The organism is Paracoccus aestuarii (genome assembly GCF_028553885.1).
GTDB classification, from domain to species: domain Bacteria; phylum Pseudomonadota; class Alphaproteobacteria; order Rhodobacterales; family Rhodobacteraceae; genus Paracoccus; species Paracoccus aestuarii.
The window spans coordinates 1,110,621-1,222,851 of sequence record NZ_CP067169.1 but is presented as its reverse complement, the minus strand read 5'-3'; the positions used below and the strand labels follow the sequence as shown (position 1 = coordinate 1,222,851).

Sequence of the window (112,231 nt, the reverse complement as noted above, 5' to 3'; positions counted from 1 at the left end):
GTTCAGCATCGGGCCCAGATAGCGCCCGGTATGGCTGGCCTCGACCCCGGCCACCTGTTCGGGCGTGCCCTCGGCCACGATCATGCCGCCGCCGTCGCCGCCTTCGGGGCCGATGTCGATAATCCAGTCGGCGGTCTTGATGACATCCAGGTTGTGTTCGATCACCACGACCGAATTGCCCTGATCGACCAGCTCGTGCAGCACCTCCAAGAGCTTGCGCACATCCTCGAAATGCAGGCCGGTGGTGGGTTCGTCCAGGATATAGAGCGTGCGGCCGGTGGAGCGGCGCGACAGCTCCTTGGACAGCTTGACGCGCTGCGCCTCGCCGCCCGACAGGGTCGTGGCCTGCTGGCCGACCTTGATATAGCCCAGCCCCACCCGCATAAGCGCGTCCATCTTCTCGCGGATGGACGGGACGGCGGTGAAGAATTCCTGCGCATCCTCGACGGTCATGTCCAGCACGTCGGCGATGGACTTGCCCTTGAACTGCACCTCCAGCGTCTCGCGGTTGTAGCGCTTGCCCTTGCAGGTCTCGCATTCGACATAGACGTCGGGCAGGAAGTGCATCTCGATCTTGATGACGCCGTCGCCCTGACAGGCCTCGCAGCGGCCGCCTTTTACGTTGAAGCTGAAGCGGCCGGGCTTGTAGCCCCGCGCCTTGGATTCGGGCAGGCCCGCGAACCAATCGCGGATGGGGGTGAAGGCGCCGGTATAGGTCGCGGGATTCGACCGGGGCGTGCGGCCGATGGGGCGCTGGTCGATGTCGATGACCTTGTCCAGATGCTCGAGCCCCTTGATCGTCTCGCAGGGCGCGGGCGTCTGGCGCGCGCCGTTCAGGCGCAGGGATGCGGTCTTGAACAGCGTCTCGATGGTCAGGGTCGACTTGCCGCCACCCGACACGCCCGAAACGCAGACGAAGCGGCCCAGGGGAAAGTCGGCGGTGACGGTCTTGAGGTTGTTGCCGGTGGCCTTGACCACGGTGATCTTCTTGCCGTTGCCCTTGCGGCGCTTGGCGGGCACCTCGATCGCGCGCTTGCCGGACAGATACTGGCCCGTCAGGCTGTCGGGATCGGCGGCGATTTCCGCCGGCGTCCCCTTGCTGACCACGGTGCCGCCATGCACCCCCGCCCCCGGCCCCATGTCGAAGACGTAATCGGCATGGCGGATCGCATCCTCGTCATGTTCGACCACCAGCACCGAATTGCCCTGATCGCGCAGGTTCATCAGCGTGGTCAGCAGGCGGTCATTGTCACGCTGGTGCAAGCCGATGGAGGGCTCGTCCAGCACATAAAGGACTCCCGTCAGGCCGCTGCCGATCTGGGACGCCAAGCGGATGCGCTGGCTTTCCCCGCCAGACAGCGTCCCCGCCGCCCGCGACAGGGTCAGATAGTTCAGGCCGACATTGACCAGGAAGCCCAAACGTTCACGAATTTCCTTGAGGATCGCTGCGGCAATCTCGCCCTTCTGCTTCGACAGGTGGTTCGGGGCGTCGGTGATCCAGGCCAGGGCCTCCTCGATCGACAACTCGACCACCTGGCCGATATGGTGGCCGGCGATCTTGACGGCCAAGGCCTCGGGCTTCAGGCGATAGCCCGCGCAGGCGCCGCAGGGGCGGTTGTTCTGGTAGCGCTCGAATTCCTCGCGGACCCAGTTCGAATCCGTCTCGCGCAGGCGACGCTCCATATTGGGGATCACGCCTTCGAAGACGCGGGCGATCTCGTAGACGCGGCCGGCATCGTCGAAGCGGAACTTGATCTCATCCTTGCCCGAGCCGCGCAGGAACATCTGCCGGACGGCATCGGGCAGGTCCTTCCAAGCGGTCTTCTTGTCGAACCCGTAATGCTTGGCCAGAGCGTTCACGGTCTGGGTCAGATAGGCGGATTTCGACTTCGCCCAAGGCGCGATGGCGCCCTTGTCGACCGACAGGGCCGCATCCGGCACGATCAGCCGTTCGTCGAAGAACAGCTCGACCCCCAGACCGTCGCAGACCGGGCAGGCGCCGAAGGGGGCGTTGAACGAGAACAGCCGCGGCTCGATCTCGGGGATGGTGAAGCCGCTGACGGGACAGGCGAATTTCTCGGAAAAGGTCAGACGCTGCGGCTCCTCGCCCTCGGGCGCGGCGGTCTCAAGGATCGCGATGCCGTCGGCCAGGTCCAGCGCGGTGCGCAGGCTGTCGGCCAGCCGCGTCTCCAACCCCTCGCGGACGACGATACGGTCCACGACCACGTCGATATTGTGGCGGAACTTCTTGTCCAGGGTGGGCGGCTCGTCCAGCTCATGGAATTCGCCATTGACCTTGACGCGCTGGAAGCCGGCCTTGCGCAGCTCCAGGAATTCCTTGCGGTATTCGCCCTTGCGGTCGCGCACGATGGGGGCCAGCAGATAGGCGCGCGTGCCTTCGGGCAGGGTCATGGTGCGGTCGACCATGTCCTGGACCTGCTGGGCCTCGATCGGCTGGCCGGTGGCGGGGGAATAGGGCGTGCCCGCCCGCGCAAACAGCAGCCGCAGGTAATCATAGATCTCGGTCACGGTGCCCACGGTGGAACGCGGGTTCTTCGAGGTCGTCTTCTGTTCGATGCTGATGGCGGGCGACAGGCCGCTGATGTGATCCACATCCGGCTTGCCCATCATGTCCAGGAATTGGCGCGCATAGGCCGACAGGCTCTCGACATAGCGGCGCTGCCCCTCGGCATAGACCGTGTCGAAGGCCAAGGACGACTTGCCCGACCCCGACAGGCCGGTGATCACCACCAGCTGGTCGCGCGGAATGTCCATGTCGACGTTTTTCAGATTGTGTTCGCGCGCCCCGCGAATCTCGATGAACTTCTGTTCCATGCCTATCCCCCGCGTGACCAAGCGCATCAGATAGGGACGCATGGGCGAAAAGCAAGTTCCATATGCGAACCAAAGCGGAACATGGCCGGTACTGCCGTTAACGCCACCACTTGCGCTGCAATGCGGCATCGCTAAGCTGTCGGGGTCGCAAGCAGGGGGATGGGCATGTTCAACAAGATTCTGGTCGCCAACCGGGGCGAAATCGCCATCCGCGTGATGCGCGCGGCCAATGAACTGGGCAAGAAGACGGTCGCCGTCTATGCCGAGGAGGACAAGCTGGGCCTGCACCGCTTCAAGGCGGACGAGGCCTATCGCATCGGCGCGGGGCTGGGTCCGGTCGCGGCCTATCTGTCCATCCCCGAGATCATCCGCGTGGCCAAGCTGTCGGGCGCCGACGCGATCCATCCGGGATACGGCCTGCTGTCCGAGAACCCCGAATTCGTCGATGCCTGCGCGCAGGCCGGGATCACCTTCATCGGCCCGCGCGCCGACACGATGCGCGCGCTTGGCGACAAAGCCAGCGCCCGGCGCGTGGCGATCGAGGCGGGCGTCCCCGTCATCCCCGCGACCGGGGTTCTGGGCGAGGATTTCGACGCCATCAAGGCTGAGGCCGCCCAGGTCGGCTATCCCCTGATGCTCAAGGCCAGCTGGGGCGGCGGCGGGCGCGGCATGCGGCCCATCAACTCCGAGGCCGAGCTGGTCGAGAAGGTCCGCGAGGGCCGCCGCGAGGCCGAGGCCGCCTTCGGCAATGGCGAGGGCTATCTGGAAAAGATGATCCTGCGCGCCCGCCATGTCGAGGTGCAGCTGTTGGGCGACACGCATGGCGGCCTCTATCACCTCTATGAACGCGACTGCACCGTGCAGCGCCGCAACCAGAAGGTCGTCGAACGCGCCCCCGCCCCCTATCTGACCGATGCGCAGCGCGAGGAGGTCTGCGGCCTGGCGTTGAAGATCGGGCAGGCGGTCGGCTATCAGAACGCCGGCACGGTCGAATTCCTGATGGATATGGACAGCCAGCAGTTCTACTTCATCGAGGTGAACCCCCGCGTCCAGGTCGAACATACCGTGACCGAGGAGGTCACCGGCATCGACATCGTGCAATCCCAGATCAAGATCGCCGAGGGCGCCACCCTGGCCGAGGCGACCGGCCACGGACAGCAGAAGGACATCACCCTGTCGGGCCACGCCCTGCAATGCCGGGTGACGACCGAGGATCCGCAGAACAACTTCATCCCCGATTACGGCCGTATCACGGCCTACCGCTCGGCCACCGGCATGGGCATCCGCCTGGACGGAGGCACGGCCTATGCGGGGGGCGTCATCACGCGATACTACGATTCGCTGCTGGTCAAGGTGACGGCCTGGGCGCAGACGCCCGATCAGGCGATCAAGCGCATGGACCGCGCGCTGCGCGAATTCCGGGTGCGGGGGGTCAGCACGAATATCGACTTCGTCATCAACCTGCTGAAGCACCCGACCTTCCTGGACGATACCTACACCACCAAGTTCATCGATACGACCGACGACCTTTTCGATTTTAAGAAGCGTCAGGACCGGGCCACCAAGATCCTGACCTATCTGGGCGATATCAGCGTGAACGGCCACCCCGAGACGGCGGGCCGCGCCCTGCCGCCCGCACAGGCCCGCGCCCCCAGCCCCCGGAGGCCCAGGCCGCCCCCCCCCCGGCACCCGCCAGATGCTGGAGGAACAGGGCGCCCAGGCCGTCGCCGACTGGATGCTGGATCAGCGCAAGCTGCTGATCACCGATACGACCATGCGCGACGGGCACCAGTCGCTGCTGGCGACCCGGATGCGGTCGATCGACATGATCCGCGTGGCGCCCAGCTATGCCGCCAACCTGCCGCAGCTGTTTTCGGTGGAATGCTGGGGCGGCGCGACCTTCGACGTGGCCTACCGCTTCCTGCAGGAATGCCCGTGGCAGCGACTGCGCGACATCCGCGCCCGGATGCCCAACCTGATGACGCAGATGCTGCTGCGCGCCTCGAACGGGGTGGGCTATACGAACTATCCCGACAATGTGGTGCAGTTCTTCGTGCGTCAGGCGGCCGAGACGGGCGTGGACGTGTTCCGCGTCTTCGACAGCCTGAACTGGGTCGAGAACATGCGCGTCGCCATGGATGCGGTCATCGACAGCGGCAAGATCTGCGAAGGCACGGTCTGCTACACCGGCAACATGCTGGACCCGGACCGGTCCAAATACGACCTGAAATATTATATCCGCACCGCGCAGGACCTCAAGGCCGCGGGCGCGCATGTGCTGGGGCTGAAGGACATGGCGGGCCTCTTGAAACCCGCCGCCGCCCGCATCCTGATCAAGACCCTGAAGGACGAGGTCGGCCTGCCCATCCATTTCCACACCCATGACACCAGCGGCATGGGCGGCGCGACGATCCTGGCCGCAGCCGATGCGGGCGTGGATGCCGTCGATTGCGCGATGGACGCGCTGTCCGGCAATACCAGCCAGCCGACGCTCGGCTCCGTGGTCGAGGCGCTGGCCCAGACCGACCGCGACACCGGCCTCGACATCGGGGCAATCCGGGCGATCAGCAATTACTGGGAACGGGTGCGGGAAAACTACGCCGCCTTCGAATCCGGCCTGCAATCCCCCGCCTCCGAGGTCTATCTGCACGAGATGCCGGGCGGCCAGTTCACCAACCTCAAGGCGCAGGCGCGCAGCATGGGGCTCGAGGATCGCTGGCACGAGGTCGCCCAGGCCTATGCCGACGTGAACCGCATGTTCGGCGATATCGTCAAGGTCACGCCGTCCTCCAAGGTGGTGGGCGACATGGCGCTGATGATGGTGGCCCAGAACCTGACGCCCGATGACGTGCTGGACCCCGCCAAGGATGTCAGCTTCCCCGATTCGGTCGTGGACATGATGCGCGGCAATCTGGGCCAGCCCCCCGGCGGCTGGCCGCAGGCGATCCAGACCAAGGTCCTGAAGGGCGAGGCGCCGATCACCGACCGCCCCGGCGCCCATCTGGACCCGGTGGACCTGGAGGCCGAGCGCGCCAAACTGTCCGAGATCCTCGACGGGCGCCAGATCGACGACGAGGATCTGGCCGGCTATCTGATGTATCCCAAGGTCTTCACAGATTACATGCAGCGCCACGAAATTTATGGCCCGGTCCGCACCCTGCCCACCGACAGCTTCTTCTACGGGATGGAGCCCGGGGATGAGATCAGCGTCGAGATCGACCCCGGCAAGACGCTGGAGGTGCGCCTGCTGACCCTGGGCGAGACGGATGAGAAGGGCGAGATCAAGGTCTTCTTCGAACTGAACGGCCAGCCGCGCCAGGTCCGTGTCCCGAACCGCAAGGCCACCGGATCGGCCGCGGCGCGTCCCAAGGCGGATGCCGCCAATCCCGGCCATATCGGCGCGCCGATGCCGGGCGTGGTGGCCTCGGTCGCCGTTGCGGCGGGGCAAAAGGTGGCGCAGGGCGACCTGATCCTGACCATCGAGGCGATGAAGATGGAGACCGGCATCCATGCCGATCGCGACGGGACTGTCAGCGCCGTCCATGTCACCCCCGGAACCCAGATCGACGCCAAGGATCTGCTGGCCGAGATCGAGTGACACCCGCACGGCGCCGCGTCAGCGGCGCCGCCCCCCGCCGGGCGGCAGCGCGCCGACCGCAGGTCGGCTCCCCTGCTCAGGCCTCGCGCGGATAAAGAAAGGCCGTCTCGCAGGCGGGCATCCCGATCCGGCGATAGAAGCTCTCCGCACCCGGCGCGGCCAGCAGCAGGCACATGCAGTCAGGCCCCGCCAGGCGGCGCGTCTCGGCGATCAGCGCCTGCCCGATCCCCCGCCCCTGCCAATCCCGGTCCACCGCCAGATCCGACAGATAACAGGCCCAGGCCCCGTCCGTGATCGCCCGCGACACGCCGACCAGCGCATCGCCCGCCCGCGCCGTCACGACGATCCCCGCCCCCTCCAGCATCCGCCGCAGCCGGTCCGCATCCGCCACCGGCCGCCGCGCCGCCAGCCCGGAGGCCTGCAGCACCGCCGCGAATTCCTCCACGCCGATACGCTCGGCCGCGATGCGGATGCCCTCGGGCGGCGCGGTCATGCCAAGCCCCGCCCCTCCAGCAGCGGCTCGATCCCCGGCATGCGGCCGCGGAACGCCATCCACAGATCCTCGGCCGGGGCCGATCCGCCGCGCGACAGGATCGTCCGTTCCAACCGTCGCGCCGTCTCCGGGTCGAACACGTCCCCCGTCTCGGTGAAGGCCGCGAAGGCGTCGGCATCCATCACCTCGGACCACATGTAGCTGTAATAGCCCGCCGCATAGCTGTCGCCGGAAAACACATGCGCGAAATGCGGCGTCGCGTGGCGCATGGGGATGGCGCGGGGCGCGTCCAGCGCCTCCAGCACTTCGGACTGGCGGGCCATCGGATCGGCGGGCGGCTGGCCGCGATGGAAGGCCAGATCGACCAGCGCGCTTTCCAGATACTCCACCGTCGAGAATCCCGCATCCGCCTTGCCCGCCGCCAGCAGCCGGTCGCGCAGATCGGCGGGCAGGGCCTTGCCCGTCTGATGGTGGCGCGCATGGGCGTCCAGCACCTCGGGCTGTTCCAGCCAATGCTCCAGCAGCTGGCTGGGCAGCTCCACGAAATCCTGCGCCACCGCCGTCCCCGAGATCGAGGGCCAGTCCACATCCGACAGGATGTGATGCAGCGCATGGCCGAATTCATGAAACAGAGTGCGCGCATCGTCCCAAGACAGGAAGGCGGGCGCGCCCTCCTCGTCCGGCGGGGTGAAGTTGCACACGTTCACCACGATCGGCCGCTGCCCCGCGCCGATCTTGTGCTGGACCTGCAAAGATGAACACCACGCCCCCGACCGCTTGGCCGGCCGCGCGAAGAAATCCGCAACGAAGATCGCCATCAGCCGACCCTCGCGCGTGATGCGGAAGGCCCGCGCCCGCGGCGTCCAGAGCGGCGCCTCGATGGGCTCGGCCCGCAAAGCGAACAGGCGATGGGCCACGTCGAAGACCGCCCCCAGCATCGCGTCCAGCGTCAGATAGGGCGCCGCCGCATCCGCGTCGAAATCCAGATCCTGCCGCCGCAGCCGTTGCGCATAGAGCCGCCAATCCCACGCCTCCAGCGGGCCGTTCACGCCGTCTGCGCGGGCCAGAGCGGTCATCCGCTCCTCGTCGCGGGCGGCGCGGGCGCGGGCGGGCGCCCAGACCCGGGTCAGCAGATCCTCGACCCGCTCGGCATTGCCCGCCATCTGGGTCTCCAGCTTGTAGGCGGCGAAATCGTCATAGCCCAGCAGCTGCGCGCGTTCGTGGCGCAGCTCCAGAATCTCGCGGATCAGGGGCAGGTTGTCGGTCGCCTCGCCCCCCGCGCCCTTGCCCGATCCGCGCCGGGTCCAGGCGGTGAAGGCCGTCTCGCGCAGGGCCCGGTCGCCCGCATGTTCCAGAAACGGCACGATCAGCGACCGGTTCAGCGTCACCACCTGACCGGGCAGGTCGCGTTCGCGCGCCGCCGCCCGCATCGCGCGCAACAGCCAGTCGGGCAGCCCCTCCAGCCGGTCATCGGCCACGGGCAGGACATAGTCGCGTTCATCCTCCAGCACGTTCTGGGCGAATTGCGTCGTCAGCACCGCCATGCGTTCGCGGATCGCGGCCATGCGGGCGCGCCCTTCGGCGTCCAGCCCCGCCCCCGACCGCGTCAGGTCGCGCAGCGCCAGCCGGGTGATGCGGGCATCCTGTTCGGGCAGCGCATCCGCCCCCTCGGCCACCGCCCGCACCCGGGCATAGAGCCGCGGATCCGTGCCGATCCGGCTGCCGTAATCGGCCAGGCGCGGGGCGAAGTCGCGCTGCAGCGCTTGGCGCGCCGGGTTCGAATCGACCGCCGCCAGCGTGTAGAAGATCGACAGGACGCGGTTCAGCCCCTCCTCGGCGGTCTCCTGTGCGGCGATGGTATTGGCGAAATCGGGCGCGTCGGGATTGGCGGCGATCGCCTCATGCGCGGCCAGGGCCGCAGCCAGTTCGCGGTCGAAGGCCGGGGCGAAATCCGTGTCGCGGATCAGATCGAAGCGCGGCAGCCCCTCGGGGCCGGTCCAATGGGTCAGGTGATCGGTCATGTCTGCCTCCGGTTGTCGGGTGCAGGTTAGGGAAGCGGCGCCCCCGGTGCCAGCGCCGATTGCCCGCCGCAGACGGGACAGGCGGGATCGGCGGCGCAGGCGATCATCCGCGATTCACCGTAGAGCCCGTCGAACAGCATCATCCGCCCGCGCAGGCTCTGGCCCGCGCCGGTCAGGTGCTTGATCGCCTCCAGCGCCATGACGCTGCCGATGATGCCGGGCAGCGCGCCGACGACGCCTGCCTCGGCGCAGGGGGCGTCATGGACGGGGGCGGCGGGGAACAGACAGGCCAGGCACGGCCCGCCGCGGGCCGGGTCGAACAGGGTGACCTGCCCGTCCCATTGCCCGATCGCGCCCCAGATCAGCGGGACCCCCGCCGAAGCGCAGGCGCGATTGATCGCATCCCGCGCGGCAAAGCTGTCGGTGCCGTCGATGACCAGGTCGTGATCGGCGATCAGCGCCGTGTCGGCCTCGGTGATGCGGCGGATCAGGGGGGTCACGTCCAGATGCGGGTTCAGGCGCAGCATCGCCTCGGCCGCGGCATAGGCCTTGGGCTCGCCCCGCAGATCGTCGCGAAAGATCACCTGGCGCTGCAGGTTCGACAGGCTGACCGTGTCGTCATCGGCCAAGGTGATCCGCCCCACCCCCGCCGCCGCCAGATAGAGACAGACGGGCGCCCCCAGCCCCCGGCCCCCACGACCAGCACCCGGGCCTGTTTCAGGCGCATCTGCCCCGGCCCGCGATCTGCTTGAGGACCAAGTGACGGGCATAGCGGTCCAGTTCCGCCTCGGACAGGCGGTCCCGGGCGGGGGCGGTGGGCGCGGGCGGGGCGGCCACCGCGCGCAAGCGGCGCAGCAGGCGGCGATATCCGATGACCAGCGCCACCACTGCGCCCAGCACCAGCCAGCCCGCCGCGCTGCCGCCGGTGGCCTGGGCCGCGGCCGATCCGGGGGCTGCCAGCGACAGCGACAGCAGACCCAGCCACAGCACGGCAACCATGGTCAGCGTCACCCGGCGCGGAAAGCCCATGACCCGGCCCAGGATCAGCAGCATCCCGATCAGGAATATCCCCAACATCAGCCGCGCCCCGTCGAGCCGAAGCCGCCCTGCCCGCGCGCGGTGCCCTCCAGGCTGTCCACCTGGTCGAACCGGGCCTGCGGGGCGGGGGCCAGGACCATCTGGGCGATCCGGTCGCCATGGCCCACGGTGAAGGGCGCATCGCCCAGGTTCAGCAGGATCACCCCCAAGGGCCCGCGGTAATCGGCGTCGATCGTGCCGGGCGCGTTGGCCAAGGTCACGCCATGCTTCAGCGCCAGGCCGGATCGGGGGCGGATCTGCGCCTCCCACCCTTCGGGGATGGCCAAGGCCAGCCCGGTGGGGATCAGCGCGCGCCCCAAGGGGGGCAGCGTCAGGCCGGCCGCCCGGTCGTCGGGGGCCAAGTTCGCGCAGAGATCCGCCCCCGCCGCCCCTGCGGTGACATAGCGCGGCAGCGGAATGGCGGGATCGGCATCGGGCAGGCGCATCACGCGCAGGACGGGGCTTTGGGTCATGGCGCATCCTTGCAATGCAAAAGGCCGCGCGGCAATGCCCGCGCGGCCCTGATCGATGTCGCGGATGTCGCGCCCTCAGCGGGGCGAGATCATCATGACCATCTGGCGGCCTTCCAGCTTGGGCATGGATTCGACCTTGCCCATCTCGCCCACGTCGTCGCGCACGCGGTTCAGCAGTTCCAGGCCCAGATCCTGGTGGGCCATCTCGCGGCCGCGGAAGCGCAGGGTCACCTTGACCTTGTCGCCGCCTTCCAGGAACTTCATCACGCTGCGCATCTTGACGTCGTAATCATGGGTATCGGTCCCGGGACGGAACTTGATCTCCTTGATCTCGATGACCTTCTGCTTCTTGCGGGCCTCGGCCTCGCGCTTCTGCATCTCGTATTTGTACTTGCCGAGATCCATCACCTTGCAGACCGGCGGCGCCGCGTTGGGCGAAATCTCGACCAGGTCCAGACCGGCATCCTGGGCCATCTGCAGGCCGACCGAGGGCGGCACGACGCCTACATTTTCCCCGTCGGGACCGATCAGGCGGATTTCGGAGACCCGGATGCGTTCGTTGGTCCGGGGACCGGTATCGCGGGTGGGCGGTGCGTTATGCGGGCGGCGGGCTATGGCGTTGCTCCTTGAATAGCCATTCGAAGTGGCAGGAAAATAAGGTCTGCCGCCGCGGTTTTCAACCGGAATTGATGGGTTTGGGACGCAAAAGGCGCAGCCTTGCGGGGCTGGCGGTGCTTTCCTGCCGGGGGGGCCTGTGTCATAGATGGCCGTGACGCCAAACCGGGTAAGGAAGCCGAATGACCAAGCTGTTGCCGATCGTCGTGATTCTGCTGCTGGCCGCGGGCGGGGGATGGCTGCTGATGCAGGATCGCGGGACCGACACCGCCGCGCCGCAGGTGACCGCCCAGACCTCTCAGGCGCCCGCCACCCCCGACACCGATGCGGGCGAGGCCGCGCGCCTGGCCGAGGACGCCGCCCGCGCCGCCGAGGAGGCCGCCCGGACCGCCGCCGAGGCCCCCCAGGACCCCGCCACCGATGCCGAGGACGCCGCCAACGCCGCGGCCGATGCCGCAGCCGATGCCGCGGCCCTGGCCGCCGATGCTGCGGCCGAGGCGTCGCGCGCCTCGGGCGACCTGCCCACCGCCGGTGACGCGGCCGATGCCGCCGAAGCCGCAGCCGAGGCCGCCCTGGCCGCGGCCGACCGCGCCGCACAGGCCGCGGCGGGCGCCACGGCGGGCGTGACTGGCCTGGCCGCCGGCGCTGCCGAGGATGCCGCCCGCGCCGCGGCCGACGCCACCCGCGACGCCGCCGACGCCGCCCAGGACAGCGCCGGTGCCGCAGGCGTCGCCGCCCGGATCGAGGCACTGCTGACCCCCGAGGGCTTCGACCGCGCCGAGGTCGACCGCCTGATCGACGAATCCGCCCTGCCCGACGCGCAGAAACAGACCCTGCGCGCCCTGGTCGCCTCGGCCGCCGACAACCCCTCGCTGCTGGCTGCCGCGCTGGAGCAGGTCCGGGCGGTCATGCGCTGATGCCGGTCCTACCCGTCCGCCCCATGGCCGCGGTGCTGGCCGACAAGCCCAAGGCCTTGGCCAAGGGCCCCTTGGCCATCATCCTAGTCGAGGATGACGTGGCCGTCGAACGCACCGTCCGCCATCACCTGGACCGCGGCTTCAGGCACATCCTGCTGGCATCCGACCAGCCGCAGGACCTGCCCGAGGCCTTGGCCGCCCGCGTCACCCAGCTGGGCCATGACACGCGCCGCCCCGACGCGCATGTGGACGTGGTCAACGCCGTGATCGCGGCGGTGCCCGCGGGGACCTGGCTCTATTACGGGTTCAATGCGGAATTCCTGTTCCACCCCTTCTGCGAGACGCGCAGCGTGGGCGAGATGCTGGCCTTCCATGTCGAGGAACGGCGCGACGCGATGCTGACCTATGTGGTCGATCTCTATGCCTCGGACATCGCGCGCTGTCCCGATGCGGTGGACCTGGAGAACGCGATGTTCGACCGGACCGGCTATTACGCCCTGGGCCGGGTCGGGCCGGACGGGCATCACCGCGAAAGACAGCTGGATTTCCACGGCGGCCTGCGCTGGCGCTATGAGGAGCTGCTGCCCCCCGACCGCCGCCGCATCGACCGGATCGCGCTGTTCCGCGCCGCCCCGGGCCTGGCCGTCACCGCCGATCACCGATTTACCGTCGAGGAATACAACACCTATTCCTGCCCGTGGCACCACAACCTGACCGCCGCCATCGCCTCGTTCCGGGTGGCCAAGGCGCTGGTCAGCAATCCCGGCTCGCGTGATCAGGTCGGCACGATGACCTGGCGCAACTCGCACCGCTTCGATTGGTCGTCGCAGCAGCTGATGGATCTGGGGCTGATGGAGCCCGGCCAGTGGTTCTGAACCTGTCGTTCTGAGCGGGCCTTTCGGCTGGCCCTTGCGCCGATCTTGCGCCGGATGATAGACCCTGCGGCAACATTCGACCCCTGATGGCCCCCGGCGGGCCGCAACCGGAAAGGCCCGACCCGCATGGCGATGACCCAGACCAGCTTCGACCGCGACGACCTGCTTGCCTGCGCGCGCGGAGAGCTGTTCGGCCCCGGCAACGCCCAGCTGCCCGAGCCGCCGATGCTGATGATGGACCGCATCACCGAGGTCTCCGAGGACGGGGGCGAACATGGCAAGGGCCATATCGTCGCCGAATTCGACATCAAACCCGACCTGTGGTTCTTTGACTGCCATTTCCCCGGCAACCCGATCATGCCGGGATGCCTGGGCCTTGACGGGCTGTGGCAGCTGACCGGCTTCAACCTGGGCTGGCGCGGCTGGCAGGGGCGCGGCTATGCCTTGGGCGTGGGCGAGGTCAAGCTGACCGGCATGGTCCGGCCCGACCGCAAGATGCTGCGCTACACCGTCGATTTCACCAAGGCCATCCAGACCCGCCGCCTGACCATGGGCGTGGCCGACGGCCGCGTCGAGGCCGACGGAGAGCTGATCTATCAGGTCCGTGACATGAAAGTGGCCCTCTCGGCCAGCTGACCCCATCCAGAAGGAGGCCCCCATGCGCCGCGTCGTCATCACCGGGCTTGGTATCGTATCCCCCATCGGCAACACCGCCGACGAAGTCGCCGACAGCCTGCGCACGGGCCGTTCGGGCATCGTCGCAGCCCCCGAATATGCGGAACACGGGTTCCGCAGCCAAGTCCATGGCATGCCCCAGATCGTGCTGGAGGATCATATCGACAAGCGCGACCTGCGCTTCATGGGTCCGGGCGCGGCCTATAACTTCATCGCCATGGAACAGGCGATCAAGGATAGCGGCCTGGACGAGGCCGACGTGTCGAACCCGCGCACCGGCCTGATCATGGGATCGGGCGGGCCGTCCACGTCGAACTTCTTCCAGGCGCATCAGACGGTGATCGAGAAGGGCGCGCCCAAGCGCATGGGCCCCTTCATGGTGACGCGCTGCATGTCGTCGACGAACTCGGCCTGTCTGGCCACGCCCTTCAAGATCAAGGGCGTGAACTATTCCATCACTTCGGCCTGCGCGACCTCGGCGCATTGCATCGGCAACGGCGTCGAGCAGATCCAGATGGGCAAGCAGGACATCGTCTTCGCCGGCGGCGGCGAGGAGCTGGACTGGACGCTGTCCTGCCTGTTCGACGCGATGGGCGCGATGTCGTCGAAATACAACGACAGGCCCGAGACCGCGTCCCGCCCCTATGACGCGACCCGCGACGGCTTTGTCATCGCGGGCGGCGGCGGCGTCGTCGTGCTGGAAGAGCTGTCCCACGCCCTGGCGCGCGGCGCCAAGATCTATGCCGAGGTCACCGGCTACGGCGCGACCAGCGACGGCTATGACATGGTCGCCCCCTCGGGCGAGGGCGGCGAGCGCGCGATGCGCGTGGCCCTGTCCACCCTGCCCGAGGATCGCAAGATCAGCTATATCAACGCGCATGGCACCTCGACCCCGGTGGGCGATCTGGGCGAGATCAAGGCGATCCGCCGCATCTGGGGCGAGGGTTCGACCCCGCCGGTCAGCTCGACCAAGTCGCTGACGGGTCATTCTTTGGGCGCGACGGGCGTGCATGAGGCGATCTACAGCCTGCTGATGTTGCAAAATGACTTCATCGCGGCATCGGCGAACGTGACGACTCTGGACCCCGAGATTCAACCGGGCGAAATTGCCACCAGCCGCGTTGACAACGCCGGGTTGGATTCGGTCCTGTCGAACAGCTTCGGCTTTGGCGGCACCAATGCGACGCTGGTGATGTCGCGCTATCACGGATAAGGGCCGGAAACACATGGGCGATCTTCTGAAGGGCAAGCGTGGGCTTGTGATGGGGGTCGCCAATGAGCGGTCCATCGCGTGGGGCATCGCGAGAGCCTTGGCCGATCAGGGGGCCGAGCTGGCCTTTTCCTATCAGGGCGAGGCCTTCGGCAAGCGGGTCGAGCCGCTGGCCGCCTCGGTCGGGTCGGATTTCCTGGTCGATGTGGACGTGACCGATGACGCGTCGCTGGACGCGGCCTTCGCGGCCCTGTCCGAGCGGTGGGGCCGGCTGGATTTTCTGGTCCATGCGGTGGCGTTTTCCAACAAGGACGAGCTGACCGGCCGGTTCATGAATACCAGCCGCGCCAATTTCAAACGCAGTCTGGAGATCAGCTGCTATTCGCTGATCGAGGTGGCGCGGCGGGCGCATCCCCTCATGGCGGAGGGCGGGTCGATCATCACCCTGACCTATGGCGGGTCGAACCGGGTGACGCCCTTCTACAACGTCATGGGCGTGGCCAAGGCCGCGCTGGAGAGCAGCGTGCGCTATCTGGCCAATGATCTGGGCCCGGACGGCATCCGCGTGAACGCGATCAGCCCCGGCCCGATGAAGACCCTGGCCGGTGCGGCCATTGGGGGCGCGCGCAAGACCTTCCGCCATACCGAGGCGAACGCGCCCCTGCGCGCCAATGCCACGCTGGAGGCGATCGGCGGCACCGCGGTCTGGCTGATGTCGGATTGGGGCGCATGCACCACCGGCGAGGTCGTGACCGTGGATGGCGGCTATCATGTGCTGGGCATGCCGCAGAGCGAGAACCTCTGACGGCGGAGCCGGGGGCTTCGCGCCCCCGGACCCCCGCGGGGTATTTGGACAACGAAGAAGGGCGCGGTCATGGCGGATTTCACGGCGGATGACGGGGCGCGGATTGTCTATTCCGACGAGGGGGCGGGCCTGCCCGTGCTGTGCCTGGCGGGGCTGACCCGGGGGATGTCGGATTTCGACTATGTCGCACCCCATCTGGAGGGCGTGCGCCTGATCCGGATGGAGTATCGCGGGCGGGGTGCGTCGGACTGGACGGGGCCTGCGACCTATACCGTGCCGCGCGAGGCGCGTGATGCCGTGGGGCTGCTGGATCACCTGGGGGTCGAGCGGGCGGCGGTGCTGGGCACCTCGCGCGGGGGGCTGATCGGGATGTTCCTGGCCGCGACCGCGCGGGACCGGATGGCCGGCCTTTGCCTGAACGATGTGGGGCCGGAGATCGAGCGGGCGGGGCTGCAGCGGATCTTCGATTACGTGGGCCGCACGCCGGCGGCCCCTACGCATGAGGCCTTGGCAGCCCGCCTGCCCGAGGTGATGCCGGGGTTTTCGGACGTGCCCGAGGGGCGCTGGCTGGAGGATGTGCGCCGTCATTACGACCAGACGCCCGAGGGGCTGCGGCTGCGCTATGATCCAGCCCTGCGCGAGGCGTTTCTGGCCGCGTTCGAAGGCGCGCCGGTCGATCTGTGGCCCTTGTGGCAGGCGACCGAGGGGATGCCCGTCGCGCTGATCCGGGGGGCGAATTCGGACCTGCTGTCGCCTGCCGTCACAACGCGGATGCAGGCGATGCGCCCCGACCTGATCCTGGCCGAAGTGCCGGGACGCGCGCATATCCCTTGGCTGGACGAGGCCCCTGCCCTGACCGCGATCCGGGCCTGGCTGGCGGCCTGCGGGGCCTAGCCCCCCAAGGTCCGCAGGCCCAGGAAGATCGCCGCCGACAGGGCCGCCGCCGCGGGCACCGTCACCACCCAGGCCGCTGCGATCGTCAGCACATGCGAGCGGCGGACCAGCTTGCGGCGACGGCGTTCCTCGGGGCCGGTGCGGGGGCGTTCGGGGGCCATGCCCTGCACCGCCCGCGCCCGGCGCGCCGCGTCCCATTCGCGGAAGAACCCCACCCCGAAGATCGCCCCCACCGCGATATGGGTCGAGCTGACCGGCAGGCCCAGCCAGCTGGCCAGGATCACCGTCAGCGCCGCCGAGAGCGACACGCAATAGGCGCGCATCGGGTTCAGCTTGGTGATCTGGCTGCCGACCATGCGGATCAGCTTTGGGCCGAAGAGGAACAGCCCGAAGGACAGCCCGAAGGCGCCGATCAGCATCACCCAGAGGGGGATCGACACGGCCTCGGATATCCCGCCCGTGGCCGAGGCCTGCACGATCGCGGCCAAGGGGCCGACCGCGTTGGCCACGTCATTGGCCCCATGGGCAAAGGACAAAAGCGCGGCCGAGATCACCAGCGGGATGCCGAACAGCACCTTGAGCGACTTGTTGCGGTTCTCCAGCCCCTGCGACTGGCGGCGGATCACGGGGATCATCGCCAGCCAGATCGCCAGGCCCAGGCCCAGCCCGATCAGCAGCGCCTGCCCGAAGGACAGCGAGATCAGCCGCGACAGCCCCTTCAGCGCCAGATAGGCCGCGAAGGCCCCCGCCATGATCCCGATCAGCACCGGCACCCAGACCCGGGCCGCCGCGATCTTGTCGGCGCGATAGATGATGCGCGCCTTGATGAACCACAGAAACCCCGCCGCGATCAGCCCGCCCAACAGCGGCGAGACGACCCAACTGGCCGCGATCATCCCCATCGTGGGCCAGTTCACCGCCGCGAACCCCGCCGCCGCGATCCCCGCGCCCATGACGCCGCCCACCACCGAATGGGTGGTCGAGACCGGCGCCCCGATCCAGGTCGCCAGGTTCACCCAGAGCGCCGAGGCCAGCAGCGCGGCCATCATCGCCCAGACAAACACGCCCTCGGCCCCGATGGTCGCGGGGTCGATGATCCCGCGCGAGATGGTACCCACCACGTCGCCCCCCGCGATCAGCGCGCCCGCGGTCTCGAACACGGCGGCGATAATGATCGCACCGCCCATGGTCAGCGCATTCGCCCCCACCGCCGGGCCCATATTGTTGGCCACGTCATTGGCGCCGATGTTCAGCGCCATGTAGGCCCCGAAGATCGCGGCCACCACGACGATCATCGTGTTGTTGGCCTGGCCGAAGGCCAGCGCCGCCCCCAGCCCCGCCAGCAGCACGAAGACCAGCGCGATCCCCGGCGCGACCAGCGGCCGCGAGGCATAGGCCGTCGCGTTTTCCAGCGTCGAGAACCGCCCCAGGTCGCGGTCCAGCGTATCGAGATGTCGGGCGTCCAGGTCGTTATGGGCCATGATGTCCTTCGGGGGCGGATCGGTTCACGGGGGCCTAGGGGCAAACGGCGCGGGGTTCAACCGCAACCCCCGCGCCCGGCCCGCACGGGCATGCGGAAATTCGCCGACCGCCGTGAATGTAATCCTTTTCAGTCGGAATGAAATCAATTACATTTTCTGCAACCCCCGGAGGAGCGGGGCATAACCGAGGAGATCACGATGACTATCGCATATCCGGCCCTGCTGGGCGGTCTGGCGGCGGTGCTGGCCACGGGCGCCATGGCGCAGGACCCGCGCACGGCGGAACTGCCCATCGCGGTGCAGATGTACACGCTGCGCGATCACGGCACGCTGGACGAACAGATGGCCGCGGTGCAGGCGGCGGGCGTCACCGCGGTCGAGACGGTCGGCACCCAAGGCGTCACCGCCGAGGAGCTGTCGGCCCTGCTGGATCAATACGGGCTGGAGGCGATCTCGACCCATGCGCAGCTGGCCGATCTGCGCGCCGATCCGCAGGCGGTGATCGACTTCAACAAGGCGATCGGCAATGACGTCATCACCGTGCCCTTCCTGGCCGAGGATGACCGGCCCGCCGATGCGGCGGGCTGGACCGCCCTTGGCGAGGAGCTGGCCGCGCTGAGCGACACGCTGCGCGCCGAGGACATGGTGCTCGCCTATCACAACCACGCCTTCGAGATGGTCGAATTCGACGGCCGCACCGCGCTGGAGATCATGATGGAGGCCGCGGGCGGTGACGTCCTGGCCGAGCTGGACCTGGCTTGGGTCGCGCGCGGCGGCCTGGATCCGGTCGAGTATCTGGCCCGCTTCGACGGCCGCGTCTTCGCGATCCACGCCAAGGACAACGCCCCCGAGGGCGAGGCCCCCGACGAACGCGGCTTCAAGGCCCTGGGCCAAGGCACGCTGGACTGGGCCGCGATCCTGCCCGCCGCCGAGGAGGCCGGCGCGCAATGGTACATCATCGAACATGACCAGCCCATCGACGCGGCCGAGGTCGTGCTGACCGGGGCCACCTTCCTGACCGAAAACCTGCCGGACAGCGCCACGCGCTGACCCTCCCTGCCGGACAGGTTGACTGGGGCCGCGATCCGTCGCGGCCCCTTTTTCATGCGCCCCGCCCAGAAAAAGGCCCGCCCCGAACGATCGGGACGGGCCATGCGGCGCGCGGGGCGCCTGTCACATCGGGCGGACCCAGATGTTGCGGAAGCTGACATCGGCATCGTGATCCTGCAGCTGGATCGGCGCGCAGTCATGCGCCTCGTAGCTGGGATAGCCGATCCATTCCGTCGCCCCCTGGATCTGGGCGTGGTTCTGGACCACCACCCCGTTATGCAGCACCGTCACATGGGCCGGGCGGCGCAGCGCCCCGTCATCGGCAAAGACCGGCGCCTGGAAGATGATGTCATAGCTCTGCCATTCCCCGGGCGGGCGCGAGGCGTTCACCAAGGGCAGATGCTGCTTGTAGATCGACCCCGCCTGCCCGTTCGCATAGGTGGGGTTGTCATGGCTGTCCAACACCTGCACCTCGTAGCGGCTCTGCAGGAAGATGCCGCTGTTGCCGCGGTCCTGGCCGTCATGGCCCTCGTCATTCGGGGGCGAGCGCCATTCGACATGCAGCTGCATGTCGCAGAAGCTCTCGGTCGTGCGGATGTCGCCGGTGCCGCGGGCGACGCGCATCGCGCCATCCTCGACATGCCATTCGGCGGGGCCGCCATTCACGGATTCCCACGCGTCCAGATCGCGGCCGTCGAACAGCACCACCGCATCGGACGGGGGCTGGCCCTCGGGCGCCTCGACCAGGCGGGGTTCGGGGCCCTGCACCTCGGTCACGGTGGATTGGGCGCGGCGTTCCTCAGGGGTGGCATCCTGGGCCATGGCGGGGGCGGCCAGCGCCGTCAGCGCGGCCAGGGCGGTCATCGTCTTCATCGGCTGTCCTTTCATCGGGGGACGGCCCCGGACGATCCGGGGCCGCGCGGGGATCAGGTGGCCCAGGCCGGGCCGCCGTCGTAGTCCAAATCGCCGATATATTCGCCCGGCACCGGCTCGTAGCGCAGGACCTCGTTGGCCCCGACCTCCGAGGTGAAGAAGCCGAACAGCGTCAGCTGCTGGATCGGCGTGAACCAGTGCAGCGCCGGCAGGTCGGGTTCGGTCTGGGCCTGGGCCTCGGCCGCGGGTTCGGCGGCGGGCTGCTGGTCGGCGGCCTGGCGGCGCATCTCCTCGCGCGCCTCGGCGACGACGCGGGCCCGGGCGGCGGCGGCGATCATCGCCTCCTGCAGCATCTCGCGCCGCTGCTCGCCCTCCAGCGCCTCGAAATCCTGGCCGAAGCGGGATTGCGACTCGGATTTCAGGGTCTCCATCCCCTCGCGGAAGGCGGCCTGTTCCTCGGGGGTATAGCAGTCGCTGACGAACTGGGTCATGAAGGCGCCCACTTCGGCATCCTTGGCGCCGGGCGTGTCGGTGGCGGGGATGATCGTCTCGGCCACCTCGTCCAGGAAGGCCGCATCCTCGGGGGTGAAGATGTTCCGGCCCGTCTCGGTCGGGACATAGGCCATCACCCGGCCCGCGCCCAGCATCGCCGTGCCGGTCACGGCAGCGATCATCGTCAGAAGGTCACGACGGTTCATCACAGGTCTCCGTTCTTCAGGGCGGTCACGGCATGGTCGGCCGCCCGCGCGGTCAGCGCCATATAGGTCAGCGAGGGGTTCACGCAGCTGGCCGAGGTCATGCAGGCCCCGTCCGTCACATAGACATTGGGCGCGTCCCAGACCTGGTTATGCGCGTTCAGCACCGAGGTTTCGGGGTCGAGGCCCATGCGCGCGGTGCCCATCTCGTGGATGCCCATGCCGGGGGCATAGTCGCGGTCCACGGGCTTGACGTCGACGACGCCCGCGGCCTCCAGGATTTCGACCGCGTCCTGCTTCATGTCCTCGCGCATGCGCATCTCGTTCTCGCGCAGATCCACGCTGACTGACAGGACCGGCAGGCCCCACCGATCCGTCGTGCCCCGGTCCAGCGAAATGCGGTTGTCGTGATAGGGCAACATCTCGCCAAAGCCGGTCATGCCGATGGTCCAGTCGCCGGGCCGCGACAGGGCCTCTTTCAGGTCGGCGCCGATGTTCAGCTCGGCGATGTCGCGCTGCCAGCCCTGGCGGCTGGCCGATCCCTGATAGCCGAAGCCGCGGGTATAGGACCGTTCCTCGCCGTCGATATTGCGGAAGCGCGGGATGTAGAAGCCCGCCGGGCGCCGGCCGAAATAATACTTGTCGTCATAGCCCTCGACCCGGCCCTCGGCGCCGACGCGGAAATGGTGGTCCATGACGTTGTGGCCCAGCTCGCCCGAGGAGGATCCCAGGCCCCCTTCCCAGACATCCGTCGCCGAATTCATCAGCACCCAGGTCGAATTGAAGCTGGAGGCGTTCAGGAAGATGACATTCGCCGTGTATTCATAGGTCATGTTCGTTTCGGCATCGATGATCTCGACCCCGCGCGCCTTGCCGGTATCGCGGTCATAGAGCACCTCCTTGACGATCGAGAAGGGCCGCAGCGTCAGGTTGCCCGTGGCCATCGCCGCGGGCAGGGTCGCGGATTGGGTGCTGAAATAGGCGCCATAGGGGCAGCCCAGCCAGCATTTGTTGCGATACTGGCAGGCGACGCGGTTCTGTTCGGGCCGCGCCTCGGTGATGTTGGCCACCCGCGCATTGATCAGATAGCGCTTGCCGCCGAAGGCGTTCCGCAGCCGGGCGGCCACGTCCTTTTCGACGATGTTCAGCGGGATGGGCGGCAGGAATTCCCCGTCGGGCAGGATGTCCAGCCCCTCGCGGGTGCCGGCGATGCCCGCGAACCGTTCCACATGGTCGTACCAGGGCGCGATATCGGCATAGCGGATCGGCCAGTCCACAGCCACGCCTTCGCGTTCATTGGCGGTGAAATCCGTCTCGGACAGGCGATAGGTCTGGCGCCCCCAGAGCAGCGACCGCCCCCCCACGTGATAGCCCCGGAACCAGTCGAAGCGCTTGGCCTCGACATAGGGGTTGTCCTGTTCGTTGGCCCACATCCCGAATGTCTGTTCGTTCAGCGGATAGTCGCGCGACAGGACGGGATGGTTCTCCTTCATCTCGACGGTGGCGGTGCCGCGATGGGGATAGTCCCAGGCCTCCTTTTCGGCATTCTCGTAATCGACCAGGTGTTCGATGTTGCGGCCGCGTTCCAGCATCAGGACCTTCAGGCCCCGCTCGGTCAGTTCCTTGGCGGCCCAACCGCCGCTGATGCCCGATCCGACGACGATCGCGTCGTAATGCATGTTCTCTGCCATCTGGCGTATCCTTTCCGGTGATGCTTGTGGCTGTCAGACGTCGCAGGACAGCACGGCCTGGCGCAGCGATCGCGCCGCCGTCCGCGGGTCCGAGGGGACGAATTCCTGGGCGATCCAGCCGTCGAAGCCGGTATCGCGGATGGCCCGGCAGATGGCGGGATAGTGCAGCTCCTGCCGGTCGTCGGGTTCGTTGCGGCCGGGATTGCCGGCGGTGTGGTAATGGCCGAACCAGCGGTGATGGTCGGTGATGGTGCGGATCACGTCGCCTTCCATGATCTGCATGTGATAGATGTCATAGAGCAGCCGGAAGTGATCGCTGCCCAAGGCCTCGCACAGGGCCACGCCCCATGCGCTGCGGTCGCACAGATAGTCGGGATGATCGACGCGGCTGTTCAGCAGCTCCATCTGCAGGACCACCCCTGCCGATCGCGCGGCGGGCAGGATGCGTTCCAGACCGCGGGCGCAGTTTTCCAACCCCTCCTGGTCGGACATGCCGCGCCGGTTGCCACTGAAGCAGATCAGGTTCACATGCCCCGCCCCGGCCACCAGATCGATATGGCGCAGATAGCGGTCGGTCAGCGCGTCATGATTGGCGGCATCGGCCCAGCCATCCTCCAGGCTGATCTCGGCCCCGTTGCACATGGAACTGGCCAGCCCGTGTTCGGCCAGCACCGGCCAGTCGTCGGGACCGCAGAGGTCGATGGCCCCCAGGCCCAGCTGCCGCGCCATCAGGCACAGATCCTCCAGCGCCATGTCGCCAAAGGTCCAGCGCGCGACGGAATGGTTGATATTGCCCCGCAGGCCCTGCGCGTCCTGCGCATGGGCCGTGCCCGTCAGGCCAGCGCCCAGGGCCATGGCACCCGCGCCTTGGAACAATCCCCGCCGCGACAGGGCCGCAGGCATCCGGTCCGACAAATCGGTCATTCTCTCCTCCCTTGCGTGAAAGCCCCGGTCGATGAACTGAAACCGATTACAAGTCAGGGCGGACCGACCCCCTCCTCCGGGGTCGCGGGGGCGGCGCGGATCGCTCCGCGCCGCCGGTCGTCATCAATAGGGGCTGTCCTCGAAATAGTAGTTTTCGGCATTCTCCGGCGTGATCAGCTCGGATGCGATGATGAATTCGCCCGACATGGGCGCGCCCGAGGTCAGCCCGAGCGCCGTCATCTCGATCGCGGTCGAGATCATCGAGGGCGGATAGGTCACGTTCACCGGCACGGTGGGGTCGTTGTTCTGGATGCGCTGGACCATCTCCTTCATGCCGGCGCCGCCGACGACGAACATCTGGTCGGTGCGGCCCGCCTGGTCGATGGCGGCCAGCGCGCCCACGGCCATGTCGTCATCCGCCGCCCAGACCGCGTCGATTTCCGGGAAACGCGACAGCCAGTCCTGCATCAGGTTGAAGGCCGTGTCGCGGTTCCAGTTGCCGTGGTCCATGGCCAGGACCTCGATCCCCGACCCCTCCAGCGCGGCCTCGAAGCCCGCCACGCGCTCGTTGTCGACGGTCGAGGCGATGCCGCGCATGACGACGACCTTGGCACCGTCCTCCAGCGTGTCGGCGAAATATTGGCCCGCGGTGCGACCGAAACTGTCATTGTCGCCCGCGACATAGAGGTTCTCGATCCCCTCCTGCGCCAGGCCGCGGTCCACGACCGTGACCCAGACGCCGCTCTCGGCAATGCGCTGGATCGGGCCGGTCAGCGGCTCGGATTCGAAGGGGAGCACGACCAGCGCGTCGATGCCGCGGGTGGCGACCATGTCCTCCAGGTCGGAGACCTGCTGGCCGGGATCCGAGGTGGTGGTCAGCACGAATTGCAGGTCGGGATTGGCCTCCTGCAGGCGCTGGACGGTGCGTTCGGCGTGAAAGTTCAGCGCGCCGGCCCAGCCATGGGTGGCGGCGGGGATGGACACGCCGATGGTCTGGGCCAGCGCGGGCGCGGCGGTCAGGCCCATCAGGGCGGTGGTGGCGATCAGGATCTTTCTCATGGTGGTTGCTCCTCCCAGTGGTGAAATTCAGCGGGCCGCGCCGGGGTTGCGTTGCAGGACGACGGCCAGGATGATGACGACGCCTTGGATCGCCCCGTTCAGATAGGGGCTGACGAAGTCGGTCAGGTTCAGCAGGTTGCCGATCAGCGACAGGATCAGCACGCCCACGACCGTGCCCCAGACCCGGCCGAAGCCGCCCTTCAGCAGCGTGCCGCCGATGATGACCGCGGCGATGGCCTCCAGCTCCCACAGAAGGCCCGTGGTGGCGGATGCGGAACCCAGGCGCGGGACATACATGACGACCGCGATGCCGACCAGAACGCCCAGCAGGACATAGGTCATCAGCCGCACCCGCAGCACCGCGACCGAGGAATAGCGGGCGACCTTCTCGTTCGATCCGATGGCGGCGCAATGGCGGCCGAAGGCGGTGTGGCGCATCACGATCTCGCCCAGGATGGCCAGGACGGCAAAGACGATGATCGGCCAGCTGATCCCCATGATGCCGCCGTAATAGACCGGGCGGTACAGCTCGCGCATCTCGAAGCCTAGGGACAGTGTGCCCCCGTCGGCCAGCCAGGTGACCAGGCTGCGATAGATGCCCATCGTGCCCAAGGTCAGGATGAAGGCCTCGATGCCCGCGCGGGTGATCAGGATGCCGTTGATGAAGCCCGCCGCAAGGCCTGTGGCCAGCGCGATGGCGATGCCCGCCATGATGACCGGCAGGCCCGGCCCCATGGATTGGACCAGAACGTTCATCGACAGGATCATCAGCCCCGCCACGAAGGCGGCCATCGACCCCACCGACAGGTCCAGCCCGCCCGCGGTGATGACGAAGGTCATGCCGATGGCGATGATGCCGATGAAGGCCGACCGGGCCAGCACGTTGGTGATATTGGCATAGCTGAGGAAGTTCGGGTTCAGCGCCATGCCGATCAGGATCAGCGCGATCAGCGCCACGATGGGCGCGATGACGGCCAGGTTGACCTTGGGGCGCCGGGTCGGGGCGCTGCGTGCCATGCTGCTGCTGCTCATGCGGCGGTATCCTTGTGCGTTCCGTCCATCCCCATCGCCAGCCGGACGATCCCGCTTTCGGTGACCGCATCGCCCGACAGCTCGCCCGCCACGCGGCCGGCATGCATGACCACCACGCGGCTGGCCAGGCCGATCAGCTCGGGCATCTCGGACGAGATCACGATGATGCTGCGCCCTTCGGCGGCCAGGCGGGCGATCAGGGTATAGATCTGTTGTTTCGTGCCGATGTCGATGCCGCGCGTCGGCTCGTCGATGATGACGACGCGCGGGTCCGACAGCAGCGTTTTGGCCAGAAGAAGCTTCTGCTGGTTGCCGCCCGACAGATCGCCCACCGCCATCCCGCGTGCGGGGGCGCGGATGGCGAAATCCGCGATGGCGCGGTCCAGCGCCGCATCCTCGCGCCGGCGGTCGATCAGCGGGGCGCCAAAGCGGTCCAGCTGGCCCAGGGTCAGGTTCTCGCGCAGGGTCTTGTCCAGCAGCAGGCCCGCGCCCTTGCGGTCCTCGGTCAGATAGACCAGCCCGGCGCGCATGGCCCGGGCCACCTCGCCCGCGGGCAGGTCCTGGCCGTCCAGCCGCACGGTGCCGCCGCGCGGCCGCAGCCCCGCGATCGCCTCGGCCAGTTCGGTGCGGCCCGATCCGACCAGCCCGCCGATGCCCAGGACCTCGCCCCGGTGCAGGGTCAGGTCGGCGTCATGGACGACGCCCGGCACGGTGATGCCCCGCGCCTCCAGGATGGGTTCGGCACCGCGGGCGGGCTTGGGCGGGAACAGGTCGGACAGCTCGCGCCCGACCATGGCGGCGGCCATGTCGTCCTCGGTCACGTCGGCGGTCAGGTCCGACCGCACCATGGTGCCGTCGCGCAGGACCGTCACCCGGTCGGCGATGCGCTTGACCTCGCCCAGCTTGTGCGAGGTGTAGAGGATCGCCACCCCCTCGGCCCGCAGCCGCTCGATCTGGGCGAACAGCACCTCGGTCTCGCGTTCGGTCAGCACCGCGGTGGGTTCGTCCATGATCAGGACCCGCGCCTTGCGCGACAGGGCCTTGGCGATCTCGACCATCTGCTTGTCGGGGACCGAGATGCGGTTGACCGGCGTGGCCGGGTCCACCCGGCATTGCAGCTGGCCCAGCAGGTCGGCCGTCTGCGCCCGCATCGCCTTGTGGTCCAGCAGCAGCCCGCGCCGCAATTCGCGGCCCAGGAACACGTTCTGATCGACGGAGAGATGTTCGGCCAGGTTGAATTCCTGGTGGATCATGATGATCCCCAGATCCTCGGCCTGGTCCGACCCGGTGAAGGCCATGGGCCTGCCCTGCCAGCTGACCTGCCCGCCGGTGGGGTCCAGATATCCGGCCAGGATCTTCATCGTCGTGGACTTGCCCGCGCCGTTCTCGCCGATCAGGGCATGGACCTCGCCCGGATGCAGGGCGAAATCGACGCCATGCAGGATCTCGATCGGACCGAAGGATTTCGTGACGCCCTCCAGCGCCAGGACAGGGGCGGTCATGGCATCACCCGGACCCAGGCCGCGTCATCCGCGTCGGATCGGATGCAGGCATCGATGAACTGCAACCCCTCCAGCCCGTCGCGGATGCCGGGCAGCGTGTCGGGCATGCACCCCTCGCGGATGGCCTGCGCGGCCTCGGCATAGAGGTTGGCGAACCCCTCCAGATAGCCCTCGGGATGGCCGGGCGGCACGCGGCTGCCATCGGGGGTGCTGCCTGGGCCTGCGCGGCGCAGGATCTGCGCGGGCTGGCCGAAGGGGGTGTATTTCAGCGTCTCGGGCGTGTCGTGCTGCCATTCCAGCCCGCCCTTGTCGCCATAGACGCGCAGGCGCAGGCCGTTCTCCGTCCCCGGCGCCACCTGCGAGGCCCAGAGCATCCCCTTGGCCCCCGAGGCATAGCGCAGCAGGATATGGGCGTTGTCGTCCAGCCTGCGCCCGAGGACGAAGCTGGTCAGGTCGGCGGCCAGCCGTTCGGGCAGCTGCCCCGTGACGAAGCGCGCCAGCTGGAAGGCATGGGTGCCGATATCGCCGATCGCGCCGCCCGCCCCCGCCCGTTCGGGATCGGTGCGCCAGGCGGCCTGCTTGCTGTCGGTCTGTTCGGTCAGCCAGTCCTGGGCATATTCGACCTGGACCAGCCGCAGCGTGCCGATATCGCCGCGTTCGACCATCGCGCGCGCCTGCCGGATCTGGGGATAGGCGGAATAGTTGTGGGTCAGGATGAACAGCGCATCCGACCGCGCGGCCAGATCGGCCAGCGCGCGGGCCTGGTCCAGCGTCGCGGTCATCGGCTTGTCGCAGATGACATGGATGCCCTGTTCCAGGAATGCACGCGACACCGGCTCGTGCAGGTGGTTGGGGGTGCAGACGGACACAGCCTCGATCCCGTCGGGGCGGGCGGCCTCCTCGGCGGCCATGCGGCGGTAATCGCCATAGCTGCGCGCGATGCCCAGGGCACGCGCGCTGTCGGCGGCACGCGCCTCGTCCGATGACAGCGCGCCCGCGACCAGGTCGAACCGGCCGTCCAGCCGCGCCGCGATGCGGTGCACGTTGCCGATCATGGCGCCCGCGCCGCCGCCGACCATGCCAAGGCGGATCGGGCGGGTCATCGGGCCAGCCCCAGCATGCGGCGGTTGGCGTCCATATCGGCCCCTCCATCGGCGAAATCGTCGAATGCGCGGTCGGTCACGCGGATGATGTGGTCGCGCACGAAGGCCGCCCCTTCGCGGGCGCCGTCCTCGGGATGCTTCAGCGCGCATTCCCATTCGACCACGGCCCATCCGTCAAAGCCCATCACCGCCAGCTTGGAAAAGATCGCCCGGAAATCGACCTGCCCGTCGCCCAGGCTGCGGAACCGCCCCGCGCGCTGCGCCCAGGGCTGATAGCCGCCATAGACGCCCTGCTGGCCGGTCGGGTTGAATTCGGCATCCTTGATGTGGACCATGCCGATCCGCTCGGCATAGATGTCCAGGTTCTGCAGGTAATCCATCTGCTGCAGCAGGTAATGCGACGGGTCATAGAGCATCCGCGCCCGGGGATGCTGGTCCACGCGGTCCAGGAACATCTCGAAGCTGGCGCCGTCATGCAGATCCTCGCCCGGATGGATCTCGAAGCAGATGTCCACGCCGCGGCTGTCGGCATGATCCAGGATCGGGCGCCAGCGGGCGGCCAGCTCGTCGAAGGCGGCCTCGACCAGCCCCTCGGGGCGCTGCGGCCAGGGATAGACATAGGGCCAGGCCAGCGCACCCGAAAAGGCCGCCATCCGGTCCAGCCCCAGATTGGCCGAGGCGTCGATGGTCTTGCGAACCTGATCGACCGCCCAGTCCCGGCGCGCCGCCGGGTTGCCGCGGACCGCCTCGGGGGCGAAGCCGTCGAACATCGCGTCATAGGCGGGATGGACCGCGACCAGTTGGCCCTGGACATGGGCCGACAGCTCGGTGATCTGAACGCCATGGTCCCGCGCCTGCCCCGCCAGTTCGTCGCAATAGCCGCGCGAGGCGGCCGCCCGGTCCAGGTCCATCAGCTGCGCCGCGCCCGAAGGCACCTGCACCCCCAGATAGCCGCAATCGGCCGCCCAGGCCGTGATCGCGCCGAAACTGTCGAAGGGCGGCTCGGCCCCCGCGAACTGCGCCAGGAACAGGCCCGGCCCCTTGATCGTCTTCATCTGTCCTCCCCCGGAACTCCCTTCCCGGAACCGACGCTGCGACAGGCGCATGTAATCGGTTTCATGCAAAGCTGTCACAGGCTGTAACGGTTTACAACACAAAATTTTGCAGCCACGCTGAAAGCCCGGTCCACCAAGGGGTTTCCCGTGCCAGATCAACACCGTCCGCCCCGCATCCACGACGTCGCCAAGCTGGCGGGGGTGTCCGTGGCGACGGTCAGCCGCGCGATCTCGAATCCCTCGATCGTGTCCGAGACGACCCGCAAGGCGGTCGAGGCGGCCATCGCCCAGACCGGCTACACGATGAACTTCACCGCCCGGAACCTGCGCCAGCAGCAGGTCGGCGGCGTGCTGGCCTTGGTGCCGAAGCTCGCCAATCCGTTCTTCGCGCTGATCCTGTCGGGGATATCCCAGGTGCTGCGGACCCATAACCTCAGCCTGCTGGTCATGGACACGACGGCGGTGCCCGACCAGCCGCCGATGAAGGTGCTGGGCCCCTATCTGACGCGGTCGCGATCCGACGGGGTGATCGTGCTGGACGGGGGGCTGGATCCGGCGCTGTTCGACCGGCCGGGCTGTCCGCCGCTGGTCCAGGCCTGCGAATGGATCGAGGGGCTGTCCGCGCCCCGCGTGCTGGCCGACAATGTCGAGGGCGGGCGGCTGGCGGCCGAACACCTGACCGGGCTGGGCCACCGCCACATCCTGCATCTGCGTGGGCCCGCCGACAGCTCGCTGACCCGGACCCGGCACGAGGGCTTCGTGCAGGGGCTGGTCGCGGCGGGCCTGCCCGAACCCGATCCGCGCGACACGCTCTGGGGGGATTTCTCGGCCGGTTCGGGCCTGGCCGCGGCCCGCCGCCTGCTGGAGATGTCCCCCCGCCCCACCGCCGTCTTCTGCGACAATGACGAGATGGCCATCGGCCTGATGCATGGGCTGACCGGCGCGGGGCTGCGCGTGCCCCATGACGTGGCGGTGATGGGTTTCGACAATATCGAGATGGCGGCCTTCGCCCAGCCCGGCCTGACCACGATCCGCCAGCATCGCGCCCGGTTGGGCCAGCAGGCGGCCGAGACGCTGCTGGCACGGATGCAGGGGCGTCCGGTCACCGACACGGTGATGCTGGGGGTGGATCTGGTCCAGCGGGGCAGCACCGACCCCCGACCAAAGAGAGACTTGTGACACATCGTGCAAGTTTATATCTTACGCGATGACAGGTGGGCACAGTGCGCGCCGTGAAAGGACTGCATGCCCGAAAACAATCTGCCTGACGCCCTGCGCGACCAGATCGACCGGTCACGCGTCGCGTTGGCCTTGGCGACCGCATCAGGCGACATGCCGCTGGTGCGGGTGAATGCGGGCTTCAGCAGCCTGACGGGCTATGCCCCCAGTGATGCGCTGGACCGCAACTGCCGCTTTCTGCAGGGCCCCGAGACGCCCGCCGACCAGGTGCGCGCCATGTCACGGTTCCTGCGCGACGACGCGGCCGATGACGGCTGCTTTCCGGTCCTGAACTACACGCTCGACGGGCGGAGGTTCCTGAACCTGGTCTTCATGACCAAGCTGCGCGACGGCGATGGGCGGCTGCGATTCGTGCTGGCCTCGCAATTCGACACCAGCGCGTCGGATGCCCGCACCGCCCTGGCCGAGAATGACGCGGCACTTGGTCGCAACATGCAGGATCTGCGGCGGGCCGCGGGACAATTCGGCCTGATCATGTCAGATTCCACCGCGTTGATCGCCCGTTCGATCTCGACCCTTGCACGGATCAGCTTTCGCGATGAATGACGCCACGCCCGCCCGCACCAAGACGCGCCACGACTTCGCCGTCGTCGGCATCGGCGCATCCGCCGGCGGGCTGGAGGCGCTGCACGACCTGCTGCGCGACGCCCGCCGCGACGATCCGGCCGCCTATGTCGTGATCCAGCACCTGGACCCCACCCATGACAGCGTCCTGGCCGAGCTGCTGGACCGGCGCACCGCGCTCAGCGTGGAACAGGCCGCCGACGGGGTCGAACTGCGCCCGGGCCATGTCTACACCATCCCCCCCGGATCGGGCATGGTCTTGCGCGAGGACCGCCTGCACCTGGTCGATTTCGACCAGCCCCGCGGGCTGCGCCGCCCGATCGACGATTTCTTCGAAAGCCTCGCCGCGGCCCGCGGATCGACCGCGGCCTGCGTGATCCTGTCGGGGACTGGCGCCGACGGCACCCTGGGCCTGCGGGCGATTAAGGAACATGGCGGCATCTGCGTGGTGCAGGAGCCGCGCACCGCGCGCTATGACGGGATGCCGCTTTCGGCGGAATCGACCGGGCTGGTCGATTTCGTCCTGCCGCCCCAGGACATCATCGCGACCATCCTGCAATTCTTCGAATCCAGCGATGCCGATCTGGCCGAGGATGCGCTGCTGGCCGATGCGCGGCTGATCTGTCAGCATCTGCTGGACAGCTGCGGGCATGATTTCTCGGGCTATAAGATGTCCACGCTGGTGCGCCGCATCCGGCGCCGGCTGCAGGTGCTGAACCTGACGGACACCCAGCAATACCTTGCCCATCTGCGCCAGCATGACGACGAATGCGAGGCGCTGCTGAACGAGTTCCTGATCAACGTCACCCGGTTCTTCCGCGACCCCGAACTGTTCCAGACGCTGCGCGAACAGGCGATCCGCCCGCTGGTCCAGGCCGCCCAAGGCGAGGATCTGCGCATCTGGGTGCCCGGCTGCTCCTCGGGCGAGGAGGCCTACAGCATCGCCATGCTGGTCGATGCCGAGATGCGCGCGGCGGGCCAGCGGGGGCGCTTCACCGTCTTTGCCAGCGACATCGACAAGAAGATGATCGAGATTGCCCGCGCCGGCACCTATCCGATCAGCGCCTTGGCCGACATCCCCGAGGAGTTGCGCCACGACTACACCACCCATCGTGACGCGCTGATGCAGATCGCGCCGCAGCTGCGCGACCGGGTGCGGTTCTCGCTGCATTCGGTGCTGCGCGATCCGCCCTTCGCGCGGGTGGACCTGGTGTCCTGCCGCAACCTGCTGATCTATCTGGACGAGGACCTGCAGTCGCGGGTCCTGCCGCTGTTCCATTACGCGCTGCGCCCGGGCGGCTATCTGTTCCTGGGCCCGTCCGAGGGCGTGCGCCGCGAGGCCCACCGCTTCACCGAACTGGACCGGCCCGCGCGCCTGTTCCGCCGCGATGACAGCGCCTCGCGCCTGCCGCTGGAACTGCCCGCGCGCCAGCGCGGCGACGATGACGGTCCGGTGCGGGGCATGCCCTCGCGCGATGGGGCCAAGTCCCGCGGCGGCCCGGACATGGCCGCGCAGCGCCGCGTGCTGGACCGGTTCTCGCCCGCCTCGCTGCAGGTCTCGTCCTCGGGCGAGGTGCTGTGGACCGCCGGGCGTCTGTCGCGCTTTCTGACCGTCGATCCGATGGCGCGCCGCCCCGTTCTGGCCCATCACATCGTCCATGCCGGCCTGAAGGAGGCCGTGGCCCAGGCCTTGGAACAGGTCGGCCGCACCGGCCGTCCGGCCATCATGCGCGACCTGACCGCCCGGTCCGAGATGGGCAGCCTGCCCGTCGCGCTCTTTGCCGAACCGCTGCATGACGGATCCATCCTGCTGGTCTTTCAGGAGGCCGGCGCCCAGGCCGCGCCGATGATGGTCGAGGATGCGGACGAGCTGTCCCTGAACGAGGCGCGGTCCGACCTGCTGGAGGAACAGCTGCGCCAGGCCCGGCTGGAGCTGCGCAGCACCATCGAGGAGCTGGAGACCACGAATGAGGAGCTGAAGAGCTCCAACGAAGAGATGATGTCGATGAACGAGGAGCTCCAGTCCACCAACGAGGAGCTGAGCACCGTCAATGACGAGCTGAAATCCAAGATCGACGACCTGACCGTGGCCAACAGCGACCTGCAGAACTTCTTTTCGGCGACCAAGATCCCGCTGCTGGTGGTGGATCGCGACGTGCGGGTGCGCAACTTCACCGCCGCCGCGACGCGGATCTTTCCGCTGCGCCGGTCCGATCACGGCCGCCCGCTGGCCGATGTGTCCAATGTCTTCAACAGCGACGCGCTGCACCGCATGGCGACCGAGGTCGCAAGCCAGGGCGAATCGCAGGGGACCGAGCTGACCGAGGCCTCGGGCGACCGCGTCTGGCGCGTCGATGCCAAGCCCTATCGCGGGGCCGAGGGGCATCTGGACGGCGCCATGCTGGTCTTCGAGGACGTGACCGCGCTGCGCGACCTGCATTCCGCGCTGGAACGCCAGGAGGAACGGCTGAACGCCGTGCGCTCGCTGGCCCGGATCGCGGTCTGGCATTACGACGCGGCCAGCCGCGTGCTGACCATCGACGACAGCTCGGACCTGCTGGGGATCGGCCAGACGGCGCGGCTGCCCCTGTCGGCCTTTGCCGCCCTGATCGCCCCCGAGGACCGCGAGGCGCTGCTGCAGGACCTGGCCGATTGCGCCGAGGGCCGGGAATTCCGCCGCGTGGCGCAGCCATCCTCGGATGCGCGGGCCTCGATCCGGCTGGAGACGGCGGGCGCACGTTTCGGCGATGGGCCGGATGCGCAGGTGATGGGCGTGATGCTGGACGTGACCGCCGCGCAATCGGCCGCCAAGCTGCGCGAGGCGGTGATCTCGGAGATGGATCACCGGGTCAATAACCTCTTCACCCAGATCTCGGCCATGCTGCGGATGGCCGGGCGCGAGACCGACGACGCGCAGGAAGTCGTGGACGAGGTCTGCGCCCGCATCGCCGCCTTGGCCAATTCCCACAGCCTGACCACCGCCCAGGCCGGGACCGAGGGCGTGTCGCTGGCCGATCTGATCCGCACCAGCCTGTCGCCCTATGACGGCGCCCGCATCACGCTGGAGGGCGATCCGGTGGTCATCCAGGCCAAGCGCGTCGTGCCCTTGTCGCTGATCCTGCACGAGCTGGCGACAAATGCCTTCAAATACGGCGTCCTGGGCCCGATCGCCGGCGATCTGCGGGTCGCATGGCATGTGACCGAGGATGCGGTGGTCATGGACTGGTCCGAATCCTATGACGAGGACCGCGTCCAGGACGACCCGGGCGAGGGCTTCGGATCGACCCTGCTGGAGGGCGCGACCGCCCAGCTGCGCGGCCAGCTGCAGATCACGCCCGCGCCGCGCGGCCGCCAGACCCGCCTGTCCTTCTGACGGGCCCGCGCGGCATCTTCCCAAGCGCGCGGACCCGTTCCCGTATCATTCATTACTAACTTGCATATCGGTCAGGGGATTGTGGCCTGCTGCCGGTTTCGTGGACACGAAGATAAGATCGTGACCAAGGAACTGGAGAGTGGATATGACGAGATGAAAGTTCAGCCGTGAGTTCAAGACAGAGGCCGTGAAGCTGGTTACCGATCGGGGCGTAGCGGTGTTGCAGGCCGCCTGCGACCTCGATCTGTCCGAGAGTGTGCTGCGCCGCTGGATGAGGGAGCTGAGTGCAGCCCCGGCTGCTGCCTTTCCCGGAAACGGACAAATGCGTGCCGACCTGGCGGAAATCGCAGCCCTGAAGAAAGAGGTCGTCCGGCCCCGGGCGGAGCGTGACATCCTCAAGAAGTCGACGGCTTTTTTCGCGCGCGAGGCGACATGAGATTCGCCTTTATTGCCAAGCACCGGCACATTTGGCCAGTCAGTTGGCTCTGCGAGGCGCTGGAGGTGTCGCGCTCCGGCTTCCACGCCTGGCTCAACCGCTCGACAAGCACCCGCGAGATCCATGATACCAAGCTGGTCATGGCGATCGAGACGAGCTTCAAGGCCAGTGATCGAACCTATGGCGCGCGGCGCGTGTGGCGCGATGTTCTGGAAGAAGGACTGGCCTGCGGCGTGCACAGGATCGAGCGACTGATGCGCTGCAACGCCTTCAAGGCTCGGCCTCGGCGCAGAGGCATGCCCAAGATGACCACCGCGCTGCTCGATCGCCTGACCCACCGTTGCCACATCCTGGAGACCGAAAACGACGGCTTCCGGTTCAAGGCGAGCTCAGCCGCAGCGGCCACAAAAAAGAAGGAGACAAACCATACTTTGCCCCCTCTATGACCATATATCCGTAATCAGAGGTGGTTCACTTCTCGATGAAAAACCCGGCTCAGTTCTGGGTGGAAATCAACAGGCAGTGCTCAAGGCGATGCGGGATCACAGCATCTCGCAACGCCGGGCCTGCGTTCTGACAGGTCGTCGATTCGAACAGTAAGACCATGGTGTCACCTTGTGTGTCACCTTGCGGTCGCTAGATCTGTCACCAATCAGTTGTTTTCGTTGAGAAAACCTGTTCAGAGGTGGCGGAGGGGATGGGCCTGACATCCAACCTTCTCCACCTTAAGTTATTGATTTCTTTTAGGCGGTGGGGCGTCCGCGAGCATCAGTCAATGCCGCGATGTGCTATGACGGCGTTTGGCTCAATCAGTCCTTGACCTTCTAGCGACAGGAAGGAGCACATTAGTCCTGAGGGCGCGTGCATCGGCCTTCACGCGGCTGAGACCGCGAAAGGAGAAAACCATGTCCACCGTCAATCTTCACGCGAGCCACGTCCATTCCGACGCCGAAATGCCGAAGTCCCACGGGGAGCCTGCAGGCGGCCCGACGGCCATCGACCCGGTCTGCGGCATGACGGTGAACCTGAAGCCAGATACCCGCACCGAAAAGTTTGACGGAAAGGACTTCCACTTCTGCTCGGGCAAGTGCCAGACGAAGTTCCATGCGGATCCCTGGTTCTATGCCTCCGGCCGCGCCGCGGGGCGGAAGAACGCGGCCCCGGCCAACGTCCAGTACACCTGCCCGATGCACCCCGAAATCGTTCGCGATGCGCCGGGTAGTTGCCCGATCTGCGGCATGGCCTTGGAGCCGATGGTGCCCTCGGACGAGCCGAGCGAGGAGCTGATCGACTTCACACGCCGGATGTGGATCTCGGCCGCCGCGGCGGGGCCGCTCATCGTGCTGACGATGGGCGAACTCGTGGCGCTGCCGGTGCGCGACTGGATCGGGCACCAGACAGCCAGCTACCTCGAGTTCCTGCTGGCGACGCCGATCATCCTCTGGGCCGCCTTGCCATTCTTCCGACGCGGCTGGGACTCGGTGGTGAACCGATCTCCGAACATGTGGACACTGATCAGCCTGGGCGTGGGGGCGGCCTATCTCTATTCGATCGTCGCGACGTTCCTGCCCGGAGTATTCCCTGAACAGTACCGGATGGGCCACGGCGTCGGCACCTATTTCGAGGCTGCCGTGGTGATCGTGACCTTGGTCTTCGTGGGCCAGATGCTGGAACTTCGTGCACGCGAACGCACCGGGGATGCGATCCGGGCGCTTCTGGACCTCGCGCCCAAGACCGCCCGGCGCATCCTGCCTGACGGCACCGAATACGATGCGCCGCTGGAAAACATCATGGAGGGCGACCGACTGCGCGTGCGACCCGGTGATGCCGTGCCTGTCGACGGGACAGTGATCGAGGGCCGCTCGTCTCTCGATGAAAGCATGCTGACTGGCGAGTCGATGCCAGTCGAAAAAGGTCCGGGCGATGCGGTGACTGGTGCCACGATCAACAAGAACGGCAGTCTCGTGATCGAGGCGGGCAAGGTTGGATCCGATACGGTGCTCGCGCAGATCGTGGAGATGGTGTCGAACGCGCGCCGGTCTCGAGCGCCGATCCAGGGGCTCGCGGACCGCGTCTCGGCGGTGTTCGTGCCCACAGTCGTTGCCATCGCCATAATAGCCTTCGTCGTCTGGCTGACCGTCGGCCCCGAGCCCGCGCTGGTCTTTGCCATCGCCTCCGCGGTTTCGGTGCTGATCATCGCCTGTCCTTGTGCGCTTGGCCTTGCAACGCCGATCTCCATCACCACGGCGGCGGGACGCGGCGCGCAGGCAGGCGTGTTGATCAAGGACGCCGAGGCGCTGGAGCGCATGGCGGCCGTCGACACACTGATCGTGGACAAGACCGGCACGCTGACCATGGGCAAGCCGAAGCTGACCGATTCGGTGGCGCTCGGGGACCTGTCGGAGACGGAGTTGCTGTCGCTGGCTGCGGCGCTGGAGCGCGGCTCGGAGCACCCGCTGGCCGAGGCGATTGTCGAGGGGGCCGAGGCGCAGGGTGCGGCGCGGCAGGAGGCTGCAGATTTCGAGGCCGTCACCGGCAAGGGCGTACGCGGCCAGGTCGGTGGACGCGCCGTGGCGCTCGGCAACGCCGCGATGATGCGGGAGATGGGGCTGGACACAGGCGAGGCCGAAGCGAAGGCCGACACCATGCGCGCCGCAGGCAAGACCGCGATGTTCATCGCTGTCGATGGCGCGCTTGCCGGGATCGTGGCCGTGGCCGACCCGATCAAGGACTCGACCGCACAGGCGATCCGGGAACTGCACGCCCAGGGTCTGCGGGTGATCATGGCAACCGGCGACAACGAGCGCACGGCGCAGGCGGTGGCGGGCAAGCTCGGGATCGACGAGGTGCGCGCGGGCATCCTGCCCGAGGGCAAGAAGGATCTGATCGACCAGTTGCGCCGCGACGGCCACAAGATCGCGATGGCAGGCGATGGTGTGAACGACGCTCCGGCGCTGGCCGCAGCCGACGTGGGCATCGCCATGGGAACCGGCGCGGACGTGGCAATGGAAAGCGCCGGCATCACCCTGCTGGGCGGCGACCTGATGGGCATCGTGCGAGCGCGCAAGCTGGCCCGCGCCACCTTGCGCAACATCAAGCAGAACCTGTTCTTCGCCTTCGCCTACAACGCGCTTGGCGTGCCCATCGCGGCCGGGCTACTTTACCCCGTCACCGGGATGCTGCTCTCACCGATGATCGCGGCGGCGGCGATGAGCCTGTCCTCCGTCTCGGTGATCACCAACGCGCTGCGGCTCAGGCGGATCGAGTTGTGAGGGCTTGACGATGGCCGAAACACCGAACCGCTGGGAAGGCGTCCACCGAAGCAAGGAGGAGGCTGAGACAAGCTGGTTCGAAGACCGTCCGCAGGTATCGCTCGACCTCATCGCCGAGACCAGCGCGGGCAAGGATGCGCCGATCGTCGATGTCGGCGCCGGGTCCTCGAGGCTGGTGGATTGCCTTCTGGAACAAGGGTTCCGCCGTGTGACAGTTCTCGATCTCTCCGAAATCGCCTTGCGCACGGCGCGCGCGCGGCTGTCGCCAGATGCGCCAGTTGAATGGGTGGTGGCGAACGTCCTGTACTGGCAGCCCTCCGGCCGCTTCGACTTCTGGCATGATCGGGCCGCGTTCCATTTCCTGACCGAGGCGTCCGATCAGGACGCCTATCTGCGGGTCATGGATCGGGCCCTTGTCCCCGGCGGCCACGCCATCATCGGAACGTTCGCGCCAGATGGCCCGATCTCGTGCAGCGGCTTGCCGGTCGCTCGCTATGATGCGGCCCTGCTTTCGCAACGGCTGGGTAGCGCCTATCGGCTCGTCCGATCGCTGAGCCACGAACACCGCACGCCGTGGGGCAACGTGCAGCGGTTCCATTTCGGGCTCTTTCGGAAGGTCTGACGGATGTCGGGAGATCGTCAATCTACGGCCGCGTTGGACCGCTGCGCCTGCGGGTCGCGAATGTGTTCGGGCCACGTTGACTTGATGTAGTCGAGGATGGCTTCGATCTCGCCCTGGCCCAGCACGGAGCCGAAGCCCGGCATGCCCGAAGTGAAGGTCACGCCCATGTCGTCCAGAACGGCCTGACCGCCTCGGGCGATGTAGTCGATGAGCATGGCGTCGTCGTGATGCCACGTGTGGCCCGTCTCGTCATGGGGCGGCGCCGGATAGAGGCCGTTGGCGTCGGGGCTGCGCCAGTCGGGTTGCCCCTCGAGATCGACGCCGTGGCAGGCCGCGCAGTGCTCGACGTAGAGCGCGCGGCCGGAGTCGGTGCCCGTCTCGGAAGCGTGGAGGAACGCCGCGGCGGGAACCGGCACGAGCCCGATCAATACGACCAATGCAGGCATCAGATGCCGACCGGGCAAGAGCGGATTGGCCGGCATCCGGTGCGCCCATCTGCGCCAGGACCCGCCCATCAGCGAAAGAAGATGTATTTGGCGAGGGCCGCGACGGCGAGCACCACGAGGACAGCGCCCACAAGGCCCCACAGTCCCATTCCCCACATCATGCCGTCGCCCATCATCGTTCCGGTCCCCTGAGGTTCTAATGGTCGCGCGACTTCCCAGAGAGCCCGTCGATGATCGGGCAGTCCGGGCGGGCGTCGCCGTGACAATTCTCGACAAGATGCCCGAGCATCTCCCGCAACCCGGTCAGTTCCGCGATCTTGCGGTCGATCTCGCCAAGCTTCTCGGTAGCGATCGCCTTCACATCCGCGCTAGCGCGGTCACGGTCGGTATAGAGGGCGAGCAGCTGCCGACATTCTTCGACCGAAAACCCGAGGCTGCGGGACCGCTGGACGAAGCGCAGCCGGTGGACGTCCTCGCTGGAATAATCGCGGTACCCGTTGGCCGCCCGGTCGGCGGTCAGCAGACCGATGTCCTCGTAGTAGCGGATCGTCTTGGGCGGCAGGCCCGATTCCCTGGCGGCTGTTCCGATGTTCATGGCGGCATCTCCGTAGCTTCTCCCGCCAACATAAGGGTTCCAGCGGCTGGAAGCTCAAGTGATTTCGAGGCGAGCGGACAGAAGTGGCCGCGCGGTCTGCACCGCGCCGCCACTGTGGTCTCAGTTGGCGTTCTCAGCCAGCCAAGTGGTCATCCGCTCGATCTCGGGGCCCTGCGCCGCGATGATCTCTTCGGCAAGCGCGCGCATCTGCGGATCGTCGCCGTGCTCGAGCAACACCTCTGCCATGTCGATGGCGCCCTGATGGTGGGCGATCATTCCACAGGCGAAGGCCACGTCGGCATCCTCCATCATCATGCCTTCGTGCATGGCCGGCATGGTGATCATCATCTTCGCCATGTTTTCCTGGACATGCTCGGGCATGGACTCGAGGTCCATGCCTCCCATGCCCATCATTTCCATCATGCCCGCGTTCATGCCGCCGCCCTGATTGCCGTGCATGCCGCCATGTCCCATGGCCGAGTGATCCATGCCACCCGAGGCAGCCGCTGTCGTGCACTGCTCGGGGAGCTGGAACTCCGCGTCCTGCGCCATGACGGGCGCTGAGAACGCGGTAGCGGCGATAGCCGCGGCGAGGATCGTCTTTGCGATAGTCATCTTGAGTTCTCCTGAATGTATGATTTGTCGAGCGATCAGAGCCACAGACGTCGCGGAGGGGGGAGGATCACCCCAGGATCGCTTCCCAAGCCCGGCACCGGCGTCGCAGCCGTCGTCTCGTCGCTGGCCGAAGCGGTGGTAATTTCATGCGCTCCGACTGAAATCCCCGGACAGCAATGAGCCATCAGGCAACAGGCTAATGTCGCAGCATCACAGTCGACGTCCATCTGAACGGTGAGAATGCTGTGCTGGTCGCTCGGTTTGGCATGAGCGTGTTGAGTATGGGCTTCCGCTTGCGCTGTGTGATCATTGAGTGATGGGGAGCCAAAGTTGGCAGGCGGCCAGATGAAGGCGAATGACAGCGCCAGTAACGCTGCCATTGCCATGTTCCAAATCCGCGCTGATTTTTTCATCGATGGTTATCCACCAAGGAAGTGCTGCCTCAGCAGTTACAACCCGCTTCAGGTAAGCGCGTTCCTCTTGGCGCTGCTACCGACTATTGGCCGCGCGTCATGCCGCAGGGCGAGGCGAGAACCCGGCACCCTCGAGCACGGACACAACGGCAGATCGATCGAAACCCGACTCCACGGTCACCCGCTTCTGGGGCAAATCGATGTCGACCTTTGCCTGCGGGTCGACCGAATGGATCGCCTTGGTAACGCTCCTGGCGCAGCCGCCGCACGTCATGTTGTCGATCTGGAACTGCATGGCACTCTCCTGAAGGGTTCTGCTTACCTTTCAAGATGGGGCTTCCAGTTGGTGGAAGGTCAAGAGAAGCCCGGGCGCGATCGATGCGCTAGGTGTTCAGTCCCGGCATCTGGTGGATCGGATTGACGATGAATCTGTCTGGCTCTGAAGTCCAGACCTTGCAGATGTATTCGTAGGGTGTGACACCGCTCAGCGTCTTGAGCCTGCGTGCGAAATTGTAGGCGGCGATGAAATCGGCGAGGTGCGTGCGCAGCTGGCTGTGGCTGTCGTAGTGGTAGCGCTTGACGGTCGCGTCCTTGATCGTCCTGTTCATCCGCTCGACTTGGCCATTCGTCCACGGGTGGTTGGGCTTGGTCAGCCGATGCTCGATCCCGTTTGCCTCGCAAATCATGTCGAACCGCATTTGCCGAGAGTAAGGAGTGTTACGGTTTCGAGGCTGCTCTGCGAACTGGATGCCATTATCGGTCAGGATCGTGTGGATGCGGTAGGGCACGACGTCCAGAAGGTGCTCCAGGAACTCCCAAGCGGTTTTCCTGTTGGCCTTTTCCGCCAATTGAACGACAGCAAATTTGCTGGTGCGATCAATGGCTACGAAGAGGAAGAGCTTGCCTTCGGCCGTCTGCACCTCGGCGATGTCGATATGGAAGAAACCTATCGGGTAGCGCTTGAACTTCGCACGCTTGGGCTTGTCCCCGCCCACGTCCGGCAGTCGCGAAATGCCATTCCGCTGCAGGCATCGGTGCAGCGCCGAGCGCGTCAGATGTGGGATAGAGGGCTGAAGAGCGTAGAGGCAGTCGTCCAACGGCAGCAGCGTATGGCGCCGAAACGCGACGATTGTTGCTTCCTCGGCCTCACTCAAGACCGTGGAGCGTGGCTCCTTCGGCCCAGTCTTACGGTCCTCAACTGTCTCGCGCTTGCGCCACTTCGCGACAGTCTTTGGGTTGATGCCGAGCTCCCGGCTCAGCTGCGCGAGCGAAGCTTGCGATCGCTGTATTGCAGCTCTGACAGCGTGCGTGGTCGTGGCGCTCCCGTGACGAACTTGTCCCATAATGCTTCCTTCCATTCCTGCGAAAGGATTGCACCATCAAACCATGGGATCAAACACCTACGGCTCAACCTTCCGTGTACGAGTGACGATTGCGTCCCTGTTGGATGAGGCGTGTGAGTAAGCTATCAAAGAAGAATGCGGGGTGCGGACGGTTTAAAGACTATGCTGCTTGCCGCGATGACCTTGCGTGAAGAAAAGGATCCACGATGCGATTGATTGTTTCTCGCCGGGGTTTCGTAATTGGCGCGTGCGCTGTTTCGGTGACGGCCGCGTTGCCCGCGGGGGCCGAGGGCAGACCTGGTCTTCATGTCCTCAGGGATCCCGACTGCGGATGTTGCTCGGCCTGGGTCGAGATCCTGCAGGCGGATGGCTTCGAAGTGACGGTCGAGGAGAGCGAAGGAGCGGCGCTCGCGCAGTACAAGCTCGACAACGGTATCCCGCAGGCCATGGGTTCGTGCCACACCGGCAAGATTGCTGGATATATGATCGAAGGACACGTTCCGCCTGCCGACATCCGCCGACTGCTGGACGAGCGTCCGGACGCCATCGGAATTGGCGTGCCCGGCATGCCCTACGGGTCACCGGGCATGGGGCCGGAGAGCGAACGTGAGGCCTTTGAGGTTTTCCTCATAGGGCGCGACGGATCGACTTCAGTCTATACCAGCTACGCCGCAGCGTGACTTGAGTGCAGACCTGTCGGTCAGCGCGCCGGATCAACCGGCCAAAGCTGCTGGAAGCGCGGGCCCTACCGGAATGATCCCGGTCGGGTTGAGAGCCTTGATCGAGTAGTAGCCGCGCTTGATGTGGTCGATGCTGACCGTGTCGCGCACCCCGGGGATCGCAAGGATGCGCGCCTGGTAGGCGCTAAGGGCGGGATAGTCGGCGATGCGGCGCAGGTTGCACTTGAAGAGGCCGTGATAGGCCACGTCGAAGCGAACCAGAGTCACGAAGAGCCGCACATCCGCTTCGGTGAACCGGCCGCCCACGAGGAAATCCCGACCGTCGCCGAGGCGCCCTTCGAGTTCATCGAGCATGGCAAACACGTCGCGGAAGGCGTCTTCGTAAGCGATCTGCGTGGTGGCAAAGCCCGCGCGGTAGACGCCATTGTTGAGCGCCGGGTAGATGCGGGCGTTGAGCGCGTCGATCTCCTCGCGGAGGTCGGCCGGATAGAGGTCGAAGGTGGGGTCCGCGAAGTCGCCGAACCCGGAGTTCAGCATCCGCAGGATGTCGGCGGATTCGTTGTTCACGATGGTGCCGCGCTGCTTGTCCCACAGCACCGGCACCGTCGCGCGGCCCGAAATGGCGGGGTCGGCGCGCGTGTAGATCTCGTGCAGGAAATTGGCGCCGTTCAGCGTGTCGAGGTCGGCCCCGCCAGTGTCGCCGAAGCGCCAGCCCTGGTCGGAGAGTTCGGGCTCGACGACGGAGACCGAGATCGCGTCCTCGAGCCGCTTCAGCTTGCGACCGATCAGCGTGCGCGACGCCCATGGGCAGATCAGCGCGACGTAGAGATGGTAGCGGCCAGGCTCGGCCTTGAAGCCGCCTTCGCCGGTCGGCCCGGCGCTGCCGTCAGGGGTGATCCAGTTGCGGAAACTGGAGGTCTGGCGGACGAAGCCGCCCTTCTCGTCCCTGGCCTGGACGGGCTGCCAGTCGGCCACCCATTTCCCGTTCATCAGCATGGTCGTCTCCTCAATTCCTCAGCGTGATTGCGGTACCCCAAGGGTCGCGCAGGGTCAGGCCATCGGCGTTCCTGGTGCCTGCAATGCCGGCGCTGTCGGCGCGTGCGGCAATGGCGGTGATGTTCGTGGCATCCCGGACAAGGATCTCGACGGCCTTGAGACCTGCCATGCGCTCGGGACGTCTGCCGGCGCGGCGGCTGTTCCAGACGTTGCCGGCCAGCTGGTGGTGATAGCCGCCGCTGCCGTAGAAGCTGGCGCCGGGATAGCGCGCCGCGATATTGAGGCCGAGCACGTCGCGGTAGAAGCGATCGGCCTCGGCCGTGTCACCCACCTGCAGGTGGACATGGCCGACACTGCCGCCTTCGGGGAAGCCCGACCATTCGGTGCCCTCCGCGCTTTGCAGCAGGTCCTGCAGATCGAGCGGATCGGTGCTCATCCGTATCTCGCCGCTCTCTCCGTGCCAGTCCGAGACCGGGCGGTCGGCATAGACCTCGATGCCGTTGCCCTCGGGATCGGCGAGATAGAGCGCCTCGCTGACGATGTGGTCCGACGCGCCCTGAAGCGGCACGCGCGCCGCGGCGACATGGGCGACCCAGCGGGCCAGGTCGGCTCGGGTCGGCATCAGGAAGGCGGTGTGAAAAAGCCCGGCCTGGCGCGGATCGAGCGGGGCGAGGTCAGGATCGCCCACGAGCTCCAGCAGCGGCGTGCCGCCGGTGCCGAGCGTGATGCGATCCTCGCCGGTCGCGATCGGGGTGAGCCCGAGCACGGACTGATAGAAGGCAGAGACCGCACGGAGGTCACGCACCTTGAGCCGGACCGCCCCGATCCGCATCGGCGCGGCAGTCATGTCGAAGTGGTCGGCTGCGATGGTCATGGCAGGTTTCCTTGAAAATATGTGCTGGCCGCGGGAGGGTCCACGCGGCCAGCAAGGGAGGTCAGGCGCGGCTGCGCTTGAGGGCGAAAGCGCCGTCGCCGAGCAGGGCCTGGACGACTAGCGTCACCGCCCAGAATGCCGGGAATTCCCAGCCGCCGCCTTCGTTCGAGAAGAAGAAGCCGGCCGCGCCGTGGGGCACGTAGATCGAGCCCAAGAGGATCGGCACGAGCGCCAGCGACACCCAGCGGCTGTAGGCGCCGAGGATCAGCGCGATGCCACCGAAGAGCTCGGCCGCGATGACGAGGTAGGCGAGAGGCCCGGGCAACCCGAGGCTGGCGAAGTAGCCCACTGTCCCGGCCGGAGTGAAGACGAAAAGCTTCAGGCCGGCATGGGCGAGGAAGAGAACGCCCATGGAGACGCGCAGGATCGTCGCGGCGAGATCGGCGTTGGAGACGCCGTCGACAAGCGACGGACGGTCGGAGGCGGAAGCGGTTGCGTAGGTCATGGTCATGTTCCTTGAATCGAGGGAGCTCAAGCAGCGCGCTGCCAGGTGGGGGCGATGTCGGTGCCGTGGCCGAGGCCGTAGCCGAGCGTGATGTTCAGCGCGGCGGCGGGCTCGAGGTAGCGTGCGGTGGCAAGCGCTCCGGTCTCCAGCGTCTCGAAGCCGGCGCTCCGCGCCAGGTCGATGACTGCGGCCCGCGCGGCCTCGTCGTCTCCGGCAACGAAGACCGTGGCGGGACGGCCGGCGGCCTGACCGCCGTTCTGGAGCACCTGCGCGAAGATGGTATTGAAGGCCTTGACGACCTTCGCCTGCGGCGCGCGCTTCTGGATTTCCTCGGCGGCGCTCGTCGTGTGACCGATGCTGAGGCCGGAGAAGTCCGCCTTCATCGGGTTGGTGATGTCGACGACGATCTTGCCTGCGAAACCGCCGGCCGCTTCGATGACGTCGCCCGCGGCATCAAAGGGCACCGCCAGGACGACGATGTCCGCCGATTGCGCAGCCGATGCGAGGGGTGCGGAGGATACGCCGTTGCCGACGTCCCGAGCGGCAGCTTCAGCCTTTGCCTGGTCACGGCTGGCGAGCGTGACGGGATGGCCGGCATTCGCGAAGCGGGTCGCGAGACCCTTCGCCATGTTGCCGGCGCCAATGATCGAGATGCTCATGTTCGTTCTCCTTCTGACATCCGGCGTTCGGCTGAGCGCCAGTTCGTTCGTCATGCGGAGAACATAGACTCTGCCCAGAACGACGATAATCCGGCCTTAGGGAAGATGATTGCTTCCCGATGCAGGGTAATGCCCTACCAGCCTCGCTCCCAATGCGGCGTCTGCCTGTACCTCTCGGAGAGGAAGTCGACGAGCAGGCGCACCTTGGTCGCAAGGTGGCGACTGTGCGGATAAAGGACGTGCACGTCGTAGGGATCGGTCTCGAACGACGGCAGCAGTCTGATCAGCCTGCCCGAACGCAGTGCCTCCCCCGCCACGAAGGCGGGCACGCAGGCGAGCCCGAGTCCAAGTTCTGCGGCCTGGACGCAGGCCTCGGCGTTCGAATAGCGTATGCGGCCATCGACGCTCGCCATCTCGACGTCGCCGGTCGCGCCCTTGAACGGCCACCGGTTCGGCTCGCGGAAGTTGGTGTCGATGATGCAGGCGTGCCGCGCAAGGTCCGCGGGCGACGTGGGCGCATCGTGCTGTTCGAGATAGGAGGGCGCGCCGACCACGACGATACGGACGGCGCAGAGCCTGCGGATGATCAGGCTGGAATCACCGGGACGGCCGACGCGAACGGCAAGGTCGAACCCCTCGTCGACGACGTTGACGACCCGGTCGGAGAAGGTGACATCGAGTTCGATGTCGGGATAGAGGCCGGCGAACGCGTTTAGAGCAGGCGCCAGTTCGCGCGTGCCGAAGGTCAGGGGCGCCGTCAGCCGCAGCCGCCCGCGCGGGGACTGCGAGATGTTCCGGATGTCGAGGTCGAGGGTGTCGAGTTCATCGACAAGCGGCTTCAGGCGATCGTAGTAGGCACGACCGGCCTCTGTAGGGGCAACAGATCGCGTCGTCCGGTTGAGCAGCCGCACGCCCAGCTCGGCCTCGAGCCGCGAGATCAGTTTGGACGCCTGTCCGGACCGCGTGTCCAGCTTCTCTGCCGCCGCCGTGAAGCTGCCTGTCTCGATCACGGCGAGAAACATGCGGTCGCTGTCGAGGCGGTCCATTTCTTCCTCATAACGAGCAATGAGCGACGGATATCGGTCATTGTAACTAGAGAGGGGAGGAAAGGAAATCGGCCGGTGAGCGGAAGATCATCTCTCCCGGCACGCGCGCGCCTGATCCCGCATGACGCTATAATCGGCGAGCATAGCGGCGATTGCGGACCTGTCCGGGAGCAGCACGACTTCTTCCGCTGCGCGGGCCTGGAACTCGTGGTCGTACTCAACGACGGGTGGGCAACGGCGCCGCTCAGCAGATACGAACAGCCCCTCGCGCAGCCGCTCAGCAAGCTCGTGGTGATCGCGAGGGCGGCGAGCCGCCGCTTCCAGCATCCTGCGATGGACATCATTTGCTTTCTCCGTGGTTTCAAAGCGCTCGGCGAGGCGTCCCGCTCGCTCCCCGGAGCGCCGAAGCGAAAGCAGGAACAGGAGCACTGCCAGCGCGATGGCTCCGTAGCGCAGCGCCGCCCGCATCCATGGGCTCGTGGCGATCCCGCCGAGCAAGGTGCCGATCACCGCCGCCCCCGGCGCCAGTCATCGAGGCGGGCGTAGATCGTGACCGCGATGCCGCCGAGGGCGACCGCGATGAACACCCAGCGCAGGGTGTCGAGACGCGCACCTCTGCCGCCAGATCAGCGAGCGCCTGCTGGCGGATCATGCGATTTATGTTCAGCCTATCAACTACCCGACTGTCGCGCGTGGTCAGGAAAGGCTGCGGATTACACCGACGCCTTTTCATTCGCGGGAGGACATGTACAAGCTCGTCGAAGCCGTGCTTGAAGTCGGCCACGATCTTGGCTGGAGCGCTACGCCGAGGCCTCGCTCTAAATCGGTCGTCTCCGATTGGACGCGCTGGAAGGGCTGCCAGACGAAGCCCAAGAAGGCTCTGCGCCTGTCGAGGGTTCAGGCGGATCGGCAATTCACGGCAGACGCCTAAGAAGTGAAACCGCAAACAAGAAAGCGAATCGAGATGCTTGAAGAACGAAACGAAAAGACGGCCATCGTGCGCGGCTTCTTCAATCGCTGCCCCAGCTGCGGCGAAGGAAAGATCCTGCCGGGCTCCTGACGCGGGATGTCGTCTCGCTTCCGATGCGGATCCGCGTGCTGTTCGAGATTACCGGCCGGCTTTTCTACGTACTGGCTGGCTCTGGCCCTGATCCCCCTTTCCACCGCGACGGTGATCCTACACCCGCCTTTTATATTGGTGCACAGGGCAGCCGTGCGACCCATGCTGCGCTCTGCGCTCTGCGCTCTGCACACGTCTGCAGGAGGGGGGGGGGGGCGCCTCCATCATGGACCAGATCGCAAGAGTCTATGGGCCAATGGGCCTGATCCCCGCGTCTCGTGACCCGAATGCCCTGGCTATGTCGGTTATGGCAGAAATAATGGCCGCTTTCGCGCAGGCCGCTCCGGCTCAATGCCCCTCGAAATTTGATGGATGGTCGAAATCTGCCAGCCGTTCGGCTGGAACATAGAGTTGGGCGGGCCGGGGCAGCCCCCTTGCTCGGCCGACCGCAGGCGGTCACTATCGCGATTCAGGTCGTAGCGCAGGCAGCCCTGCTCAGCGCGGACGCCCGCGAGCATCCCAGTGAGGGCGGCCTGCAGGACCGCCCCCCGGGTATAGCCAACAGCGTCGCGACCAGGTGAATAATTTCGGATATCAGAACCCCTCCAGCACGATCTTGCCGCGTGCAGTGTTCGTTTCGATTAGGGCATGGGCCTTCTTCAGGGTCTCGGCATTGATCGGCGACAGCGTTTCGGTCAGCGTGGTGCGGATGCGCCCGGCATCGACCAGTCTCGCCACCTCGTTCAGCAGCTTGCCCTGCTCTCCGATGTCCGGCGTGCCGAAGATCGAGCGGGTGAACATCAGTTCCCAATGCACCGAGGCAGCCTTGCGCTTGAAGCCCAGCACGTCCAACGTTTCGGGGTCGTCGATCAGGCCAAAGTGACCTTGCGGCGCGATCAGGGTCTGAATGCCCTTCACATGCCGGTCGCTCTGGTTGGTGGAAAACACGAAGCCCGGCGACCCGATGCCCAGGGCCTCGACCTGCGCTGCCAGATCACCGTGGTGATCAATAACGTGGTGTGCCCCGAGCTCACGCACCCAGTCTTGTGTTTCCGAACGCGAGGCGGTGGCAATCACTGTCAGGTCAGTCAGCGCGCGGACAAGCTGGATGGCGATGGATCCGACGCCGCCCGCGCCGCCGATGATCAGGATGGCATTGGCCGCGCCCGGAACGGGGCGGCGGATGTCCAGCCGGTCGAACAGCATTTCCCACGCGGTGATGGCCGTCAGCGGCAGGGCGGCGGCCTCGGCATTGGTCAGCGACTTGGGCTTGTGCCCGGTGATCCTGGCATCGACGAGATGGAACTGACTGTTCGCGCCGGGGCGTGTAATGGATCCGGCATAGATAACCTCGTCGCCGACGGCGAAGCCCTCGGCCTCGGGCCCAACCTCGGCCACGCGACCGACCGCATCCCAGCCAAGCACCTTCCAGTCACCCTCGGTCGGGCTGGCGCTTTTGCGCACTTTTGTGTCCACCGGGTTGACCGACACCGCTGCCACCTCGACCAGCAGGTCATGGCCGGTCGCGATCGGACGCGGCAGCTCGATGTCCTGCAGCGCATCCTCGCGGTCGATGGGTCCGGGGGTCTTATAGCCGATGGCCTTCATGAGATCGCTCCACTGTTTCGTTTGCGTCAAGGCGAAACTGGCCTTATTTTGGATTGCGACAATACGCACAAACACTGCACATAGTGTCGAAAAGGATACTGTCATGGCCAAGGCCCGCCATTCCCGCTTCGACTGCACGCCCGGCTGTTCGGTCGAGGCGGCAATCGGGCTGATCGACGGCAAGTGGAAGTCGATCATCCTGTGGCACCTGCTGTCCGGCACACTGCGCTTTAACGAGATCCGCCGCCACATGCAGAACTGCACGCCGCGCATGCTGACCAACCAGTTGCGCGAGATGGAGGAGGACGGGCTGATCACCCGCAAGGTTTACGCCCAGGTGCCGCCCAAGGTAGAATATTCCTTGTCTGATCTGGGGCGCACAATGGAGCCGATCCTGCGTGCCCTGAAGACTTGGGGCGACGAAAACATCGGCCTTTACGGCAAGCCGGTTGGACACGATCCACGCGATACGGCCTGACCCTCAGCCCTTGTGCAGATGCCCGGTCGGCAGGGCCGTGGTGTATTTCACCTGATCCAGGGCGAAGCTTGACCGGATGTTGGCCACGCCCGGGATCTGGGTCAGGACGTTCATCACCAGATCCTGATAGCGCAGCAGATCCTCGACTACCACGCGCAGCATGAAATCTTCGGAACCGGTCATCAGGTAGCATTCCATCACCTCGGGTCGGTCCTTGATGGCGTCGGTGAACGTCCCGAGCGAGGCCTTGTCCTGACGTGCCAGCGTGACATGGACAAACACGTTGACCAGCAGGCCCAGCTTGACTGGATCGACCAAGGCGACCGAGCCGCGGATCACCCCGCGCTCACGCATGTCGGCCACGCGCCGCCAGCAGGGCGAAGCCGACAGGTTTACGCGTTCGGCCAGTTCGGCGTTGCTGAGTTCGGCATCCTGCTGCAGCGCATCAAGGATTCGCAAACTGGCCGTGTCCAGTTCGGGTTTTTCTGGGGTCATTTTATCCTCCAACAGCTAAGACCTAGGTAGAGTTTTCCTGTTACATCCTCAGCTTGGGTCTGAATAGGTCGGATTGCCCGTCGCATCGGTGTCACAATGGCCTCATCTCCCATCTATCGAGGCCGTCCATGTCCTGCGCTGCCCCCGCCGCCACCTCGCACCCTTGCCGGATCGGAAACAGCCGGTTGTGGTTGTCGCTGATGGTGCTGCTGTGGGGTTTCAGCTGGCCTGCGACGCAGATGGCGCTGACCGCAGTGCCGCCCTTATGGCTTGCAACCTTCCGCTTCGGGTCGGCCGCCGTCTGCCTGTTCGCATTTCTGGCGCTGCGCGGCGGAGTCACTCTGCCGGAACGCGGCGACATGCCCATCGTTCTCAGCACCGGCCTGCTGCAGATGATGACCTTCACGGGCTTGGGCATGATTGCCATGACCCGAACCGATACCAGCCATTCGGTGCTGCTGGCCTATACCACACCGCTGTGGACCGTCGCGCTTGCCTGGCTTGTCTTTCGCGCGCGTCCCGCCCGGGCGCAGGTCGCGGCGCTGCTGACAGGCCTGGCCGGCGTCGCCTTGATCTGCTCTCCCCTCGAAACCGACTGGAGCGCGCCGGGCGCCTTCATGGGGGCGGGTTTCCTGCTGATCGCGGCACTGGCCTGGTCGGCCGTGATCCTGCACGTCCGATTCCATCGCTGGGTCTCGTCGCCCCTGGCGCTGGCGCCGTGGCAGATGCTGCTAGCAACCGTGCCGCTTGGCGGCCTTGCGCTGGCGTTCGAGGGCCTGCCCCACGGCATCCGCTGGAACCTGCATCTTGTCGAACTTCTGGTCTTCATCGGACCTGTCGCCACCTCGGCCTGCTTTGTGATCTCGGCAGAGCACGGGCGCCGGATCTCGACCTTTGCCATGTCGAACTTCACACTTGGCGTGCCGCTGATCGGCATCGCGGCATCGGTTGTGGTCCTGTCCAACCGGCTGTCGCCCGTCTTTCTGGCAGGGCTTGCCCTGGTCCTTGCAGGGATGGTGGCGGCCACAAGCGCGCAACGGAACGGCTGACACAAAAACAGGGGGGAACGATGATTATCGAAACCGGGCACCTTAAGACTATTGAGCAACGGCTGCTGTGGCTGTCGCACTGGATGATCCATCACGCCAACCATATCCGGCCCAAGGTGGATGGCATAAAGACCGGCGGGCACCAGGCGTCGTCCGCGTCGATGGTGTCGATCATGACGGCGCTTTATTTCTCGGCCTTGCGCCCTGAGGATCGGGTGGCCGTGAAACCGCATGCTTCGCCGGTCTTCCATGCCATGCAGTATCTGATGGGCCGGCAGACCCGCGCGCGGATGGAAGCGTTCCGCGGCTTGGGCGGCGTGCAAAGCTATCCCAGCCGGACCAAGGACACCGACGACGTTGATTTCTCGACCGGCTCGGTCGGCCTGGGCGTGGCGATCACCAGCTTTGCGTCGTTGGTGCAGGATTTTGTGGCGGCCAAGCCGTGGGCTGCGGGCCTGCCGATGGGTCGGATGGTGGCGCTTGTCGGCGATGCCGAACTGGACGAGGGCAACATCTACGAGGCCCTGCAGGAGGGTTGGAAGAACGATCTGCGCAATTGCTGGTGGATCATCGACTATAATCGTCAGTCGCTGGACGGGATCGTGCGCGAAGGTCTGTTCGGCCGCGTCGAGAAGATCTTCGAGGCATTTGGCTGGAATGTGATCCGCATCAAGTACGGCGTGTTGCAGCGCGCGGCCTTTGATGAACCGGGCGGCCATCGCTTGCGCGAATGGATTGATGCCTGTCCGAATGCCCAGTATTCGGCGCTGACCTATCAGGGCGGCGCGGTCTGGCGCAAACGGCTGATGGATGATCTGGGCGATCAGGGCGAGGTGTCCGCGCTGATCGAACGCCGCTCGGACCCGGAGCTTGCAGCGTTGATGGAGAACTTGGGCGGCAACTGCGTCGAAACCATGGCGCAGACCTTTGCGGAAGTGACAGATGACCGCCCAACCTGCTTTCTCGCCTATACGATCAAGGGTTGGGGCACGCCCATTGCCGGGCACAAGGACAACCATGGCGGCCTGATGACCAAGGCGCAGATGGAGGAATGGCAGCGGCACATGGGCGTGGCGGAAGGGCACGAATGGGACCCCTTTGCGGGCGTTGTGGACAAGGAAGCGTTTCAGGATTTCCTGTCGCGCGTGCCCTTCTTTGCGGGCGGGACGCGGCGACACGACGATGCGAGGCTGGCGATACCAGACCTTTCGCCCGTGGCGGACCGGGAGATCTCCACACAGGCAGCCTTTGGCAAGATTCTCGACCAGTTGGCGAAGGGGAACAGCGCCTTGGCCGAACGGATCATTACCACCTCGCCCGACGTGACCGGAACCACGTCGCTGGGTCCCTGGGTCAACCGCCGCAAGCTGTTCTCACGGCAGCCGCAAGCCGATGCGTTCATCGAGCATCGCATCCCCTCGACCGCAAGATGGGAGTTTGCGCCCGAGGGTCAGCATCTTGAACTGGGCATTGCCGAGATGAACCTGTTCCTGCTGCTGGGCGCCGCCGGCCTGTCGCACAGCCTGTTCGGCAAGCGGCTGATCCCCATCGGAACGCTGTACGACCCCTTCGTTCATCGAGGGCTGGATGCGCTGAACTATGCCTGCTACCAGGACGCGCGCTTCATGGTGGTGGGCACGCCGTCCGGTGTGACGCTGGCGCCAGAAGGCGGCGCGCACCAGTCCATTGGCACGCCGTTGACCGGAATGGCGCAGGACGGGCTTGCCAGCTTCGAGCCGGCCTTCGCCGACGAGCTTGCCGTCATCATGGAATGGGCCTTCGACTATCTACAGCGCGACGGCGGCAACGCCTTCGATGAACGCACCTGGCTTCGCGACGAAACAGGTGGATCCGTTTATCTGCGCCTGACCACCAAGCCGTTGGAACAGCCCGGAACCCGCGTCGATCAGGCCTTCCGCCAGGGTGCAATCGACGGCGCCTACTGGCTGCGCAAACCAGGCCCCAACTGCGAGATCGTGATCGCCTATCAAGGCGCCGTGGCGGACCAAGCGATCGCGGCGGCAGGGCTGATCGGCACCACGCGCCGCGACATCGGCGTGCTGGCGGTCACTTCGGCCGACCGCTTGAACGCCGGGTGGACCGCGGCACAGCGCGAACGCGCACGCGGGAACAGCCAAGCCATCAGCCATGTCGAGAGATTGTTGGGCGATCTGCCGCGCCACTGCCGCTTGATCACAGTCATCGACGGGCATCCCGCTACGCTGGCCTGGCTGGGTTCGGTCGCAGGCCATGCTACCATTCCGCACGGTGTCGAGCATTTCGGACAGACTGGCACCATCGGCGATCTTTATCGGCATTTTGAGATAGACCGCGACGCTCTCGTCGCCTCGGCCAACGGACTGACGTCTGGGCCGCGCATCCACGGCGCCCGTACTCATGATGGGTGCGGACGCTGAGGATCAAGAGCTTGGCGACGGCGATCGCGTCGGTCTGGAAATCGTGCATTCCCTTGAACCACTTCAAGTCGGCAAACGTGACTTTGACAGACAGCGGTATTGAACCGCGCCGGGTTTGCCGGAGGCTCCAACTCCTGAGTAAGGTGGAGCATCATGAGCAAGACAACGAACAAGTTTTCCCTTGAAGTGCGCGAACGCGCGGTGCGGCTGGTCCTCGACAATGAAGGTCAGCATGGATCGCGGTGGCAGGCGGTCATGTCGATTTCGGCCAAGATTGGCTGTGCGCCACAGACCCTGAACGATTGGGTCAAGAAGGCCGAGGTTGATAACGGCAAGCGGGCAGGTATTCCGACCGAGATGGCCGACCGCATGAAGGCACTGGAACGCGAGGACCGCGAGCTGCGCCAGGGTGAGGAGGGTCAGAAAACAGTCCGGGGGACTGTTTTCCCGACGAACGAGATCCTTCGCAAGGCGTCAGCGTATTTTGCGATGGCGGAGCTCGACCGCCGGTCGAAGTGATGGTGGCTTTCATCGACGCGCACAGGGATGCGCACGGGGCTTGGCCATCGCGGCGCTATCGGTCCGAGCCCGATGGACAAGGCCGATCTGCAGCGCGCTGCCGATTGCCCCGTCCACCTATTATGAACATCTGGCGAAGCGGGCCAATCCGGCACGGCTGTCAGACCGCGCCCGCCTCGATGAAGCCCTGCGTCCCGAGATCCGCCGTGTTTTCGAAGATAACTGGCGTGTCTACGGCGTGCGCAAGATCTGGCACCAGCTGCGCCGCGAAGGCTTAGATATCGCCCGTTGCACGGTGGCACGGCTGATGAGGGGCATGGGTATTCAGGGTATTATCAGAGGCAAGCCGCATCGGACGACGATCTCGGACAACAAGGCACCGTGTCCGCTGGACAAGGTGAGCCGCCAGTTCCGTGTTCCGGCGGTCGTGTCGCGAATGCTGTGGAAACTCCCTGGCAGCGTGCTCCGAGCATGTGAAGCTTCGGCCTGTTAGGCGGCGAGGTCAAGGGGCATGGGCTCGAGGGGCTGAGAGAGGGTTTCCCAGCCATCGACCTTGCGCATCTGGATCTGGCCGGAGGCGAGCAGCGCCCAGAGCAGCATGGGCACGGTCTCTGCGGAGGGCAGCACGGTCTGGGTCTTGATGCGGCGGCGGAACTCCCCGTTCAGGCGCTCGATGGCGTTGGTGGTCCGGGCCGATTTCCATTGCGAGGGGTCGAGCCGTGTGAAGGTGAAGAGCCGGTCGCCTGCTTCCTCCAGGCTGTCGGCCACCGCTCGGCACTTCAGGCGCCATTTGCGGAGGAAGGCCTTGCGGCGCGTCTCAATCCCGGCGGCGGTGTCGGCGTAAATCATGTCGCGGTAGTCCTCGGTCAACTCGTCTTGGAGGTGCTTCGGCGCGTGGGCCAGGAGGTTGCGGTGCTTGTGAACCGTGCAGCGCTGGATCGGCAGGTCCTCGCCCCACAGCGCCACGAGCGCGGCCTCCAACCCCGGGGCACCGTCAACGATCACGAATTCAGGCCACTTCAAACCGCGGGCATCAAGGTCATCCAGGAACTGACGCCAGGCGGCCGTGCTCTCGCCACCCATGTTCCTGATGGATAACAGCACCTTCTGTCCGTCGCGGCGCACACCGATGGCGGCCAGAACAGAAATGTTCGTGGCTTTCCGGTCCAGTCGGGTCTTGATCACGGTGCCGTCGAGGATCAGGCGGACAATGTCTTCATCGGCCAGACTGCGCGCACACCAGGCGTCCCAGTCCACCTTGACCTTGCGCCAGGCGCGGCTGACCACGTCCTTGCTGACCGCGCCCTCGAAAAGCCCGAACAGCGCCCGCTTGACCCGGCGCGTGTTGGTTCCGGAGAGGTAGACTGCCGCGATCAGGGCCTCGGCCTTCTTCGTCAGCCGCTGGTAACGGGGCAGCGCCTTCGAGCGCCACTCCGTCACCTTGCCAGCATCATCCTCAATCCGGGCGCGCGGCACCCGCACTGTCTCGGTACCGAAGGTGCCAGTGAGTTGCCGCTCCCGGTGCCCGTGGCGATACCCTTTCGCCGAGCCGCCGCTCCGGTCGTAACGAAGGCGGCCGAGAAAGCTCGCGAGTTCTTCTTCGAAAACGGCTTCGATGGTCGCGCGGACGTGGCTCCGCAGCCGCTCCTCGATCGGATCGAAACCGGCCTCTCCGGCCAGTAGCGCAAAGCTCGCGGTGTCGGTAATCTGGTTCATGGCGTGATCTCCCTGGCGGTTGCCGCCGCCGGTTGGGTGGGTGTCAGTTCACCCGGAGATTACGCCGCCCTCAAATTTCCACCAACTCCCCGACACGACCGTTCCGGCACCGAATATGCTGTGGGGTCGTCCATTGTGGCGCCATTGGTTCAAGCCCAATGGACGACGATTTCACGTATGTCGCCACTTGGAAGGGTTTCGTCTATGTCGCCTTCGTCATCGATGCCTATGCCCGCAAAATCGTTGGCTGGCGCGTCAGCAATTCGGCGCATGCGGGGTTCGTTCTCGATGCCCTGGAACAGGCGGTGCATGATCGCCGCCCCGGAAAGGGCATGGGGCTGGTTCACCACAGGTGCGAAGCACGGGGCTCGCAATACCTGTCTATTCGCTACACTGAGCGCTTGGCGGAAGCCGGTATCGAACCCTCGGTGGGCAGCGTCGGCGACAGCTACGAAAATGCCTTGGCCGAGACGATCAATGGCCTGTTCAAGGCTGAGGTCATCCACCGCCGTGGCCCATGGCGCAGCCTAGAAGCCGTGGAATACGCGACGCTCGAATGGGTGGACTGGTTCAACAACCGCCGTATCCTCGAGCCGATCGGAAACATCCCGCCCGCTTAAGCCGAGGCCAACTTCTACGCAGCTCTGGAGACTGAACCCATGGCCGCGTAACTAACGTCGATCAGCCTCCGGCAAACCCGGCGCGGTTCAGTCGGGTTGGACTTGTGTTCCTTTCCACAAACGCCACTGGCATCGAAGTGTTTAGGTGGCGCGAGGAAATTCCACTACATTTTCCAATGGTTACGGGCTCTACACCGAATACGCGCAGTCGAGAGGTCCGGAGAATATCTCGCTGCAGAGAACGTGTCTGGCCGCTTTGGAGAGTACGCCGGTGCAAAGCCAACTGCGCATAACCCTCGAAAACAACGGAAAAATCCGGCCGCAGCCGGATGGGGAGAACGCTTTGGCGAGGGCAAGTGGCGGAGGGGATGGGCCTGATATCCAACCTTCTCCATCAGCGGAAACCGCCGACGGCTCATGCAAGCATCACGGGCGTGAGCGCCTGCCAATTCAGTCGCGAAAATCTTCCTTGAACCTGTCGATCTGATGCATGCGCTCATGCAGGATCGCGACGATACCGATATCGCCGTCGGACAGTCGGCGCCAATAGATGAAGTGGTGTTCGTACCGGAAGAAGAACCCTTCGACGCCGAGCTCTGCCGGGATAGGCTTTGAGGCGACGCCATGGGCCTCGATCCGTTCGAATGCTTCGAACATGCCGGTGATGTAGCGATCAGCCTGAACCTCGCCCCATCGGTCGCGCGTATAGCGGTAGATGTCATCAAGGCGGAGTGAGGCCGCCTCCTGAACCCGGATCGCCATCTGGTCAGGCCCGGTTGCGAGCGATGACTTCCGCAGCCGTCAGCGGCTTGTAGCTGGTCTCGGGCGCGGCGAAGGCGCGGGTCAGTTCGGCCTTCAGCCGGTCGAAAGCCTCCTGCTCGGCCCGCTCCTTGTCTCGCCGGATCAGGTCGCGCACGTATTCGCTGATGTTCTCGTAGGAGCCGTTCTCGCCGACATTGGCCGCAACGAAATCGCTGAGCGCACCGCTCAGACGGACGGTCATGGTCGTTGTGGTCGTGGTGCGGGACATGGAAGTCTCCTCATGCTTGGTGCGTATTCAATATAACCAAAAAACACTACACATCAAGTCTGGCGGCGGCGGACCAATTTGGCCATTCCGCCGCCTCTGTGGCGGCTTGACCTTACTCGGCATCCGCGCCGTCGTGCCGATCGGCCAGCAGCAGGACCATGTGGAACACGATATCCGAGTGCTTGGCCAGCGCGATCAGATGCTCGCCGCTGGGTCCACGCTCGCCAGCGATCCAGTACTTCACTGTCCGCTCGCTGGCACCCGTCCAGCGCATCGCCGTCTTGACTGCTCGATGCGTCAAGCCGAGTTCGTCCCGAAGCGCCGAGGCAATGGCTGCCCGGTAGTCGGCGACATTGGCTTCAAGGTGCACATTTGTGCCCGTTTTCGGCACAAATGTGCCCGTCTTGGTCCGCATCTCTGCGTCCTCCTTCGATAATACTCTGGGAAGGACATGAAAAGCGGCAGTTCGTATTTGCGCCCAACCTGCGGTAGAGGGCCATCAGCTCGAAGCAGCCCACATGATTTCTTGGGAGGCGGGCGTGGCTCGAGGAAAAGCACCATTATCCGAAGGAGAAACCGAGCCGTCCGAGCAGCTGCTGGCTGCGGAGTACGTCCGGATGTCGACCGAGCATCAACAGTATTCAACCCAGAACCAGGCGCAGACTATCCGCGAATACGCCGAACGCCGCGGCATCAGGATTGTCAAAACGTATTCGGATGACGCGAAAAGCGGCCTGATCATCGGCGGTAGGATGGCATTGCAGCAGATGATCGCCGATGTCGAATCCGGCGTGGCCGAGTTCAGCATGATTCTGGTCTATGACGTCACTCGCTGGGGACGTTTTCAGGACACCGACGAATCTGCCTATTATGAGTATCGCTGCCGGAAGGCGGGGATGCAGGTCGCCTACTGCGCCGAGCAATTCGAGAACGATGGTTCTCCGACCTCCACCATCGTGAAAAGCGTCAAGCGCGCGATGGCGGGCGAATATAGCCGTGAGCTTTCAGTGAAGGTCTTCGCCGGCCAATGCCGTCTGATTGAGCTCGGCTATCGTCAGGGCGGCCCGGCGGGCTTCGGGTTGCGTCGCGCCCTGCTCGATGAACGGGGCGAAGTAAAAACCGAACTGAAGCGCGGTGAGCACAAGAGCCTTCAGACGGATCGCGTCGTCCTGGTTCCCGGACCAGACGAGGAGGTCCGGACGGTGCGCTGGATCTACAGCCAGTTTCTGAAGAAGGGCCTGTCGGAAAGCGAAATTGCGGCAGAACTGAATGAACGCGGCATCCTCACCGATCTCGGGCGGGCCTGGACCCGCGCGACCGTCCATCAGATCCTGACCAATGAGAAATACATCGGCAACAACGTCTACAACCGGCGCTCATTCAAACTGAAGCGCAAGCGGGTCGCCAACGGCCCGGAGATGTGGATCCGGTCGGAAGGGGCTTTCGAGGCCATCGTCGAGCCGAAACAGTTTCAGAAGGCTCAGGCCATCATCGCGGCGCGCAACCGTCGCTTCTCGGATGAGGAGATGCTGGAGCGCCTGACCCGGTTGCTCCTGCGTCATGGATACATTTCCGGGCTGGTGATCGACGAAGCAGATGGGATGCCGTCCAGCGGCGCCTATGCCCATCGCTTCGGCAGCCTGCTCAGGGCCTACTCCCTTGTCGGGTTCACCCCGGATCGCGACTATCGCTACATCGAAGCCAACCGCCTGTTGCGGCAATTCCACGGCGACGAGATTGAGCGCGTGATCCACGAAATCACCCGGCTTGGTGGTGCCGTGATCAGGAACCCTGCGACGGACCTGCTGACCATCAACGGCGAATTCACGGCATCCGTCGTCGTCGCCCGCTGTCGCGAAACGTCCTCAGGCGGCTTGCGCTGGAAGATTCGCTTCGACACCGGCCTCGCGCCAGACATCACCATCGCCATCAGGATGAATCGCACGAACACCGACGCGCTCGATTACTACCTGCTGCCCCAATTCGAGATGCGGAGCAAACCTCTGGGGCTTGCAGAGGAGAATGGCCTGATGCTGGACGCCTTCCGTTTTGAAACGTTGGACTTCTTCTTCGACATGGCCCGGCGCGTTTCCGTGTCCGAGGTGACACCATGGTGAGCGATATCGAACCCCATGCCGAGGTGCAAATTATCCCAATTGCGGCCATCACCGTGGAAAATCCACGCGAACGATCTGAAAAGACCTTTCGTGCACTGGTGGACAGTATCGGCAAGGTGGGGCTGAAGAAGCCGATCACCGTCGCGCGGGATGACACGGCGTCGGGAGATGCCTATCGGCTCGTCTGCGGTCAGGGGCGGATGGAGGCCTATGTCGCCCTTGGCGAAACCCACATCCCGGCCATCGTCGTGGACGCGAACGAGGTCGAACGGCTCCTGCGTAGCGTGATCGAGAATATCGCCCGTCGTCAGCAGCGACCGCTGGAGTTGTTGCAGGACATCGCCATCCTGCGCGAGCGGGGATATTCGGACCATGACATCGCCGAGAAAACCGGATTGTCATGGTCGTACGTTCACGAAATCGGCGAGTTGATCGCCAACGGCGAGGAACGTCTGCTGATCGCGGTCGAGACCGGTCAGATGCCCCTCAGTGTTGCACTGTATATCACTAGGGCGGAAGAGAAAGATGTGCAGAAGGCGCTGGAGGCAGCCTATGCCTCGGGTGAATTGCGCGGCAAGAAGCTGCTGGAAGCACGGCGGCTGGTGGAACTGCGCCACCGGCACGGCAAGAAAAAAGGTGCCACACGCGCAAAACGAACTGGGGTGCGGATGACATCGGCGGCGTTGGTCCGGGCCTATCGTATCGAGGCAGAACGCCAGCAGGACATGATCCGCAGGGCGCAGTCGACGCGCGGCAACCTGCTGTTCCTCGACGCAGCGTTCCAGTCCCTGCTCAAGGATGAGAATTTCCTCACCTTGCTCCGTGCCGAGGGCTTGGATTCCCTGCCGAGCATGGTGGTCGACGGTCTCAAGGAACCTCGGGCATGACACACATGGGTAAAACGCCGCCGCCCATTCTCGCCGCCACCGACGCCGAAGACCTTGTCGATCCGGCAATGAGAAAAGAAACGTCCGGCATCACGCGCGAACAGGCGGAGCGGATGAAGGCCGAGATGGCCAGCCTGCAGAAAAACATCAAGCTGATCGAAGGGACACTTGGCCCCGATCATCTACGCCTTGTGGTAGCGGGCCGCTACGTCGAACGCCTGCTCACGAATGAACGGATCAATCGCTATCTCGAAAAGAACCACGGAGACATTCTCGGCGAGTTTGGTCGAATCGTGGCGGCGTTATCTCGTCCGGAGCCGTCTTCGGAAGCCCCCGTTGCCCAACCCGCCCAAACAGGCAAAACTCAAACCCGGAGTCTCGCTCACCCTGGATAGAAGTTGGGGGCAACGTCAATATGCCTCTCACCGTGAAGAAACTCGAAGGTGCCAAGTTCGGCATCGACAAGGAACGTCTCAGCGACGGGAACGGTCTTTACCTCCGCCTGTATCCCTCCGGGGCGAAGCGCTTTCAAGTCCAGATCCCGAGCGAGCCGAGCTGCAAGCGCCGCGTGTGGATTACCCTGGGTGACTTTCCTGCCCTGTCCTTGAAGGAGGCGCGTGAGACGACGGTCTGGATCCGGCTGCAGGTTGCCCGCGATTGGAGCGCAGCAAAGGTGCGCGCAGCTCTGACCTCCGGCACTCTCGGTGCCGATCACCCGAACCGGACGCCCGAGGCCGCCACGAAACCAGACGTGCTTTTTCGGGAGGTCGCGGCCGACTGGTTCGAGCGGAAGCGCCACGGCTTGAAGAATGGCAAGCACATCGCCCAGAACTGGACGACCATTGAAACCTACACCTTTCCCCGCTTGGGTCACCGCCCCATTCGGGAGATCACGAAACCAGAGGTTGTCGATACCTTGCGGCCGATCTGGCACGAGAAGAACGAGACGGCGCGCCGCACCCTCGGCCGCCTGCAGGAGATCTTCGAGCTGGCGGAGCTGCAGAGTCACATCGCGTCGAACCCCGCCCGGTTCAACCCGCAGACGGCCTTCGGCCGGGTCCGCAGGAAGACGCAGCATTTCGGATCGCTGCCTTGGGAGCGGATGCCAGAGCTGTGGCAATGGCTGACGGCGGTGCGCTGCGACGAGATCACCCGTCAGTTCGTGATGCTTCTGCTGCTAAGCGCAAAGCGGACCGGGGAGGTCAGGTTCGCGCGGCACTGCTGGTTCAGCGAACTGCCACAGGCGGTCTGGGAGACCCCCGCAGAGCACATGAAGATGGGTCAGAGCCATCGCGTCCCCGTCAGCCGCCAGATTGCGACCATCGTGGACAACATGGCGATCCTTTCCGGTGGAGGTGGATGTCTTTTCTCGAAGCCACACACCCAAAGCGGTGTCATCTCGGAGAATGCCGCGCTTGTTCTGCTCAAGCGCTTCGACGCCTCCATTACGGGTCACGGGGCCCGGGCCAGCTTCAAGGGATGGGCGCGGTCGCAGGGTCGCTATCAGAGGGACACGATCGAGTTTGCCCTGGCTCATGGCCTGCCACCCCTCGAAGCCGCCTATATGCGCGAAGACCTCTTGGAAGAGCGACGGCCGATGATGCAGGACTGGGCCGACTTCGTGACCGGAGACGCGGGCGTGCCGTCCCTTCGGATGTTGCGGACTGACATTGCTCCCTCGGCGGAAGTGGCAAGTTAGGACGTAGGGGTAGTCGTTGACTGCAAGCGCAATGCTACAGGCGACAAGCCGGTCTAGAGGGACGGAGACCCACTGGCCAGCGCATCCCTCTCCCGAGACCCGCCGCCTGACCCAGGCTGCGCGGCAGGCAAGAATGACGCACCAACCGTGACCGAGCCTGCGCTGGCCGTTGCCTCGCGGGCGCCGCCAAGCGGGATCGGACCGATGCGGGCGCCCGAGATGATCACCGTCCCCGCCACCAATGGCAGGCCCATATCCGCCGCACGGGTCGAGAGCCAGGCCAGGAAATCGGCGGTCTGCGGCAGAGTCGCGCCCTGCTCGGTCGTGGCGACAGGCTGGCCGTCCAGCGACAGGGTCAGGTCCAGCGGCCCGTTCAGCCGGTCCCGCCAGTCGGGAATGGCATCGCCCAGCACAATCCCCGCCGAGTTGAAGCAGTCGGCCATCGCCTCAAGCGGATGGACGATGGTCCGGTCCCGATAGCGCGACGACACGATCTCGAAGGCCAGCCGCACCTCCCCAACGGCCGCAAGCGCGGCCTCGGGCCTGCTGCCGGCGGGCAGGTCGGCACCAAGGACGAAGGCCGTTTCGACCTCAATCGCGGCGTCGGCGGGCAGCGGTGCCAGCGTCGCCCCGCTGGTCACGACCTCGCTTGCGGGCATGGCGGCGGCGTGACGGTCACGACCCGCCAGAAGTGCCATCTTCCAACTGGCCGGTCCGGCCGACTGCCGCATGACCGAGGCTTGGACGGCATAGGCGGCCTCCGGATCGGGGGGCGTGGCAGGCAGCCCCACAGGGCGCGCGCCACCGCCGCGCACCTCCAGAAGCACCCGGGCGGCGGCCTCAGCGTCGAAGATGGGGGTCATGCGGCAGTCTCCTCGGGCGATGGCATGGAGTGGCGCGGCAGTATCGCGCCGGGATGAAGGACGACCTGCGCGGCCAGGGCCGCCGCGCGGGCGATGGCGTCGGCGGGGGCCGCACCGGCCCGGCGCGCCGCCAGCCAGCCGGCGTTGAAGCTGTCGCCCGCGCCGGTGGTGTCGACGGCCACGCGGCGGGGCGGCAGGGACCAGCGGTCGATGCCCTCCCCCCCTGCCGCGCGGTGGATGACCGCGTCGCCGCCGGTGGTCAGGACGATCTCGGCCTCGGTCAGCGCCATCAGCCGCCGCGTCGTCGCGAGGGGGTCGGCGACGCCGAAGCAGGCCGCCATGTCGTCAAGCGACGGAAGGACCAGCGTGGCAAGCGCGGCGGCCCGTCCGATGACCGCCTGTGCCACCCCCACATCAGGCCAGAGCGCAGGGCGGTAGTTCGTGTCCAGAACGATGCGCGCGCCCCGCGACCGGCACCGCTCCAACGCCTGCAGCAGCGCCTCGCGCCCCTCGGGCAGCAGCATCGCCAGGGTCACTCCCGAAAGGACCAGCGTAGCCGCCCCGTCCAGCGCAGCCCGCTCCTCGGGCACCGCGAAGAGGCGGCGGGCCGGGGACTGGTCGCGCCAATAGGTGAAGCTGCGCTCTCCCTCCGCGTCGGTGGTGATGAAGCTGAGGCCGGGACGTCCGCCCTGATGTGTCGCACACAGATCGGCGATGCCTTCCTCGGCCAGCGTTGCCCTCAGAAAGCCGCTCATCGCGTCATCGCCAAGGCGGGACAGATAGCCGACCGTGCCGGGGCCACAAAGCCGGGACAGATAGACGGCCGTGTTCAGCATGTCGCCGCCCGCGCGGCGGTCGAAGCGTCCTGGGGTCGCCGGATCGGCGGTGAACTCGACCAGCGGCTCGCCGATGCAGAGGAATTCCATGTCAGCCCTCATAAGGGGTGGGTAGGGGGCGCCCCGCGACATGCGCCGCGATGTTCTCCAGCACCAGCGCGGCCATGGCGGCGCGGGCCGCATCGGTGGCCGAGCCCAGATGCGGGGTCAGCACGCAGTTCGGCGCCTCGATCAGCGCGGGCGGCACGGTCGGCTCATCGTCGAAGACGTCGAGCCCTGCCCCCGCAATGGTGCCGGCCCGCAGCGCATTGACCAGCGCCTCGGTATCCACCACCGGGCCGCGGGCGACGTTGACCACGATGCCCTCGGGGCCAAGCGCCTTCAGGACGGCGGCATCGACAAGACCCCGCGTCTCGGTCCCACCGGCGGCGGTCACGAACAGCAGCGAGCAGTCGCGCGCCAGCGCCTGCGCATCGGGGCGGAACGCGTCCGGCGCATCGGGCTTTTCGCTGCGCGCGGTGTAGAGGACCTCCATCCCCAGCCCGCGCAGCAGATCGGCCAGGCTGCGCCCGATGCGGCCGTAACCCAGGATCCCTGCCCTGCCCCGGATCACCGGACGGCCCAAAGCGGGCTTGCCGCCCGCGGCCCAGGACCCGGCTCGGATGAACCGGTCGCCCTCGGCGATGCGGCGTCCGACAGCCACTGCCAGGCCAAGCGCCATCTCGGCCACCGCATCGGACAGCACGTCGGGCGTGGTGGTCACGCGGATGCCCCGGCGGCGCGCCTCGGCCAGGTCGACGGCATCGACACCCACACCGTTCACCGCGATCAGCTCCAAGGCAGGCAGCAGCGCCATCTGCGCCGCCGACAGCCCCAGGGCGCCCGAGGTCAGCACGATCCGCGCCCCGGCGGCGTCCTCAATGGTGGTCCGCAGGTCGTATTCGGCGGAGAGCCGTTCCTGCATCGCGGCAGGCTTCAGTGTGGCCAGCGCCAGAACCGTGGGACGGCTCATGCGATCTGCCCCAGGAAGGCCTGCAGACGTTCGTTGCGCGGGTTGGTGAAGAAGGGCTCGGGCGCGTTCTCCTCGACGATGGCGCCGCGATCCATGAAGATCACCCGGTCGGCCACGGCGCGCGCGAAATCCATCTCATGCGTGACGCAGAGCATGGTCATGCCGTCGCGGGCCAGGTCGATCATGGTGTCCAGCACCTCCTTGACCATTTCCGGGTCCAGCGCGCTGGTCGGTTCGTCGAACAGCATGATGCGCGGCTTCATGCACAGGGCGCGGGCGATGGCCACGCGCTGCTGCTGGCCGCCCGACAGCTGGGCGGGATACTTGTCGGCCTGTTCGGGGATGCGGACACGCTCCAGATACTGGCGCGCGGTGGCCTCGGCCTCGGCACGCGGGACCTTGCGGGTCTTCATGGGCGCCAGCATGCAGTTCTCCAGGACGGTCATATGCGGAAACAGGTTGAAGGACTGAAAGACCATCCCGACATCGCGGCGGACCTTGGCCACGTTCTCGGCCCCCGACAGCGTGATGCCGTCCACGACGATCTGGCCGGACTGGATCGTCTCCAGCTGGTTGATGGTGCGGATCAGGGTGGATTTTCCCGACCCGGACGGGCCGCAGATCACGATCCGCTCTCCGCGGTCGACGGTCAGGTCGATATCGACCAGCGCGTGATAGGCGCCGTAATACTTGTTGACGGCGCGCATGGTGATGGCGTGTTCGGTCATCGGGGCTCCCCTGGGGCGCAAGGGCGCCCGGCCGCGCGGGCCGGGCGCATCCGGGTCACTGGGCGGTCTTGACGAAGTCGGGCAGCGGCTCGCCCAGCCATTTCTCATGGATGGTGTCGAGCGTGCCGTCCTCGCGCGAGGCGGTGACGAAGGCGTTGATCTCCTCCAGCAGGGCGTCCGAGTCCGGCGCCACCGCGATGCCCTGCACCTGGCTGGACAGGTCGAACTTTTTGTCGAAACGGTCGCCCGCCACGCCAGAGATCTGCGAGAAGACCACGTTCGACAGACCGATGGTCTGCACCTGCCCCGACATCAGCGCCTGCACGGCGGTGGCGTCGTCGTCGAAGCGGCGGATCTCGGTCCCCTCGGGGGCGACCTCGGTCACCCCGGTGTCCTGGGTCGAGGCGCGGGCGACGGCGATCGACTTTCCGGCCAGATCCTCGGGTCCCGCGACCGCGACGTCGGTGCCGCCGTAGACGCCGATGGCGATGCCCGCGTAGGGGATCGAGAAATCGACGCGCTCTGCCCGTTCGGCGGTGATCCCGAGCGATGCGACCAACACGTCGACCTGGCCCGACAGCAGATAGGGGATGCGGTTCGGGCCGGTCACGGGCACGATCTGCGCCTCGACGCCCAGATGTTCGGCCAGGGCCTTGGCCACATCGGCATCATAGCCGTCCGGCGTTCCCGAGGCGTCCTGGATGCCGAAGGGCGGGAAGTCGACAAGCATGCCGACGCGGATCGTGCCGGCATCGCGGACCGCCTGAAGGTCGGTGGCAAGCGCCGGTGCGGCCAGAAGGGTCGTGGCGGCCAGGGCCGCGAACAAGCGACGGGTCAGTGTCATGGTATCCTCCTCCTCAGTGAAAACTCAGCGCGTGACGGCCAGGCGCATGCGCGCCTCCATCCGCCGGGCCAGCAGCGACAGCGGCCAGCACAGAATGAAGTAGAAAGCCGCGACCGTGCCGAAGACCAGGAAGGGCTGGAAGGTCGCGTTGTTGACGATCTGGCCCGCGCGCGTCAGTTCGGTGAAGCCGATGATCGAGGCCAGCGACGTCCCCTTGATCAGCTGCACCAGGAACCCGACCGTGGGCGCGGTGGCGGTGCGCATGGCCTGCGGCAGCACGACATGGCGCATGCGGTCGCCATAGGACAGGGCCAGCGCGGTCGCGGCCTCGGACTGGCCCTGGGGGACGGCCTGGATGGCGCCGCGCCAGATCTCGCCCAGAAAAGCGCTGGCGTGCAGGGTCAGCGCGACGGCGGCGGCCAGCAGCGGGTCGATGGGCAGGCCCAGCACGGCCAGCCCGAAATAGACCAGAAACAGCTGCATCAGCAGGGGTGTGCCCTGAAAGACCTGGATGAAGGACATCGAGATCCAGCGCAGCACCCGGGCCTGCGACGTGCGGGCCAAGGCCAGCACCATGCCCCCCACCGCGCCGCCTGCGAAGGCGATGAGCGACAGGATCAGGGTCCAGCGGATGGCCATCAGGATGAACAGCACGTCGGCCGAGGAGAACTCACGGATCATGTCAGCGCCCCGCCGGATAATCGAAGAACACCCGCCGCAGCGTCGCGAACAGGGTCGAGAAGCCCAGGGCCAGCAGGAAATACATGGCCGTCAGCACCAGATAGATCTCGAAGCTGGCGAAGGTGCGGGCGTTCAGGTCCGCCCCCGCCGCAGCAAGGTCGGTCGCCGAGATGACCGACACCACGCTGGAGGTCAGCATCAGATAGATGAACTGGCTCGTCAGCGACGGATAGATGTTGCGCAGGGCGGGCTTCAGCACGACGTGGCGGAAGATCTGCACGGGGGACAGGGCCAAGGCGCGTCCGGCCTCGATCTGGCCCTGCGGGATCGATTCAATGCCCGCGCGGATGATCTCGGTCCCGTAGGCGCCGACATTGACCACCAGCGCCACGAGGGCCGCGGTATTGGGCGACATGCTGATGCCCAGGGCGGGCAGGCCGAAGAAGATGAAGAAGATCTGGATCAGGAAAGGCGTGTTGCGGATCACCTCGACATAGGCATCGACGATCCAACGCAGGGGTTTGATACCGGACGTCTTGGCGACCGCCCCCAGGACCGACACGACCAGCCCGATGGCCATAGCCGAGAACGACAGCTGGACCGTCAGCCACGCCCCGTGGGCCAGCATGTCCAGATTGTCGAACACCGGCTGAAAGTTGAAGCGATACATCTGCCCTCCCCTGCGGATGTGCTCGTTTTCACGATTTAGAACGATCTAAAACGCAGCCATGCCGATGTGTCAAACGATTTTTTTCCCGGAGCTTTCGCGCACCATGAGCGCGGGGGCCTGAAGGAACCGTTCAATGGGGCGCCCCGGCTCTGCCAGCCGCATGGTCAGCAGCTGCGCAGCCTCTGCGCCGATCACCGCCGGGCGCATGGCGACGCTGCTCATCGGCGGATAGGTCAGTTCCGCCAGCGGCAGATCATCCAGGCCGACTACGGCGATGTCCCGTCCCGGCTGACGATCCGCACGGCGCAGACCCAACATGAGCCCGGCCGCCAGAACGTCGTTGAAGCATAGGACGGCCGTTGGCCTTGACGGTAGGGCCAAAACCTCATCGGCTGCGAGTGCCGCACCTTCCCAGGTCAATTCGGCCTCCACGATCCCAGCATCGATGGCGCCGGTCCGTGCCAAACCCAGTGAAAAGCCCTCCAACCGCTCCGCCTTAGCCGAGGTCATTGCGCGCACCGACAGAAAGGCGATGCGACGGTGCCCCAGATCCGAAAGATGCTGAAGCGCCAGGCCAACCCCGACGACATAGTCGGCGCCCGCATAATCCGTCTGCTGTGTGCCGACCTCGCGCAGCGCTTGGACCATCGGCAACCCCCAACGCTGCATCCGCGCCGGCAACGCTGGATCCGTTCCGGCGGCAGGGCAAATGATCACCCCGTCCACACCATGACCCCGAAACCGCTGCAGGATCTCGTCCTGGCGCTGCGGGTCATCCTCGCTGTTGGCCAGCAGCACGACGCGGTCCTGAGCCCGCATCACCTGCTCGACGCCGGTCAAGAACTCGGTGAAGAACGAGTTCACGAGATTGGGCACGATCACGCCGACTGTTCGACTGCTGTTGTTGCGCAACCGGGCGGCGCCGATGTCTCGGACATAGTCGAGGTCCGCCATGACCGTTTCGACCATCATCCGCGTGTGTTCGGCCACGAGAGGAGACTGCCTGACGACCAAGGAAACAGTTGCGCGCGACACGCCCGCGACTCGGGCTATGTCCTCCAACGTCGGTCGCTTTATGCTCATGGCGCATCTCTCACGATTAGGGCTCACCTGGCTGTCGGATCCAAGGACAAAATTGAAGTGCCGCTCGGGCCACAGTCCACGTTCAATCTGAATGAGGCAGAAGCGGAGCGCCACCAACAAGGATGATCTGGTGATGTCGTTGGTAGAAATGCCCACGTCGGAGAAAGTGCGGCTAGACGGCCTTGCAGCGTGCACATCGCGTATCATTCAAAAGTGCCGTCCGCGTGCGCGACAGCACGACTAACACCGCGATTGACTGGAAAAGGCGGAAAGCTGACAGCCGGCGCTACAGTATCGCAGTAGCAGCAAACCTAGCAAAGCGGTCGTTCATATGCATAGCAGCGAACATCGCTCGATAGTCGCTTCGCTCCGCGACCGCGCAAAGGCGACTTCAGAGAAAGGAGGAAGCAGATGACCAACGACCATAAATCCTCCCGGGCCGATCACGACCAGAGGTATGTCGGGATGTGGGTGACCGCGGACGGCCATATCCGGCACAACCTGCTGCCGGATGGCCGCTATGACGAAGCAAAGGGAAACCGTGAAAGTGCCTATCAGGGCCGGTATGAGGTTCGTGACCGGCACATCGACTACTGGGACGACACCGGTTTCACGGCCGACGGTGAGTTCCTCGACGACGTCCTCCACCACGCTGGCATGATCCTTTACCGAAAGGGATAGGACCGGCACGAGCGCTTCATTGGCCTCAAGGCGCCGACGCGCCGGCCTTCGTCCGCGGCAGCGTGTTTAGGTAGGCGCCGCACATGATGTGCAGGTTCCGGCGGAGCGCGTCCGTGTCCTCCGCCGAAAGTCCCCTCTCGAAGGCGTTGTGCACCGTGCCGTAGATCACGGAGGTCAGCGTCGGGTTGATCGCTGCGGCATCTTCAAGGGCAACCTCACACGCCACTGAGACGATTGGAACGTCAGGCGAAGCTTGCCTTCGTCCTGACCACTGCCTCGCTCCACTCCGGTCCTGATCTTCCCGGACTTCATCAGGGCCTGAAAACCAACGACATCCAGCTCCAGCAACGGAGCGATATCGGCCGCATCGACGATGGGCTGCCCGTTTTGAAACTCTACCTTGCTTTTCATGGTGCAACCCTCCAATCCCTGTTCTCCCTTACGCCGCCAGCTGTTCGTCGGCCGGACCGAAGAACTCGAAATGGATGCGGTCGGCGGGAATGCCGGCGTCGCGCAGCCCGGCGACGAAGTGGCGCAGGAACGGGCGCGGGCCGCACAGGTAGATGTCTGCCTCGGCCAGCGGGGTGTTGGCCTGCAGCCAGTCGATGGTGATCAGGCCGCGATTGGCGCCGTCATCGGTCCCGCCCTCGTAGAACGTCTCGACCAGGACGTTGCCGTGCCGTGCCGCGGCGTCGTGGACCTGGGCCTCCAGGGCATGGTGGGCCGGGCTGTTCGTGCCGTGCACATAGAAGACTGGCACGTCGCGGTGCCGGTCGGCCATGACCTCCAGCATGCTGATGATGGGAGTCTGGCCGACGCCGCCCGACAAAAGGACCAGCGGCCGCTCTGGCGCGTCGGGCAGGTGGAAGTCGCCAGCCGGGGGCGTGGCCTCGATCACGGCACCGACGTCGACATGGTCGTGGAGGAAGCCCGAAGCCTCTCCGTCAGGCTCTCTCTTGACGGTGATCCGGTAGAACCCCGCATCCGGCGCGCTGGAGATGGAGTAGTTGCGCTTGACGCCAGGCAGACCCGCCAGGTCGAAGCGCAGGGTCAGATACTGCCCGGGGCGGTGCGGGATGACTGCGCCCCCATCCTCAGGCCGCAGGATGAACGAGACGATGCCGGCCGCCTCAACCCGTTTTTCCGCAACGCGGAAGCGCCGCCAGTCGGTCCAGCCGCCGGGCTGCGCCTCGATCTCTGCCCGGATGGCGGCCTCGCGCTCGATCAGCAGGTCGGCCAGGAACCAGTAGGCCTCGCCCCAGGCCTGGAGGATCTCCTCGGTCGCGGCATCGCCCAGGACCTCCTCGATCGCGCCCAGAAGGGCCTCGCCCACGAAGGGATAATGCTCGGGCAGGATGGCATAGCCGATGTGCTTCTGCGCGATCCGTTCCACCGCCGCGCCAAGAACCGACAGGTTCTCGATGTTCTGCGCATAGGCCAGCACCGCATGTGCCAGCGCCAGGCGTTGCGTCCCCTTCTTCTGGTTCGCCTGGTTGAACAGTGCCGCGATGTGCTCGTTCCGGAACAGGCGGCGATACATCGTCTCGGTGATCACCGGGCCGTGCTGCTCCAGCGCGGGCACCGTGGCCTTCACGACGGCGATGGTCTGCTGCGACAGGGGACGTGGCATGAGTCTCTCCTAAACATGCATCAGTAATGCATCTATAACCTCCTATACATGCGTTGGGAATACCTCTATTGTAGAAAGATGAAGTTGACCCGCTACACCGACTATGCGCTTCGCGCGCTGATCTATCTTGCCGCCAATGACGGCGGGCTGACGTCGATCCGGCAGATCGCCGATGCGCATGGGATTTCCCAGAACCACCTGATGAAGATCGTCCAGGACCTGGGGAACGCCGGCTTCATCAAGACGGTCAGGGGCCGCCATGGCGGGCTGCGGCTGGCCCGGCCGGCGGCAGAGATCACCATCGGCCAGGTTGTCCGGCATACCGAGGACGACGGCGCCATGGTCGACTGCAGCACCTGCCGCATCGCCGAAGGATGTGGCCTGCCGGCCGTCTTCGCCGAAGCCAGGGAAGCCTTCGTGACGGTCCTCGACAGGTGCCGCCTGTCAGACGTGGCGCGCACGCCGGACGCCTTCCGGCACCTCTTCGCGGTCTGAAGACCCGACCAAGGCCGCAACAATCAGCCGCAGGTCTTTCAACTGCCTCCCGTTTAGGCTTATTGGTCGATTTTCATGCAGCCAAAGACCCGGAGGTTCCGGTTTTGCTTCACGACCTGAGACATGCGCTGCGGTCCTTCGGCCCGTCCATCGCATCCGCGCCTCTGGCCGAGGCCTTGCGCGCGGGTGTGGGCGCGCTGGCGGGCCTTGCCATTGCCGGCCTCTTCGCCCTGTCGCCCGCGGTCGATGCGCAGCTGGGGCTGTACCTGATCGCCCCTTTCGGCGCGAGTTCGGTTCTGCTGTTTGCCGTGCCGAACAGCCCGCTTGCGCAGCCTTGGGCGGCGGTGGTGGGCAACACGGTCGCCGCGCTGATCGGTGTTGCCGCATGTCTTCTGGTGGCCGACCCGGCACTTCGGATCGCCGTTGCGGTCGGGGCCGCGATTACCGCCACGATCCTCTGTCGTGCGCTTCATCCCCCGGCAGGCGCCGTCGCGATGACCGCGGCCATGAGTCCCGAGGCCATCGCCGACCTGGGGTTCCGCTTTGCTGTGACGCCGGTGGCCGCGGGAACGCTGCTGCTGGTGGCACTTGCGGCACTTTATGCGCGCCTGACCGGCCGCCACTATCCCATGCGGCAGCATGACGAGCCGAACATCAACCGGACGGCGGACCCGTCGCCCAGCACGAGGATCGGCCTGTCGGAAGCGCAGCTGGTCGATCTTCTGGAACGCTATCGCCAGAACTTCAATCTCGGGGCCGAGGACCTGGCGCGACTGGTGGGCGCGGCCGAGCTGCAGGCAGCGGCACAGCGCACCGGACCCGTCACCGCCGAAAGCATCATGTCGCGCGACCTGGTGACGGTCGGTCCCGATTCTCTCGCCGAGGAGGTTGCGGCGCTGTTCCGACGGCACCGCTTCACCTCGATCCCGGTTGTCGAGGAGGGGCGCTATCTTGGCGTCATCTACCAAATCCACCTGATCGGCTCGGATGCCGACGCGCTGGCGGACAGGTTGATGCAGGCGGATGTCCCCCACGCCTCTCCCTCGACGCCGCTCGGCGCGCTGCTGCCCCTGATGTCGGATGGCGCGGTCGATGCCGTTCCCATCCTCGAAGGCAACCGGATCATCGGCATCGTGACCCGCACTGACCTGATCAGCGCACTCGCGCGGCACAGCATTTCGACCAATGATCGGGCAACCGGAATGGTAGCCTGAGGCCGGGCCAGATCTCATTCCTGCGCAGGACACAAATCGCGCGGCCTCGGCAAGCCAAATCTGCTGAGCAGCCGGTGATATCACCAGGTGTCCGCGCTTCAGAAGGATTGAAGGCACATGCAGGGTGACCAGCCTAGGTGTTTGATCCCAGGGTTTGATGGTGTGATCCTTTCGAAGGAATGGAAGGATGCCCTATGGGACAGGTTCGTCACGGAAGCGCCACGACCACGCACGCCGTCAGAGCAGCAATACAGCGATCGCAAGCTTCGCTCGCGACGCTGAGCCGGGAGTTGGGGATCAACCCGAAGACAGTTGCGAAGTGGCGAAAACGGCAGACAGTCGATGATCTCAAGACCGGCCCAAAGGAGCCACGTTCGACGGTCCTCACGGAGGCTGAGGAGGCGGCCATCGTCGCGTTTCGGCGCCACACGCTGCTGCCGCTTGATGACTGCCTCCATGCCCTTCAGCCGTCCATCCCGCACCTGACACGCTCGGCGCTGCACCGCTGTCTACAGCGGCATGGTATCTCACGCCTGCCTGACGTCGAGGGCGACAAACCGAGGCGGTCGAAGTTCAAACGCTACCCGATCGGCTTCTTCCACATAGACATTGCCGAAGTGCAGACTGGTCTTGCCCCTGTTTCACCGGACACTCAGGCGGTTGTGGTTTGGGCTGCGATGAACTCGCGGGGCGAGCGCATTCTCAGCCCTGAGTGCGGGTGGTTGTCGTTGTAGTCCTCGATCCGGCCTCCGATCAATCCGAGAACGGTCTGGGCATCCGGCAGCGGCGTCACCTGGACGTAATCGCGCTTCAGCGTCTTCACGAAGGCCTCCGAGATGCCGTTGCTTTGTGGGCTCTGGACCGGCGTAAAGCAGGGCTTCAGGCCCAACTGGCGGGCGAAGATCTGCGTGTCCCTCGCGATGTAGGGCGAGCCGTTGTCCGACAGCATCTCGATGACCGACGGGGCGCGATATGCGCCGAAGCGGCGTTCTACGGCTTCGAGCATGATGTCGCGGATGTCGGAGCCGCTGATCCCGGCGTTCATCACGGCGCGCCAGGCGATGATCTCGCGGTCATGCGCGTCGATGATGAAGGCACCGCGGACGATGTCGCCGTTCCAGCAGATGAACTCGAACCCATCTGAACACCAGCGCAGGTTCGAGCGCAGGACAATGACTTTCCCGTCGTGGACATGCTCGGGCCGCTCCGTGTATTTCCGAGCGAGCAGCAGGCTATGGGCTTTCATGATCCGATAGACCCGCTTGTGGTTGACAGGTGCAAGACCTTCCGAGCGCAGTTGCCGGTTCAGGATCGCGGTGATCCGGCGATAGCCATAGGTTGGCCGCACTGTCACCAGCGCGGTGATCCTTGGCACCATCGCCGCGTCTTGCGCTTTGTGATAGCGCCGACGCGGCTTCGTCCTGCCGCTCAGCCGGCTGATCAGGTTCGAGCGGGCCACGCCCAGAGTTTTTGCCACCGCCTTCACTGGAAATCGTCCTTCAGCGGCGACCGCCCGAGCAAGGTCGGTTTTTTTGACCGTGACTTGTCCAGAGCCTCGCGCAGGATCTCGGCCTCCAGCGTCTTGCGGCCGAGCTGGCGTTCGAGTTTGCGAATGCGGTCCTCCATCTGACGGACGACCTTGTTGCTGGTGACGTCATCATCCTCGGCCACGGCGACACTTCCCCCTTCGAGCATGAGCCGCCGCCAACGATACAGCAGGTTCGGTGCCACGCCATTGCGGCGGGCCACGACAGAGATGCTGGCCCGATCGTCCAGCGTCTCCTCCACGATCCGCAGCTTCTCGGCGGCAGTCCAGCGGCGCCGACGGCCGCCATCGGTGATGATCTCTATCTCAGACATAAGCACGTGCTCAGGCAACGGTCTGTTCAAGGCTGAAGTCATCCACCGCCGCGGCCCGTGGCGCAGCTTCGAGGCCGTGGAATACGCGACACTGGAATGGGTCGACTGGTTCAACAATCGCCGACTGCTGGAGCCCATCGGGAACATCCCGCCAGCCGAAGCCGAGGCCAATTTCTACGCCGCTCTGGAAACTGAACCCATGGCCGCGTAACTAACCGAAATCAGCCTCCGGCAGACCCGGCGCGGTTCACACGAACGTTACCGCGACATCGGATACATTTCGTCCATCTCGTGTGAAAACACACGTTAATGAACCTTCTGCGTCTCCATAACGGCCCTCGAATATGGCCCCCGGATAGACCGCGATGTATCCACTTTGCGTTTCAAAGATAGAGTTTGTGCCAAGCTCGATTTTTTGAAGACCTTCAAAGCGAGGGGTAATTTTCTCAAGCATTGCGGAAACACATGCTGCGTCGCGTGAAGCAAATTCTTGATCAGTGTAAGAGTAGGATTGTGTGACAGTGGGAGATGCTGCCGCGTATGACGAAACAGCCAGAACCAAAATTGCTGAAAGCATGGTAAGCTTCATTGCGTTATCCTTTGAGGCAACTTCCCATCATATACTGACCTTGCGATTGCTGACCAGTATTGTGACGGGCGGGTTAGGGCCGAGGCTGTGTGGCAACGCTGTCCCGTGGTAAGCTTCAGCAAGGTAGCGGGAGGCAGGGATGGCGGGTTTCATCGACGGCATTGACCGGGAACAGGTCACGCTTTTCCCTGATCGTCTCGAGGACTGGATTGGCGAGGATCACCTGGTCCGTGTCGTCGACCTCTTCGTCGAGGAGCTTGATCTTCCGGCGCTCGGCTTCGAGCGTTGTGCGCCCGCCCGAACCGGTCGCCCGGGCTACCATCCGGCTGTGCTGCTGAAGCTCTTCATCTACGGCTATCTGAACCGCATCCCATCCAGCCGTCGCCTGGAGCGTGAGGCGGGTCGCAATGTCGAGCTGATGTGGCTGACCGGTCGCCTGGTGCCCGACCACAAGACCATCGCCGATTTCCGGCGCGATAACGGGGCGGCGATCCGCAGGACCTGCGCGCAGTTCGTGGAGCTGTGCCGGCGGATCGGGGTGCTGAGGGGCGATTGCGTGGCCATCGACGGCAGCAAGTTCAAGGCGGTGAACAACCGTGACCGGAACTTCACCAAGAACAAGATCGCCAGCCGCCTTGCACATCTGGAGGCCGACGTTGAGCGCTATGTCAACGAGATGGTTCGCATCGACCGCCAGGAGGACGGCGAGACAAGGGCTGACAAGGTCGCCCATCTCGCCCGCCGCTACGGTCGTATCCGGCAGGAGATCGCGCGGCTGAAGGCAATGGAACAGGCCCTGGCCGAGGCGCCCGACGGGCAGATCTCCCTAACCGATCCCGATGCCCGGGCCATGGCGACCAGTGCCCGACACAGTGGCATGGTCGGCTACAACGTCCAGACCGCGGTCGATACCGAGACGCATCTGATCGTGGTGCATGACGTGACCAATCAGGGCTTCGACCGCGACCAACTGAGCCCGATGGCGACAGCCGCCAAGGAGGCTCTTCGACGCGACGACCTGCATGCCATCGCTGACAAGGGATATTTCAGTGGCTCCCAGATCCTGGCCTGCGATCAGGCGGGGATCACCACAACCGTGCCGCGCCCCGAGACATCGGGCAACCGCGGCAAGGGCATGTATGTGAAGGCTGACTTTGCCTATGATCCGGCCCGCGATGTCTATGTCTGCCCGGCAGGCGAAGAGCTGACCTATCGCTACACGCGCGAGGAGGACGGGCTGCGGATCGGCCGCTACTGGACCAACGAATGTCAGCGTTGTCCGCTTCGTCACCGCTGCACCACCGGCAAGGAGCGCCGGATCACACGGTGGGAGCATGAGCACCTGGTCGATGCGATGCGCGAAAGACTGGGTGGGGAGGCGGATCCGATGACCCTGCGCCGCTGCACGGTCGAACACCCGTTCGGCACCCTCAAGGTCTGGATGGGGCACACCCATTTCCTGACCCGGAGGCTGAAGAACGTCCGCACCGAAATGGCGCTGAATGTCCTTGCCTACAATATCAAGCGGGTGGTCGCGTTGATCGGCATTCGGGGCCTGATGCGGGCCATTTCCGCCTGATCGGGGAGTGTCGCGCCTCAAGCGCAGACGTCACGCCTGCCTGAAAGAGATCACCAGGCCGCCACGCACGCAAAGAGTGTCAGAGGCGGCTGAAAGCTAGCAGCGCGGCCAACCAGCAGCCGACAGCCCCTGCCGGCGCGTTTCCACACAGCCTCGGCCCCTCGCGTCTATCCGCCGGCCTTGGTGCCGCGAACGGCACGCGGCAACCTCTGACCCACGCACTCAGCCCAAAGCAGACAGTCGGCAAGGCGAGGAGCTACCGTGCAGCTTCTCCAAGCCGGCCGTTCAAGGCGTGCGCCTTGCCGCAGAGACCGGTCTCGCCTTATGATTTCAATCATTCAAGCAGAGAAATCCCCTCACTAGTCATAAATTCATTGCAGCCCAACATTGCGTTATACAGCGTCACCTTCCAATTAGTTTGCACGCCTCCAGCCTCCGTCAAAGCTTGATCACGCAATCCTTCGATATGTGAATAGAGAACAACGACACCGGAATCCTCGACAACCGCTAGCAGCGAATCTCTTAAAGAGACCAAGTGATGGCTGGCCAAGTCTTCATAGGCTTCGAAAATCTCGAGCTTGCGAAATTGGTTGTCGAGGCGATGGCCGCTGAGTTGGTCGACGGCAGCGCGATCAATGCTGTAGGTCACAGCCACGGAAGCTCCGACTGAGATCTCGGCACTCAGCCAAGCGCCGGTCGGTATTGGGTCGTAATAGGGATGGAAAAGCGCGCGCTCTTTTGTTTCTCCGTGGTATTCACCTTTCGCCTTGTTGCAGTCGCTACAAATAGGGACGAGGTTCTGCGGAACTACCGATAGCCTAAAGTAGATTTGCTTTGGAACGAAGTGATCGACCTGCTTGATTTGGGCCCATCCGCAAAAGGGACATCGATAAGTCTTCTTGACGCTCTTAATTGAGTTGTAATACCTGCGCAGGTCAGACTTCTTATTAGCTACGTGGCCTTCATATGTAGCAACATGTGCGGCCCGCGTGCTATTTCCTACCTCAACATGAGGGACAAGGGTGAATAGGTCGTTGGTTTCTGCAAGGGTAACATAGCGCTCAACGTAACTACTGATATCCTCGGTCTCTGCGACGAGGGCGCTGCGACCAGGCTCTCTGATCCTAGCAACACATGCCGCATAGATTTCAGAAAATGTCAGATTAGGGACAGGCAGGCTGTGCATAAGTCAGCGGTCCCGATTTTTAATCAGGCTATGCACCAGAGATCTCCCCTCGCTACCTAGGCTACCATTGAATTGGGCAATCACCGCTTTTGCATCTAAACCATCATTAACAAGGCGATGAATGATGCGATTAAACCCAGTTTTTCTCATCTGCAACTCGAATATTTCACGCGTAAGAACGCCCACATTTTCTCCGAGCGTCTCGAGCGTAGGCCTGAATGCTTCCATCTCGTCTCCTGAGCGAGTAAGCAACCACACGCACATTTTTGGAACTTCCTGAAGGACAACAGGCGAATGGGTGGCGACAATTGCTATAGCGTTTCGTTCGGTAACGACCGAGTTCACAACGCTTAGGAGCGCAGAGAGCAGGGGGGGATGGAGGTGAGATTCGGGTTCATCGAACAGAACGAGAGTTCGCTCTTCAACCAGCTCCACTAGTCGCGTTACCGCAAGTAGCGATATGGCGTGCCCGGAGCTGCATCTGTCAAAAATAACGCGCAGATCAATCTCAAAGTTCTCGGAGTTCTCTAGTCCACGGAGATGTAAGTCTTCAAAAAGTGGGTCAATGCCGAGCGCATCAAGGGATGAAAACCATCGTTTCTTGTTCCCGCCTTGCATGCAGTTCTTGGCGCTTTCAAGGAGCGTCTCAAAGAGCGCATCACGCGACATGAGAACAAGCTGCTCTGTCTCGGGAGTGGGTGCGTCGTTAGCCTCGAACAGAATATCTTCGTCGCGATCGGCCTCTTGATCTACATCGACGATCTTTAGAAGCCCAATGAACTCAGCCTTCAGGCGCGCTGCGCCTAGGATCTGCTTTGCGATCTGCTCTTGGTCAAAAACACTAAAACTGACGAAGACAATCTTCTTAAACGATGACTGGTCTGAGGTGGCTACATCTTCCGATGTGAAGTCGATGACTGATGGTCCGCCCCGCTCGTTAAACCCTATTACTTGGACAAGATCTTTGAACAAGGTAGTTTTTCCAACGCCATTTGATCCAATGATCGCGTGCAGATTTGTTGGGATGGGTGAAGTAGGCATTACTTCGAACGAAAGTGACGGGCCATCTTTCCCTATGTTACACGTATAACTAAAGCTGTAAGCAATTTTTCTAGTATCGCCCCTTGCAAGCCTCTTAAACTGGATAACGTCGGAGTCGCTAAGATTCCGCATCAGTGAGTATTTGTAAACATCCTCATCTAAGATTTGCTGAGGTATGAACTCCTGAGCAGCGAGGTCGTGCAGAAAATCCAGAAGTTCCTTAGCGAAGTCAGTGCCGACCTCTTGCAGGGAGTCATAAAAATTTTCAGACTGCCCTATAGAAAAGTAGCCGTCAGGAAGTTCGCCCAGTATTCCCTTGGGGAATACAGTCTTGGCGGATGCGTCTGGCTTTTCCTTCTGACCAACGTGGCCGATCTTTATCGAGCCAATCCTATCAAATTCTTTACCAGTTCTAATCCAGACTCGGAATTTTGTTTCGAAGCCGTAGTCGTCCCAGCTATCCTTTTCTAGGAGGACGTCGGCCGTTTCATCAATGTCATCGTTTCTGTGATGGACGTAGATTCTCACGTAACTGCCCGCCGCCAATAGAAATTTTGATCAAGTTGGCAGTTCTAGTAAGGCTGTCAAGTGCCTATGCTCATCGAGATGGTTTTCCGTGGCGATCGGAATGATACGAAACTGGGCCGTTTTAGGGAGCCGAGGGGCCTTTGCCTGCTCGATACTTAGCAGGCTCCCTTGTTAGCTCCGCGTGAACGGCGGGTATGCGACTTTCGGTCTAGACCGGATGCTGTCTATTTTCCTACTAGGTCGTGTTGACAAAAGGGATTCCTCTGGCAGTCGTCGTATGATTCAAGCTCATCTCTACGTGGGAGATGAACTTGGCACGCAACCTGATATCCGACGATGAGTGGACCTTCTTCGAAGGCTTCATTCGTGCCGTCCGGCACGCTAACGGGCGGAAACCCGCGAACCATCGTCTTGTTCTCGATGGAATTTTCTGGATCGCAAGGACTGGTGCGCCATGGCGTGATCTGCCCGAAGAGTTTGGCAAGTGGTCCTCGGTCTACCGTCAGTTCCGCCGCTGGACTTTGGCGGGACTGTGGGAGGATATCCTGGATGCGCTGAACCACGCTGAGATCGCGCCAGACAAGCTCCAGATGGTTGATAGCACTGTGATCCGCGCGCACCATCATGCGGCGGGCGCAAAAGGGGGACTCCGAAAGAGGCTCTTGGCCGTTCGAGAGGTGGGTTCTCGACCAAGATCCATCTCAGGGTCAACGGCGCAGGCCTCCCGATGAGGACCGAGATCACGCCGGGGCAAGAGTCCGATTACACCGGCTACGATCTGGTGATGGCCGACAATCTTCCACAGCCCGCCGTTCTGGTCGCCGACAGGGGCTATGACTCTGATAAAATTCGGGAAGACATCGAGAGCCGCAACGCCCTGCCCATGATACCGATGCGAAAGAACCGAAGGGTGCGCAAGGCTGTCGACATGACCATCTATACCCTGCGCAACATGGTCGAGCGCTGCTTCAACAAGCTGAAAAACAGCCGCCGCCTGGCAACCCGCTACGACAAAACCGCCGAAAGCTTCCTCGGCTTCGTCGACGTCGCCTGCATCAGGCTCTGGCTCCGCCATTTGTCAACATGACCTAGGGCGTGTTGACGTTTGAGGATTTCCAAACTGATCTCTGGCTGATTCAAGGCTGCCAAATGGGAGGCAACCTTGATCCGCACGACGTTGACCGACACACAATGGGCACTTATCGCTCCACATTGCCTTGGCCGGGAATGTGACCCTGGCCGCACCGGCCCCGACCCTCGGCTTTTTGTTGAGGCGGTTCTCTGGATAGTCCGGACCGGTTGTCCATGGCGCGACTTGCCGGCGGATTTCGGTAAGTGGAACTCGGTGTTCAAGCGGTTCCGGCGATGGGTAAAGGCCGATGCGTTCTACCGTATGTTCCGAGCCTTGGCTGAAGATGCCGATTTTGAATACGCCATGATCGACGGCAGCATCGTCAAGGTTCACCGCCATGGACAGGGCGCAGAAGGGGGACGCAAAGCCAGGCCATCGGGCGCTCTCGCGGAGGGATAACAACCAAGATCATGGCTTTGGCCGATGCGGTCGGCAACCTGACCGACTTTCGGCTGCTGCCGGGACAGGCCCATGATCTGCGCGGCACAGGGGCGCTGATCGATGGCCTGACGTGTGGCCAACTTCTTGCCGACCGGGCGTTCGATGCCGATTGGCTGCGCGAGGCGCTAACCGGTGCAGGGATCGAGCCGGTCATTCCGCCAAAGTCCAACCGCCGCTTCCCCGCCGAATTCGACCGCGAAACCTACAAGTGGCGGCACCTGATCGAGAACCTCTTCGGCAGGCTCAAGGAATACAGAGGCATCGCCATGCGCTGCTGCAAGACTGATGAAAGTTTCAGCGCCTTCATTGCTCTCGCCGCAACCGTCATCCGACTCCGGTGAACGTCAACACACCCTAGACGCAGTCTGCAGGCGCTCGCTTTACCGGACAACAGCGATTCTCCTTCAGCACTGTTGTAGGGCTGCGATTGCCTTTTGCGTCCACACAGGCGCCTTCGCCGCTACGCTGAGGGTGAGTGGCCGCTTCTTCGTTCTGAGGCTGCTCGTTCTCCGCACCGCCGAAGGGCTGCTTCCCTCCCTTCGTGACTGACTTGGCGCCGGTCGTGCTGCGGCGGTGCCGAACGTCCGCTCCTGCGTCCTGACACCCTTGATACGCCGCACCGCCGTCAGGCCGCTCACCGCCCTTTGCTGCCTCCCCGTGGCCAAGATCACCCTCTTTGCTGCACAACGCCCCTACCTGAAATCCTTCGCCTTCACCCTGACGGTATTGATATGCAGATCCGGGATATAGATGTCGCGCGGCGTCGGCGTTCCAGTGTTGCCTGTCAGGCTCCCGCTGCTCGCCCTGAACTCGTCGCCGCGGCCATGGGTCAGGGGGAAGGGCCCGCCGCGCTGTCCGATGCTGGCGAGGTCGGCTGAGAGGTCGGTGATGCGCTGGACGACGAGGTGGACGACCTCGCCCTCGCGCTGGATATGGCCCGCGACGGAGATCATGCCGGCGCCTAGGATGGCGCGGCGGTTGGCCTCAAAGACCTTGGGCCAGACGACCAGGTTGGCGATGCCGGTCTCGTCCTCCAGCGTGATGAACATCACGCCCTTGGCCGAGCCGGGGCGCTGGCGGACCAGCACGATGCCCGCCACCTCGCAGCGGCGACGGTTGCGGGAGGCCATCGCTTCCGCGCAGGGGATCATCCGGCGGCGGGTCAGGTCCTCGCGCAGGAAGGCCACCGGATGGCGGCGCAGCGACAGGCCGGTATGGCCGTAATCCTCGACCACCTCGCGGCCTGCAGCCATCGGGCGCAGGGTCACGGGGGGCTCGGCATCGCCGGCCGGCGTCGCGGCGAAGAGGGGCAGGTCACCGTCGCGCAGGGCCTTCAGCTGCCAGAGTGCCTCGCGGCGGGCGAGGCCCAGAGCGGTGCGGAAGCCGTCCGCCTCGGCGATGCGGGTCAGTGCCGCCACCGGCACCGGCGCGCGGCGGCGCAGATCCTCGACCGAGGCGAAGGGCTCGTCGGCGCGGGTCAGCACGATCGCCGCCGCATGGGCGTTGGCGAGGCCCTTGACCATCCGCAGCCCCAGCCGGACGGCGAAGCGCCGGCCGTCGCCAAGCGGCTCCAGCGTGCAGTCCCAATGGGAAGCGTTGATGCAGACCGGGCGGACCTCGACCCCGTGATCGCGCGCGTCGCGCACGATCTGGGCGGGCGCGTAGAAGCCCATCGGCTGGCTGTTCAGGAGCGCCGTGCAGAACACGTCCGGATGCCAGCACTTGAGCCAGGAGGAGGCATAGGAGATCAGCGCAAAGCTGGCCGCATGGCTTTCGGGAAAGCCGTAGCTGCCGAAGCCCTCCAGTTGGCGGAAGGTGCGCTCGGCGAAGTCGCGGTCGTAGCCGCGCGCCGCCATCCCCTCGATCAGCTTGTCGCGGAACTTCGACACGCCGCCGGTGAACTTGAAGGTGGCCATGGATTTGCGGAGCATATCAGCCTCGCCCGGCGTGAAGCCCGCGCATTCGATGGCGACCCGCATCGCCTGCTCCTGGAAGAGCGGCACGCCGAGCGTCTTGCCCAGCACCTTCTCCAGCTCGGGCGTCGGGAAGGAGACGGCCTCCTGTCCCGCGCGCCTGCGCAGATAGGGATGGACCATGTCGCCTTGGATCGGGCCGGGCCGCACGATCGCCACCTGCACGACCAGATCGTAGAAGGTGCGCGGCCTCAGACGCGGCAGCATCGACATCTGCGCCCGGCTCTCGATCTGGAACGTGCCGAGCGTGTCGGCCTTGCGGATCATCGCATAGGTGCGCGGATCCTCGGCGGGGATCGAGGCCAGATCATGGCGGATGCCCTTGTGATCGGCCAGAAGCTGCAGTCCCTTGGACATGCAGGTCAGCATCCCAAGGGCCAGCACGTCGACCTTCATGAAGCGCAGCGCCTCGATGTCGTCCTTGTCCCATTCGATGACCTGGCGATCCTCCATGGCGGCGGGCTCGATGGGCACGAGATCGTCCAGCCGGTCATGGGTCAGCACGAAGCCGCCGGGATGCTGGCTGAGATGCCGCGGCGTGCCGCGCAGCTGGGCTGCCAGTTCCAGCGTCAGGCGCAGGCGGCGGTCGGCGGGGTTGAGGTTCAGCGCGCGCAGGTCGTCATCGGTGATCCCCTCCTCGGACCAGGCCCAGATCTGGCTTGAGAGCGTGCGGATCAGGTCCTCGGGCAGGCCGAGCGCCTTGCCGACATCGCGCAGCGCGCCCTTGGAGCGATAGCGGGTCACCACGGCGGTCAGCGCGGCGCGGTCGCGGCCATAGGTGCGGTAGATCCACTGGATCACCTCCTCGCGGCGCTCATGCTCGAAATCCACGTCGATATCGGGCGGCTCGCGGCGCTCCTCGCTGACGAAGCGCTCGAACAGGAGATCGTTGCGGCCGGGATCGATGGAGGTGATGCCGAGCACGAAGCAGACGGCCGAGTTCGCCGCCGATCCGCGCCCCTGGCACAGGATGCCGCGCGAGCGGGCGAAGCGGACGATGCTGTGGACCGTCAGGAAGTAGGGCGCGTAATCCAGCCGCTCGATCAGGCGCAGCTCGTGGCGCAGGCTGGCGGTGACCTCGGGCGGGACGCCTTCGGGGTAGCGTTCGGCCGCGCCCTCCCAGGTCAGCCGCTCCAGCATGGCCTGGGCGGTCACGGCGGGATCGTCGCGCTCCTCGGGATACTGGTATTCCAGCTCGTCCAGCGAGAAGCGGCAGGCGTCCGCGATCCGGGCCGTGCGGATCAGGGCCTCCGGATAGCGGGTGAACAGCCGGTGCATCTCGGCGGGCGTCTTCAGATAGCGGTCGGCGTGACGCTCGCGGCGAAAGCCCAGGGCATCGACGGTGGTGCTGTGACGGATCGCGGTGACCACATCCTGCAGGATGCGACGGCCCGGCTCATGGAACAGCACATCGTTGGTGACCACCGTCGCCACGCGCATCCGGGCGGCGAGATTGGACAGCTCATGGAGCCGCAGCTGGTCGTTCGGGCGCCGCCGCAGGGTCAGCGCCAGATGGGCGCGGTCACCGAAGGCCTCGCGCATCCGGCGCAGCTGCAGCGCGCAGAGATCATCCGCCCGGTCGGGGATCAGGATGCCGATCATGCCCTCGCAGGCGGCAGCGACGTCGGGCCATTCCAGATGGCACTTGCCCTTGCCGGCCCGCCCCTTGCCGACCGACAGGAGACGACAGAGGCGCGAATAGGCCGCCCGGTCGGTCGGATAGACCAGCAGGGCCATGCCGCAGGTCAGGTCCAGGCGGCAGCCGACGATCAGCCGGACGCCAGTCTCCTTGGCCGCCAGATGGGCGCGGACGATCCCCGCCAGGGAGTTGCGGTCGGTGACGGCCAGGGCCTTCATCCCCATCAGGGCGGCGGTGGCGAAGAGCTCCTCGGCCGAGGACGCACCGCGCAGGAAGGAAAACTGCGTCGTCACCTGCAATTCGATGTAGCCGGGCGCCGTCATCCGAAGACCCCGTGCAGGAACCAGCGATGGGATCCGGTGGCACTGTCCTCGCCATCGCCCTGGCGGAAGATCCAGTAGCGCGCGCCGGTCTCGTCCTCGATGCGGAAATAGTCGCGCACGGCCTGGGCCTCGGCTTCGCGCTTCCACCATTCGCCGAAGATGCGCTCGGGCCCGTCGGCGCATTGCACATGGCGGCGGATGCCGCGCCAGAGGATCCAGCGGGGCGGATGGTCAGGCAGCAGCGCCATCGTCTCGATCGGCTCGGGCCGGGGCAGCAGGCGGGCGGGACGCGGCCAGTGATTGGGCCAGGCCCCGAGATCGGGCGCGACGGGCGTGGGCTCCGCAAGGGGCGGGATGCGGATCGTCGCGCGCTCGGGCACCTCGCTGGCCACGGGCGCGAAGCGGAAGACCGCGCGCGGCCCCAGCCGGTTCGACAGCGTGTCGATCAGGCCCGACAGGTCCGGCGCGCCCTCGTTCAGCAGCGTGCTGGCCTGGCGGGGCGACAGGGGCTCGGCGATGGTGGCGGTCAGGGTCATGATCTCGATCCCGAGGCCGGGATCGAGCGTGACGATCCGGTCGCAGAGAAGCCGCGTCAGCCGCGCCGGGTCGCGCTGCGGGACGGCCAGACCCACGCGCAGCGTCTCGGTTCGGTTGTCGATGCGCGAGCAGAGCAGGTCCAGCCGCCGCGCTCCCAGACCCTTGGCGGCCAGCGCGCCGCAGAGCCGGACCACCAGCTTGCCGATATTGCGGGCGATGGTCTCGGGCGCGGCGATGGGTTCGGCGAAGCCGCGGCGGATCTCGATCAGGCCTTCTGGGCGCAGGGGCGCGATGGGCTTGCGGACATACCCGCGCGCCTGGTCGAGCCTGCGGCAGAGCAGATCGCCGAAGCGCCGCGTCAGGGGCGCGCGCGGTTGGTCCATCAGGTCACCGATGCTCGCAAAGCCCAGGACCCGCAGACCGGCCGCCATGGCGGCGGGCAGGCGCAATGCCTCAAGGGGCAAAGGTGCCAGAGCCGCGTCCGCGCCGCCGGGCGGGACGATGGTGACGGTCCCGGCCCCCCATCGTGCCAGCGCATGGGCTGCGCCCCAGCTGTCGGCGATGGCCAGCCGCGCAGTGATCCCCGACAGGGCCAGCTTGCCTGCCAGCGCCTCGAGCATCGGGGCCTCGCCGCCATGGAGATGATCGGCGCCGGTCGAGTCGATGACGATCCCGTCCGGCGGATCGACCGCGACGATGGGCGCGACCCGCTGCAGGAGCCAGAGCGCCAGCCGCTCGAGCGCCCGGGCATCCGCCGCCCCGTCATCGGGTTCGATCCGCAGATCCGGCACCAGCGCCTGGGCGCGTGCGACGGCCATGCCGGGGCGCAGGCCAAGATCCTGCGCGGCGGGACAGGCGGCGGTGACGACCCGCCTGCTGCCCGCCCGGCCCGCGATGATCAGCGGCCCCTCAGCCGAAGGCGCGGTGCCCGCCTGCCGCTGTCGCCGGTCGATCGGCCAGAGCGGCAGGAAGACCGAGATGACCCGTGCCATCGCATGCCTCCAGTTCCAGATCGAAGGATTCGCCCGCCCGCGCCCGGATCAGCTCCACCAGCCAGCGCGCCCGGCCGATCCCCGGCACGGGCAGCGGCGCCGAGGGCAGTTCCGAGACCCGCCAGCGCGTCATGGCCGCCGTCGGCTGTCCGAAATCGCTGGCATCGGCCTGCCTGCGCCAGCGTCTGAGCGCGATGCCGATCGTGCCCGTGCCCTTGGCCGCCAGGTGCAGGCGGCGCGAGGCGGTCATCGACAGCCGCGCCACATCGCCCACCACCGCGCCGAGGCCGCCATGGCGCAGCCCTTCCTCCATCGCGGCCAGGACCGAGACATCGTCGCCCGCCTCGACATGGATGACCCGCCCGGGCGGCAGGCATCTGTGCGAGGCCCGGCGCGAAGAGATCCGCCCGGCTGACGCACCAGAGGACCTGGCCCTGGCACCGTGCGGCAATGCCCGCCACGAAGCAGGCCGCCGCCGCGCCATCCACGGCGCCGTGGCCACCGCCCGCCACCTCGTGCAGCGCCCCGCGCGCCAGCCCGCCCTGCGGCAGCCGCCGGTCCAGCTCCGGCAGGCCGAAGGGCAGGACGCCGTGCTGGCGCGACCCCGAGCCGTCGATCTCTCCGATCCGGGCGCGCAGGTCGGCCAGGGCGGGATGGGCGACGGGCATGGGTGCGGGCTCCTGCGACTCGGGTGTAGGTGGGTTCCGTTAGTTCCTGTTTTGTTCTCGCCATCCCGTCCTGTCAACCACGGCGGAGGCGATCCGGGCGGGCGATTTGCCGCCCCGCCTGCAAGGCTCTGGAAAGGCGGGATTCAAATCGGGGGATAAGTCGCCGGCCGCCGATGCGCCCCCTTTCCAAGCCAAGTCATTGACCCCGGGGCAGGCCGGGCAGAAGATCGGGCACAGCAGCAGGAGGGCCGGGCGATCTGCAATCTCTACAATGTCACGAGCACGCAGGAGGCGATGATCCGCCTCGTCGAGGGGCTGACCGACCGGGCGGGCAATGTCGCGCCGGGCAGCGTCTATCCCGACCAGCTGGCGCCGATCATCCGCCATGGCGAGGACGGGCCGGAGCTGGTCAAGGCGCGGTGGGGCATGCCGTCACCGCCATCGGTCCTGAAGACCGCCCGGGATCCGGGGGTGACGAATGTGCGCAACCTTTCCTCTCCGCATTGGCACCGCTGGCTTGCGCGCGACCATCGCTGCCTGGTGCCGGTGACGAGCTTCTCGGAGCCGCGTGGAAAGAGGCAGGGGGTGCAATGGTTCGCGCCGACCGACGCGGAGACCACGATGTTCTTCGCGGGGATCGAGACGCGGGGCTGGACCTCGCTCCGCAAGGTCAAGGATGGCGAGACGGTGGACGACCTCTTTGCCTTCCTGACCTGCTCGCCCAATGCCGAGGTTGGCCGCATCCATCCGAAGGCCATGCCGGTGATCCTGACCCGGCCCGACGAATGGCGGGCCTGGCTGGACGGCATCCGGGCCGAGGAGCTGCAGCGGCCTCTGCCGGACGGGGCGTTGGCGCTGGTGGACGGGCCTCTGTGACACCCGCCACCCCGGCTTGACAGGCCGGGCCGCGCCCTCTACTCACCCCGGCCCTACCGTTCAGAGGAAGCGAGAGCATGGCGCAAGAGGCCCCCGGGCTCGGGATCGATTTCGGCACGTCGAACACGGCCGCCGGCTATCTGCGCGACGGGCGGCCGCATCTGGTCCCGCTGGCGCCGGGGCGGGCGACCATGCCGACCACCTTCTTCTTCGACCAGGACAGCCGCCGCATGCTGATCGGCGAGCCCGCCAACCAGGCGCTGCTGGAGGGCGCCGAGGGGCGCTTAAGCGGGTGCTGGGCACCTCGCTCATGCATGAGCGCCGCCAGATCCTGAACGAGCGCGTCACCTTCGTCGACATCATCGCCCGTTTCCTGGCCGAGGTGAAGGCGCGGGCCGAGGCCGAGGCGGGGATGCGCGCCTGCTATCTGGCTGCGGGGTTCCGCGAGGTCGCCTTCATGCCCGAGCCCGAGGCCGCCGCCATCGCCAGCGGCGCGCTGCGGCCGGGTTCGGTCGGCCTCATCGTCGATGTCGGCGGCGGCACGTCGGATTTCTCGCTGTTCCGCGCGGGTCATGGCGGGGTCGAGATCCTCGCCAATCACGGCGTCCGCATCGGCGGCACGGATTTCGACCGCGCGATCAGCATCGACCGGGTGATGCCGCTTCTGGGCAAGGGCAGCGAATTGCGCAAGGTGATGGGGCCGGGCGCCTCGCCGGTGCCGAACGCGATCTTCAACGACCTGGCCACATGGGAGAAGATCCCGTTCCTCTACACGCCGCAGAACCGCCGGATGGTGGCCGAGATGCTGCGCCTGGCCCATGAGCCCGAGAAGCTGGCGCGCCTGGCGCGCGCGCTCCAGGACGAGCTGGGCCACGATCTGAGCTTCGCCGTCGAGCGGGGCAAGATCGCCGCCAATGCGGGCGATGCGGCGTCGATCCTGCTGGACCCGCTGGAGGCGGACCTCGCCGTGCCGCTTTCGGCCGAGGCCCTGGCCGAGAGCCTCGGCCGCCATGCCGAGGCACTGGCCGAGGGCGCCCGCGAGACGCTGCGTCTGGCCGATCTGGACGCCGCGCAGGTGGAGACGGTGATCCATGTCGGAGGCTCCAGCCTGATGGCGACGGTGTCCCGCGCCATGCACGGGCTGTTCCCGGAAGCGCAGCACGAGACCAGCGAGGTCTTCACGGCCGTTGCCGACGGGCTGGCGATCGCGGCGGGCGGGTGAGGGATAGCCCACGCGGTTGGCGACGTGCTCCCGCCTGCGATGAATGCCTCGCGACGGTTGCAGTCGGCTCCGGAGAGATCGAGCGCCACCGGCTTGGCATTCCGGCCCCGGCGGCGGCAGGCGGATGCTGACAATCTCACCCAGCCTGCCAAGGTGGCGACCCGCTGACGGGTGTCCGGACTGCCTCCGGCGCCTCTGCTCGTTCCAGGCGCTGGCTCGTGGAGCTGATCGAGGCTCGGGCGAGCGATTCCTGCGATCTCGAACCGGAGGCGTGCGCTGGAGCCGGTCTTGCGCGTAGAGCTGGGCGTCGCATCAGATGCCAGGGCATCGGAGCGGCTGGCGTTGGAGGTCTTGCGCCCCAAATGGCGGATCGCGGCCCAGTGCCCTTCGCCCCACACAGCGCTAGGCCCGAGGGCCTCGCCAACCCCGATGGTGGGCAGGTGGAGCAGCACGGGACTGAACTGACCAATAGGGCGGCGGGCGCAGGAAGTCGGCCGCCGCAGGGTCGCGCTCGTGGCAAAGACCTCCTCCTGAAAACCCATATCCCGCCTCCCGTTCTTTCAATCTCGCCCTGGCGCTGACCAGCGCGATCAACCTGCCATGCACCCGTCAAAGTCCAGCGATCTGCCGTCCTGGAGAGATTAGCCGCTCGGCGTGAAACGCGAAACCCGCCCGGATCTCAACATTGTGGATAGTGCCAGCGTAACGGGGGTAACGGGCGCTGTTACGAAATAGCTGTCTTAATTCAATGCTGTAACGGCGTAACGCCTGTAACGCCGGGGGAGAATGTATTTATGTGCCCGTATGTGCGTATGCATGCGCGTATGTGTAGGCGGGTATGTATGTATATATGTTACGCTGTTACACAATACATTTATTTCTTTAACTTCAATAGCTTGAGCGTATCGAAGAGCGTAACGCCAGCGTAACGGCCGATACACCGGGGGCGAATAGAATTATTAATTCAAAATCAGTTGCTTAGAGGATTTCAGCCATTGAATGTCGGGCCGTGGCGGTCATCGCGCGGGGCGCCGGTCGGGCAATTCTCTTACCGGATTTCCAGTCGGGCTCGAAGGTCGGGGCATCCGTCTCGACGGGAGGAAGGGCACAGCAGATCGCGTCGATGAGGGAAGATCGCTCAATCAGTAACGAAAATGTTATCTCAGATGACCTGTTGACACGGTGATTCGCGGCCGTCAGACTCACCTCATGCTGCGGCACATGCCGGGCAGGCCTCGGCAGGGCATCTCACCTCCCCGCCAAGGCCCTAACCTGCCAATCTGTGTGGAGACTGACATGGCTACCGAGACCTCTAGCACCGCGCCCTGCGCGGCGAAAGCGCCTATCTGGGCGGTTACTCCCTACGGTCGGCAGTTCATTGCCCTGCTGAACGCCTGGGGCGAGCACATCACCGCCGAGCGTATCCTGGCATGGACCGGGCCCACCGATCCCCGTCACGGGCGGGCCCAGGCCCGGGTCGAGGAGGCCCTGCCGGGCTTTCATGACGCATTGCTCGCCATGACCGAAGCCACCCCGGCTGACCCTCTCGATGTGCCTCTGCGCCGGATGACGTTGCTGGTGGCGACGCTGGTGCGCGAGGACCGCGCCTCGGCCTTCACCCACTACGAGAAGCTGAAGCGCGATCTCGCACCGTTCTTCGTCGTGTCGGGCAACGGGCCTGCGGTCGCTGAGGTCCGCAAGATGCTCGTTGCAGCAGAGCGCCGCATCGCCCTGATGGCGCGGCTGTCCCGCTCTCGCACCGAGGGTGCCGCGCTCGAAGCCGAGCCGCTCGCGGCCTGATACCTTCCCTGACCGCTGACAGCCCAGGCTGATCCCCCGCGCCCGCGCGGGCTGCATGCCGTGCTGCCTGACGCCTTGGCGTCCATCGCCAAGGCGCGGCGCGCTGCCCGGCTGTCCTTTTCCATTTCGCAAACCCGAACGGGAGGACCACACATGTCCTTTGACGATTTTGACGCGACCGACCCCGGCGGCGAGGACGACCATCCGATCTATGACCGGGACATCCCGGACCATTGGCACGATCGGGCCGACGAGACGGGCTATGAGATCGTCGCACGCGTGATCGACAAGAACCATCTCCTCTTGCGTTGCTGCGCATGCGGCGGCCGCATGGTCTCCAAGGTCTTCGTCCTGCGCACAGGCACGCCGCGCTGCCCGCATTGCCTTGAGGACCGGCGCAAGCGCCTGTGTTTCGATGCTGGCGTCACCTTCATCGAGGCGAACGGATCGCACGACTTCCGGATCCGGCTGCGCTGCGGGCACGAGACGAGCCGACAGCAGGAGTTCCTTGAGCGCGTCAGATCCGGGCAGACGGAAATCCGCTGCGACGAATGCCTCGAGGCGCGACTCGAATCCGAAGCGCGCGGCCGCGGCTGGACGCTGCTGGACCCTGATCCCAAGGGTGATCGAAACTATCGGCTGTATCGTCACGAATGCGGGCACACGCAGCGGGTTGCGATCGTGAACATGCAGACGGGCCGTTTCACCTGCCACGCCTGCAGCGACACGTGGACGAACGATCCCAGCTTCATCTACCTGATGCGCTTCATCCTGCGCAGCGGCCGGATCGCCATCAAAGCGGGATTTTCTCGCAACCCTGCCTCGAGGCTGCGTTATCAGCTCGTCACGGATCTCGAACAGAATGCCGAACTGCTCCGGGTGATCCCGGTGCCAACAGGTCACCAGGCAATCTGCTACGAGAAGCGGCTGCACGTGACCCTGCGCAGGCACTTTCCCGATGCCGTTCTCGATCGGGCAGAGTTCGAGGGCGAGGTTCGTGTTCTCTCGGAACTCTACTGCGCCAGCATCGAGCCGGAGATCATGGCGCTGCTCGACGACATCGAGCTGCGGGTCAGATCGCTGGCAAAGCGCGGGGCGAAGCTCGCCCGGCGCAGTGCGCGGCAGGACGCCCGCCGCGCAAGGAACCGGCAGCGCCGCAAGCGCTCGGGCGGCTCTGCCAAAGCAGGTTGACCGGAAGCGCCGACCACGCCCCCCATCCAAGTCCTCCGGAGGTCCCGATGACCAAGCCTGACACGGGGACGGCTGCGCCGTCCCGCCCCGCCTGGCGCGCATACGCCGCCGACATCCTGAACCGTGCCCGCGAGATGGAGGCGCGCAGCGATGCGGAGCGTGCCACGCTGCTGGAAGAGCATGACGCTGCGGATGAAGTCCTGCCCCGGCTGCCCGGAGACGCCGCCGTCTCGTTCACGTCACCGCGTGACCAGATGATGATCCTCTGCCTCGCTGCCACGATCGGCAGCGGAGATCGGCTGCGGGCAGAACTGCAGCGGGGTGCGATCGTCGCGATCATTGGTCTGCCCGATGATCGGCTCACGGATGCGCGTCGGCTTTTGCCCCTCTTGCTTCCGCCGGGCTGGCGGATCGCCCGGAGCGCGCACGAGCGCCGGCGTCCCGGCGCGGTCGCGGTCGTCGAGCCTGCACCGACCTATAACGGTTATGCCCAGGAAGGTCTGACGAGGATTCTCGAAACGGCCCTGACGTTCGATGTGCCGGTTGTGCTGCTGCTGCCCGAGAGCCTGGCCGCGGCCAAGGCCCTCGAAGGGGCGGAGCTGCCGCTCTGGCTTTTCCGCCGGATGGATCGCGAGATCGTGGCCGAGCTTCTCGCGCTGACCTGGCCGCAGGCCGACCCTGCCGCTTTGCGCGAGCAGCTTCCGCCGGACGATCAGCTGGCCGTGATGCCGATGCTGCCGCTGATGCTGTCCCTGCGCAGCAAAAGCGTCGAGGAGGCGGTGCGGGTTCTGCGGCACACGACGGGCACGTCCGCAGCGCGACCCCGACAGCAGGACCTGAAGGCGGGCGCGACCGGCATGGACCTGCCGGAGGGACGGACGCAGCCCGGCATTCGTCTGGCCGAGCTTGCCGGTCTCGGTGCCGCCCGCGACGTGGCTCTCGGGATCGTCGAGGATCTGCGCGCCTGGCATGCAGGCGAGTTGCCCTGGGACGCGGTGCATCGCGGCCTGCTTGTCGTGGGCCCGCCCGGCTGCGGCAAAACCGAGCTGGCCAGGGCCATGGCGCGCGAACCCGGTATTCATCTGGAAAGTGCCAGCTATGCGCAATGGCAGTCCCGGGGCCATCTCGGCGACCTCATCAAGGGGATGCGCGCCAGCTTCGCCGCAGCGGCCGATCAGGCGCCGTCGATCCTGTTCCTCGATGAGCTTGACGCCTTCGGGTCACGGACGGGAGGGGGCATCACGCAACACCAGAGCTACGACACCAAGGTGATCACCGCCCTGCTCGAGCAGCTCGACGGAATTGACGACCGGGTGGGGGTCGTCATCGTCGCCGCCTGCAACCACCCTGGGGTGATCGACCCGGCGGTCTTGCGGGCCGGTCGTTTCGATCAGCGGGTTACGCTCCGCCTGCCGGATGCCGAAGCGCTGGCCACCATCCTGCGCCAGCATCTCGGGCCTGACCTGCCGGAGGCGGACCTCGCCATGCTCGGGCAGATGGCCCTCGGCCTCTCGGGCGCCGATTGCGCCGCCGCTGTCCGGGCGGCCCGCGCCGCCGCGCGGCGGCAGAAGCGCCCGCTGACGACCGAGGATCTGCGCGCCGCCCTCGTGCCGGACCATCTGGCCCTTCCCGCCGACATGCGCCGCCGGGCGGCGATCCACGAGGCCGGCCATGCGGTCGTGATGACCGCGCTCGGCCTCGGGCAGGTCAAGGCCCTGCGGCTTGGCCCTAATGGCGGCGAGACGCGCATGCGTTGGTTCGACTCCGACTCGACACGGGAGCTACTGCAGCGGCGCTGCGCCGGGCATCTCGCGGGGCGCTCGGCCGAGATCCTCCTGCTCGGCACGGCCAGCGGCGGCGCAGGCGGCACCGAGGACAGCGATCTGCACCAGGCCACGCGACTGGTGATGCAATGCGAGATCAGCCTGGGCCTTGGCAGCATGGGTCATCTCTCCGTCGGTGCGCCGCCGCCCACAACGACGCTGCTGTCGCTGCCACCCGTCCTGCGGCAGCAGATGCAGCGCGATCTCGACAAGGCCCTCGCGCTGGCGCTTGAGGTGCTGAGGCAATACCGGCCGCTGCTGGAAAGCCTGGCACGGGATCTCGAGATCCGCGGGTTCCTGGGGGAAGCAGACTTGGCATTGGCTCTGGCGCCCGTCGTCGGGATTGATGCGGACCGTCATCCGCCGCCCGAACATGCCGGGGGCGCCGAGCGATGAAACGGGTCAGTCAATCATACCCGGTTTCTTTCCGGTTCCGCGACGGGGTTTTGACCCGCGCGCGCCAGGACAACCGCCAGGCATGGGACAAAGAATATCGCATCCTTTCGGCGTCGCACCGGTGGCTGAACCGGGTGATCGGCCCCTTTGCCAGCCCCGTGCAGGAGGTCTGGAGGGCCTTTATCGACCAAGATCACCGCAGCCCGGGCAGGCCAGAGGCTCTGGCCCGTTCAAGAACCTAAAAGGCCGTGCCGGAAATCGCCCCTTTTTCCCCAGCATTTGCTGGCCCCGCACCGTTATCCACAATCAAGTTCGGCGGCAGGATGGGCGGTTTCGCGGGCGCGACCTAAAATGGAGAGGTCGCGGCGGGATAGGGTTGACCACGCGATCTCCGGGAGGAGCCGCGGATGGATGGCCTGAACAGCATCACCTCTGCGGCCCGACGGAAAGACTGTCAACCGGAATTGAACCAGGAATACGTCACAGGAGAGACGATGCAGAAGAAGCACCCCGCAGCCGATGTCAGGCTGATCACCAAGCACGAGCTTTGCCGCCGCCTGGCCGCCAGCGAGGCCTCCGTCGATCGCTGGTTGCGCTCTGATCCCGCCTTCCCGCAGCCGCGTCGCCTCGGCCCCGGCTCGATCCGGTGGGTCGAGGACGAAGTCGTCCGCTTCATCCGGCAGCTGACGCACGTGGCCTACGATGATCACGCTTTCGATCCGACGGGTGAGTTGGCCATGGAGGATCTGTGAGCACCCTCCGCTTCGAGGTTCGGCTGACGCCCGACGAGGCGGACGCGGTCCTCGCCGACATGCGCGTGCGGGGCGCGGCCAGCCGCGCGGATTATCTGCGCGACTGCCTGCTGGCCGGCCGCGCAGGTCGGGCCGACCGGCTGACCGAGGAACTGGGCCGGCTCGGCCTCGTGCTGAACGACATCGCGCATGCGGAGCCTGCGGGCGGTGATGCGGCCGGCAACGATCTCGCCCGCCTTGTCTCCGAGGGCGCGGCGCTGATCCGCCGGATCCTGCGGGACCTGAACCGCAGGGGGCTGGATTGAGGCCGCACGTGTCCTTCCACGACTCCGTCGCGACCGTGCTGGGCTACCTGACCCAGACCGACAAGCCCGGCGCCCTGCGCCCGCCCGAACCGATCGGCGGCACCATCCCCTGGCTTGGCCTCGGCCCGACGCTCCATCACGCGCAGCGCATGCCGCGCCCGTCGCGCCATGCGAAGAACGTCCTCCATGTGACGCTCTCGCTGCCGGACGGGATGATCGCGGAGCGCCCAGCCTGGGCGGAGATGGCGCAAATGGCGATCGGCGGGTTGGGCCTGCCGCCGCGCCGCATCCCCTGGCTCGCGTTCCGGCACCGCGACACGACCTGCGATCACCTGCACATGATGCTGATGGCCGCGACCTTCGCGGGCCGCCCGCTCGGCCTGCCCGATCTGCAGCGGCGGTGCGATGAGGTTCATGTCCGCCTCTGCCGCCATCTCGGCCTCACCCCGCCGCGCTATCACCGGCCGGCGGCAGGGCCGCGCCTCGCGGTGTTCTGCCCGTCGCGCCGCCTGCGCAGCGCGGATCGGCGCCGGATGGCCTCGGACATCGGCACCGCCCTGATCCGGTGGCAGCCGACGAGCCTGCCCGGATTGCAGGCGGCCCTCGTGGCCTCCGGCTCCCCGGTGCGGGTGGAGGAGGTCATGAAGGACGATCACCGCGTGATCACGTTCAGGCTGGGGCAGACGCAGGTTCCCGGCCGCGCACTCAGCGATGAGCTGGACCGGTTCAACCTGCTGTCGATCCTGGATCATGCGAGGCGGTCCCGCCGCCTACGGGGCCTCATAGACCGGCGTCATCTGGTGGCGGCCCTGGCCTCGGCCGATGCGGAACTGAAGGACATCTATGAAGGGATCAAATATGACCGAAACCACCGAACAGCCGTCGCGGGTCGCGACGAGCCCCGAGATCATGCAGGCCCTGCGCCTGCTCGTGGACCGTCAGCAGGAGATCCGGCACCTCTCCGGCGAGACCTACGAGGCGGTCCTCCCGCTGACCGCGCTTCTGGACCTGTTGCATCGCCCGCAGGATCAGGAGGAACTGGGCCGGCAGCTGGCGGAAGCCCTGCGCCAGATCCTCGTGTCCGTCCAGGGGGCCGCGCGGGACACGGCAGCCCTGGTCTCGGCGCAGCGCGACCTGCAGCAGGAGGTGCGGACCCTCAGCTTGCGGCTTCAGACGATGGAGGCGACGCAGCAGCGCCTGATCCGCGGCCAGAGCGCGCTGGACCAGGCGATCACCGCGCTCGGCGACGACCTGTTCGCAGAGGAAGGCGCGCCCTAGACCTGCTCCTGCTCGCGCGGCGCATCTGCCGGGGACTGGGCCTGGCAGCCCGCCCGGCCATCCGTCGCGGCGACCACTCCGTCAGGATCGGCTTCGAGGACGGCAGCGCGGTCCGCATCCACCCGGACATCGTTCTCCTGCAGCGGCGCGGCCCCACCCCGGCGCCCATGGCGCGGAGCTTTGCGCGGGCATGGGCACAGGCGAAGCGCTGGATCAGCGGCCCCGAGGACATGGCATGGCCGAGGCCACGCCCCGGCGGCCCCGCAACGCCGCTTGCCGGAACCGCGGAGGCGCTGCGTGCTCACATGGCCGCAAGGCTGCGCGGATGCAGGCCGGTCTGCCTTGCCGAGGACCCCTCCCTGCGCCAGCGGGCAGCTGCGCTCTGGAAGGACTTCGTGGGGTCCGGTCCCTCTGTGGCCACGCAAACGGACATCGTGCTCGTCCTGACACCACAATGCCTCGGCGCGCTGGCGACCCCCGGCGCCCGGACCCTGGAGCGGATCGAGGCGCTGTCGGCAAGACACCCCGGGATCACCGTCGCGGCCTTCCTGACGCGGGACGGCGTGCCTCGCCTGCTGTCGATGGACCGGCTCAGAGAGTTTGTGCAGTCACGGTTGAAAAAGGAGGGCATCACGGTGGAACTGGACGCCGCCGATCAGAACGATCATCCTGACCCCGGCGTTCACTAGCTGGCCCGGATACCGATCTGGAGTGGCGACGGATCAGGCGCTCGGAAAGATGCAATGCTACCCCTGTCGCTACCCCGCAGCCGGTTCACAGAAAAAACAACCGTAAGATCATAAACTTGGAAAAGGGAAATGGCGGAGCGAGAGGGATTCGAACCCTCGAGACGGTTCCCCGCCTACACACTTTCCAGGCGTGCGCCTTCGACCACTCGGCCACCGCTCCGTAGGGGCGGTCTAGCCGGTGATCGCGGGCGGTGCAAGCCGGTTGTCACAGCTTCGAGACACGCTTTTGCAGCTCGGCCAGCTGGCGGCGGATCTCCTCCATGTCACGGGGGCCGTCGGAGGCGGCAGGGGCCTGGGCGGACGGGGGCGCTGTGCCCTCGTCTTCGGGCTGGGGACCGCTGCCGCCGCGCCAGCCGCCCATCATCGCCTTGAGGAACAGCTGCTGCTGGCGCTGCAGCGCGTCGAATCCCGGCATGCTGGCCATGGGATTGGGCATGCTGGCCATGTTCTCCATCATCTTGGACTGGCCCTCGCGCAGCATCTCGAAGCTGGCGGCCAGGAATTGCGGCACGACCGACTGCGCGCTGGTCGTATAGCTGCGCACCAGGTCGGTCAGCACGTCCAGGGGCAGGACGCTTTCGCCCCGGCTCTCATGCTCGGCGATGATCTGCAGCAGATACTGGCGCGTCAGGTCGTCGCCCGATTTCAGGTCGATGATCTTCACCTCGCGGCCCGCGCGGATGAAGGTCGCGATATCCTCGAGCGTCACGTAATCGCTGGTTTCCGTGTTGTAGAGCCTGCGGCTGGCATAGCGCTTGATCAGCAGCGGCGCGGCATGTGCGGCCATCGTCGGGTCCTTGCGTGTCTTTTGCCCATGATGAAAGCTGCACCTGCAAAAGGCAAAGGAAAAACCCCTTGGCGCCAATGCAAAAAAAGGGGCGGATGACCCGCCCCTTCTTCAGCATTGTCGTGATCGGTCGATCACTTCTCGGCGGCAGCCGTGGCTTTCTTGGCAGCGGCCTGGGTCTCGCGGGTGGCCTTTTCGGCGACCTTCTGGGCGTCGGCGGCCATGTCCTTGCCGGCGGTCAGCATCAGATCGACCGTGTCCATCTGGACCTTCTTGGCGACTTCGGCATAGGCGGCCATGTGCTCGGCGGCCACTTCGGCCGAGGCCGAGGCGAAATCGCTCATGGCCTTGGCGTATTCGGCCGGCTCGTTCTTGGCGGCGGCGAATTCACCCATGCGGGCCAGCGAATCCTTGGCCCACTGGGCCGAGATCTCGGTCGAACGCTCGGCGGCGCTCAGCGCGACGCGGGCCAGACGCTCGCCCAGCATGCTCTGCGACTTCATCGCTTCCTGCATCGAGCTGGTGTCGATCGGGAAGTTGGCCATCATGTCCTGCATCGTCTTGGTATAGTCGGGCGTCTTTGCCATGTCGTTCACTCCTAACAGTGCAGCGACCGAGAGACTTGGGGAACGGGCCGCTGCTATCCATTCCATGCAGGGAATATGGATGCTGCGCCGCAGCATTTCAAGGTTTATTTGCTGCGGCGCAGCATGTTTTTGCGGCGTCCGACGCGCGAGGATTCACCCCGCGCGTTCATGGACATAGCGTCCGGGGGCGGGCTCCAACCCCTCGCCGGGCTGACGGGCGGGGACCATCGGGCCGCCCTTGTCGGCCAGCCATTCGCCCCAACGCGGCCACCAGCTGCCCTCGTGAAAGCCGGCCGCGTCGCGCCAGGCCTGATGGCCGGCGGAAAAGTCGTGATCGCTGACGTAATGGCCGTATTTCTTGCGGTTGGGTGGGTTCACGATGCCCGCCACATGGCCCGATTGCGACAGGATGAAGGTCTTGTCCGAGGATCCCATCTGCGCCACGCCGCGCCAACAATCCTTCCAGGGCGCGATGTGATCGCCCTCGCAGGCCACGGCGCAGAGCGGCACGGTCACGTCCGACAGGTGCAGCTTGTGGCCCGCCAGCTCGAATCCCTCGCCCGCGAATTCGTTGCGCTGGCACAGCCCGCGCAGATATTCGATCGCCATGCGACCGGGCAGGTTCGTGCTGTCGCCGTTCCAATAGAGCAGGTCGAAGGCCGGCGGCGATTCCCCCATCATGTAGCTGCGGATGGCCGGGCCCCAGACCAGGTCATTGGCGCGCAGAAAGCTCATGGTGCGCGACATCAGCTGGGCGCGCAGCATGCCGTGGCGCTGGATCTCGGCATGGATGCCGCCGACGAAATCATCCTGCAGAAAGCTGGTGAATTCCCCCTGGTCCGAGAAATCGGTCAGCGTGGTGAAGAGCGTGGCCGAATTCACCCGCCGGTCGCCGCGCTGCTTCAGCAGGGCCAGGGTCAGCGACAGGGTCGTGCCCGCGATGCAATAGCCCAGGGCGTTCAGTCGGGACTGGCCGGTCAGCGCCAGCACCTGGTCCATCGCGTCCTGATAGGCGGCGACGTAATCCTCGATCCCGGTCTGGGCAAAGCTGGCATCGGGGTTCTTCCAGCTGACCACGAACAGCGTCTGGCCCTGATCGACCAGCCAGCGGATCAAACTGTTCTGAGGCTTCAGGTCCAGGATGTAGAACTTGTTGATCCAGGGCGGAAAGACGATCAGCGGCAGGGAATGGGTCTGTTCGGTCGTGGGCGCATACTGGATCAGCTCGAACAGGGGGGCGCGATAGACGACGGTGCCCGGCGCGGTGCCGATATTCTCGCCCACGGTGAAGGCGCGGCGATCGGCCAGGGACACGATCATCTCGCCCCCGTGGCTTTCCACGTCGCGGACCAGGTTCTCCAGCCCGCGGACCAGGCTTTCGCCCTCGGTCTCGACGGCCTTTTCCAGCGCGTCGGGATTGGTGGCCAGGAAATTCGTGGGGGCCATCATGTCGATGACCTGGGCGGTCAGCCAGTTCACGCGGCGGCGCGCGACCTCGTCGGGCAGCTCCAGGCTGTCGCTGGCCTCCTGCAGGGCGCGGGCATTGGTCAGATACTGCTTCTTGATCAGGTTGAAGAAGGGGTGGCTCTGCCACAGCGGGTTGGCGAAACGCTTGTCGGGGGGGCTGTCATCCTCGGGCGCGGTCAGCTGGCCCGAGGCCAGCGCCTTCTGCGCGCGGACATAGTTGCTCAGCGTCTCGCCCCAGAAGGCCACCTGCGTCTCGATCATGCGCGAGGGCTGTTCGGCCAGCGTCTTCATGAAGGCATTGGCGGCGGTCAGATAGAGGTCCGGCCCCGGCCCCTCGACGCCGGGATTGGGGGTGCTGCGTTCGGACATGGCGTTCATCAGGCGGTGGCCCAAGGCCTCGATCCGTTCGATGTTGCGGGCCATGCGCTGCGCCAGGGGCTGGGGGGCGGGCGCGACGGGCACCTCCTCGGCCGCGGGCGGATCGGCGGGCTTTTCAGCGGGTTTGGCGGTCGCTGTGCGGCGCCGGGGGGCGGGTTTGGCCGCCTGTTTCGGGGCCGGTTTGGCCGCTGCGGGCTTGGCGGCCGTCTTTTCGGCGGATGCCTCCTCGGGCGCGGGCTTTGCGCTTGTTGCGGATTTCGCACGCGTTTTGGTAACGTTTTTACGCGTCGGCCCCGGCTGCCTTGCCATGATCTGCATTCCCCCCTATCACTGCTGCTGATGATATGCGCAGGTCAGGCAAGGCGTAAACCCCGGCTTTTCTCCGCCGTTCTGGCCAAGTCACCCGCGCATGGACGATGCCGCGATGCAGCAAAGGTGGTGACATGTCGGTCAAGGGTATTCGGGGCATCGTGTCCTATGATGCGATGGAAACGATCAGGAACACGAATGAATGGCTGGGCGCGACGGCCCGGGCGATGGGGTCCTATCCGGCCTTCTCGCTGATCCCGCATCCGGCCTTCAAGATGCTCAGCGCATGGGGCCGCGTCACGGAACGCAGTTTCGCGCGCATGGTGATCAAGCCGGATTGGGAAATCCCCCCCATCGCGGGCGAGGAGGGGCAGGACCACGTCGTCTATGTCGAACCCGTCATGCGCCGCGCCTTCGGCGACCTGATCCATTTCCGGGTCGCCCGCCGCGAACCCCTGCCGCGCAAGGTCCTGCTGGTCGCTCCCATGTCGGGGCATTACGCGACGCTGATGCGATCGACCGTGACCTCGCTGCTGCCCGATTGCGAGCTCTACGTCACCGATTGGCACAATGCCCGCGACATTCCCGTCAGCGAGGGCAAGTTCGACGTCGAGGATTACACCCGCTATCTGATGGACTTCATCCGCCATCTGGGCCCGGAGGTGAACGTGATCGCCGTCTGCCAGCCCGCGCCGCTGGCCTTGGCCGCGACCGCCATGCTGGCCGAGGACGATCCCAAGGCCCAGCCCCGCACCCTGACGCTGATCGGCGGCCCGGTCGATCCCGACGCCGCCGCGACCGAGGTCACCGATTTCGGCAACCGCATCACCATGGGCGAGCTGGAGCACCTGGCCATCCAGTCCGTCGGCTTCAAGTATCGCGGCGCGGGGCGGATGGTCTATCCGGGGCTGGCGCAGCTGACCTCGTTCATCACGATGAACATGCAGACCCACAGCAAGGCCTTCATCGACCAGGTCTTCGCCGAGGCCCGCGGCACCGCCAGCGAGGGCGACAAGCACAACAAGTTCTATGACGAATACCTGGCGGTCATGGACATGACGGCGGAATTCTACCTTTCGACGGTCGAGCGGATCTTCAAGAACCTGGAGATCGCGCGCAACGTGTTCGAGGTGGATGGCCGCCGCGTCGATATCGGCAAGATCACCGATGTCGCCGTCATGACGGTCGAGGGGGCGAATGACGACATCTCGGCCCCGGGGCAATGCGTGGCGGCGCTGGACCTGTGCACCGGCGTGCCGGATAACCGCAAGCAGCAGCATCTGGAACCCAATGCCGGCCATTACGGCATCTTTGCCGGCAAGTCCTGGCGCCTGAACATCCGCCCGCTGGTCCTGGATTTCATCGACGAGAACGCGGCCCTGCCCGACAGCGTCAAGCCCAAGCGGCGGCGCAAGGCCGGGGGGGCGGCGGCCGATTGCGGGGTGAACGATCCCGCCAATGTGGACAACGTGGCCGTGTGACGGATCGGCGCGGCAGGAACCTGTCGCGCCACCCCCTCGTTAGGGTTCCGACCGCCGCATGACGCGGCCTGAAAGGACCCCGACCATGACCGACCATGCCGACACGTTCTGGAAACGCATCGATGACAGCAACAGCGGGATGCTGGGCCTGACCGAAGACCCGCGCCTGGTGCCCATGTCGCATTATTCCGACCGCGATGCCGGGGCGCTGTGGTTCATCACCGCCAGGGGCACCGATCTGGCCAGCAGCCTGACCCCCGGCGGCAAGCCCGCCATCCATGTGGTCAGCGATGGCGGCCAAGGCCTCTATACCCGCATCCACGGCACCCTGTCCCTGTCCGAGGACCGCGCCAAGCTGGACGAGCTGTGGAACGCCGTCGCCTCCAGCTGGTTCGAGGACGGCAAGCAGGACCCCGATGTCCAGCTGCTGCGCTTCGACCTGACCGAGGCCGAGGTCTGGGCCACCGGCGGCAGCCTGTCCTTCATGTATCAGATCGCCAAATCCAAGATCACCGGCGACAAGCCCGACATGGGCGAGCATTATTCGCTGCGCTTCTGACCGGCGCGGCCGGGACGGTCACAGGGGCAGCGCCTCGATCGTCCCGGTCAACAGGTCCAGACAGTCGGGCGTGGAAAAGCGGTGATCCGCGCCCTTGACCAAGGTCAACCGCACGTCATCCCCCTCGACATGATCCAGCAGGTCCATCGGCCAGGACATCGGCACATCCGCATCCGCCGTGCCCTGCAGCATGCGCACGGGGAAGGGCAGGCGCAGCGGCGCGTCCATGACCAGATGGTCGCGCCCATCCTCGATCAGGCGGCGCGTCAGGACCAGCGGATCGCCGTATTCGCTCGGCAGGGCCACGCGGCCGTCGCGGATCAGCGCCTGACGCTGCGCCGCGTCGAAGCCCGCCCAGAAGCCCCGCTCGGTGAAATCCGGGGCCGCCGCGATGGTGATTAATGCCGCCACCCGATGCGGCATGGCCCGCGCCAGCAGCAGCCCGATCCAGCCGCCCATCGACGACCCGACCAGCACCTGCGGCCCGTCGGTCAGCGCCTCCAGCGCGGAGGCGGCATCCTCGGTCCAGTCGCCGATGCAGCCCTCCTCGAACAGGCCGCCGCTTTCGCCATGGCCGGAATAATCCAGCCGCAGAAAGGCCCGCCCCCGCGCCACGGCCCAATCGCGCAGATGCAGCGCCTTGGAGCCCTGCATGTCGGACCGGAACCCGCCCAGAAACACCACGCCGGGCCCTTGGCCCTGAATGCGGTCATGGGCGATGCGCCGCCCCGACCGCGTGTCCAGAAACTGCGTCATCCGCTGACCTCGTCCAGTTGATATGCCACCATGGCGCCCAGGACGGATGCGACCGCGAAGGCCCCCACCGCCCAGGCCGCCCCGATCACCGCCAGCGCCGCCGAGGCCGCCCCCGCCACCAGCAGCACGATCCCCACGACCAGGTTCGACACGGCCGTATAGGCCGCGCGCTGATCGGCCGGGGCCATGTCCACCAGATAGGTCGTCCGCCCCTGCCGCACCCCGTGATAGGCGATCATCAGCCCGAACAGAAGCACCGCGATCGCGCCCGGCGCCGATGCCAGCCCCATCGCCCGCAGCACCAGCGCCAGGCCCAGGGCCACGCCCGATGCCACGCCCGACCAGATCAGCACCCGGCGCGCCGAACGGTCCGACATCCGCCCCCAGACCCAGGAGGACAGCAGCGAGGCCAGCGCCGATGCCAGCACCAGCAGCCCCAGCTCCCGGTCGCCGCCCTCATCCGCGGCGGCCAGGACCAGCAGATAGGGCGGCGCCAAGGCCGATCCGACCAGCAGCGCGCGCGCCCCGATGAACCGCGCCAGCTGCCCGTCGCGCCGGATCAGCCCCAGCTGCGCCAGCGCGTCGCGGATCGACAGGACCTCCTCGCGCGGCTGGCTTTCCTCGGCCAAGGTCGAAAAGACCAGCCCGGCGGCGATCCAGACCAGCCCGGCCAGCGCCAAGGCCCCGATCACCAGCGCGGCGCGGTCGAAGGGCTGCCACAGCAGGACCAACGCAAAGACGATCACCCCCGCCGCGCCGACGCTGCTGGCAAAGCCGGTCGCGGCCCCGCGCCGCGACTTGCCCACCGTCTTGCCCAGCACGTCCTTGTAGGATGCCGAACAGGCCGAGCGCGCCAAGGCCAGCACCGCCAGCAGGGCGATGATGGCGATGCCCGCGGCCGCGCCCTGCATCGTCAGCGCGACGGCGGCGATGCCCAGGGCGCAGGCGCCCTCGATCATCGTGCCCACGGCCCAGACCCATTTGCGCTGCGGCAGCGCGCCGATGGCGCCCGCGGTGAACAGCTGCGGCAGCAGCGATCCGGCCTCGCGCACGGGGACCAGCAGGCCGATGAACCCCGCCCCCGCGCCCAGATGCGTCAGCAGCCAGGACAGGACCAGCTTCGCATCCACCAGCCCGTCGCCCAGCTTGGACCCGGCCAAGGCCACGACATGGCGCAGGAAGTTGCGCGGCTCGGCCTCGTGCTGGGCCTCGGACAGGCCGCCATCGCTTTCGGGGTCGTCGACCAGGGTCTCGAACAGCTGTTCCTCGAAATCCGTCACATGCGCCATGCTGCCATCCCGGTTGCGTGGGGCCAATCTTGACTATTCCGGCCCACAGGTCCATGCCTGCCCGACCATAACCCGCAACCGGGCGTTCCGTGGGCGCCAAACCGACGAGGAGGACGATATGTCCCAGATCTCCCTCAGCTTTCCCGATGGCAATGCGCGCGAATACCCCGCCGGGGTGACCGCCGCCGAGGTCGCGGAAAGCATCGCGCCCAGCCTCGCCAAACGCGCCATTTCCGCCAGCCTGGATGGCCAGCATATCGACCTGGCCTGGCCTATCACGACCAGCGGCGCCATCGCCATCCACACGATGAAGGACGAGGCGCAGGCGCTGGAACTGATCCGTCATGACATGGCCCATGTCATGGCCCGCGCGGTCCAGGCGATCTGGCCCGACGTGAAGGTCACCATCGGCCCGGTCCGCGATTACGGCTGGTTCTACGATTTCGACCGCGCCGAGCCCTTCACCCCCGAGGATCTGGGCGCCATCGAGGCCAAGATGCGCGAGATCATCAACGCCCGCGAGCCGGTCCGCACCGAGGTCTGGGACCGCGACCGCGCCATCGCCCATTACAAGGCCGCGAACGAGCCCTTCAAGCTGGAGCTGATCGACCGCATCCCGGAGGGTCAGGACCTGCGCATGTATTGGCACGGCGACTGGCAGGACCTGTGCCGCGGCCCGCATCTGCAATCGACCGGACAGCTGCCTGCCGATGCCTTCAAGCTGACCCATATCGCCGGGGCCTATTGGCTGGGCGACGCGACGCGGCCCATGCTGCAGCGCATCTATGGCGTGGCCTTCCGGTCGCGCGACGAGCTGAAGGCCCACATGACCATGCTGGAGGAGGTCGCCAAGCGCGACCACCGCAAGCTGGGCCGCGAGATGGACCTGTTCCACATGCAGGAGGAGGCGCCGGGCCAGATCTTCTGGCACCCGAACGGCTGGAACATCTATACCACGCTGCAGGACTACATGCGCCGCAAGCAGCGCGCCGACGGCTATGTCGAGGTCAACACCCCCCAGGTCGTCAGCCGCAAATTGTGGGAGGAATCAGGGCATTGGGAGAACTATCAGGAAAACATGTTCATCGTCGAGGTCGATGAGGATCACGCCCGGACCAAGACGATCAACGCCCTGAAACCCATGAACTGCCCCTGCCACGTGCAGATCTTCAACCACGGCCTGAAATCCTATCGCGACCTGCCGCTGCGCATGGCCGAATTCGGCTCCTGCAACCGCTACGAGCCCTCGGGCGCGCTGCATGGCATCATGCGGGTGCGCGGCTTCACCCAGGACGACGCCCATATCTTCTGCACCGAGGATCAGATCGAGGCCGAGACCAAGAAGTTCATCGACTTCCTGGCCGGCATCTATGCCGATCTGGGCTTCGAGGGCTGGCGCATCAAGCTGTCCACGCGCCCCGAAAAGCGCATCGGTTCCGAGGAGAGCTGGGACCGCGCCGAGGCTGCCCTGGGCAATGCCTGCCAGGCCGCCGGTCACGACTACACCGTCTTTCCGGGCGAGGGCGCGTTCTATGGCCCCAAGCTGGAATTCGTGCTGACCGACGCGATCGGCCGCGATTGGCAATGCGGCACGCTGCAGGTGGACCCCAACCTGCCCGAACGTCTGGATGCGGAATATGTCGGCGCGGACGGCCACAAGCACCGCCCCGTCATGCTGCACCGCGCCGTGCTGGGCAGCTTCGAGCGCTTCATCGGCATCCTGATCGAGAACAGCGCCGGCAAGCTGCCCTTCTGGCTGGCGCCGCGCCAGGTGGTGGTGGCCTCGATCGTCTCGGATGCGGACGCCTATGTGCATGAGGTCGTGGCCGCTTTGCGCGCCCACGGCATCCGGGCCGAGGCCGATATCCGCAACGAAAAGATCAACTACAAGGTGCGCGAGCATTCCGTCGCCAAGGTCCCCGCGATCATGGCCATCGGCATGAAGGAGGTCGAGACCCGCAGCGTGTCCCTGCGCCGCCTGGACGCCCAAGGCAGCCGCAGCCTGGACCTGGATCAGGTCATCGCCGAACTGACCGCCGAGGCCACGCCCCCCGACCTGCGCACGCAATAGGCGCAGGTTGAATCAGTCTTGCCTTTTTTAACGATTCGGGCATCCTCTCGGTGGCGTGAGCAAGGACTTTCTACCGCTCCCTCTCTGGGCAGCCGGAAGACCGAAAGCGGGCTGCACGGCCTGGCGCAATCCTGCGTCGGGATGACTTGAAGGAGAGAACGGTTATGGCGACCGGAACGGTAAAATGGTTCAACGCGACCAAGGGCTTCGGCTTCATCGCACCGGATGACGGCGGCAAGGATGTCTTCGTGCATATCTCGGCCGTGGAACGCGCCGGGCTGACGGGCCTGCAGGACAACCAGAAGATCGGCTATGAACTGCAGTCGGGCCGCGACGGCCGCGCCTCGGCCGGCGATCTGAAACTGCTCTGATCCGCGCCAGCGGATGACCCGGACGGCCCGTTCGCGCGGGCCGTTTTTTCTTGCCCGCCATCCGAAGGGGCCGATGATGAACCTTGCCCAGCATGTCCTGCGCGCGGGCGGGCGGCGGCCCGACCATCCCGCCCTGTCGGTCATCGGCGATGCGGGGTCCGAGGATTGGACCCATGGCGCGCTGGCCCGCGCGGTGCGCGGCACGGCCACGGGCCTGCTGGACGCAGGGCTGGTGCCGGGGGACCGGCTGCTGCTGCGGCTCGGGAACCGGCCCGGCTTTCCGATCGCCTATCTGGGCGCCATCGCGGCGGGGATCGTGCCTGTCCCGACCTCGGCCCAGCTGACCGCCCCCGAGATCACCCGCCTGGCCGCCCGCATCGCCCCCGCGATGATCGTGGCGGGGGCGGGCGTGGCCCTGCCCGATCACCCCGCCCCGGTCCTGCCCGAGGCCGCGCTGGCAGGCTTTGCCGACCTGCCCCCGGCGGATTTCCATCAGGGCGATCCCGACCGGCTGGCCTATATCGTCTTCACCTCGGGCAGTTCGGGCCAGCCGCGCGCGGTCATGCATGCCCATCGCGCGATCCTGGCGCGGCAGGCGATGATGCGCGGCTGGTACGACCTGCGCCCGGATGACCGGCTGCTGCATGCGGGGGCGTTCAACTGGACCTTCACCCTGGGCACCGGGCTGATGGATCCCTGGACCATGGGCGCGACCGCCCTGATCCCAGCCGAGGGCACGCCGATCGACCGCATCCCCCATCTGGCGGCGCGGCACGGGGCGACGATCCTGGCCGGGGCGCCGGGCATCTTTCGCCGCCTGCTGCGCGCCGACTGGCCCGCCCTGCCCCGCCTGCGCCACGCCCTGGCCGCGGGCGAGCGTCTGGATCCCGGCCTGCGCCGCGCCTGGCAGGACCGCACCGGCACCGACATCCACGAGGCGATGGGCGCCTCCGAGATCTCGACCTTCGTCTCGGGCAGCCCGGACCGCCCCGCGCCGCCGGGCAGCGCGGGCTATCCCCAGCCCGGCCGCCATGTCGCGGTGCTGGACGATGCGGGCGCGCCCCTGCCCCCGGACAGCCCCGGCCTGCTGGCGGTGCGGCGCGACGATCCGGGGCTGTTCCTGGGCTATCTGGACGATCCCGCCGCGACCGGGGCCTGCCTGCGCGGCGACTGGTTCGTGACCGGCGACATGGCCCGGATCGGCGCGGACGGGGCCGTCACCCTGCTGGGTCGGGGCGACGACATGATGAATGCGGGCGGCTTCCGCGTCGCCCCGCCCGAGATCGAGGAGGTCCTGTCCACTGATCCCCAGGCCGGCGACGTGGCGGTGACCGAACTGCCCGTGGGTCCGGGCAGCAGCGTGATCGCCGCCTTCTGGACCGGCCCCGCCCCGGAGGACCGGCTGCGGGCGCTGGCGGGGGCGGCGCTGGCACGCTACAAGCAGCCGCGCGAATGGGTTCGGCTGGACGCCCTGCCCCGCACCGCGACCGGCAAGATCAATCGCCGCGCCCTGCGCGAGGCGCATCGCAAGGACCGCCCATGACCCCAGCCCCGATCCGCCTGGACATCTTCGCCGACCCCGTCTGCCCGTGGTGCCTGATCGGCAAGGCCCAGCTGGACCGAGCCCTGGCGGACCGCCCCGCCCATCCGCTGGCGATCACCTGGCACCCGTTCCGCCTGGACCCCACGACCCCGCCCGAGGGCCGCGACCGCGCCGCCCATCTGCGCGCCAGGCTGGGCGCGGGCGCCGATGATGCCGCGCGCATCCTGGCCGACCACGCCCTGGCGCTTGGGATCGCGCTGAACCCCAGCCCGCGCGAGCCGAACACCCTGGACGCCCACCGCCTGATGCATTGGGCCGGGCTGGAGGGCGTGCAGGACGCTGTGATGACTGGTCTGCTCGCCGCCCATTGGCAGGAGGCCCGCGACATCGGCGATCCCGCCACCCTGACCCAGATCGCCGCCGCGGCGGGCCTGCAGCCCGACCTGATCGCGCGCCTGCTGGCCGGGGATGCCGATCGCGACGAGGTGCAGGCCCGCGAATCCCATGCCCGCCAGCGCGGCGTGACATCGGTGCCGACCTTCATCCTGGCCGATGCCCATGCGATCAGCGGCGCCCAGCCCGCGGATTTGTGGCTGCAGGTCATCGACGAGATCGCCCCGGCCTGACTTGCAGATCATGCAAGGGCGGCCTATCTCGGGGGCCAAGACCTTGATGGTGATCCCCATGACCGATGCGACCTTTACCGGCCCCGCCCCGCAGCGCCGCCTGCCCCTGCCGGAATTCATCGCGATGCTGGCGTTCCTTTTCGCCACCATCGCCTTTTCCATCGACGCGATGCTGCCCGCGCTGCCCGACATCGCCGCCGACCTGACGCCCGACAACGTGAACCGCGCCCAGCTGATCCTGACCAGCTTCGTGGCGGGCATGGGTCTGGGCACGCTCTTTGCCGGGCCGCTCTCGGATGCCTTGGGGCGCAAGCGCACCATCACCCTGGGCTTCGGCATCTATATCTCCGCCACCATCGCCGCCCTCTACGCCGAGACGCTGGAATTCCTGCTGATCGCCCGCTTCGTCCAGGGCCTGGGCGCGGCCGGTCCGCGCATCGTGGGCCTGGCCTTGGTCCGCGACCTCTATGAGGGGCGCGAGATGGCACGCATCTCCAGCTTCGTGATGATGATCTTCATCATGATCCCGGCGGTCGCCCCCACGCTCGGGGCAGGCATCATCGCGCTGTCGGACTGGCACGGGGTCTTCCTGGCCTTCATCGCCTTCGCGGTGATCGGCGCGCTGTGGCTGAACATCCGCCAGGCCGAGACCCTGCCCCCCGAGAACCGCCGCCCCCTGCGCGTCGCGTCCCTCTACGCCGCCGCGCGCGAGGTGCTGTCGGATCGTCAGGTGATGCTGGCCACGCTGATCCTGACCCTGGGCTTCGGGCAGATGTTCGGCCTGCTCTCCTCGGCCCAGCAGCTCTTCGGCGAGACCTATGGCAAGGGCGAGAATTTCCACCTGTGGTTCGCGGCCATGGCCGTGCTGTCGGGGTCGGGCACGGTGCTGAACGCGACCTTCGTGATGCGCTTCGGCATGCGGCGGATCGCGAAATGGGCCTATGTGATGCAGACCTTCGTGTCGGGGATTGCGCTCATGCTGATCCTGACGGGGGTGCTGCCGCAGGGGCTGGAATTCCCGCTGTTCTTCTTCTGGGCGGTCAGCGTGTTCTTCATGGCTGGGGTGACCTTCGGCAACCTGAACGCGCTGGCGCTGCAGCGGATGGGCCATATCGCGGGGATGGCGGCCTCGATCGTCGCGGCGATCTCGACTCTCGCCGCGGTGGTGATCGCGGCGCCGGTGGGGCTGCTCTATGACGGGACGGCGATCCCGGCGATCACGGCGACGCTGCTTTGCTCGGCCCTGGCTTGGGCCCTGATGCGCGGCCTGAACGACTGACGCGGCGCGCGGGGGGTCCGGGGGGCGGCCAGCCCCCCGGCCGTCGCGGGACGCAAATCAGGCGGCGACGCCCTCGGGCACCCGCGCCCCGGTCATATAGGCCACCGCATCCGACATCGAATGCTCCTTGGGGTTGATCACGCACAGACGCTTGCCAAGCCGGTGGATATGAATCCGGTCCGCGACCTCGAAGACATGCGGCATGTTGTGGCTGATCAGCACGATCGGAATGCCGCGCGACCGCACGTCCAGGATCAGGTCCAGGACGCGCCGGCTCTCCTTGACGCCCAAGGCCGCCGTCGGCTCGTCCAGGATGATGACCCGGCTGCCGAAGGCCGCCGCCCGGGCAACGGCCACGCCCTGACGCTGGCCGCCCGACAGGGTCTCGACCGGCTGGCCGATGTTCTGGATGGTCATCAGCCCCAGCTCGGTCAGCTTGGCGCGGGCGAAATCGTCCATCGCCTTCTTGTCCAGCATCCCCAGCCACTTGCCCATGAAACCGGGCTTGCGGATCTCGCGCCCCATGAACATGTTGTCGGAAATCGACAGGGCGGGCGACAGGGCCAGCGTCTGATAGACCGTCTCGATCCCCATCTTGCGGGCATCCAGCGGGCTGTCGAAACTGACCGGCCTGCCATCCAGCCGGATCTCGCCCTCATCGGGCTTGACCGCGCCGGATATGGCCTTGATCAGGCTGGACTTGCCCGCGCCGTTGTCGCCGATCACGGCCAGGATCTCGCCGGGATAGAGGTCGAAATCCGCATGGTCCATGGCGGTCACGCGGC

At 66.0% G+C, this 112,231-nt stretch carries 99 protein-coding genes, 1 tRNA gene, 11 pseudogenes and 1 other annotated feature (2 of these 112 only partly in view); of the genes and pseudogenes, 51 read left to right on the top strand and 60 right to left on the bottom strand.

The features are described 5' to 3' along the window. Positions 1–2,835: the 5' portion of an excinuclease ABC subunit UvrA gene (uvrA, locus tag JHW48_RS06260; RefSeq protein ID WP_119885396.1), read on the bottom strand. 27 nt of this gene lie to the left of the window's left edge; the window shows 2,835 of its 2,862 coding nt (coding positions 1–2,835); its start codon is at positions 2,833–2,835; the stop codon falls past the left edge of the window. A gap of 159 nt (positions 2,836–2,994) precedes the next feature. Between uvrA and JHW48_RS06255 the strand changes: the two are divergent. Then, positions 2,995–6,433, top strand: a pseudogene (locus tag JHW48_RS06255) (pyruvate carboxylase). A 76-nt stretch (positions 6,434–6,509) separates the two neighbouring features. On the opposite strand, the gene JHW48_RS06250 reads toward JHW48_RS06255, so the two are convergent. From JHW48_RS06250 to infC, 5 genes and pseudogenes are all read right to left on the bottom strand, one after another. Continuing rightward, positions 6,510–6,926, bottom strand: a complete 417-nt coding sequence (locus JHW48_RS06250) for a GNAT family N-acetyltransferase (protein WP_119887839.1) — start codon at positions 6,924–6,926, stop codon at positions 6,510–6,512. Continuing rightward, a complete protein-coding gene (locus tag JHW48_RS06245) occupies positions 6,923–8,947 on the bottom strand; it encodes a M3 family metallopeptidase (RefSeq protein ID WP_119887838.1) in 2,025 nt (674 codons plus the stop codon). The genes JHW48_RS06250 and JHW48_RS06245 overlap by 4 nt, the downstream gene beginning before the upstream one ends. Positions 8,948–8,973: 26 nt before the next feature. Further along, positions 8,974–10,024: pseudogene (locus JHW48_RS06240) on the bottom strand (HesA/MoeB/ThiF family protein). Next, positions 10,024–10,497: a dUTP diphosphatase gene (dut, locus tag JHW48_RS06235; RefSeq protein WP_119886081.1), complete on the bottom strand. Its 474-nt coding sequence runs from the start codon at positions 10,495–10,497 to the stop codon at positions 10,024–10,026. Before dut ends, JHW48_RS06240 begins: the two are co-directional and overlap by 1 nt. Before the next feature lie 75 nt (positions 10,498–10,572). Continuing rightward, positions 10,573–11,112 (bottom strand): translation initiation factor IF-3, encoded by a 540-nt coding sequence (gene infC, locus JHW48_RS06230; protein ID WP_119886107.1) that lies wholly within the window; start codon positions 11,110–11,112, stop codon positions 10,573–10,575. A 182-nt stretch (positions 11,113–11,294) separates the two neighbouring features. Between infC and JHW48_RS06225 the strand changes: the two genes are divergently transcribed. The 6 genes from JHW48_RS06225 to JHW48_RS06200 all read left to right on the top strand — a co-directional run bounded on the left by JHW48_RS06225 (position 11,295) and on the right by JHW48_RS06200 (position 16,488). Then, on the top strand, positions 11,295–12,029 hold the full coding sequence (locus JHW48_RS06225) for a hypothetical protein (RefSeq protein ID WP_170152279.1): 735 nt from the start codon (positions 11,295–11,297) through the stop codon (positions 12,027–12,029). After that, a complete protein-coding gene (locus tag JHW48_RS06220) occupies positions 12,029–12,904 on the top strand; it encodes a glycosyltransferase family 2 protein (RefSeq protein WP_240637824.1) in 876 nt (291 codons plus the stop codon). The genes JHW48_RS06225 and JHW48_RS06220 overlap by 1 nt, the downstream gene beginning before the upstream one ends. 126 nt (positions 12,905–13,030) lie before the next feature. Continuing rightward, a complete protein-coding gene (gene fabA, locus JHW48_RS06215) occupies positions 13,031–13,540 on the top strand; it encodes a bifunctional 3-hydroxydecanoyl-ACP dehydratase/trans-2-decenoyl-ACP isomerase (protein ID WP_119886083.1) in 510 nt (169 codons plus the stop codon). Positions 13,541–13,562: 22 nt separating this feature from the next. Beyond that, on the top strand, positions 13,563–14,792 hold the full coding sequence (gene fabB, locus JHW48_RS06210; RefSeq protein WP_119886084.1) for a beta-ketoacyl-ACP synthase I: 1,230 nt from the start codon (positions 13,563–13,565) through the stop codon (positions 14,790–14,792). Between the two features lie 13 nt (positions 14,793–14,805). Beyond that, entirely contained in the window at positions 14,806–15,594 is a 789-nt protein-coding gene (locus JHW48_RS06205; RefSeq protein ID WP_119886085.1) for an enoyl-ACP reductase FabI, read from the top strand. Between the two features lie 69 nt (positions 15,595–15,663). Further along, complete coding sequence (locus JHW48_RS06200) at positions 15,664–16,488, top strand: alpha/beta fold hydrolase (protein WP_119886086.1); 825 nt, start codon at positions 15,664–15,666, stop codon at positions 16,486–16,488. On the opposite strand, the gene JHW48_RS06195 is transcribed toward JHW48_RS06200, so the two are convergent. Beyond that, a complete protein-coding gene (locus JHW48_RS06195) occupies positions 16,485–17,969 on the bottom strand; it encodes an inorganic phosphate transporter (RefSeq protein ID WP_119886087.1) in 1,485 nt (494 codons plus the stop codon). The two genes, JHW48_RS06200 and JHW48_RS06195, sit on opposite strands and share 4 nt — an antisense overlap. Before the next feature lie 198 nt (positions 17,970–18,167). Between JHW48_RS06195 and JHW48_RS06190 the strand changes: the two genes are divergently transcribed. Continuing rightward, positions 18,168–19,019 (top strand): sugar phosphate isomerase/epimerase family protein, encoded by an 852-nt coding sequence (locus JHW48_RS06190; RefSeq protein WP_119886088.1) that lies wholly within the window; start codon positions 18,168–18,170, stop codon positions 19,017–19,019. 123 nt (positions 19,020–19,142) lie between these two features. Here the strand turns inward: JHW48_RS06190 and JHW48_RS06185 are convergent, their stop codons facing one another. The 9 genes from JHW48_RS06185 to JHW48_RS06145 form a co-directional block, all read right to left on the bottom strand. After that, on the bottom strand, positions 19,143–19,892 hold the full coding sequence (locus JHW48_RS06185) for a 3-keto-disaccharide hydrolase (RefSeq protein ID WP_119886089.1): 750 nt from the start codon (positions 19,890–19,892) through the stop codon (positions 19,143–19,145). Between the two features lie 53 nt (positions 19,893–19,945). Then, positions 19,946–20,590 (bottom strand): gluconate 2-dehydrogenase subunit 3 family protein, encoded by a 645-nt coding sequence (locus tag JHW48_RS06180; RefSeq protein WP_119886090.1) that lies wholly within the window; start codon positions 20,588–20,590, stop codon positions 19,946–19,948. Further along, positions 20,590–22,278 carry a GMC oxidoreductase gene (locus JHW48_RS06175; protein ID WP_119886091.1) on the bottom strand — a complete coding sequence of 563 codons (1,689 nt, stop codon included), beginning with the start codon at positions 22,276–22,278 and terminating at the stop codon, positions 20,590–20,592. Before JHW48_RS06175 ends, JHW48_RS06180 begins: the two co-directional genes overlap by 1 nt. Positions 22,279–22,311: 33 nt before the next feature. Then, positions 22,312–23,202, bottom strand: a complete 891-nt coding sequence (locus JHW48_RS06170) for a hydroxypyruvate isomerase family protein (protein WP_119886092.1) — start codon at positions 23,200–23,202, stop codon at positions 22,312–22,314. Between the two features lie 123 nt (positions 23,203–23,325). Beyond that, a complete protein-coding gene (locus tag JHW48_RS06165; RefSeq protein WP_119886093.1) occupies positions 23,326–24,261 on the bottom strand; it encodes an ABC transporter substrate-binding protein in 936 nt (311 codons plus the stop codon). Between the two features lie 27 nt (positions 24,262–24,288). Then, positions 24,289–25,278: an ABC transporter permease gene (locus tag JHW48_RS06160; protein ID WP_419182412.1), complete on the bottom strand. Its 990-nt coding sequence runs from the start codon at positions 25,276–25,278 to the stop codon at positions 24,289–24,291. An 11-nt stretch (positions 25,279–25,289) separates the two neighbouring features. Beyond that, complete coding sequence (locus JHW48_RS06155) at positions 25,290–26,795, bottom strand: sugar ABC transporter ATP-binding protein (protein ID WP_119886095.1); 1,506 nt, start codon at positions 26,793–26,795, stop codon at positions 25,290–25,292. Continuing rightward, on the bottom strand, positions 26,792–27,898 hold the full coding sequence (locus JHW48_RS06150) for a Gfo/Idh/MocA family protein (protein ID WP_119886096.1): 1,107 nt from the start codon (positions 27,896–27,898) through the stop codon (positions 26,792–26,794). The genes JHW48_RS06155 and JHW48_RS06150 overlap by 4 nt, the downstream gene beginning before the upstream one ends. Next, on the bottom strand, positions 27,895–28,953 hold the full coding sequence (locus JHW48_RS06145; protein WP_119886097.1) for a sugar phosphate isomerase/epimerase family protein: 1,059 nt from the start codon (positions 28,951–28,953) through the stop codon (positions 27,895–27,897). The genes JHW48_RS06150 and JHW48_RS06145 overlap by 4 nt, the downstream gene beginning before the upstream one ends. A gap of 147 nt (positions 28,954–29,100) precedes the next feature. Between JHW48_RS06145 and JHW48_RS06140 the strand changes: the two genes are divergently transcribed. The 7 genes and pseudogenes from JHW48_RS06140 (at position 29,101) to JHW48_RS06110 (ending at position 38,459) form a co-directional block, all read left to right on the top strand. Next, entirely contained in the window at positions 29,101–30,132 is a 1,032-nt protein-coding gene (locus JHW48_RS06140) for a LacI family DNA-binding transcriptional regulator (protein WP_119886098.1), read from the top strand. 66 nt (positions 30,133–30,198) lie between these two features. Then, a complete protein-coding gene (locus JHW48_RS06135) occupies positions 30,199–30,738 on the top strand; it encodes a PAS domain-containing protein (protein ID WP_119886099.1) in 540 nt (179 codons plus the stop codon). Continuing rightward, complete coding sequence (locus JHW48_RS06130) at positions 30,731–34,129, top strand: chemotaxis protein CheB (RefSeq protein ID WP_119886100.1); 3,399 nt, start codon at positions 30,731–30,733, stop codon at positions 34,127–34,129. Before JHW48_RS06135 ends, JHW48_RS06130 begins: the two co-directional genes overlap by 8 nt. A gap of 187 nt (positions 34,130–34,316) precedes the next feature. Then, positions 34,317–34,906: pseudogene (locus JHW48_RS06125) on the top strand (IS3 family transposase); the annotation flags it as partial. Further along, complete coding sequence (locus tag JHW48_RS06120) at positions 34,883–35,011, top strand: hypothetical protein (protein WP_419182411.1); 129 nt, start codon at positions 34,883–34,885, stop codon at positions 35,009–35,011. The pseudogene JHW48_RS06125 and the gene JHW48_RS06120, both read left to right, overlap by 24 nt. A gap of 507 nt (positions 35,012–35,518) precedes the next feature. Further along, a complete protein-coding gene (locus JHW48_RS06115) occupies positions 35,519–37,837 on the top strand; it encodes a heavy metal translocating P-type ATPase (RefSeq protein WP_119886108.1) in 2,319 nt (772 codons plus the stop codon). A 10-nt stretch (positions 37,838–37,847) separates the two neighbouring features. Then, on the top strand, positions 37,848–38,459 hold the full coding sequence (locus JHW48_RS06110) for a class I SAM-dependent methyltransferase (RefSeq protein WP_119886103.1): 612 nt from the start codon (positions 37,848–37,850) through the stop codon (positions 38,457–38,459). A gap of 17 nt (positions 38,460–38,476) precedes the next feature. On the opposite strand, the gene JHW48_RS06105 is transcribed toward JHW48_RS06110, so the two are convergent. The 6 genes from JHW48_RS06105 to JHW48_RS06080 all read right to left on the bottom strand — a co-directional run bounded on the left by JHW48_RS06105 (position 38,477) and on the right by JHW48_RS06080 (position 41,871). After that, a complete protein-coding gene (locus JHW48_RS06105) occupies positions 38,477–38,905 on the bottom strand; it encodes a c-type cytochrome (protein ID WP_119886109.1) in 429 nt (142 codons plus the stop codon). Positions 38,906–39,101: 196 nt separating this feature from the next. Then, entirely contained in the window at positions 39,102–39,500 is a 399-nt protein-coding gene (gene cueR, locus JHW48_RS06100; protein ID WP_119886104.1) for a Cu(I)-responsive transcriptional regulator, read from the bottom strand. A gap of 120 nt (positions 39,501–39,620) precedes the next feature. After that, the gene (gene copM / locus JHW48_RS06095; protein WP_119886105.1) at positions 39,621–40,115 is read right to left on the bottom strand and encodes a CopM family metallochaperone; all 495 of its coding nucleotides are present in this window, start codon (positions 40,113–40,115) and stop codon (positions 39,621–39,623) included. Between the two features lie 35 nt (positions 40,116–40,150). Then, positions 40,151–40,528 (bottom strand): hypothetical protein, encoded by a 378-nt coding sequence (locus tag JHW48_RS06090; RefSeq protein ID WP_147388087.1) that lies wholly within the window; start codon positions 40,526–40,528, stop codon positions 40,151–40,153. Between the two features lie 97 nt (positions 40,529–40,625). Then, on the bottom strand, positions 40,626–40,823 hold the full coding sequence (locus tag JHW48_RS06085) for a heavy-metal-associated domain-containing protein (protein WP_119886106.1): 198 nt from the start codon (positions 40,821–40,823) through the stop codon (positions 40,626–40,628). Positions 40,824–40,911: 88 nt separating this feature from the next. Beyond that, positions 40,912–41,871, bottom strand: coding sequence for an IS481 family transposase (locus tag JHW48_RS06080; protein WP_272835848.1), 960 nt, complete (start codon positions 41,869–41,871; stop codon positions 40,912–40,914). Positions 41,872–42,077: 206 nt separating this feature from the next. Here JHW48_RS06080 and JHW48_RS06075 point away from each other — a divergent pair, with 206 nt between their 5' ends. Beyond that, positions 42,078–42,551, top strand: coding sequence for a DUF411 domain-containing protein (locus JHW48_RS06075; protein WP_119887265.1), 474 nt, complete (start codon positions 42,078–42,080; stop codon positions 42,549–42,551). Positions 42,552–42,584: 33 nt separating this feature from the next. Here the strand turns inward: JHW48_RS06075 and JHW48_RS06070 are convergent, their stop codons facing one another. From JHW48_RS06070 to JHW48_RS18565, 7 genes and pseudogenes are all read right to left on the bottom strand, one after another. Then, complete coding sequence (locus tag JHW48_RS06070; protein WP_119887266.1) at positions 42,585–43,547, bottom strand: glutathione S-transferase family protein; 963 nt, start codon at positions 43,545–43,547, stop codon at positions 42,585–42,587. A 10-nt stretch (positions 43,548–43,557) separates the two neighbouring features. Beyond that, positions 43,558–44,421: a VOC family protein gene (locus JHW48_RS06065; RefSeq protein ID WP_119887267.1), complete on the bottom strand. Its 864-nt coding sequence runs from the start codon at positions 44,419–44,421 to the stop codon at positions 43,558–43,560. 61 nt (positions 44,422–44,482) lie between these two features. Further along, complete coding sequence (locus tag JHW48_RS06060; RefSeq protein WP_119887268.1) at positions 44,483–44,926, bottom strand: DoxX family protein; 444 nt, start codon at positions 44,924–44,926, stop codon at positions 44,483–44,485. A 26-nt stretch (positions 44,927–44,952) separates the two neighbouring features. Next, the gene (locus JHW48_RS06055; RefSeq protein WP_119887269.1) at positions 44,953–45,639 is read right to left on the bottom strand and encodes an NADPH-dependent F420 reductase; all 687 of its coding nucleotides are present in this window, start codon (positions 45,637–45,639) and stop codon (positions 44,953–44,955) included. A gap of 80 nt (positions 45,640–45,719) precedes the next feature. Then, positions 45,720–46,631, bottom strand: coding sequence for a LysR family transcriptional regulator (locus tag JHW48_RS06050; protein ID WP_119887270.1), 912 nt, complete (start codon positions 46,629–46,631; stop codon positions 45,720–45,722). An 87-nt stretch (positions 46,632–46,718) separates the two neighbouring features. Next, positions 46,719–47,141, bottom strand: coding sequence for a hypothetical protein (locus JHW48_RS06045; RefSeq protein WP_240637934.1), 423 nt, complete (start codon positions 47,139–47,141; stop codon positions 46,719–46,721). Continuing rightward, positions 47,138–47,236 (bottom strand): annotated as a pseudogene (locus tag JHW48_RS18565) (YcbK family protein); the annotation flags it as partial. The pseudogene JHW48_RS18565 and the gene JHW48_RS06045, both read right to left, overlap by 4 nt. On the opposite strand from JHW48_RS18565, the pseudogene JHW48_RS18655 reads away from it, so the two are divergent. Then, positions 47,236–47,442 (top strand): annotated as a pseudogene (locus tag JHW48_RS18655) (aminotransferase class I/II-fold pyridoxal phosphate-dependent enzyme); the annotation flags it as partial. The pseudogenes JHW48_RS18565 and JHW48_RS18655 sit on opposite strands and share 1 nt — an antisense overlap. A gap of 843 nt (positions 47,443–48,285) precedes the next feature. On the opposite strand, the gene JHW48_RS06035 reads toward JHW48_RS18655, so the two are convergent. Beyond that, positions 48,286–49,299 (bottom strand): zinc-binding alcohol dehydrogenase family protein, encoded by a 1,014-nt coding sequence (locus tag JHW48_RS06035; protein WP_119887272.1) that lies wholly within the window; start codon positions 49,297–49,299, stop codon positions 48,286–48,288. A gap of 103 nt (positions 49,300–49,402) precedes the next feature. On the opposite strand from JHW48_RS06035, the gene JHW48_RS06030 reads away from it, so the two are divergent. Beyond that, positions 49,403–49,777, top strand: a complete 375-nt coding sequence (locus tag JHW48_RS06030; protein WP_119887273.1) for a winged helix-turn-helix transcriptional regulator — start codon at positions 49,403–49,405, stop codon at positions 49,775–49,777. 3 nt (positions 49,778–49,780) lie between these two features. Here the strand turns inward: JHW48_RS06030 and JHW48_RS06025 are convergent, their stop codons facing one another. Further along, positions 49,781–50,272: an Lrp/AsnC family transcriptional regulator gene (locus JHW48_RS06025; RefSeq protein WP_119887274.1), complete on the bottom strand. Its 492-nt coding sequence runs from the start codon at positions 50,270–50,272 to the stop codon at positions 49,781–49,783. A 128-nt stretch (positions 50,273–50,400) separates the two neighbouring features. On the opposite strand from JHW48_RS06025, the gene JHW48_RS06020 reads away from it, so the two are divergent. The 3 genes and pseudogenes from JHW48_RS06020 to JHW48_RS06010 all read left to right on the top strand — a co-directional run. Continuing rightward, positions 50,401–51,321, top strand: coding sequence for a DMT family transporter (locus JHW48_RS06020; protein WP_119887275.1), 921 nt, complete (start codon positions 50,401–50,403; stop codon positions 51,319–51,321). Positions 51,322–51,341: 20 nt separating this feature from the next. Beyond that, complete coding sequence (locus tag JHW48_RS06015) at positions 51,342–53,738, top strand: 1-deoxy-D-xylulose-5-phosphate synthase N-terminal domain-containing protein (RefSeq protein WP_119887276.1); 2,397 nt, start codon at positions 51,342–51,344, stop codon at positions 53,736–53,738. A gap of 153 nt (positions 53,739–53,891) precedes the next feature. Next, positions 53,892–54,702: pseudogene (locus JHW48_RS06010) on the top strand (IS3 family transposase); the annotation flags it as partial. Next, positions 54,215–54,369: a sequence feature (AL1L pseudoknot), on the top strand. It overlaps the preceding pseudogene by 155 nt. Positions 54,703–54,746: 44 nt before the next feature. On the opposite strand, the gene JHW48_RS06005 reads toward JHW48_RS06010, so the two are convergent. After that, entirely contained in the window at positions 54,747–55,973 is a 1,227-nt protein-coding gene (locus JHW48_RS06005; protein ID WP_076611693.1) for an IS256-like element ISPaes3 family transposase, read from the bottom strand. Positions 55,974–56,140: 167 nt separating this feature from the next. Between JHW48_RS06005 and JHW48_RS06000 the strand changes: the two are divergent. Continuing rightward, positions 56,141–56,593: pseudogene (locus JHW48_RS06000) on the top strand (DDE-type integrase/transposase/recombinase); the annotation flags it as partial. A 450-nt stretch (positions 56,594–57,043) separates the two neighbouring features. Here JHW48_RS06000 and JHW48_RS05995 read toward each other — a convergent pair. The 3 genes from JHW48_RS05995 to JHW48_RS05985 form a co-directional block, all read right to left on the bottom strand. Further along, positions 57,044–57,355 carry a type II toxin-antitoxin system RelE/ParE family toxin gene (locus JHW48_RS05995; protein WP_119886479.1) on the bottom strand — a complete coding sequence of 104 codons (312 nt, stop codon included), beginning with the start codon at positions 57,353–57,355 and terminating at the stop codon, positions 57,044–57,046. A gap of 4 nt (positions 57,356–57,359) precedes the next feature. After that, positions 57,360–57,623 carry a ribbon-helix-helix domain-containing protein gene (locus JHW48_RS05990; protein WP_119886478.1) on the bottom strand — a complete coding sequence of 88 codons (264 nt, stop codon included), beginning with the start codon at positions 57,621–57,623 and terminating at the stop codon, positions 57,360–57,362. A 112-nt stretch (positions 57,624–57,735) separates the two neighbouring features. Then, entirely contained in the window at positions 57,736–58,038 is a 303-nt protein-coding gene (locus JHW48_RS05985; protein ID WP_119886477.1) for a helix-turn-helix domain-containing protein, read from the bottom strand. Between the two features lie 103 nt (positions 58,039–58,141). Between JHW48_RS05985 and JHW48_RS05980 the strand changes: the two genes are divergently transcribed. The 4 genes from JHW48_RS05980 to JHW48_RS05965 are packed head-to-tail and all read left to right on the top strand — an operon-like array spanning position 58,142 to position 62,326. Continuing rightward, positions 58,142–59,740, top strand: a complete 1,599-nt coding sequence (locus tag JHW48_RS05980) for a recombinase family protein (protein WP_272835817.1) — start codon at positions 58,142–58,144, stop codon at positions 59,738–59,740. Further along, on the top strand, positions 59,734–60,627 hold the full coding sequence (locus JHW48_RS05975) for a ParB/RepB/Spo0J family partition protein (RefSeq protein ID WP_119886475.1): 894 nt from the start codon (positions 59,734–59,736) through the stop codon (positions 60,625–60,627). The genes JHW48_RS05980 and JHW48_RS05975 overlap by 7 nt, the downstream gene beginning before the upstream one ends. Then, positions 60,624–61,022 (top strand): plasmid partitioning protein RepB C-terminal domain-containing protein, encoded by a 399-nt coding sequence (locus JHW48_RS05970; protein ID WP_240637862.1) that lies wholly within the window; start codon positions 60,624–60,626, stop codon positions 61,020–61,022. Before JHW48_RS05975 ends, JHW48_RS05970 begins: the two co-directional genes overlap by 4 nt. A gap of 32 nt (positions 61,023–61,054) precedes the next feature. Then, complete coding sequence (locus JHW48_RS05965) at positions 61,055–62,326, top strand: tyrosine-type recombinase/integrase (protein WP_170152306.1); 1,272 nt, start codon at positions 61,055–61,057, stop codon at positions 62,324–62,326. A 53-nt stretch (positions 62,327–62,379) separates the two neighbouring features. Here the strand turns inward: JHW48_RS05965 and JHW48_RS05960 are convergent, their stop codons facing one another. The 8 genes from JHW48_RS05960 to JHW48_RS05925 form a co-directional block, all read right to left on the bottom strand. Then, positions 62,380–63,189: a fumarylacetoacetate hydrolase family protein gene (locus tag JHW48_RS05960; protein WP_119886473.1), complete on the bottom strand. Its 810-nt coding sequence runs from the start codon at positions 63,187–63,189 to the stop codon at positions 62,380–62,382. Continuing rightward, on the bottom strand, positions 63,186–64,115 hold the full coding sequence (locus JHW48_RS05955; RefSeq protein WP_119886472.1) for a sugar kinase: 930 nt from the start codon (positions 64,113–64,115) through the stop codon (positions 63,186–63,188). The genes JHW48_RS05960 and JHW48_RS05955 overlap by 4 nt, the downstream gene beginning before the upstream one ends. Before the next feature lies 1 nt (position 64,116). After that, positions 64,117–65,037, bottom strand: coding sequence for a 2-hydroxyacid dehydrogenase (locus JHW48_RS05950; RefSeq protein WP_119886471.1), 921 nt, complete (start codon positions 65,035–65,037; stop codon positions 64,117–64,119). Beyond that, the gene (locus JHW48_RS05945; RefSeq protein ID WP_119886470.1) at positions 65,034–65,765 is read right to left on the bottom strand and encodes an amino acid ABC transporter ATP-binding protein; all 732 of its coding nucleotides are present in this window, start codon (positions 65,763–65,765) and stop codon (positions 65,034–65,036) included. Before JHW48_RS05945 ends, JHW48_RS05950 begins: the two co-directional genes overlap by 4 nt. A 55-nt stretch (positions 65,766–65,820) precedes the next feature. Continuing rightward, the gene (locus JHW48_RS05940; protein WP_119886469.1) at positions 65,821–66,609 is read right to left on the bottom strand and encodes a transporter substrate-binding domain-containing protein; all 789 of its coding nucleotides are present in this window, start codon (positions 66,607–66,609) and stop codon (positions 65,821–65,823) included. Between the two features lie 24 nt (positions 66,610–66,633). Beyond that, positions 66,634–67,290 carry an amino acid ABC transporter permease gene (locus JHW48_RS05935; RefSeq protein ID WP_119886468.1) on the bottom strand — a complete coding sequence of 219 codons (657 nt, stop codon included), beginning with the start codon at positions 67,288–67,290 and terminating at the stop codon, positions 66,634–66,636. 1 nt (position 67,291) lies between these two features. After that, positions 67,292–67,960, bottom strand: coding sequence for an amino acid ABC transporter permease (locus JHW48_RS05930; RefSeq protein ID WP_119886467.1), 669 nt, complete (start codon positions 67,958–67,960; stop codon positions 67,292–67,294). A 69-nt stretch (positions 67,961–68,029) separates the two neighbouring features. After that, on the bottom strand, positions 68,030–69,043 hold the full coding sequence (locus tag JHW48_RS05925) for a LacI family DNA-binding transcriptional regulator (protein WP_119886480.1): 1,014 nt from the start codon (positions 69,041–69,043) through the stop codon (positions 68,030–68,032). 411 nt (positions 69,044–69,454) lie between these two features. Between JHW48_RS05925 and JHW48_RS05920 the strand changes: the two genes are divergently transcribed. Further along, the gene (locus tag JHW48_RS05920) at positions 69,455–69,724 is read left to right on the top strand and encodes an Atu4866 domain-containing protein (RefSeq protein WP_119886466.1); all 270 of its coding nucleotides are present in this window, start codon (positions 69,455–69,457) and stop codon (positions 69,722–69,724) included. Positions 69,725–69,749: 25 nt separating this feature from the next. Here JHW48_RS05920 and JHW48_RS05915 read toward each other — a convergent pair whose 3' ends face one another. From JHW48_RS05915 to hmpA, 3 genes are read right to left on the bottom strand one after another with little or no spacing between them, the layout of a single operon-like run. Further along, on the bottom strand, positions 69,750–69,893 hold the full coding sequence (locus tag JHW48_RS05915; protein ID WP_170152305.1) for a hypothetical protein: 144 nt from the start codon (positions 69,891–69,893) through the stop codon (positions 69,750–69,752). A gap of 5 nt (positions 69,894–69,898) precedes the next feature. Then, the gene (locus JHW48_RS05910) at positions 69,899–70,135 is read right to left on the bottom strand and encodes a DUF6522 family protein (RefSeq protein WP_119886465.1); all 237 of its coding nucleotides are present in this window, start codon (positions 70,133–70,135) and stop codon (positions 69,899–69,901) included. Between the two features lie 28 nt (positions 70,136–70,163). Continuing rightward, positions 70,164–71,354 (bottom strand): NO-inducible flavohemoprotein, encoded by a 1,191-nt coding sequence (gene hmpA, locus JHW48_RS05905; protein ID WP_072298558.1) that lies wholly within the window; start codon positions 71,352–71,354, stop codon positions 70,164–70,166. Between the two features lie 78 nt (positions 71,355–71,432). Between hmpA and JHW48_RS05900 the strand changes: the two genes are divergently transcribed. The 3 genes and pseudogenes from JHW48_RS05900 to JHW48_RS05890 all read left to right on the top strand — a co-directional run. Next, positions 71,433–71,849 (top strand): RrF2 family transcriptional regulator, encoded by a 417-nt coding sequence (locus JHW48_RS05900; protein WP_072298557.1) that lies wholly within the window; start codon positions 71,433–71,435, stop codon positions 71,847–71,849. 62 nt (positions 71,850–71,911) lie between these two features. Continuing rightward, complete coding sequence (locus JHW48_RS05895; protein ID WP_170152304.1) at positions 71,912–73,063, top strand: HPP family protein; 1,152 nt, start codon at positions 71,912–71,914, stop codon at positions 73,061–73,063. 194 nt (positions 73,064–73,257) lie between these two features. Beyond that, a pseudogene (locus JHW48_RS05890) lies at positions 73,258–73,689 on the top strand (transposase family protein); the annotation flags it as partial. Between the two features lie 26 nt (positions 73,690–73,715). On the opposite strand, the gene JHW48_RS05885 reads toward JHW48_RS05890, so the two are convergent. Beyond that, positions 73,716–74,941 (bottom strand): IS3 family transposase gene (locus JHW48_RS05885; RefSeq protein WP_119886463.1). Its coding sequence is split into 2 segments (ribosomal slippage): positions 73,716–74,599 and positions 74,599–74,941, totalling 1,227 coding nucleotides; the frame shifts between segments, so codons are not numbered across the junction. Between JHW48_RS05885 and JHW48_RS05880 the strand changes: the two are divergent. Continuing rightward, positions 74,940–75,134 (top strand): annotated as a pseudogene (locus JHW48_RS05880) (IS3 family transposase); the annotation flags it as partial. The gene JHW48_RS05885 and the pseudogene JHW48_RS05880 overlap by 2 nt on opposite strands. Before the next feature lie 36 nt (positions 75,135–75,170). On the opposite strand, the gene JHW48_RS05875 reads toward JHW48_RS05880, so the two are convergent. Then, positions 75,171–75,512: a hypothetical protein gene (locus tag JHW48_RS05875; protein ID WP_147388101.1), complete on the bottom strand. Its 342-nt coding sequence runs from the start codon at positions 75,510–75,512 to the stop codon at positions 75,171–75,173. Between the two features lie 139 nt (positions 75,513–75,651). Here JHW48_RS05875 and JHW48_RS05870 point away from each other — a divergent pair, with 139 nt between their 5' ends. Then, entirely contained in the window at positions 75,652–77,091 is a 1,440-nt protein-coding gene (locus tag JHW48_RS05870; protein ID WP_119886462.1) for an IS1182 family transposase, read from the top strand. Positions 77,092–77,425: 334 nt separating this feature from the next. On the opposite strand, the gene JHW48_RS05865 is transcribed toward JHW48_RS05870, so the two are convergent. Together JHW48_RS05865 and JHW48_RS05860 are read right to left on the bottom strand one after the other, a co-directional pair. Continuing rightward, positions 77,426–78,277 (bottom strand): HNH endonuclease, encoded by an 852-nt coding sequence (locus JHW48_RS05865; protein ID WP_119886461.1) that lies wholly within the window; start codon positions 78,275–78,277, stop codon positions 77,426–77,428. A gap of 3 nt (positions 78,278–78,280) precedes the next feature. Then, the gene (locus JHW48_RS05860; protein ID WP_147388100.1) at positions 78,281–79,846 is read right to left on the bottom strand and encodes an AAA family ATPase; all 1,566 of its coding nucleotides are present in this window, start codon (positions 79,844–79,846) and stop codon (positions 78,281–78,283) included. A 305-nt stretch (positions 79,847–80,151) separates the two neighbouring features. On the opposite strand from JHW48_RS05860, the gene JHW48_RS05855 reads away from it, so the two are divergent. Together JHW48_RS05855 and JHW48_RS05850 are read left to right on the top strand one after the other, a co-directional pair. Continuing rightward, positions 80,152–80,933, top strand: a protein-coding gene (locus JHW48_RS05855) for an IS5-like element ISPaes1 family transposase (RefSeq protein ID WP_119887974.1) whose coding sequence is annotated in 2 segments (ribosomal slippage) — positions 80,152–80,494 and positions 80,494–80,933 — 783 coding nt in all. Because the reading frame shifts where the segments join, the coding sequence is not laid out codon by codon here. 75 nt (positions 80,934–81,008) lie between these two features. Continuing rightward, positions 81,009–81,760 (top strand): IS5 family transposase gene (locus JHW48_RS05850; RefSeq protein ID WP_205962020.1). Its coding sequence is split into 2 segments (ribosomal slippage): positions 81,009–81,339 and positions 81,339–81,760, totalling 753 coding nucleotides; the frame shifts between segments, so codons are not numbered across the junction. A 351-nt stretch (positions 81,761–82,111) separates the two neighbouring features. Here JHW48_RS05850 and JHW48_RS05845 read toward each other — a convergent pair. The 3 genes from JHW48_RS05845 to JHW48_RS05835 are packed head-to-tail and all read right to left on the bottom strand — an operon-like array spanning position 82,112 to position 87,196. Continuing rightward, a complete protein-coding gene (locus JHW48_RS05845; protein ID WP_272835813.1) occupies positions 82,112–85,354 on the bottom strand; it encodes an error-prone DNA polymerase in 3,243 nt (1,080 codons plus the stop codon). After that, positions 85,351–86,883 carry a Y-family DNA polymerase gene (locus JHW48_RS05840; protein WP_119886313.1) on the bottom strand — a complete coding sequence of 511 codons (1,533 nt, stop codon included), beginning with the start codon at positions 86,881–86,883 and terminating at the stop codon, positions 85,351–85,353. The genes JHW48_RS05845 and JHW48_RS05840 overlap by 4 nt, the downstream gene beginning before the upstream one ends. Continuing rightward, a complete protein-coding gene (locus JHW48_RS05835) occupies positions 86,801–87,196 on the bottom strand; it encodes an ImuA family protein (RefSeq protein WP_240637852.1) in 396 nt (131 codons plus the stop codon). Before JHW48_RS05835 ends, JHW48_RS05840 begins: the two co-directional genes overlap by 83 nt. A gap of 553 nt (positions 87,197–87,749) precedes the next feature. Between JHW48_RS05835 and JHW48_RS05830 the strand changes: the two genes are divergently transcribed. The 10 genes and pseudogenes from JHW48_RS05830 (at position 87,750) to JHW48_RS05790 (ending at position 97,883) form a co-directional block, all read left to right on the top strand. Beyond that, positions 87,750–88,427, top strand: a complete 678-nt coding sequence (locus tag JHW48_RS05830) for an SOS response-associated peptidase (RefSeq protein WP_336390905.1) — start codon at positions 87,750–87,752, stop codon at positions 88,425–88,427. A 77-nt stretch (positions 88,428–88,504) separates the two neighbouring features. Then, positions 88,505–89,649: pseudogene (locus JHW48_RS05825) on the top strand (Hsp70 family protein). A 1,296-nt stretch (positions 89,650–90,945) separates the two neighbouring features. Beyond that, on the top strand, positions 90,946–91,449 hold the full coding sequence (locus tag JHW48_RS05820; RefSeq protein WP_119886311.1) for a hypothetical protein: 504 nt from the start codon (positions 90,946–90,948) through the stop codon (positions 91,447–91,449). A 153-nt stretch (positions 91,450–91,602) separates the two neighbouring features. Next, positions 91,603–92,640: a GIY-YIG nuclease family protein gene (locus JHW48_RS05815; RefSeq protein ID WP_170152297.1), complete on the top strand. Its 1,038-nt coding sequence runs from the start codon at positions 91,603–91,605 to the stop codon at positions 92,638–92,640. A gap of 47 nt (positions 92,641–92,687) precedes the next feature. Beyond that, positions 92,688–94,859 carry an AAA family ATPase gene (locus JHW48_RS05810; RefSeq protein ID WP_170152296.1) on the top strand — a complete coding sequence of 724 codons (2,172 nt, stop codon included), beginning with the start codon at positions 92,688–92,690 and terminating at the stop codon, positions 94,857–94,859. Between the two features lie 407 nt (positions 94,860–95,266). Next, positions 95,267–95,611 (top strand): helix-turn-helix transcriptional regulator, encoded by a 345-nt coding sequence (locus JHW48_RS05805; protein ID WP_119886309.1) that lies wholly within the window; start codon positions 95,267–95,269, stop codon positions 95,609–95,611. Then, positions 95,608–95,916, top strand: a complete 309-nt coding sequence (locus tag JHW48_RS05800) for a hypothetical protein (RefSeq protein ID WP_119886308.1) — start codon at positions 95,608–95,610, stop codon at positions 95,914–95,916. The genes JHW48_RS05805 and JHW48_RS05800 overlap by 4 nt, the downstream gene beginning before the upstream one ends. A 149-nt stretch (positions 95,917–96,065) precedes the next feature. Beyond that, a pseudogene (locus JHW48_RS18650) lies at positions 96,066–96,347 on the top strand (relaxase/mobilization nuclease domain-containing protein); the annotation flags it as partial. Between the two features lie 427 nt (positions 96,348–96,774). After that, the gene (locus JHW48_RS05795) at positions 96,775–97,194 is read left to right on the top strand and encodes a hypothetical protein (protein WP_119886307.1); all 420 of its coding nucleotides are present in this window, start codon (positions 96,775–96,777) and stop codon (positions 97,192–97,194) included. A 305-nt stretch (positions 97,195–97,499) separates the two neighbouring features. After that, positions 97,500–97,883 carry a hypothetical protein gene (locus JHW48_RS05790; protein WP_119886306.1) on the top strand — a complete coding sequence of 128 codons (384 nt, stop codon included), beginning with the start codon at positions 97,500–97,502 and terminating at the stop codon, positions 97,881–97,883. A gap of 130 nt (positions 97,884–98,013) precedes the next feature. On the opposite strand, the gene JHW48_RS05785 is transcribed toward JHW48_RS05790, so the two are convergent. The 4 genes from JHW48_RS05785 to phaC all read right to left on the bottom strand — a co-directional run bounded on the left by JHW48_RS05785 (position 98,014) and on the right by phaC (position 101,471). After that, positions 98,014–98,103 (bottom strand) — tRNA-Ser (locus tag JHW48_RS05785). A 45-nt stretch (positions 98,104–98,148) separates the two neighbouring features. Beyond that, entirely contained in the window at positions 98,149–98,730 is a 582-nt protein-coding gene (phaR, locus tag JHW48_RS05780) for a polyhydroxyalkanoate synthesis repressor PhaR (protein ID WP_119886305.1), read from the bottom strand. Positions 98,731–98,864: 134 nt separating this feature from the next. Then, complete coding sequence (locus JHW48_RS05775) at positions 98,865–99,317, bottom strand: Phasin (protein ID WP_119886304.1); 453 nt, start codon at positions 99,315–99,317, stop codon at positions 98,865–98,867. A gap of 153 nt (positions 99,318–99,470) precedes the next feature. Then, positions 99,471–101,471 (bottom strand): class I poly(R)-hydroxyalkanoic acid synthase, encoded by a 2,001-nt coding sequence (gene phaC, locus JHW48_RS05770; protein WP_119886317.1) that lies wholly within the window; start codon positions 101,469–101,471, stop codon positions 99,471–99,473. Between the two features lie 149 nt (positions 101,472–101,620). Here phaC and phaZ point away from each other — a divergent pair, with 149 nt between their 5' ends. Beyond that, on the top strand, positions 101,621–102,952 hold the full coding sequence (phaZ, locus tag JHW48_RS05765) for a polyhydroxyalkanoate depolymerase (RefSeq protein WP_119886316.1): 1,332 nt from the start codon (positions 101,621–101,623) through the stop codon (positions 102,950–102,952). A gap of 85 nt (positions 102,953–103,037) precedes the next feature. Next, positions 103,038–103,511 (top strand): pyridoxamine 5'-phosphate oxidase family protein, encoded by a 474-nt coding sequence (locus JHW48_RS05760; RefSeq protein ID WP_119886303.1) that lies wholly within the window; start codon positions 103,038–103,040, stop codon positions 103,509–103,511. A gap of 18 nt (positions 103,512–103,529) precedes the next feature. Here JHW48_RS05760 and JHW48_RS05755 read toward each other — a convergent pair whose 3' ends face one another. Next, positions 103,530–104,267 carry an alpha/beta hydrolase gene (locus JHW48_RS05755; protein ID WP_119886302.1) on the bottom strand — a complete coding sequence of 246 codons (738 nt, stop codon included), beginning with the start codon at positions 104,265–104,267 and terminating at the stop codon, positions 103,530–103,532. Next, positions 104,264–105,556, bottom strand: a complete 1,293-nt coding sequence (locus JHW48_RS05750) for an MFS transporter (protein ID WP_119886301.1) — start codon at positions 105,554–105,556, stop codon at positions 104,264–104,266. The genes JHW48_RS05755 and JHW48_RS05750 overlap by 4 nt, the downstream gene beginning before the upstream one ends. A gap of 118 nt (positions 105,557–105,674) precedes the next feature. Here JHW48_RS05750 and thrS point away from each other — a divergent pair, with 118 nt between their 5' ends. The 5 genes from thrS (at position 105,675) to JHW48_RS05725 (ending at position 111,446) form a co-directional block, all read left to right on the top strand. Continuing rightward, positions 105,675–107,627, top strand: a complete 1,953-nt coding sequence (gene thrS / locus JHW48_RS05745) for a threonine--tRNA ligase (protein WP_119886300.1) — start codon at positions 105,675–105,677, stop codon at positions 107,625–107,627. 164 nt (positions 107,628–107,791) lie between these two features. Then, a complete protein-coding gene (locus tag JHW48_RS05740) occupies positions 107,792–107,998 on the top strand; it encodes a cold-shock protein (protein WP_119886299.1) in 207 nt (68 codons plus the stop codon). A gap of 76 nt (positions 107,999–108,074) precedes the next feature. Continuing rightward, on the top strand, positions 108,075–109,541 hold the full coding sequence (locus tag JHW48_RS05735; RefSeq protein WP_119886298.1) for a class I adenylate-forming enzyme family protein: 1,467 nt from the start codon (positions 108,075–108,077) through the stop codon (positions 109,539–109,541). Further along, positions 109,538–110,167, top strand: coding sequence for a DsbA family oxidoreductase (locus JHW48_RS05730; RefSeq protein ID WP_119886297.1), 630 nt, complete (start codon positions 109,538–109,540; stop codon positions 110,165–110,167). The genes JHW48_RS05735 and JHW48_RS05730 overlap by 4 nt, the downstream gene beginning before the upstream one ends. A gap of 58 nt (positions 110,168–110,225) precedes the next feature. Continuing rightward, positions 110,226–111,446: a multidrug effflux MFS transporter gene (locus JHW48_RS05725; RefSeq protein ID WP_240637851.1), complete on the top strand. Its 1,221-nt coding sequence runs from the start codon at positions 110,226–110,228 to the stop codon at positions 111,444–111,446. Between the two features lie 57 nt (positions 111,447–111,503). Here the strand turns inward: JHW48_RS05725 and JHW48_RS05720 are convergent, their stop codons facing one another. Further along, positions 111,504–112,231: the 3' portion of an ATP-binding cassette domain-containing protein gene (locus JHW48_RS05720; protein WP_205961957.1), read on the bottom strand. Its footprint extends 46 nt past the window's final position; 728 of the gene's 774 nt are visible here — the last part of the coding sequence; its start codon lies beyond the right edge, outside the window; the stop codon is at positions 111,504–111,506.

What these genes read in the sequence shown, in the direction of transcription:
- JHW48_RS06250 (WP_119887839.1), bottom strand. Translation starts at nt 6,926, where the DNA reads ATGACCGCGCCGCCCGAGGGCATCCGCATCGCGGCCGAGCGTATCGGC.
- JHW48_RS06245 (WP_119887838.1), bottom strand. Translation starts at nt 8,947, where the DNA reads ATGACCGATCACCTGACCCATTGGACCGGCCCCGAGGGGCTGCCGCGC.
- dut (WP_119886081.1), bottom strand. Translation starts at nt 10,497, where the DNA reads ATGACCCAAAGCCCCGTCCTGCGCGTGATGCGCCTGCCCGATGCCGAT.
- JHW48_RS06225 (WP_170152279.1), top strand. Translation starts at nt 11,295, where the DNA reads ATGACCAAGCTGTTGCCGATCGTCGTGATTCTGCTGCTGGCCGCGGGC.
- JHW48_RS06220 (WP_240637824.1), top strand. Translation starts at nt 12,029, where the DNA reads ATGCCGGTCCTACCCGTCCGCCCCATGGCCGCGGTGCTGGCCGACAAG.
- fabA (WP_119886083.1), top strand. Translation starts at nt 13,031, where the DNA reads ATGGCGATGACCCAGACCAGCTTCGACCGCGACGACCTGCTTGCCTGC.
- fabB (WP_119886084.1), top strand. Translation starts at nt 13,563, where the DNA reads ATGCGCCGCGTCGTCATCACCGGGCTTGGTATCGTATCCCCCATCGGC.
- JHW48_RS06205 (WP_119886085.1), top strand. Translation starts at nt 14,806, where the DNA reads ATGGGCGATCTTCTGAAGGGCAAGCGTGGGCTTGTGATGGGGGTCGCC.
- JHW48_RS06200 (WP_119886086.1), top strand. Translation starts at nt 15,664, where the DNA reads ATGGCGGATTTCACGGCGGATGACGGGGCGCGGATTGTCTATTCCGAC.
- JHW48_RS06195 (WP_119886087.1), bottom strand. Translation starts at nt 17,969, where the DNA reads ATGGCCCATAACGACCTGGACGCCCGACATCTCGATACGCTGGACCGC.
- JHW48_RS06190 (WP_119886088.1), top strand. Translation starts at nt 18,168, where the DNA reads ATGACTATCGCATATCCGGCCCTGCTGGGCGGTCTGGCGGCGGTGCTG.
- JHW48_RS06185 (WP_119886089.1), bottom strand. Translation starts at nt 19,892, where the DNA reads ATGAAGACGATGACCGCCCTGGCCGCGCTGACGGCGCTGGCCGCCCCC.
- JHW48_RS06180 (WP_119886090.1), bottom strand. Translation starts at nt 20,590, where the DNA reads ATGAACCGTCGTGACCTTCTGACGATGATCGCTGCCGTGACCGGCACG.
- JHW48_RS06175 (WP_119886091.1), bottom strand. Translation starts at nt 22,278, where the DNA reads ATGGCAGAGAACATGCATTACGACGCGATCGTCGTCGGATCGGGCATC.
- JHW48_RS06170 (WP_119886092.1), bottom strand. Translation starts at nt 23,202, where the DNA reads ATGACCGATTTGTCGGACCGGATGCCTGCGGCCCTGTCGCGGCGGGGA.
- JHW48_RS06165 (WP_119886093.1), bottom strand. Translation starts at nt 24,261, where the DNA reads ATGAGAAAGATCCTGATCGCCACCACCGCCCTGATGGGCCTGACCGCC.
- JHW48_RS06160 (WP_419182412.1), bottom strand. Translation starts at nt 25,278, where the DNA reads ATGGCACGCAGCGCCCCGACCCGGCGCCCCAAGGTCAACCTGGCCGTC.
- JHW48_RS06155 (WP_119886095.1), bottom strand. Translation starts at nt 26,795, where the DNA reads ATGACCGCCCCTGTCCTGGCGCTGGAGGGCGTCACGAAATCCTTCGGT.
- JHW48_RS06150 (WP_119886096.1), bottom strand. Translation starts at nt 27,898, where the DNA reads ATGACCCGCCCGATCCGCCTTGGCATGGTCGGCGGCGGCGCGGGCGCC.
- JHW48_RS06145 (WP_119886097.1), bottom strand. Translation starts at nt 28,953, where the DNA reads ATGAAGACGATCAAGGGGCCGGGCCTGTTCCTGGCGCAGTTCGCGGGG.
- JHW48_RS06135 (WP_119886099.1), top strand. Translation starts at nt 30,199, where the DNA reads ATGCCCGAAAACAATCTGCCTGACGCCCTGCGCGACCAGATCGACCGG.
- JHW48_RS06130 (WP_119886100.1), top strand. Translation starts at nt 30,731, where the DNA reads ATGAATGACGCCACGCCCGCCCGCACCAAGACGCGCCACGACTTCGCC.
- JHW48_RS06115 (WP_119886108.1), top strand. Translation starts at nt 35,519, where the DNA reads ATGCCGAAGTCCCACGGGGAGCCTGCAGGCGGCCCGACGGCCATCGAC.
- JHW48_RS06110 (WP_119886103.1), top strand. Translation starts at nt 37,848, where the DNA reads ATGGCCGAAACACCGAACCGCTGGGAAGGCGTCCACCGAAGCAAGGAG.
- JHW48_RS06105 (WP_119886109.1), bottom strand. Translation starts at nt 38,905, where the DNA reads ATGCCTGCATTGGTCGTATTGATCGGGCTCGTGCCGGTTCCCGCCGCG.
- cueR (WP_119886104.1), bottom strand. Translation starts at nt 39,500, where the DNA reads ATGAACATCGGAACAGCCGCCAGGGAATCGGGCCTGCCGCCCAAGACG.
- copM (WP_119886105.1), bottom strand. Translation starts at nt 40,115, where the DNA reads ATGACTATCGCAAAGACGATCCTCGCCGCGGCTATCGCCGCTACCGCG.
- JHW48_RS06090 (WP_147388087.1), bottom strand. Translation starts at nt 40,528, where the DNA reads ATGAAAAAATCAGCGCGGATTTGGAACATGGCAATGGCAGCGTTACTG.
- JHW48_RS06085 (WP_119886106.1), bottom strand. Translation starts at nt 40,823, where the DNA reads ATGCAGTTCCAGATCGACAACATGACGTGCGGCGGCTGCGCCAGGAGC.
- JHW48_RS06080 (WP_272835848.1), bottom strand. Translation starts at nt 41,871, where the DNA reads ATGGGACAAGTTCGTCACGGGAGCGCCACGACCACGCACGCTGTCAGA.
- JHW48_RS06075 (WP_119887265.1), top strand. Translation starts at nt 42,078, where the DNA reads ATGCGATTGATTGTTTCTCGCCGGGGTTTCGTAATTGGCGCGTGCGCT.
- JHW48_RS06070 (WP_119887266.1), bottom strand. Translation starts at nt 43,547, where the DNA reads ATGCTGATGAACGGGAAATGGGTGGCCGACTGGCAGCCCGTCCAGGCC.
- JHW48_RS06065 (WP_119887267.1), bottom strand. Translation starts at nt 44,421, where the DNA reads ATGACCATCGCAGCCGACCACTTCGACATGACTGCCGCGCCGATGCGG.
- JHW48_RS06060 (WP_119887268.1), bottom strand. Translation starts at nt 44,926, where the DNA reads ATGACCTACGCAACCGCTTCCGCCTCCGACCGTCCGTCGCTTGTCGAC.
- JHW48_RS06055 (WP_119887269.1), bottom strand. Translation starts at nt 45,639, where the DNA reads ATGACGAACGAACTGGCGCTCAGCCGAACGCCGGATGTCAGAAGGAGA.
- JHW48_RS06050 (WP_119887270.1), bottom strand. Translation starts at nt 46,631, where the DNA reads ATGGACCGCCTCGACAGCGACCGCATGTTTCTCGCCGTGATCGAGACA.
- JHW48_RS06035 (WP_119887272.1), bottom strand. Translation starts at nt 49,299, where the DNA reads ATGAAGGCCATCGGCTATAAGACCCCCGGACCCATCGACCGCGAGGAT.
- JHW48_RS06030 (WP_119887273.1), top strand. Translation starts at nt 49,403, where the DNA reads ATGGCCAAGGCCCGCCATTCCCGCTTCGACTGCACGCCCGGCTGTTCG.
- JHW48_RS06025 (WP_119887274.1), bottom strand. Translation starts at nt 50,272, where the DNA reads ATGACCCCAGAAAAACCCGAACTGGACACGGCCAGTTTGCGAATCCTT.
- JHW48_RS06020 (WP_119887275.1), top strand. Translation starts at nt 50,401, where the DNA reads ATGTCCTGCGCTGCCCCCGCCGCCACCTCGCACCCTTGCCGGATCGGA.
- JHW48_RS06015 (WP_119887276.1), top strand. Translation starts at nt 51,342, where the DNA reads ATGATTATCGAAACCGGGCACCTTAAGACTATTGAGCAACGGCTGCTG.
- JHW48_RS06005 (WP_076611693.1), bottom strand. Translation starts at nt 55,973, where the DNA reads ATGAACCAGATTACCGACACCGCGAGCTTTGCGCTACTGGCCGGAGAG.
- JHW48_RS05995 (WP_119886479.1), bottom strand. Translation starts at nt 57,355, where the DNA reads ATGGCGATCCGGGTTCAGGAGGCGGCCTCACTCCGCCTTGATGACATC.
- JHW48_RS05990 (WP_119886478.1), bottom strand. Translation starts at nt 57,623, where the DNA reads ATGTCCCGCACCACGACCACAACGACCATGACCGTCCGTCTGAGCGGT.
- JHW48_RS05985 (WP_119886477.1), bottom strand. Translation starts at nt 58,038, where the DNA reads ATGCGGACCAAGACGGGCACATTTGTGCCGAAAACGGGCACAAATGTG.
- JHW48_RS05980 (WP_272835817.1), top strand. Translation starts at nt 58,142, where the DNA reads ATGATTTCTTGGGAGGCGGGCGTGGCTCGAGGAAAAGCACCATTATCC.
- JHW48_RS05975 (WP_119886475.1), top strand. Translation starts at nt 59,734, where the DNA reads ATGGTGAGCGATATCGAACCCCATGCCGAGGTGCAAATTATCCCAATT.
- JHW48_RS05970 (WP_240637862.1), top strand. Translation starts at nt 60,624, where the DNA reads ATGACACACATGGGTAAAACGCCGCCGCCCATTCTCGCCGCCACCGAC.
- JHW48_RS05960 (WP_119886473.1), bottom strand. Translation starts at nt 63,189, where the DNA reads ATGACCCCCATCTTCGACGCTGAGGCCGCCGCCCGGGTGCTTCTGGAG.
- JHW48_RS05955 (WP_119886472.1), bottom strand. Translation starts at nt 64,115, where the DNA reads ATGGAATTCCTCTGCATCGGCGAGCCGCTGGTCGAGTTCACCGCCGAT.
- JHW48_RS05950 (WP_119886471.1), bottom strand. Translation starts at nt 65,037, where the DNA reads ATGAGCCGTCCCACGGTTCTGGCGCTGGCCACACTGAAGCCTGCCGCG.
- JHW48_RS05945 (WP_119886470.1), bottom strand. Translation starts at nt 65,765, where the DNA reads ATGACCGAACACGCCATCACCATGCGCGCCGTCAACAAGTATTACGGC.
- JHW48_RS05940 (WP_119886469.1), bottom strand. Translation starts at nt 66,609, where the DNA reads ATGACACTGACCCGTCGCTTGTTCGCGGCCCTGGCCGCCACGACCCTT.
- JHW48_RS05935 (WP_119886468.1), bottom strand. Translation starts at nt 67,290, where the DNA reads ATGATCCGTGAGTTCTCCTCGGCCGACGTGCTGTTCATCCTGATGGCC.
- JHW48_RS05930 (WP_119886467.1), bottom strand. Translation starts at nt 67,960, where the DNA reads ATGTATCGCTTCAACTTTCAGCCGGTGTTCGACAATCTGGACATGCTG.
- JHW48_RS05925 (WP_119886480.1), bottom strand. Translation starts at nt 69,043, where the DNA reads ATGAGCATAAAGCGACCGACGTTGGAGGACATAGCCCGAGTCGCGGGC.
- JHW48_RS05920 (WP_119886466.1), top strand. Translation starts at nt 69,455, where the DNA reads ATGACCAACGACCATAAATCCTCCCGGGCCGATCACGACCAGAGGTAT.
- JHW48_RS05910 (WP_119886465.1), bottom strand. Translation starts at nt 70,135, where the DNA reads ATGAAAAGCAAGGTAGAGTTTCAAAACGGGCAGCCCATCGTCGATGCG.
- hmpA (WP_072298558.1), bottom strand. Translation starts at nt 71,354, where the DNA reads ATGCCACGTCCCCTGTCGCAGCAGACCATCGCCGTCGTGAAGGCCACG.
- JHW48_RS05900 (WP_072298557.1), top strand. Translation starts at nt 71,433, where the DNA reads ATGAAGTTGACCCGCTACACCGACTATGCGCTTCGCGCGCTGATCTAT.
- JHW48_RS05875 (WP_147388101.1), bottom strand. Translation starts at nt 75,512, where the DNA reads ATGAAGCTTACCATGCTTTCAGCAATTTTGGTTCTGGCTGTTTCGTCA.
- JHW48_RS05870 (WP_119886462.1), top strand. Translation starts at nt 75,652, where the DNA reads ATGGCGGGTTTCATCGACGGCATTGACCGGGAACAGGTCACGCTTTTC.
- JHW48_RS05865 (WP_119886461.1), bottom strand. Translation starts at nt 78,277, where the DNA reads ATGCACAGCCTGCCTGTCCCTAATCTGACATTTTCTGAAATCTATGCG.
- JHW48_RS05845 (WP_272835813.1), bottom strand. Translation starts at nt 85,354, where the DNA reads ATGACGGCGCCCGGCTACATCGAATTGCAGGTGACGACGCAGTTTTCC.
- JHW48_RS05840 (WP_119886313.1), bottom strand. Translation starts at nt 86,883, where the DNA reads ATGGCACGGGTCATCTCGGTCTTCCTGCCGCTCTGGCCGATCGACCGG.
- JHW48_RS05835 (WP_240637852.1), bottom strand. Translation starts at nt 87,196, where the DNA reads ATGGAGGAAGGGCTGCGCCATGGCGGCCTCGGCGCGGTGGTGGGCGAT.
- JHW48_RS05820 (WP_119886311.1), top strand. Translation starts at nt 90,946, where the DNA reads ATGGCTACCGAGACCTCTAGCACCGCGCCCTGCGCGGCGAAAGCGCCT.
- JHW48_RS05815 (WP_170152297.1), top strand. Translation starts at nt 91,603, where the DNA reads ATGTCCTTTGACGATTTTGACGCGACCGACCCCGGCGGCGAGGACGAC.
- JHW48_RS05810 (WP_170152296.1), top strand. Translation starts at nt 92,688, where the DNA reads ATGACCAAGCCTGACACGGGGACGGCTGCGCCGTCCCGCCCCGCCTGG.
- JHW48_RS05805 (WP_119886309.1), top strand. Translation starts at nt 95,267, where the DNA reads ATGGATGGCCTGAACAGCATCACCTCTGCGGCCCGACGGAAAGACTGT.
- JHW48_RS05795 (WP_119886307.1), top strand. Translation starts at nt 96,775, where the DNA reads ATGACCGAAACCACCGAACAGCCGTCGCGGGTCGCGACGAGCCCCGAG.
- JHW48_RS05790 (WP_119886306.1), top strand. Translation starts at nt 97,500, where the DNA reads ATGGCCGCAAGGCTGCGCGGATGCAGGCCGGTCTGCCTTGCCGAGGAC.
- phaR (WP_119886305.1), bottom strand. Translation starts at nt 98,730, where the DNA reads ATGGCCGCACATGCCGCGCCGCTGCTGATCAAGCGCTATGCCAGCCGC.
- JHW48_RS05775 (WP_119886304.1), bottom strand. Translation starts at nt 99,317, where the DNA reads ATGGCAAAGACGCCCGACTATACCAAGACGATGCAGGACATGATGGCC.
- phaC (WP_119886317.1), bottom strand. Translation starts at nt 101,471, where the DNA reads ATGGCAAGGCAGCCGGGGCCGACGCGTAAAAACGTTACCAAAACGCGT.
- JHW48_RS05760 (WP_119886303.1), top strand. Translation starts at nt 103,038, where the DNA reads ATGACCGACCATGCCGACACGTTCTGGAAACGCATCGATGACAGCAAC.
- JHW48_RS05755 (WP_119886302.1), bottom strand. Translation starts at nt 104,267, where the DNA reads ATGACGCAGTTTCTGGACACGCGGTCGGGGCGGCGCATCGCCCATGAC.
- JHW48_RS05750 (WP_119886301.1), bottom strand. Translation starts at nt 105,556, where the DNA reads ATGGCGCATGTGACGGATTTCGAGGAACAGCTGTTCGAGACCCTGGTC.
- thrS (WP_119886300.1), top strand. Translation starts at nt 105,675, where the DNA reads ATGTCCCAGATCTCCCTCAGCTTTCCCGATGGCAATGCGCGCGAATAC.
- JHW48_RS05740 (WP_119886299.1), top strand. Translation starts at nt 107,792, where the DNA reads ATGGCGACCGGAACGGTAAAATGGTTCAACGCGACCAAGGGCTTCGGC.
- JHW48_RS05735 (WP_119886298.1), top strand. Translation starts at nt 108,075, where the DNA reads ATGAACCTTGCCCAGCATGTCCTGCGCGCGGGCGGGCGGCGGCCCGAC.
- JHW48_RS05730 (WP_119886297.1), top strand. Translation starts at nt 109,538, where the DNA reads ATGACCCCAGCCCCGATCCGCCTGGACATCTTCGCCGACCCCGTCTGC.
- JHW48_RS05725 (WP_240637851.1), top strand. Translation starts at nt 110,226, where the DNA reads ATGACCGATGCGACCTTTACCGGCCCCGCCCCGCAGCGCCGCCTGCCC.